This window comes from Alteromonas sp. KS69 (assembly GCF_003989595.1).
Lineage (GTDB): Bacteria > Pseudomonadota > Gammaproteobacteria > Enterobacterales > Alteromonadaceae > Alteromonas > Alteromonas naphthalenivorans.
Genome location: NZ_PYHU01000008.1, coordinates 57,672 through 173,014, shown reverse-complemented (window position 1 = coordinate 173,014; position 115,343 = coordinate 57,672). Strand labels below are relative to the sequence as shown.

Here is a 115,343-nt window from a genome sequence, read left to right as displayed (position 1 = left end):
ATTACGAGTAAAACCCGAATAAATCAGAAAATAGCATTTGTTTGAGGTGTTATTTTTCTGGGAATTAAGAATTAATTTTTAGGTGAAGAGACCCAAAAAAGCGTCTGGCGTGTGAGGCAAAAAGTTATAAGCCTCACACGAAAAAAGTGCAAAAAAGACCGATTACTGGCGGTGATTACTTACAGATTGATCAAAATAAGCTTTAACGCTGACCTGGCTGTCGTTTACTAGTCGCTCGTAGCAAATACCTGCAAAGGCATAAGAGTTCTCACCGACCACTAATAAAACGTAGGGTGCACTAGGGTTCGATTGGTCATAAAGCCATGTTCCACCCACAAAACGCTGGAACGTTTCTCCCAAATAGGCGCCAAAGATATTACATATGGTGAAAACTGCTTCATCTTCTAACGCGCTGTCATGATATTTGTCTAAAAAACTAAGTAAAATATCATCTACAAGCGAAACACTTTCAGCAGAGTAATCTAAGGTTAAACTGAACTCTTCTTGGGCTGTAGCAACCGCATCTTCTGCGCAGTCCTTCATTAATTGTTCGAGCTCTATAGGTGACATTTTATTATCCTTCTTACTTAACCTTTACGCGATAGAGTGATGTTCGCTATCGTCATTTTTAAACCTGCTAACAACATTGTGCGGTAGTTATTCCCGTTTGTCTATTTATGACCGGTTAAGCGATTGATTACACTGGCTGATGCGAACATACCAAAGGTGGCCGTTACCGTTACAACAGCGCCAAAACCGCCTGCACAATCAAGTCGCGTTCCGCCTTCCATTGCCGATTTGTTATAACACACGCTGCCATCAGGTTGGGGATAACGCAACTGCTCGGTTGAATAGATGCATTCAACCCCGAAGCGGCGTTTAGGGTTCTTACTGAAATTGTAATTGCGTCGCAGTTCACTGCGCAATTTGGCCGCAAGAGGATCTTGGGTGGTTTTTGATAAATCACCCCGGGTCACTTGGGTAGGGTCAATTTGTCCGCCGGCGCCACCAACAGTCACAATAGGTATTTTTGCGCGTTTACAATGGGCTACCATGGCAGCTTTCGCTCTTATGCTGTCAGTTGCGTCAATAACGGCATCCATAGCTTGGGTTAACAGTTCTGTTGTGTTTTCTGGCGTGACGAAGTCTTCAATGCATACCACTTCGCAATTTGGGTTTATGCGTTTAATACGCTGTGCAATAGCGTCAACCTTTGCTTCGCCTATGGTATCGGCCATCGCATGAATTTGTCGATTGGTGTTGGTTACGCATACGTCATCTAAATCAATCAGGGTGATTTTACCAATACCAGAGCGCGCCAGCGCTTCTGCACTCCAACTTCCAACCCCACCAATACCCACAACGCACACATGGCTCATTGCAAGTTTTTCTGCGGCTTCTGCGCCATATAGGCGCACGATACCGCCAAATCGTTGATCTTCCAATATACTCACTTTGTATTCCAGTTCTTGCTAGGCCAATAGCCGCATTGTTTAAGCGCTGCGTTAAAATTGTTCAGCCATCACTCGTTAAACGGCGAAAAAACAGAACAGCTTAAACATAAAACAAAGGCTTTTACTCAAGGGGCGCATGATCGCAAAAAAGCGTAATATTGCAAGGGATCTTCTTTAAACAGTCAGTAAGACATGTCAAAAAGCTATGATACTGCCATTATTAAGGCACACGTAGCGAATGGTGACATGCCTATGAAACATGACTGGACATCGACGATAAGATGGATGCTAGGTAAACTTGTTATACCCATTCGTTCTATAAACTAGGAAGTTAAATCCAAAAATACAGGCATTACGTTCAAAGCTATACATGGTTGAATAACGCGTTTTAAAATGAATGCTTGGAGAAATAAATGGGATTGCTTGTAGACGGAATATGGCAAGATAAATGGTATGACACGAGTGAGAATGGCGGTAAATTTGAACGTCAAGCGTCGAAGTTTAGAGGTACGATAGGCGGTGAAGCAGGAGCTGAACACCCACCAGAGTCTGGTCGTTATCATCTTTATGTTGCTTATGCCTGTCCGTGGGCGCATCGTGCGTTAATTTTAAGGCAACTGAAAGGGCTGACTCAGCACATTGATGTTTCTGTGGTGAACCCCGATATGCTTGGAGATGGTTGGAGTTTTTCTGATTACCCAGGTAGTACCGGCGATAAGCTATACCATAATGATTATCTCCATCAGCTATACACCAAAGCAAAGCATGATGTTACCACGCGGGTAACGGTTCCGGTGCTGTGGGACAAACAAACCCAGTCTATAGTGAATAATGAATCTGCAGATATCATTCGCATTTTCAACAGTGACTTCAATGCGCTTACAGGTGGCAGCCAAGACTTTTACCCCGCGCCATTACGAGAAGAAATAGACAATATTAATAATACGGTTTATCACGCGATTAATAACGGCGTGTATAAGGCTGGCTTTGCTACCACGCAAAGTGCTTATGAAGAGGCGGTTGAGGTCTTGTTTGAAGCATTGGATGCGCTAGAAACAAGGTTGTCGACACAACGTTATTTAGTGGGCAATCAAATTACCGAAGCGGATTGGCGCTTGTTCACCACCTTGATTCGCTTTGATGCGGTGTACCATGGTCACTTCAAGTGCAATATTCGCCAAATTGCAGACTACCCAAACTTGTACGGGTACATGAAAGAGTTATATCAATATCCAGGTGTGGCAAGCACAGTAAATTTTGACCATATCAAACGTCACTATTATTACAGCCACACCATGATAAACCCTACCCAAGTTATTCCCGTTGGCCCAAAACAAGATTTAATGACTCCCCACAACAGAGAAAAAGTAAATTAAGTTTAATTACTTAGTAATTTGAAAAGCGCATTGCGCGAAGGTGAGGGGTTTTATACCATCTACTTTACAATCATTGCGTCACTTTTGTTGTAACACATTTTCTTGTCACAAAAGTGACCAATAATAGCTTTAACAGGGAACAGAGACTCTAATACATGACTAAACCAATTACATGCTTTAAAGCATATGACATACGCGGTGAGCTTAATAGCCAACTTGATGAAGCAACGGCTTATCGCATTGGTTACGCCTTTGCTGAAGAGTTGAAAGCGAAAACAGTAGTGGTGGGCAGCGATGTTCGTTTAACCTCTACCCCCTTAAAACTTGCCTTGAGCGCAGGACTAATTGATGCTGGCGCGAACGTTACCGATATTGGTATGGCAGGCACCGAAGAGATATATTTCGCGACTAAACACTTAGGTGTTGATGGCGGAATAGAAGTAACTGCTAGTCATAACCCCATTAACTACAATGGCATGAAGTTGGTAAAAGCTGATTCAGTGCCCATTAGTGGCGATACTGGCTTAAATGCCATCAAAGAGCGCGCTGAGCAGTTGAGCGATGAAGCGGTATCACAGCGCCTTGCCTATTACACGCAAGGTGAGGCCATTGACGCTGACGCCTTTTACAACGGTCATGCACACATCAAGGTTTCACATTTAACTGATACAGGCAGCTATGTAGAAGATAGCTGTATGTCAGCCTATGTAGACCACATGTTGTCTTATGTGAATCTTGATTCGTTCACACCACTTAAAATAGTGGTTAATGCAGGCAACGGTGCTGCAGGTCCAGCGCTTGATGCTATTGAAGCTGAGTTAGCGAGCAGACAAGTTCCAATTAGCTTTATTAAGGTGCATCACGAAGCAGATGGCACCTTCCCTCATGGTATTCCAAATCCGCTATTACCTGAAAACAGAGCAGATACTGCCGATGCTGTTATTAAACATAACGCGGACTTTGGTGTGGCGTGGGATGGCGACTTCGATCGTTGCTTCTTGTTCGATGCTAGCGGCAACTTCATTGAAGGTTATTACATTGTTGGTTTGCTTGCAGCAGCGTTCATTGAGAAAAACCAAGACAGTAAAATTATTTATGACCCACGGGTATTTTGGAATACCGAAGACATTTTGGCGAATGCTGGCGGTACACCTATTAAATCGAAAACAGGTCATGCGTTTATTAAAGAGCGTATGCGCAAGGAAGACGCGGTGTATGGCGGTGAGATGAGTGCGCACCATTATTTTAGAGATTTCGCTTACTGCGATTCAGGTATGATCCCTTGGTTGCTAATTGCCGAACTTGTGTGTGTTAAAAAGCAATCGTTGGCGAGCATGGTTAAAGCGCGCATTGAAGCATTTCCATCATCGGGTGAGATCAACAGCAAGCTTAAAGATGCAGATGCTGCACTTGAGCGCGCAACATCTAAATATAAGCCACTTGCAACGTCGATCGATACTACCGACGGCCTAGGATTGGAATTCGACACATGGCGTTTTAATTTGCGTAAATCGAACACCGAACCGGTTATTCGCTTAAACGTAGAAAGTCGAGGCGATATAGCCTTGATGGAAGAAAAAACGGCTGAGTTGCTTTCGGTTATACGTGACGAGTAACATCCCGCGTTTTTACTTTTTTTACGGCTGACTTGTTAAATAAAATGAACAAGGATTAGTTTAAAAGAAAAGCGTAACGCATAAACCGGAGTGTATCGTCGGTGTACTAAAAAAGCGCAGTCATGATAATTATATGACTGCGCTTTTTTGTGTCTTGCTGGCACGTGCCGTTTCAACAATTAGCAAACACTTGTAGCATCAGCCAATTTTGATAACGTAATGATGTTTCCTGACTACATGCGCGCTATGTACTATGAAAATTAGGTAATGAGATAAATCATCCAAGCATGGCTAATTACCACGACCGAGGTAAGTGCTATACGTAAACTGATATAACTTACAATTTGGCCTTTTGGTAGGCTAAGCGTGAATTTGTCATACACTAAGATGGCAACGTAACTAAGCGAAAGCACCCCTAACGTTTTCGGGTCGTGGCTAAATACCAAACAAAGCCAACCGACAATGCTGGGTAACATGGCGATATACATTTGTTTACCATAACGCGCATTACTGATTGAGTCCCACCAATGAATGCCACCAAAAAAAGACAATAAAACCGCTGAGTACTGCATAAAGTAAACAGCGCTTTGGGTTAGTGATAAAAGATTAAAAGAATAAGCTATTGGCATAGCCAAAAAAGGGATGAGCCCAGCAACGCCAAGCAACACAACAGAGTAGGGCATATAACATAATCCTTCTGCGGTTATTCTAATAAACTGTTGTACGAAAGTTTATTAAAAAAGAGCCAAAAAAATAGCGCCAGAAGGCGCTATTTTATGAACAAATAATTATCTGTTCACGCTTATTTTAATGGCGTGTACTTACGCTGGTTGTGACCAGTGTAAAGCTGACGAGGACGACCAATTTTTTGTTTTGGATCGCTCATCATTTCATGCCAGTGTGAAATCCAACCCACTGTACGAGACAATGCGAAGATACACGTAAACATATTGGTTGGAATACCAATAGCTTTAAGTACGATACCTGAGTAGAAATCTACGTTAGGGAACAATTTCTTCTCTGCGAAGTACGGGTCGCTTAATGCAATTTTTTCAAGTTCCATTGCTACTTCAAGTAGTGGATCTTTAACATTAAGTTCACTAAGTACTTCGTGACAGCTTTCGCGCATTACTGTTGCGCGTGGGTCGTGATTTTTATATACACGGTGACCAAAGCCCATAAGACGGAACGGGTCAGCCTTATCTTTAGCGCGTGCAATAAACTCAGGAATGCGGTCAACAGTACCAATTTCCTCAAGCATATTCAGACATGCTTCGTTCGCACCACCGTGGGCAGGGCCCCAAAGTGAAGCAACACCAGCGGCAATACATGCGTAAGGGTTAGCACCAGATGAACCAGCTAGTCGAACAGTAGATGTAGATGCGTTTTGCTCGTGGTCAGCATGAAGCGTAAAGATACGATCCATTGCACGTTCAACCGCAGGGCTAATCTCAAATTCTTCAGCAGGAACTGAGAACATCATGTTCAGGAAGTTAGCTGCATAGCTCAAATCGTTACGTGGATAAACGAATGGTTGACCAATGTTGTACTTGTAACACATGGCTACCAAAGTAGGCATTTTCGCAATTAAGCGATGTGCACTACGTTTACGCTCTTCATCGTTAGAAACGTCTAAGTCGCTGTGATAGAAAGATGACATACCACCAACCGTACCGCATAACATTGCCATAGGGTGGGCATCGTTGCGGAAGCCATGGAAGAACATGTTAATTTGCTCATGTACCATGGTGTGGCGTGTAATCGTTGATTTGAATTCTTCATATTCTTCTTTAGACGGTGCATCACCGTGTAGAAGCATATGACAAACTTCAAGGTAGTCTGCATCGCGCGCTAATTCTTCAATCGGGAAACCACGGTGTAGTAATACACCAGCAGCACCGTCAATGTAAGTAATAGCTGACTCGCAAGATCCTGTCGCCATAAAACCAGGGTCGTAGGTGAAGTAACCGTGTTGACCAAGGGTACGAACGTCGATTACGTCTTGTCCTTCGGTGCCAGACAAGATAGGAAGCTCGATTTCCTTACCGCCGGCTTTAAGAATGGCTTTCTGATCTGCCATAAAATGCTCTCCTCAGAATGGTTCTGTTTGCAGCGAAAACGGGCGAAAATGCTCGTTTCGTTGGGGAAAAGTGGCGTATTTGTACTTTATTATGTACCAATAAGTCAATTTAATTGCATTTATGCACAATAAATATTCCGAATTACTGAGATTTATAATGCTCAGCCGGAATCTCTATCGTTAACATTTTGGTAATCGCACTAAACCCGTTTCAGGGTAATTATCAATGTCTTTTGGCAAAAGGTAAACCACCGTTTACCAAATTTATTAACACCTTAGCTGAAAAAATAACCTTTTGTCGATTGAGAATTACCCGTTTTCATTAAAAGACCTTAATTTTGCTAGTGAAAATAGTGTTATTCTAGTTTAGTGCTGATACACTTTACAGCCTTGTTTATTAAGCATTCCATGCTTGTTGTTAGTATTTGTGGCTACTTTTCTTTGTGTTTATCAGGAAGATTTGTCAAAAAAGACTAAAGTCTTACTACAGCACAAAAAATTGTAATTATATACTGTGCTGGATATACTCAGCAGTGCATTAAAACAGAATAATTATTCTGTTAATTGCATTAAAGAATAATTCACAAATTGTTAACAACTCATTGGATGAGGTAATTAACAGGTAATAAACGAATTAACTCACACAGGACATAATAACGGTGAGTAATTCATTATCCCTACGGATTAAACAGGCATACATTGTGAAAAAGCAAAGACCAGTAAATTTAGAACTCAATACTATTAAATTTCCGCCTGCCGCTATTTCGTCAATTCTCCACCGTGTTACCGGTGTCGCAATGTTCTTCGCATTACTCTTTGTTATTTGGGCATGGGCAGTATCTGTTTCCTCGCCTGAAGGGTTTGCGAACGTACAAGCGATGATGGACGGTATCATTGGAAAAGTGATCGCAATAGGCACTTTATCAGCGCTGACTTACCACATTTTAGGCGGCCTAAGACATGTAGTTATGGATTTAGGTCACTGGGAAGAGTTGGAGTCAGGAAACCTCAGCGCCAAAATAGCTATCGCTCTTTGGATTGTGCTGACAGTAGTATTGGGAGTAGCACTATGCTAGGCAACCAAGCAAGCTTAAAGCGTAATGGTATTCAAGATTACGTTTCACTACGTACTACCGCTGCAATTATTTTTGCTTATACGGTATTCATGGCGTGGTTTTTTATATCCACTGATAATATTACTTTCATTGAGTGGCGCGGATTATTTTCTGGGCTAGCGATGAAGGTGTTCACATTGGCAGCACTTATCGCCATCATGATCCACGTTCGTATTGGCCTTTGGCAAGTACTTACCGATTATGTGAAGGCGTCTGGTTTGCGTGCAATCATTCAGTATGTTCTAAACATCATTGCTTTTGGTTACGTCGCTGTTGGTCTGTTTGTATTGTGGGGAGTGTAAGATGAGTTTACCCGTTCACGAGTTTGACGCAGTAGTTATTGGCGCTGGCGGCGCTGGTATGCGTGCAGCATTGCAGATTTCAGAATCTGGCAAATCATGTGCACTACTGTCTAAAGTATTTCCTACCCGTTCACATACGGTATCAGCGCAAGGTGGTATTACTGTTGCGCTAGGTAATTCCCATGAAGATAACTGGGAATGGCACATGTACGACACTGTAAAAGGGTCGGACTACATTGGTGACCAAGACGCTATTGAATATATGTGTAAAACCGGCCCAGAAGCCATCATTGAGATGGAGAACATGGGTTTACCTTTCTCACGTTTTGAGAATGGTAAGGTTTACCAACGTCCTTTCGGTGGTCAATCAAGAAATTTTGGTGGCGAGCAAGCAGCTCGTACCGCAGCGGCTGCTGACCGTACCGGTCACGCCTTGCTGCATTTGCTTTATCAGCAAAACGTAAAAAATAAAACAAAGGTCTTTTCTGAGTGGTACGCACTCGACCTAGTTAAAAACCAAGACGGTGACGTTGTTGGTTGTACTGCTATCGATATCGAGACTGGCGAAGTGGTTTACTTCAAGTCTAAAGCAGTCGTATTAGCAACGGGTGGAGCAGGGCGTATCTTCGCTTCTACTACCAATGCACACATTAATACCGGTGACGGTGTTGGTATGGCAATCCGTGCTGGCGTTGCATTACAAGATATGGAAATGTGGCAGTTCCACCCTACGGGTATCGCCGGTGCTGGTACGCTAGTAACGGAAGGTTGTCGTGGTGAAGGTGGTTACCTACTTAATAAAGACGGTGAACGCTTCATGGAACGTTATGCGCCTAACGCGAAAGACCTTGCTGGTCGTGACGTTGTAGCACGTTCAATGATGACTGAAATTCGCGAAGGTCGTGGATTTGATGGCCCTTGGGGACCTCACTGTAAACTTAAACTTGATCACCTTGGTAAAGACGTACTTGAATCGCGTTTACCAGGTATCCTTGAGCTATCTCGTACGTTTGCTCACGTTGATCCAGTGAAAGAACCAATCCCTGTAATACCAACTTGTCACTATATGATGGGTGGTATTCCAACTACCGTTGACGGTCAATGTTTAACTGTTGATGCAGACGGTAACGATAAAGTAGTCAACGGCTTATTCGCTTGTGGTGAAATTGCATGTGTATCTGTACACGGTGCTAACCGCCTTGGCGGTAACTCACTACTTGACCTTGTAGTATTCGGTCGTGCGACTGGTCTACACTTAGGTAAAACCCTTTCTGACGTATCGCCATTCCGCGAAGCATCAGAGTCTGACCTTGAAGTGGCAATGTCTCGCTTCAATCGCTGGGAAAACTCAGAGAAAGGTAAGGGCGAAGATCCGGTTCAAATCAAAAAAGATATGCAAGAATGCATGCAGCTTAACTTCTCAGTATTCCGTGAAGGTGAAGCCATGGCAGACGGCCTTAAGCAACTTGGTGAAATTCGTGAACGTCTTCAGAATGCTCGCCTTGATGATAAGAGTGCCGATTTCAATACTCAGCGTATTGAATGTCTTGAGCTTGATAACCTTATGGAAACCGCGTACAGCACAGCAGTAGCAGCGAACTTCAGAACGGAAAGCCGTGGCGCACACAGCCGCTTCGATTTCCCGGACCGTGACGATGAGAACTGGTTATGCCACAGCGTTTACGATCCGAATACTGAAAAAATGCTTAAACGTGATGTCAATATGGCGCCTAAGCTTCGGGAAGCTTTCCCGCCTAAAGTGCGTTCATATTAAGAGAGGCAACGATCATGCAATTACAATTTTCGATATATCGTTACAACCCTGATGTTGATAACAAGCCACGCATGCAAGACTACACTCTAGAAGTAGAGGAAGGTCGTGACATGATGGTGTTGGATGCACTAATTGCTCTTAAAGAGCAAGATCCAACGTTATCATTCCGCCGCTCGTGCCGTGAAGGTGTGTGTGGTTCAGACGGTGTGAATATGAATGGTAAGAATGGTCTTGCCTGTATTACGCCATTGTCTGCATTGGGTAAAAGTAAAGTTGTTGTTCGTCCACTTCCAGGTTTGCCCGTAGTACGCGACCTTGTGGTTGATATGACACAGTTTTACACCCAATATGAAAAGATTAAGCCATTCTTAATCAACGATGACAAACAGCCTCCTGCAAGAGAACACCTTCAGTCTCCTGAAGAACGTGCTAAGCTTGATGGACTGTATGAATGTATTCTATGTGCATGTTGTTCTACGTCGTGCCCATCGTTCTGGTGGAACCCGGATAAATTTATCGGGCCTGCTGGTTTGCTTCACGCTTATCGTTTCCTTATCGATAGCCGTGATACTGCAACTGATGAACGTTTGAACGATCTAGATGATGCATTTAGCGTATTCCGCTGTCACGGTATTATGAACTGTGTAAGTGTATGTCCGAAAGGATTAAACCCGACAAAGGCAATTGGACACATTAAGTCTATGCTTTTACAACGGGCTGTTTAGTACTATATTCTGGTTACTCCTGAGTGACAGAAAGCAATGCTCTAAATAGCCATCCGGATGTGATGGCTATTTTTTTTTGTATTCATCGGTATAACGCTTGGTTATGTCACGAATAACCTTATAATACAAACCGATGGTTAATAGAATTTACAAAACGTAGCAAGGCAAATTAAATGCAAGAAAGCGTGATGAAAGCGTGGTGGGATTCCTCGCATATGGCAGGTGCCAACGCTGCCTATGTCGAAGAATTGTACGAATCGTATATGGAAGACCCGCAGAGCGTTTCCGATACTTGGCGTCAAATCTTTGATAGCCTCCCCAAGGTCGAAGGCGTTGAACTTGAAACCAACCATACTAGTGTTAAAGATCAGTTTAGGAAGCTAGCTGCTCTAGGCCCGACAGCACGAATGTCGAGCGCACCAGTTGAAGGCACTCCGGTATCGGATGACAGGCAAGTTAAAGTGTTACAGCTTATTAACGCCTTTCGTTTCCGTGGTCACCAGCATGCCAACCTCGATCCGCTAGGATTATGGAAACAAGAGCGTGTTCGTGATTTAGAACTATCTCACCATAACCTTTCTGATAAAGATTTTGACAGTGTGTTCAACGTAGGGTCTTTTGCTATCGGCAAAGATTCAATGTCATTAGGTGAATTATTTAAATCACTTAACCGAACATATTGTGGCTCTATCGGTGCTGAGTACATGCACATTACCGATACAGACCAAAAACGCTGGTTACAGCAAAAAATTGAGTCAGTACAAGCCAAGCCTGAGTTTTCTAAAGATGAAAAACTTACCCTACTTAAAGGGCTAACGGCTGCTGACGGCATGGAAAAGTACCTTGGGTCTAAATTCCCAGGCGCCAAGCGATTCTCACTGGAAGGTGGCGACGCATTAGTTCCTATGCTTAAAAACCTAATCACTAATGCAGGTGCTGCCGGCACCAAAGAAGTGGTTATCGGAATGGCTCACCGTGGTCGTCTGAACGTACTAGTCAACGTGTTGGGTAAAAACCCATCAGTATTGTTTGATGAATTCGCCGGTAAGCATGATGATTCATTAGGCGCAGGTGATGTTAAATACCACGCTGGATTCTCATCAGATTTTGCTACGCCAGGTGGCAATGTTCACTTAGCACTTGCGTTTAACCCGTCTCACCTTGAAATTGTGAACCCAGTAGTGATGGGCTCAGTTCGTGCTCGTCTTGAACGTCGTAACGACGATACTAACACCGTACTTCCTATTACCATTCACGGTGACTCAGCGATTGCTGGGCAGGGCGTAGTTCAAGAAACCTTCAATATGTCACAAACTCGCGGTTTCGCCGTGGGCGGAACAGTACGTATTGTGGTGAACAACCAAGTTGGTTTCACAACGTCAAAAACTGAAGATACTCGTTCTACGCAATACTGTACTGATATTGCGAAAATGGTTCAGGCACCTATCTTCCACGTTAACTCTGATGACCCAGAAGCGGTTGCTTTTGTGACTCAGCTAGCCCTTGAATACCGTAATAAATTCAAGCGTGACGTTGTTATCGATTTAGTGTGTTATCGCCGTCATGGACATAACGAAGCTGATGAGCCAAACGCAACTCAGCCGCTTATGTACCAAAAAGTGAAGAAGCATCCAGTACCTCGCGCTATTTATGCCGATCAGCTTATTGCTGAAGGGGTTATTGAACAGCGTGATGCCGACCGCTATTTAGAAGAATACCGTGCAGCATTAGATCATGGTGCATGTGTAGTTGAAGAATGGCGTCCGATGACAGAGCACAGTGTAGACTGGTCTCCGTACTTAGGTCACGATTGGGATACGCCATATGATGGCGCTATCAGTGTTGAAAAACTTCAAGAACTTGGCGAAGCGTTAACAAGTTTCCCTGAAGGTCATAAACTTCAATCTCGTGTAAACAAGTTATACCAAGACCGCAAGGCCATGGTAAGCGGTGAAAAGAAACTTGATTGGGGAATGGCAGAAAATCTAGCCTACGCATCATTGGTTGATGCTGGTGAAGATATACGTATGACAGGTCAGGATTCTGGCCGTGGTACTTTCTTCCACCGTCATGCGGTATTGCATAATCAAGCTGATGGCTCAACGTACATGCCACTGCAAAATATTCGTGAAGGCCAAGGCGAGATCGAAATATACGACTCTGTGCTTTCAGAAGAAGCGGTTATGGCGTTTGAGTATGGTTACGCAACGGCAGAACCTGAGTGTTTAACTATTTGGGAAGCCCAGTTTGGTGACTTCGCGAACGGTGCACAGGTTGTATTTGACCAATTCTTGAGTTCAGGTGAAGCGAAGTGGGGCCGTTTATGTGGTCTAACCATGCTGCTTCCACACGGCTACGAAGGTCAAGGTCCTGAGCATAGCTCGGCTCGTCTTGAGCGATTCTTGCAAATGTGTGCTGATCACAACTGGCAAGTATGTGTACCTTCAACACCAGCGCAAGTGTTTAACATGCTTCGCCGTCAAGTGGTTCGCCCTATGCGTAAACCGCTTATCGTTATGTCGCCTAAATCCTTGTTGCGTCACCCGCTTGCAACCTCTTCTCTTGAAGAGTTAGCAGAAGGCAAATTCCACAACGTGATAAGCGAAATTGACGATATTAATCCGAAAGACGTTAAGCGTGTGGTGATGTGTTCAGGCAAGGTTTACTACGATTTGCTTGACCAGCGCCGTAAAAATGAACAAATAGACGTTGCAATCGTAAGATTGGAACAACTTTATCCATTCCCACAAGAAGAATGCGCTAAAGTTGTGGCACAATACAGCCACGTTACAGATTGGGTTTGGTGTCAGGAAGAACCGCAAAACCAAGGAGCTTGGTATTGCAGTCAACACCATTTCTGGCAAGCAATTCCAGATGGCGCCAAATTAACATATGCAGGTCGTGAAGCATCTTCTTCACCTGCTGTAGGTTATGTTTCCGTTCACAATCAGCAACAAAAAGCGCTGGTTGAAGACGCACTCACTATTAAATAAGGAACAATGATGACAATTGAGATAAAAGTTCCGGTCCTACCAGAGTCAGTTGCCGATGCCACCATTGCAACTTGGCACGTAAAGGCCGGCGACGCGGTAAAACGTGACCAGAACCTGGTTGACATTGAAACTGATAAAGTTGTGCTGGAAGTCGTAGCACCAGCCGACGGAACTATCGGTGAGCTTCTTAATGAAGAGGGTGCAACGGTACTAGGCGAGCAAGTTATTGCTAAATTAGAAGAGGGTGGCGCTGCGCCAGCTAAATCTGAAGCGAAAGCTGAATCTAAAAAGGAAGCAGCACCTGCAGCTAGCGGTAAAACGTCAGAAGTTAAAGTACCTGTATTACCAGAGTCGGTAGCTGATGCAACCATCGCCACATGGCATGTTGCAGTAGGCGAAGCGGTAAGCCGCGACCAAAACTTGGTTGATATTGAAACTGATAAAGTTGTTCTAGAAGTGGTAGCGCCTGCTGATGGCTCACTATCAGAAATTGTTGCCGAAGAAGGCGCAACAGTGACAGCTGAAGAAGTGATTGCTAAATTTGTTGAAGGCGCAACGTCAGGTGCAGCAGCATCTGAGTCGTCTGAAGCTGCATCTGATGATTCAGATGACAGCAGTGATGCACTTAGTCCTTCAGTACGCCGTTTATTGGCAGAAAAAGGCGTAGACGCAGCAAAAGTTAAAGGTACGGGTAAAAATGGCCGTATCACTAAAGAAGACGTAGAAAAACACCTTAAGGGTGGCAGTGCACCAGCGGCTTCAGCGCCATCTGCTGCAGCTGATACAGCTGAATTACCTACGGGTAATCGCACAGAAAAACGTGTTCCTATGACACGTCTTCGCAAAACGATTGCAACTCGCCTTCTTGAAGCTAAAAACTCTACTGCTATGCTAACTACGTTTAATGAAGTTAACATGAAGCCAATTATGGAACTTCGCAAGCAGTATCAAGAGAGCTTTGAGAAACGTCACGGTATTCGTTTAGGTTTCATGTCTTTCTACGTGAAAGCGGTAACTGAAGCACTTAAACGTTTCCCAGATGTAAATGCATCAATTGACGGTGATGACATTGTTTATCACAACTACTTCGATATCTCTATCGCAGTATCAACGCCTCGCGGTCTAGTTACGCCTATCTTAAAAGATACGGATACACTAGGTATGGCCGGTGTTGAGAAAGGAATTAAAGAATTGGCAATTAAAGGCCGTGATGGCAAATTGTCGATGGCAGACCTTCAAGGCGGTAACTTTACTATCACTAACGGTGGTGTGTTTGGTTCATTGATGTCTACGCCTATCATTAACCCGCCACAGAGCGCTATTTTGGGTATGCATAAAATCCAAGATCGTCCAATGGCTGTTAACGGTAAGGTGGAAATTCTGCCAATGATGTACCTCGCCCTGTCTTATGACCATCGTATTGTTGATGGTAAAGAGTCAGTAGGCTTCTTGGTAACAATCAAAGAGATGCTTGAAGATCCAACACGCCTTCTATTAGACGTGTAAGGCTTTCCTCTCTTGTTATTGTGTGCAGCAACGCTGCTTATATATAAGTCGCGTTACTGTCACAACGCTGATATTCGCCCTATAATATCAGTCTAATTAATCAAGTCGCGAAAGCGGCTTTTGTCTTACTAAAAATCGGATAGAAACACCATGAATTTGCATGAATACCAAGGTAAGCAGCTATTCAAAGAATACGGTCTACCTGTTTCTGAAGGATACGCAGCAGACACTCCTGAAAGTGCTGTAGAGGCCGCTAACCGCATTGGCGGTAGTGAGTGGGTAGTAAAATGTCAGGTCCACGCAGGTGGTCGCGGTAAAGCAGGTGGCGTTAAGTTAGTAAAAGATACTGACGCAATTAAAGCTTTCGCAGAAAACTGGCTTGGCAAAAATTTGGTGACTTTCCAGACTGACGAAAATGGTCAGCCTGTGAGCAAAATCCTTGTTGAAACTTGCACAGATATCGCTAACGAATTGTACCTTGGTGCAGTAGTTGACCGCACAACCCGTCGTGTTGTGTTTATGGCTTCTACTGAAGGTGGCGTTGAGATTGAAACTGTTGCTGAAGAAACACCAGAGAAAATTCTTAAAGCTGAAATCGACCCAATTGTTGGTGCTCAGCCTTACCAAGCACGCGAAATGGCGTTTAAACTTGGTCTTTCTGGCGTTCAAATCAAACAATTCACTAAGATTTTCCTTGGCCTAGCTAAGATGTTTGAAGATCTTGATGTTGCATTGATTGAAATTAACCCGCTTGTCATTAAAGAAGATGGTGACCTTCACTGTCTTGACGCTAAGCTAGCAATCGACGGCAACGCGTTATATCGCCAGCCTAAAGTTAAAGCTATGCAAGATCCTACTCAAGAAGATGCACGTGAAGCGCATGCTGCTGAGTTCGAACTTAACTATGTTGCGCTAGACGGTAACGTAGGTTGTATGGTTAACGGTGCCGGCCTAGCAATGGGTACAATGGACATCGTAAACCTACACGGTGGCAAGCCAGCTAACTTCCTTGATGTTGGTGGCGGCGCGACTAAAGAACGTGTTGCAGAAGCATTCAAAATCATCTTATCTGACGACAACGTTAAAGCTGTTTTAGTTAACATCTTCGGCGGTATCGTTCGTTGTGACATGATTGCTGAAGGTATCATTGGCGCGGTTAAAGAAGTTGGCGTTAGTGTTCCTGTTGTTGTACGTCTTGAAGGTACAAATGCAGAGCTTGGCCGTGAAGTTCTAGCGAACTCAGGTCTTGATATCATTGCTGCTGAGTCGCTAACTGATGCAGCAGAGAAAGTTGTTGCTGCTGCGGAGGGCAAATAATGTCTGTATTAATTAACAAAGATACCAAAGTAATCTGTCAAGGTTTCACTGGTGGTCAAGGTACTTTCCACTCTGAGCAAGCCATTGCTTACGGTACGCAAATGGTTGGTGGTGTTACACCAGGCAAAGGCGGCACTGAGCACCTAGGTCTTCCAGTATTCAATACAGTACGTGAAGCGGTAGAAGCAACAGGCGCAACTGCGACTGTTATCTATGTACCTGCTGCATTCTGTAAAGATTCAATCGTTGAAGCTGCTGATGCTGGCATCGAGCTTATCGTTTGTATCACTGAAGGTATTCCTACGCTAGACATGCTTTACGTTAAAGAATACGTAAATGCTAAAGGCGTTCGCATGATTGGTCCTAACTGCCCAGGTGTTATTACTCCTGGTGAGTGTAAGATTGGTATCATGCCTGGTCACATCCATAAGCCTGGTAAAGTAGGTATTGTTTCTCGCTCTGGTACGCTTACGTACGAAGCCGTTAAGCAAACTACTGACGAAGGTTTCGGCCAGTCTAGCTGTGTTGGTATCGGTGGTGACCCAATTCCTGGTTCTAACTTCATTGACATCTTACAGTTGTTCCAAGACGATCCTCAAACAGAAGCTATCGTTATGATTGGTGAAATTGGTGGTACAGCAGAAGAAGAAGCTGCTGAATTTATCAAAGCTAACGTCACTAAGCCTGTTGTTTCTTACATTGCGGGTGTTACTGCACCTGAAGGTAAGCGTATGGGTCACGCTGGTGCAATCATTGCTGGCGGTAAAGGTACAGCTGATGAGAAATTTAAAGCACTAGAAGACGCGGGCGTTAAAACCGTTCGCTCTCTTGCTGAAATCGGCAAGGCACTTCGCGAAACTACGGGTTGGTAGTTAGCAAAGCGCACGCAAGTGTTTAAGTGAAGCCCGCTAATTAGCGGGCTTTTTTGTGCCTGATTATTGATGGTCAACAGAAAATTCCTTACTAGTAATATCCCTAATTTGGCATTCGTCATCTATATTTAAAACCTTGCATAACCCCTCTTAAAAAGGCTAAGTGCCGTAACAAAATTACAACAAAAGGTCAGTTTAGCGGCGATATTGCGTAATTTTGTTGTTAAATTTCAATAATTCATGAGAGTTAATGTTAATGAGGTGTTTAATATTTTCTATGAATACGTATGCAAGCAATTGTGCAAAGCCCGTGTGCTCTATAGGATTATCAGCGACTGGATACATTGTCATTCGATTGTCATAAAAATAACAAAAAGACAACAAATCTAACTGAATGGGACACCTGTTTTATGAAACAATTTAAACCAAATCTCATCAAGGTTGCGCTGATCACTGGTGGCGTAGCTTTTGGTTGTTCGCCTACATTTGCACAAGAAACAAATTCTGAAGCAGCTGATGAAGCTAATGTTGAAGTTATTCAAGTTAGCGGTATACGTGGCAGCTTGCAGCGCGCTCAAGCAATTAAGATGGACAATACATCTATTGTTGAAGCGTTATCCGCAGAAGACATCGGTAAATTACCGGATACAAGTATTGCAGAATCTATTTCACGTTTGCCTGGTCTAGCCGGTGAGCGTAGAAACGGTCGTACAAGTGGTATTTCAGTACGTGGTTTCAACGAAAACTACGTAGGTACATCACTAAACGGTCGTGAATTATTAGGTATGGGCGACAACCGCGGCGTTGAATTCGACCTCTACCCAACTGAAATCATTTCTAGCATCGTTGTTTATAAAACAGCAGAAGCTGGCATGACCACCCAGAATATTGGTGGTTCAATTGACCTTCAAACCATTAGTCCGCTTGCAGCTAAAAGTACATTCGCTATTAATGGCTCGTATGAAAAGAATGCTGAAGATTCTCCTAACCCAGATTTTGACAACAACGGACATCGTATTTCAGTAAACTACGTTGACCAATTTGCTGACGATACTATCGGTCTTGCACTGACTGTTGCTAGCATGGAGTCACCACGTCAAGAACAACATTTCCGTGGTTGGGGCTATGCAGGCGCGAATGCTGATAATGCAGCAGCCGGTGTAGATGTGGCAGAAGGAACTACTATTTTAGGTGGTCACGACTCTTTTGCACGTTCAGCAATGTTAGAGCGTGATTCTATCGCCGCTGTAGTTGAATGGGCGCCTACTGATAAACTAAATGTTCAAGTAGATGCGCTTTATATCGACTTCGTAGAAGATGACGTTCGTCGGGGTCTTGAAGAAGGTGGTGCTGAATGGGGAACTGGCGAATATACCATTACTGGTGTTGAAAACGGTTTAGTAACATCAGGTTACTACGATGGCTTCTATTCAGTTATTCGTAATGATGCTCGTACTCAAGAAGCTGATTTAACGACGGTAGGCGTGAACGCAGAATACATCTTAAATGATAACTGGACCTTAGAGTTCGACTACTCTACCGGTAAAGTTGAAAAAGACATTATCGATGTAGAAAGTTATTCAGGCGTAGGCCGTGCAGGAATTGATGGACGTCCTATTACTGCTCGTAGCTGGGAAATGACGACTACCGGCGCGGTATATTCTGATCACCCAAGCATTGCACCTGTTGACCTTACTGATGAAAGCTTAATTCGTCTTGCAGGTCCACAAGCATGGGGCGCACCTATTATTGGCGCAGACGCACAAGATGGTTTTGTTAACCAACCAAACTATGAAGAAGACCTAGATACTTACCGCTTTGATGCAAAAGGGTACGTTGAATGGGGCGTAGTGACTGGCATGTCTGCGGGCGTTATCTACTCAGATCGTAGCAAAACCAAAGAAAACAACGGTGCATATTTAACTGCCCCTAGCTATCCTGGTGATGCGGCTATTCCAGATGTACTAGGCGTAGTACCTCTAGATTTCATCGGTATAGACGGCATTCTAGCGTATGATTCACTTGGTCTGTTCCAAAGTGGTTATTACACAGCGACTGATGCCAAGCTGGTACAAAACGATCGCTTAGGTGATAGCTATACAGTTGATGAAGAGTTGCTGACTTTCTACACTAAATTTGATTTAGAAATGGAAGTAGGTGATATCTATATTCGCGGTAACGTGGGTGTACAAGTGGTTAATGCTGACCAGCAATCTACGGGTTTCTCAACCACGTCCGATGCTGATGGCATGACAGTAGCGGTACCTGTTTCTGGCGGCGCTGATTACACAGATGTACTTCCAACACTTAACCTTTCAGCAGAAGTTGCCGAAGGTCAGTTTGTACGTTTCGCATTGGGTAAAGTCATTTCAAGACCACGTATGGACGATATGCGTCCAAATACGCAGGCGTCTTTCGCATTTAATGATAACCAAATTACCAGTACCGATCCTGAAAATGGTCCTTGGAGCGGTAGCTCAGGTAACCCTGAACTTAAGCCTCTTGAAGCTAACCAGTTAGATATCGCTTATGAGAATTACTTCTCGGATACGGGTTATGTAGCGGCATCATTCTTCTATAAAGATATTAAAAACTGGCATCGCGATACGAGCGTACTAACGGATTTCTCTGATGTGTACATTCCTGATTTACACCAAGGTTCAGAAGGGCAGACGCCTGCTACTTTCTTAGGTTCAGTCGGCAGTGTACTAGATGGTTTTGAAGGTTATGTGCGCGGTTATGAACTGCAAGGTTCATTACCAGGTGAATTGCTTCATGACTCACTTGAAGGCTTTGGCTTGTTCGCAAGTGCCACCTTCATGGAAGGTGAAGTAGACGCAGCACCAACGCAAACTGAAACCCGAATTCCAGGCTTGTCTGAAGAGTCATACAGTATGACGTTCTTTTACGAAAGCGATGGTTTCGAGTTCCGTGTTGCGGCAACTAAGCGTGATGATTACTTAACGGAAGAACGTGGTACTAGCTTGGCATTGGTAGATGCTACTAAGCAAGGCGGTACCTTGGTTGATGCCCAAATCGGTTACGACTTTAGTGAGTCTGGTATTGAGTCTTTGGAAGGCCTACGTGTTACTTTCCAAGCTCAAAACCTAACTGATGAAGATGATATTCAAGCGTCTCAGGCGGATTCTCGTCAGATTACGCAATATCAATCATACGGTACTAACTACTTGTTAGGCTTTAACTATACCTTCTAATTGTTAAGCGAAAGCAAACAGTAGAATAGATACAAGCCACCTTGTTGTTTCAGCGCTCGAAGATGTATTCAGGCGAGGAAGCAAAAGGTGGTTTTTTATTGTAAAAGTACAAGTAAACCATCTACAGTGTGGTGAAGTAAGTAGTAAGGGCTGAGTATGGCAATAGCAAATAAAACACCAGCGAGTCAACAAGCAACTGATCAACAGACAACAGATCACCATGAAGCTAAGCAAGCGCCGGTAAAACGTGTTGTTGTTGCAGGCGGCGGCACAGCAGGGTGGCTAACCGCGGCGTTGCTCAAAAAAGTCATTGGCGACGCTGTGAATATTACCTTGGTCGAATCTGAGGCTATTGGCACAGTAGGTGTAGGCGAGGCCACCATTCCGCCCATTAGACTCGTCAACCAAGTGCTGGGGATTGACGAGGCTACCTTTCTTCGCGATACCAAGGCCACCATTAAGCTGGCAATTCGCTTTGAAAACTGGAAGCAACAAGGACAACAGTACTACCATACGTTTGGTGCACCAGGCAAAAGCATGGCCTTTTGTCACTTTCATCACTTTTGGCTAAAAGCACGCCAGCAGGGTTTGAAACACGATTTATGGGAGTATGACCTTAACTACTTAGCAGCCGAGGCAGGTAAATTTGCACGTATTAACGCAAAAGACCCGGTTTTAGAGCTCCCTTTTGCTTATCATTTTGACGCTTCATTGTATGCCAAATACCTACGTAAACTCAGCGAGGGACTGGGCGTTAAACGTGTTGAAGGTAAAATCAGCTACGTATCAAGACACAAACACAGTGGGAATGTAAAAGCATTACATCTCGAAAATGGCCATGCCATTGAAGGGGACTTGTTTATTGACTGTACAGGTTTTCGAGGGCTGTTAATTAATGAAACATTGGGGGCAGGCTATGATGACTGGTCTCATTTATTGCCTTGTGACTCCGCCATTGCTGTACCTTCTGAACGCCATGAAAATACCGCACCCTTCACCCGTTCTATCGCGCACAGTGCTGGCTGGCAATGGCGAATTCCTTTACAACATCGTAATGGTAATGGTCACGTTTATAGTTCACGTTATATTAGTGATAGCCAAGCTCACGACACCTTGATGGCTAACCTTGACACCAAACCACTGGGCGATCCTAAACTCATTAAATTTACTACTGGCCGTCGTAGACAACAATGGTGTAAAAATGTGGTCGCGGTAGGGCTATCTTCTGGATTCTTAGAGCCTTTAGAGTCTACCAGTATTCACCTTATTCAATCAGCTATCGTGAGGCTAATTAAGCTTTTCCCGCATCAAGGTATCTCAGATAGTGCGGTTGAAGAATACAACGCACAATCAAAAGTAGAATTTGAACAAATACGAGATTTTCTAGTATTACATTATTGTTTAAATGAACGTGAAGACAGTGATTTTTGGCGAGATATGCGCCATTTAACCTTGCCAGATTCGTTGACTCACAAAATGGCGCTGTTCAAACAAAATGGCAATTTGGTGCGTGAGCAAAATGACCTGTTCTTAGAAAGCTCTTGGCTGCAAGTTATGTATGGACAAGGGCTAGTACCAGAAGATTATCATGGGTTAGCAAATAGCCTTTCAGATGAGAAAACGCAAGCCATGCTATCGTCGTTGTATAACATTAAGCGTGAACCAATAGCATCGCTACCCACTCATGACGCATACATTCAATCAATGATCGATAGTGCAAATAAAACGTCTGTAAGCTTTTAATCTAATTGGCCTGTGTGCTGTGATGCAAGTTACTGCGTCTTGCTGTAAATCACGATAAATCGCGCCTCGTCACTTAACATTCTTAAGCCGTCAAGTACTCAAGTCCTCCCTTAAGTTACCCTTGAGGGGGCTTTTCTCTATTTAATTTCAATATCTTACTTATCCCGTTTAAGTTAGCCCTTGCTAATATTTAATGCATTGTAAATTTAATGTAAATGAATACGTATGCATAGTGTTGCTCTCTTTTTATACAACCCGATACTATTTGTGGCAGAACCATAAGTGACGTGTTTGGGTGTGGTATTCCCGAACCGTTGATAAAAAAACAAGGAACGGGGCACCAATGAGAACATTCAAACTTAAGCCCATCATGGTGGCGTTGGTCAGCAGCGGGTTGGCATTTACTTTGCCAACATACGCTCAACAAACGCAAGAAGACACCATTGATGAAGTCAGTGAATCTGCCATAAATAGTAACAATCAATCGAGTAGCCAATTATCAGGTGAAGATATACCGGTCGACGATATATCCGAGGAAACGCTCGAACGCATAGAGGTGAGGGGGTTTAGTACTAGCCTCATACAATCACTCAACCAAAAGCGTTTTTCTGACACGGTGTCAGAACAAATTTCTGCTGATGATTTGGGCGGTTTGCCTGATGTATCTATGGCAGATGCGCTTACCCGATTGCCAGGTATATCTGCAGTTCGTACAGGGGGCCAAGCGGCCGAGATTAACATTCGTGGTTTAGCGGGTGACTTTGTGTTCTCTACATTAAATGGACGTGAGCAAGTGTCTACCAGTGGAAGCAGAGCCATTGAGTTCGACCAGTACCCCTCAGAGTTAATCACCGAAGCGAGTGTATATAAATCGCCTAAAGCATCACTCATTGAAGGGGGGATCGCTGGAACGGTAGAACTCAAGACAGCAAGCCCGTTAGTCATGGAGGAGCAGCATAAGTTCAGTGCCAATATGCGTGGCATGTATAACGACCGAGCCAGTGAGATATCGGATGCGAGTGAATTTGGTCATCGATTGAGCTTTTCCTATCAAGGAAAGTTTATGGACGACACCGTCGGTTTATCCCTAGGTTATGCACGCTTATTCCAACCCAGTGTTTCTACTCAGTTTGTGGGTTTAGCGTATAACGGGGCTGTTGATGTAGATGGTATTGAAGGTGATAACGACAGAGCTGGCACCGACTGCCCAGAATGTGAGCTTATTTCTGAAGGCTTTGAGATTCAACATAAAGGTGGCGAGCAAACTCGCGACGGTTACGTTGCAGCCATAGAGTGGGCACCATTAGAAAATTTCACCTTAAAAGCCGATGCGTTTATCTCTAAGTTCGATTCAGAAGAATTTGCCCGTGGGTATCGAGTCAAGCTAGGGGGGATAACGGCAGGCATCACGAACCCTGTTATTGTAAACAATAGTGTGATTGGTGGCACTTTCTCACGAACAGACAGTAGCTTTACTCGAGTTGAGTTAGTTAACGACGACAACCAAGATTTCGATAGCGTTGAAAACGTTGGTATTAACGCAGATTGGGAAATTAGTGCTGACTTATCGGTGCAATTTGATGTGTCTCGTTCCACCGCGAAAAGTGATTTCCGTAATGGCTTGTTGTGGTCTTTAGTCAGTGAAGATGCTAACGCTGTCAGCCCAGTGTTTGATGAGAACGTTCAAATCTCGTATTTGTTGAATGGCAACAACCTTCCTGATTTAGCCTTTAATCAAGCAGATGCATTTTCCGATATCGATAGGGTGATGGTCAGTAAATACGGCATTTATCCATTTGTTAACAAAGACGAGCTTGATGCTTATAAGGTAGATTTTCAATATTTTGTCGATATGCCCATCGTGACTGGATTGGAGTTTGGCTATCGCTATTCCGATAGAGAGTACAGTAACGATCGTTCGGTATTTGAATACGGAAACGACAGTGCGTTTTCTGCAAGTGAGCCACCGCTGCGTTTAACGGATGATATGGTAGAGCAAGTTGATTGGGCTGGCGATTTTAGCTATTTCCCAAGCTATTTGTCGGTAGATTTAAACAGTGCGCTTAATGCATGGTTTCCAAGTGGCTATCCTCAACCAGTACAAACCTGGGGAGCAGGGGCCGCTGGCGTGATTAATGGCCCAGGTACAGGGCCATCTACCTCTTGGACTATGCAGGAAAGTGGGCAGGTATTTGAAACCGTAAACTCTGCTTATTTGATGGCAGGACTCAATACTGAGATTGCGGGTATGCCTGTAACCGGAAATGTGGGTGTTCGTTACGTAAAAACAAAACAAAGCTCTACCACTTACCAGCGTGCCACATCGTTAATTACCGATCCAGAAACCGGTGTCACAGTTGAAGTCAGCGATCCCACCGCTGGCGCGCAAAACATTACCGACGATGCCGGCCTTATTAACAACTTTTATCGCTTCACAACGCTTACTCATGAATACGATGATGTGTTGCCGTCTATCAACCTAAATTTTGCGCTGACAGATAATACGCAACTAAGAGTAGCCGCAGCAAAAGTGATGGGCCGTGCGCCTATTAATAGATTTGCGGCAAATGCTTCTACCACCGTTGAAACGGTAACCGCTGTACAGGATAGAGACTCCGGGGAAGTGACCTTGTCGCAACCTACCGCCAAGGTAAACGGTAACGCAACAAATAGCCCTTACCTAGAACCTTTTTATGCCACTCAATACGATATTTCATGGGAATACTATTTTGAGGATACCGAAGGGGCGTTAATACTGGCGGCATTTTACAAAGACATAGAATCTTTTATTGAAGAAATTAACATAGAACCTTATGACTTTAGTGGCAACGGCATTGTGGTTCCAGCGTCGGTTCAGGTTCCTGTGTATCTTGAACCTGAATTTGTAGGGCAAGAGGCTGAGTTGTCACGGGATGCTGATGGCAACCCTATTTTTGTTACCGTGCCTACAGAAAATGGCAGCTATAGCACGGCGGTGAATAACGCTGAAGGTGGCTATATTCGGGGTGTTGAAATTGCCTACACTGAAATTTATAGCATGTTGCCAAGTTTCTGGTCTGGTTTAGGGGTAACCGCGAGTTACTCATACACGGAAAGTGAAATTCAACGTACGCTGAGTAGTTCGGTGTATTCGGATAGCTTGCCTGGCTTATCTGAAAATGTGGCCACGGTAACGCTATTTTGGGAATACGATGGGTTTGAAACCCGCTTATCTGGGCGTTATCGCGATTTCTTTGTGTCTGAGCAAGTAGCTGTAAACGATCAAACCGTAAATTTTGATTCTGAACTGGTTGTCGATTACCAAGCGTCCTATGAAATTAACGACAATTGGAGCGTATTGTTTCAAGTTAACAACGTTACTGACGAACCTACCAAAAGCTATTTCACCTCTTCTGAACAAACCGGCACCATTCAGTTTTTCGGAACGCAGTATTACTTGGGGATGACATATCAATTATGAGCATTTTACCTATCTGCCAGAAACTGAAACCAAAGGCTATCGCTGCCAATACTGCGTTTATGAAAAAGAAAAATTTGGAGTTATCCATGTTAACAAAACCCTTATCAGCGCCAATGTCAACGCCAATGCTGAAGGCCTGGCGCATTGCGGCGCTTATCCTAACGGCGCTCTTTATAGTAGGTTGTGGGGGCTCAGGTGTTGAGTCTGGCTCGAACAATTTACTGACTTGTAATGTACCAAACGTACCTAATGCAGACGGCACAGCGTGCGTAGCACCACCGCCTATTCAATGTGATGCACCCACGGTGCCTAATGAAACTAATGATGCGTGTGTAGTTGGCGCCGATCCGAGTTTGCCTCTACCGGTATTTTTCCCTGCCGATAATCAAGCAGTTTTATACTACAACCGCGCGGCAGTTGATGCTGATAATTCCACAAACGACCCCGCGTACGAGGGCTGGCGTTTGCATACATGGAACAATGATGAATGCGACGCTTATGCCGATGCAGATACTGACTGGGCCAATGGACGTCAACATACGGGTATCGACCCTAATTATGGTGCGTATTGGATATTAGATTTAAAAGACAATTTTGATAACTGCCACAATTTTATCATTCACTTAGGCACTGACGATGCCGGTAAAGAGCTGGGCGGTTCAGACTTTCAAGCTTCGCTAGTTCAAGATGACGAAACGTACGTGCGTATGAACTTTACGTTGTCAGGGGAGCCCACGTTGTTTGAATACCCCATTATGTCTCTTGGGCCACAGCCTGTAGATATAGAAGGTTTTAGTGCACATTGGTTAGATGCTAATACGATATTGTGGGATGTGGCTGATACCGTATCTACCGTGAAGCTTCACTATTCGGCGAATGCTGACTTAGAGAGTTCACTGGAAGATGGTATCAACGGCACCTCAATAACGTTAATGCCTGCCACGTTAGATGAAAACCAAACAGCTGAAGCAGAAAACTTGGCGGCACTTCAGGCTTGGGAAGGAGACTGGAGCCTAGAGGATGCTAAGACTGTCTTAACCACTCAAGCGGTAGTGGGTGGGTATGACAGTGACGGGGTGCTAATAGCAGCAACAGGCTTACAAAACGCAAAGGTTATTGATGCTATCTTCACCGCAGGTGATGAAGATGCAAACGAAGCAAGTTTAGGTGCCGTGTATTCTGACACGGGTATTGCTGTATCGGTATGGGCCCCCACAGCGCAAAATGTAGATTTACTAACTTACAATGACAATAAAACCCTGACGAGTCGCTATACGATGACCCACGACACTAATACAGGTATCTGGCAATTTGAAGGCGATATGTCGTTAGATAGACAACTTTATCGCTATGAAGTCACGGTTTTTCATCCGCAAACGGGGGCGGTAGAAGTACTTGAAGTTACTGACCCTTATTCGGTAAGCCTTAGCACCAATGGCCGCTTCTCTCGCTTTGTAAACTTATCAGATGACGATTTAAAACCAGAAGGGTGGGATACTCAGAATATTCCTACGTTAGAAAACCCTGAAGATGCGATTATTTATGAGGGCCATGTTCGTGATTTCAGTATTCGCGATATGTCTACAAGCGAAGCAAATCGTGGTAAGTACTTAGCCTTTACCGAGCAAAACACGGCGCCTGTTTTACATCTACAAAAATTGGTTGAGGCAGGCTTAACCTACTTCCATGTGCTGCCCGCGAACGATATTGCCACCATTGATGAAGACCCGACTAAGACTATTGGTTTATTCGACACGGTTGCAGACTTATGTCGCCTTAACGCGGAAGCCGTGGTTTGTGAAGAAGAGAACAGTGCCACATTACTTATTGATGTATATAACAGCTACGACCCTCTCGCTGAAGCAGCGAAAGCACAGCAGCTCACAAGTGACATGCGTGCTATTGATGGTTTCAACTGGGGTTACGATCCACATCATTTCAACGCACCAGAAGGTAGCTATGCATCAAATGCAGAAGGTGTAGAACGAATTGTCGAAATGCGGGCAATGATTCAAGCTCTTCATGAAATGGGGCTTCGTGTTGCGTTAGATGTGGTATACAACCATACCAATGCTTCTGGCGTTTTTGCGAAATCTGTACTGGATAAGGTTGTACCTGGCTATTTCCATCGCTATGAAATCGACACCGGCGATATTGTTCGCGAAACCTGCTGTGATGATACGGAACCGCGTAACGTAATGATGGAAAAATTAATGCTGGATTCACTACTTATGTGGACCGAGCATTACAAATACGATGCCTTTCGTTTTGACATCATGAGCCAGGCCTCTAAAGAGACGATGTTGCAATTGCGCAACAGCGTGCAAGCATTAGATGAAGATAATTACTTCTACGGTGAGGGCTGGACACGCATCGACAGAGGTTACGAACAAGCGAACCAGCTGAATATGGCCGGTACGCAAATAGGCACGTACAACGATAGAATTCGTGAAGCTATTCGCCAAGGTAATATCTTTTCACCTGAGTCTGACGCGCTGTTAAGCGACCAAGACAAAGTGAAAATGAGCATGATAGGCACACTGCAAGACTATGTGCTTGAAACCTCGGCAGGCGTAGCTAGCAATACCAGTAACCTAGGTGGTTACGCATTAGACCCAGCCGACATTATTAATTATGTATCTAAACATGATAATGAAACCTTATGGGATCAGCTGAACTATACATTACCAATGGACATTTCGTTGAGTGAGCGCGTACGTGCACAAAACGTAGCTATCGGTATTCCGCTTGTGTCGCAAGGTATTCCATTCTTACAGATGGGCGGTGATTTACTGCGATCTAAGTCTATGGACAGAAACACCTATGACGCAGGCGATTGGTTCAATTTCGTTGATTTTACCTATGAAACCAATAACTGGAACGTGGGTTTACCGTTAGCTGAAGACAATGAAGTTCGTTGGGAAGAAATGGGTGAGTTTATTTATAGCCCAGAACGTGATGCATCTATGGCCGACATCATATTTGCGTCAGATGCATTTAACGAGTTGCTGGCCATTCGTACGGAAAGTCCGTTATTTCGTTTAACCACCGCTGACGACATCATCGACCGTATCGGCTTTCATAATATTGGTTCAAACCAGCAAAAAGGTTTGATAGCCATGAGCATTGATGACGGTGTTGCTTCTGACGCTGACACTGACGGAGAAGCCCGCGCCGATCTTGATATGCAAAATGATGCCATTGTTGTGCTAGTAAATACGGGGTACGAAACGAAATCCATTAGTATTAATACCGCAACCGGGTTTTCATTACATGCACTGCAAATGAACTCAAGTGATGAAGCGGTTCGAGGGGCAACGTTTAACGAAGCAGAAGACGGGAATGGTATTTTCACCGTTCCAGCACTGACTATTGCTGTATTTGTGAAGCCGCAATCAGGGGTACAAGGTTATGGGTTATCGGCCTACGCAACTTCTGGTGCGCCGGATGTTGTGCCTTATGGCGATACTACGCCTTACCTTCGCGGTGATATGAATGGTTGGACAACTGATAACCCATTCATCTACAAAGGTGATGGTGTATATGAAGTGGCCGTTACCCTAGAAGGTTCAACCACTTACGGCTTTAAATTTGCTTCAGAGGATTGGGAAACGGTTAACTTTGGTGCTGCAGAAGGTGATGATGCTGCGCTTGTGGAAACTGAGCCTAAAGTGTTGGCTAGGACCAACAATAACTTAGCATTCACGCCGGCAATAAGCGCTACTTATCTGTTTACCATTGATGCCTCGGATGCAGAGTCTCCAGTACTCAGTATTGTAAACGAGGAGCCCTATGTTGGAACGCCAGTGTATATTCGAGGTGCACTGAACGATTGGGGCACTAACGACGAACTTGAGTATCAAGGGGGGCGTATCTATAAAGTGACAATGGATATAGAACCAGGTAGTTATGAATTCAAAGTCGCTTCTGAAGATTGGGATACGGTTAACTTTGGCGCATTAAGTGCTGATGATGCAGATAGAAATGTGAACGTTGGCCAAACAACGGCCTTAGCAAGAACAAACGATAACCTGCTTCTGACCATTGAAGAAGCTGACCGCTATGTATTTGTTTTTGATGTGAATGACGAAAACAATTCAACCATAGGTGTTTACAAAGAAGCCTATTTTGGTGACACTGAAGTGTACGTTCGTGGCGGGATGAATGGGTGGGGAACCACTGACCTATTTACCTATCAGGGTGAAGGCGAATATACGGTAGACATTGAGCTCAGCATAGGAAGTGCAGAATTCAAAGTGGCATCAGAAGATTGGAATACCGTTAACCTGGGTAACCCAAATGATGCGGTATCTAACCTTGTGACCCCTGATCAACCAAAAGTGTTGGCATTTAGCAACAATAATCTTGTTATTGAAGTATCTGAAGCGGGGCTATACGAATTTAAAGTATCTGGCCCCAATGGTCAGTCTCCTACGCTTACTGTTAGCCCTAAATAACCGTTAGCGTTAAATGAGAAACTAAGGCCGTGGATTTTCACGGCTTTTTTCATTTCTTTGAACAGTTTTTCCCATTAAACCAATCAATTTTTTCCGCAATTTTTTTTTCGAAATTCCGTCAGAATAAAAAACTCACACTATTGGAACATACTTTGCTTTATTCAACCTATGTAGTAGATAATCGCCTTACACCATTTCAACATAATAAAAGTGCATGATTATGCACAATGACATGTTAGCAATAGGTGTGGATGATGATAGGTATCATTGAGTGACATTGTTTTCCTGAGCTTTCTAAAGGGCTAGGGGAGCTCCAATAGAAGGATTTAATTAAGCAGTAATTCATATATTGCTTTAACGGAGATTGAGACAATGAAATCAGCTTTAGTGGTAGAAGGTGGTGCGATGCGCGGCGTTTTTGCAGCCGGCGTATTGGATAAGTTCATGGAACAAAATTACTATCCTTTCGATTTCGCGATAGGGGTATCGGCCGGGGCAACCAACCTTTCAACCTATGTTGCTAGAATGCCAGGTCTTAGCAAGACTATCATCACGCAGTACGCCACTAAATGTGAGTTTTTTAGCCCAATGCGGTTTATAAAGGGTGGGCATATGACTGATGTACATTGGTTATGGCACCATTCTAAGAAGTCTCTGGGTATACCAGCGCCTGGTGAAGAAGCAGCAATGCCATTGTATGTAGGGATCACCAGTGTTGAGTCAGGTGAATGTGAATACATACAAGCAACGGAAGAAAATGTTGATGCGTTGATGGTAGCATCTTGTGCAATTCCAACTGCGTTTAGAGAACAACCCGTAATAAATGGCAAGCGCTATGTTGATGGTGGTGTAGCTGATGCTATACCGGTGAGAAAAGCTTATGAGATGGGGGCTCGTGATATTACTGTGGTGCTCTCTCAACCTAAGGGCTTTACAAAACCCACAGTTAAGACAGCGTGGCTATTAGAAAAAATGTATGGCGCTCAACCGGCTTTACTAGATAAGATGACAAAAAGATCAAATATTTATAATGAAACATTGAATTTTTTGTTAGATCCGCCGTCTGACTGCACGATTACTGTCATAGCGCCTGATGAAGCGTTTTGCGTTAAGCGTTTAACAATGGATAAAAAGAAATTACTGCGTGGCTACGGGCAGGGAAGACGAATGGCAAGACGAGTGATATCGAAGTCGAAAGTAGAAGCGCAAAGTACGCAAGGTAATAAAACCGTCGCGTAATTAAACTAAAGTATAACAATAATGCGCAATACCGAACTAATGAATAAACTAGAATGGCGAGTCATAGCAATAGCTAAGTGGCAGTATTAAAAGGCTATTGCGAAGCAAAATAGCAAAATAGCAAAATAATAAAATAACAGAATAATAAAAAGAGGTCGTGTGAGTTCCCTTTCGCTATCAAAGCAAACCGTAAGTATCGGATTAGTGAATCCGAAAAACCCCGTAAATGTCGCCTCTATCTTACGAGCTGCAGGCTGCTACGGAGTATCAAGTGTGTTTTACACTGGGTACAGATACCGTATTGCAAAGAACTTTAATGCTGATACGAAGGCTTTTCATAAAAAGATCCCAACTATCGGCGTTGATGACTTAAAAGAGGTCGTGCCCGAAAATGCAAGTGTAGTAGCCATAGAGCTAGTAGAAGGCGCGTTACCTTTACCAGAATTCAAACATCCTGAAAATGCAATGTACATTTTCGGACCAGAAGATGGCAGTTTAGATAAAAGCGTACTTGAGTGGTGTGACCATGTTGTTTACATACCTACGTACTCGTGTATGAATCTAGCTGCTACCGCAAACGTCGTACTTTACGATCGTTTAGCAAAATCAGAGTATATCTCAGGTAATAGCCTCATACGTGAGAGCCGGGATAATAATAATCAATCAAAACTATAAATCGGTTTGAATCGTTGTATTCGAGAGTGAAATTGTGTGTGAGCACAAGGTGAACTTTTGTCATTCTTTTCAAACTGGGCCTGCTAAATCTATAGAGGACCAAAAATTGAAAAAACGTGTCGCTACTTCGCTAAATAAGTTAAAAACAATTCATAGCCATATTTCTTCTAATTTGAAGAAATTGAGAAACAAAAGAAAGAAAAAACAGATGGATGAACTATCGAGTTTTTTCTTTAGTCGTTACTCACTTGTGGTAGCACAAAACAATGAAGACCGAGAGACATGTTTCAGCACAAGACACGAAGTTTATTGTGAAGAAATGAACTTCGAAAAAGAGCGCTCTACGGGATTAGAAGTCGACAGATATGACGATTACTCTGTTAACTGTTATATCAAACATTTACCTACAGGGGATTGTGCAGGAACGATTCGTATCATTATGCCTGCTATTCGCCACCAAGCCTTACCGCTAGAAGAAAAGTGTATTCACGCTATTGAAGACAAAGCTTTAGTGCCCGCTCAGCTTGGCAGAACTTCAATCTGTGAAATTTCTCGTTTAGCTATTCCAAAGTCTTTTAGAGTTCGCCAACTCAAAGCAAAAGCACCATTCAAGCCTTCGGGTAAACAAAAAGTAAGCGAAGCGGAAAAAGTGCTACTTGAAAATATTCCATATTTGTCTTTAGCGCTCTACTTTGTAGCTTTGAGTATATGTGTTGAGCAGGACATTGAGTTCGGGTATGTATTAATGGAACCTAAGTTGGCACGTCGACTAAAAATGTTCGGGTTTAATTTTGAACGTCTGGGCGATCCAATCGATTATAACGGCTTGCGAGCTGTGTATCGTATTCGTACTAAAACAATCGAACAGGAAATCACCCCCGCGCTGCGTAGTTTTTTATTGAGAATCAGGAATGATCTTGCCGGTAGCTTAACTGAAAATATGTTTGGTGCCACCATGAAAGCAGAAGAAGAATTTACTGCGAGTAAAGCGGCATAGTATTAATATTATATTGCGCGTTTATTTCTATAAAGACGACTAAGATTTTACAGATTTAAGGACAAATTGAAGAACAAGGGAAACGGAACAAGGCAATGACATCGTATTAATTTAGTATTGAATACGTATGGAATTGTTTTAACATTCCCTTAACGAGTATGCTATTAGCAACCCAATGCAAAGGTATGCTTGTAGTGTTAAATATCGAAAAGACAAATCACCTTCATGTGGTGAAAAGTGTAGCAGACAAAGCGGCACAAACTCCTTCCCAAAGCGTTTACAAAAACGAAACAAAAAACTCAGCGGTTAAGAAATTGACGGTAGTGATTTTATCACTAGGCCTCTTATCCTGTATCGCTTATCCACAGTCAGGAGTGGATCTTATGCAAAATGAGAGCGCGAATAACCCAAACACAGAATTTACCACCAATTCTGGCAAGCCTGTGGTATATCAAGTATTTACTCGATTGTTCGGGAATACGAATACCACCAATAAACCGTGGGGGACACTGAAAGAAAATGGTGTGGGGAAATTTAGTGACTTCACGCCACAGGCCCTTCAAAGTATAAAAGCGTTAGGTACCACTCATATTTGGTATACCGGTGTTCCGCATCATGCCTTAGCTACCAGCTACCTCAAAATTGGAATTACTGACGATGATCCCGATGTGATTAAAGGGCGTGCTGGCTCGCCTTATGCGGTTAAAGATTATTATAACGTTAATCCTGATTTAGCAGATAACCCCGCTAACCGATTACAAGAATTCGAAGCGCTTATCCAGCGTACTCATCAGCACGATATGAAAGTGGTTATCGATATAGTGCCTAACCATGTAGCGCGCCGTTACCATTCGTTTTCGTCACGCCATGATAACTTTGGTGCTAACGACGATACGTCAAAAACATATTCTCGAAACAATAATTTCTATTACATACCCAATACACCATTTGTATTGCCCGAGGGCGTTGCAGATACTGTTTTAGGGAGCGCAGTTACTGGAAAGAAGCATCATCATTTGGTTGACGGAACATTTGATGAATTTCCGGCTAAATGGACGGGCAATGGCAGTCGAGCACCACAGCCCGATATTAACGACTGGTATGAAACCGTTAAGATTAATTATGGCGTAAAACCCGACGGTAGCTACGACTTTCCAAAGCTACCAGAAGCCTATCGAAATATGTCTGTAGAAGAACATGCGGTTTTTTGGGCTGATAAATCGTTACCTGATTCGTGGTACAAATTCAGAGACATCGCCATTTACTGGCTAGATAAAGGCGTTGATGGTTTTCGGTTCGACATGGCTGAAATGGTGCCAGTCGAATTCTGGTCATTTTTAAACAGTACCATTAAGCAAAGAAACCCTGAGGCGTTTCTACTAGCGGAAGTTTATCAACCTGATAAATACCGAGATTACATTCAGCTAGGAAAGATGGATTACCTATACGATAAAGTAGGCTTTTATGACACCTTGAAGTCAATTGTTCGAGGTGAAGGTAAAGTGAGTGAATTGGTCAGCACTACCCAAGACGTTGCAGACATATCTTCACACGTGCTCAATTTTCTAGAAAATCATGATGAACAACGCATTCCAAGCGCTGATTTTGCGGGCAGTGCGAAGCAGGGCAAACCAGCGTTAACCGTAAGTGCGTTAATAAACACCGCCCCTTTCTTACTGTATTTCGGTCAAGATGTAGGAGAGGATGGCAGTGAAGACATGGGATTTGGTAGTCCTACCCGTACCACTATATTCGATTATGCTGGCGTACCCGCTCATCAACGCTGGATGAATATGGGGAAATTTGATGGTGGCCAGTCAACAGCTGAAGAAATATCCTTACGTCGCTTCTATGAAAATGTGATGCAAATTGCATCTAACAATAAAGCCATCGGTGGTGATTTTGTGAGTTTGCATCAAGCTAATCTCAACCAAGCTGTGCGCGAAGGTAACAGTTATGAAAAACTGCAACGTGCGCGCCCTCGTGGTTATACTGAGCAACAGTTTGCCTTTATCAGGCATGCTGAAAATAACGCGATATTAGTCATAGCCAATTTTTCAAAAGAAGCCACAGGGGAGTTTACACTTACGATCCCCTCCGGCGATATGACGGAAATAAACGCACTAGCCAGGCGCTTCAATAGCACGAAGCCCATCAGCGTAAAGGCGCTGCTGCCTCATGAAGATGCCACTATGACAGCTACTGACAATGGGCTTGAAATTACAATTAGCTTAGCGGGCCTAGAAAGTAAGGTATTTGATTTGGTTCCTGATTAATTCAAATATGGTTTTCTATTATTATTCCAATGCTTAATGGAATTGAAAGAAGTTATCGAGTGGGCACTTTTTCGACGCATGCCCCGTTATGAAATTCGCTGGCCGAAAAATACACAGCAGAATGTGCTTAAAACATGCTTATCCAAGCCTTCGCTCGCTATTTCATACTCATCCTCAAGGTGAATACGTATGCATAGGATTGGCGTGAGTAGCTGGTGGGGGTAGTATGCCATAGTGGTTTAACGTCTTATTAACATGGAGGGGGTGTGTTGCATTTCCGTTTTAACATTTCTCGCATCTGGCTAATAGTAAAAGCGCCCTCATTCACTTCAGCTTTAGTGCCTCGCTTTTTGGTTTCAGCAGCTTCATTAGTCACCAACCGTTTTGTAAACAGCGTTGCGACACTTGCATCGCTGACGTTCTCATATGCTGCAATAGCTGACATAGACGTTTATCCTCCAAATTGGTGGGTGGGTATGGAAAAGCCTACGGTTGAACTTATGTTGCATGGCGACGGTGTTGCCAACTATTCCGCTTCAATCAATGCTACTGATGTCAACGTTGTGGGCTCGAAACGATTAGACAGTGAAAACTATTTATTCGTCACGTTAAATACAGATAGTGCAGAAGCGGGAAGGGTTGTTATATCGCTCATCGCACCAGATGGTTCATCCCACGACATTGACTATGCACTTAATGCACGACGACAACATTCTCAATCGCGGGTGGGCTTTGGCCCTAAAGATGCCATTTACCTTATTGCGCCTGATAGGTTTGCCAATGGTGATGAAAGCAATGACAGCGTTGATGGATATGAAGACAAGTTAAATCGCGACAACAAAGGCGGGCGCCACGGCGGTGATATTCAAGGGGTCATCGACAATCTAGATTATATTGCTGATATGGGATTTACCCAAATATGGTCGATGCCGTTGCTTGAAAATGCCATGGATACCTATTCATACCACGGGTATTCAACCACAGATTATTATAAAATAGACCCACGTTACGGTTCAAATTCACAATATCAAAAGCTCAGTAAAAAAGCGTCTGAGCATGGTGTTGGGCTTATTATGGACATGGTGCTAAACCACATCGGCAGCGGTCACCCTTGGGTTCAAGACAAGCCGTCTAAAGATTGGCTTAACAATCAAGGCGTGTTTGTTGGCACTACTCACAAACGAGAATCACTTCACGACCCACATGCAATTCAAAGCGATATCAAAGCATTTAGTGATGGCTGGTTTGTTCCCAGCATGCCAGACTTGAATCAGAGGAACCCGCACCTAGCGACATACCTTATTCAAAATGCGATTTGGTGGGTAGAGTTTGCAAATTTAAGCGGCATTCGCGTAGATACCTATTCATACTCTGATAAAGACTTTTTGTCCGATTGGACCACGCGACTGATGCAAGAATACCCGAATCTAAACATAGTGGGTGAAGAATGGTCGGTAAACCCTGCTATTACCGCTTATTGGCAAGCTGGAAGCCATAGGCATGATGATTATGTAAGTGCATTGCCTAGTGTAATGGACTTTGCATTGCAAAGTGCAGTGGCTGACGGGCTTACTTCAAAAGAAGGCTGGGACACGGGGCTAACGTCTGTTTATGAAACGTTAGCGACAGACTTTCTGTACGGCGAGCCAAATAACCTAGTGATTTTTGCTGACAATCACGATATGAGCCGCGTCTATTCTCAGGTTGATGAAGACATTAATCGCTGGGATATGGCGATGACGTTTTATCTCACTGCGCGGGGCATTCCTCAAGTTTTCTACGGCACCGAAATATTGATGAGCAACCCTAACACGGAAGATCACGGTATTATTCGAAGTGATTTCCTTGGCGGGTGGAAAAGCGATACTAAGAACGCATTTACTGGCAAAGGGCTATCGGATGATGAGCGTTGGGCACAGTCACGAATTAAACAATTGCTCTCTCTAAGACAAAACTACCCCGCGGTTTTTGAGGGCAGCTTTAAGCACTATGCACCTGTTGATGGCGTGTATGCCTACGCAAGGCAGGCCAATGCTAAAAATCCCCCAAGTATACAGGGCGATAAAGATACTAACGATACCGATGAAAAGAAAGTGAACAGTAAGTCACCCGTGATATTGGTAATCTTGAACAAAAATGAAAAAGCATCAACGGTAGATATGAATAAATATAACATGGTTACTAACGGTAAAAAGAATATGACTCGTCTTAAAGACGATAAGGAATTCGCCTCCAGTGAAACCGTAACGTTAGCGCCAATGTCGGCGAATGTTTTCATCGTTAAATAATAGAACAACAATAAAGTAGAGTGGTCTTATGCAAGTACAACAACCTCGTTTATCATTCTGGCAAATTTGGAATGTTAGCTTTGGCTTCTTAGGCGTTCAGTTTGGCTTTGCCCTACAGAATGCCAATGTGAGCCGAATTCTTTCCGACCTAGGGGCAGACCTTCATTCTTTGTCTCTTTTTTGGCTAGTGGCACCGATTATGGGGTTGATTGTGCAACCTATTGTTGGCTCGGCGTCTGACAGAACATGGAATCGTTTAGGACGAAGAAGACCCTTTATTCTTGCGGGTGCGGTAGCTGCCGTGCTAGGTATGATCTTATTACCCAACGCACCTTTATTTGTTGCCTTTCTTGCACCAATGCTAATGGGGGCGCTGATGGTCGCGCTAATGGATGCTTCATTTAACGTGTGCTTCCAGCCTTTCCGCTCTTTAGTGTCGGATATGGTGCCGCCGTCGCAACGTAACATTGGTTATTCCATACAATCGTTGCTAATCAATATTGGTGCAGTAATAGGTTCAATTTTGCCCTTCGTGTTAACTAACGTGGTAGGTCTTGAAAATACTGCGCAAATGGGAGAAGTCGCTCCGTCTGTTATTTGGGCTTTCTATATTGGGGCTACGGTATTGCTTGGTACGGTCATCTGGACCGTTTTTCGCACCAAAGAATACTCGCCCGAAGAGTACAATAGATACAAAGGCCTAAGCACTGAGAATGACGTTAAGCCAGAAAATACGCCAAAAGCACCATTTATCGAGCGTATGAAAGCGTTTTTTTCCTTGGTTGTTCACATGCCTAAAACCATGAAACAACTTGCCGTTGTACAATTTTTTTCATGGTTTGCCCTGTTTATTATGTGGGTATACACCACGCCAGCAATTACCCAACATATCTGGGGTGTTGACAAAATATGGTGGGATCCAGCGCACATTGCCTCAGTTGCTCAAGTACCCGACGCTATTGTAGCCGCTAAAGGCGCAGCCGGTGACTGGGTGGGTATATTGTTTGCTGCTTATTCGGTATTCGCCGCCGTCTTCTCAGTATTTCTCGCTCGACTCGCCGACAAGTTTGGCAGAAAAACTATTTACGCTGGGGCGTTAATTTTAGGTGGCTTAAGCTACGTTAGTTTTCTGTTCTTCCAAGACCTCACCATGGTGAATGTAAACTTATTGATTACTGAAGTTACCGTGCCCCTTGGGGCAGTGAAGCTTCTTATCCCAATGATTGGGGTAGGGATTGCATGGGCCGCTATTTTAGCGATGCCTTATGCCATGCTAGCGGGCGCGTTACCGGCCAACAAAACCGGCGTTTATATGGGCATATTTAACTTCACGGTAGCCGCACCACAGATAGTGTCTGGCTTAACCGCAGGCTGGATTTTAAGTAGTGTGTTCGATAACGAAGCTAAATACATTATTGTTGTCGCCGGAGCGTCCATGTTATTGGGGGCTATCGCTGTATTTTTCGTAAAAGAACACGACGTAGTAGAAGCAGACGTAGCTGATAAGGAACTAGCACAATGACCCCTAAACTAAAAAACCTTACCCTTGCTATCACACTTGCATTGGGTGTAGGCACAATAACAGCTTGTGCTTATACATCGTCGTCAATGTCTGCTGATTCGGCAAAGGCCGAGGCAGAATCTTCAGCTGCCTCGAATGGTAAAGCGGATAACAAAGTCACTATTTCAGGTACCACCACACCGTTTGCGAGCGAAGCGATTTACTTTGTAATGACCGACCGGTTCGTGGATGGCGACCCCAGTAATAACCATGAAGACCAAGGTGGGGAATTTCCAACCTGGCAGCTACCCATGGAAGGTCCTGACGGGAAAAAAGCCTATGTGGGCTATATGGGCGGAGACCTGAGAGGGGTGCTTAACAATGGCGACTATATTCGCGATATGGGTTTCACCGCCGTTTGGATGACGCCAGTACTACAAAATCCTAACCAATCATTTAGTGGCGATGAGCAAATTACTTTTGGTGGCGCATTTAAAGACGGTGGCAAAACCGGTTATCACGGGTACTGGGCAACTAACTTTTATAAAGCTGATGAGCATCTAATAAGCCATGATTTAAGTGTGAAACAGTACACCACACAAATGCGTGAAAGCTTCGGTTTAAAATCGGTATTTGATATTGTAGCCAACCACGGTACGCCAAGCTTTACCATGCCCTCTGACCAACCTGGATATGGTGAAATTTATAATGCTGAAGGCGAGTTAGTCGCTGATCACCAGAACTTGGCCCCGGAAGATTTAGACCCGAAAAACAATCCGTTGCATGAATTTTTTCATGATTATCCAGACTTGGTAAAGCTGTCTAACCTTAATGATCAAAATCCCAAGGTAAGAGATTATCTTATCAATAGTTACCTTTACTGGATTTCACAAGGCGCGGATGCATTTCGTATCGATACTATTCGCCATGTCCCTCATGATTTTTGGCGAGAAATGTCTGACCGGGTGAGGGCAGAGCATCCCGACTTCTTTATGTTCGGCGAAAGCTTCCAATTTGATGCGAACTTTATCGCGCAGCACACACTTCCAAAAAATGGTGCGGTAAGTGTGCTCGACTTCCCGATGCAAGAAGCCATGGTAAAGGTGTTCGAAAAGCCACTTGAAAGTGACTTCGCAACGTTAGCCGACACCTTGTATTTAACCCATGGGCCTTACAATAACCCTTATGATTTAACGACTTTCTACGACAACCATGATATGGCACGCATTAACGCCACCGACAATGGTTTCATTAATGCGCACAACTGGTTGTTTACGGTGAGAGGTATTCCGGTGGTGTACCAAGGCTCAGAAATTGGCTTTATGCGTGGTACGTCTGAGCACGAAGGTAACCGCAATTACTTTGGCCAAGACAATATAGACAACGCCAAATCGCATGCTATTGCACAAGCACTAACTAAAATAGCGCACGTGCGTAAAAACACACCAGCACTTCAACGAGGTTTGCAGTTCAATCTTGAATTAGCCGGGCACAAAGCCGCGTTTTACCGTGTTTTACAAAGTGATAGTGCACAACAAACCGCATTGGTCATGCTGAATAAAGCCGAAGAACCTGCAAGTTTTAGTATCGATGAATACATGCAAGCTGGCACATGGACTGAGCAGTTGTCTGGCGAAACACGTGAATTGGTTTCCGGTGACGCGTTAACAACCTCAGTGCCCGCCAACGGCGTTCAAGTATGGGTTAGGGAAGGGGCGTTAGATTCAGATGCCCTAGAAGCGGCGCTTATTAAGCAAATGTCGGCGCAGTAAATTTTACCTCACAATAAAAAAGCGCTTGTTGCTCGTTTACTACTAATAACATCAAGCGCTTTTTCACTATTTATAAATCATGTTTTAGCGGGGCATTTTCTATAACTAAACAACTCAAGATAGCTAACCTGAGGTAGCTAACGTAAGATAGTTAGCCTAGCGAGTTAGCCAGGCTTATTAAATTAGGCAACCAAGGCTCGTAGGCTGCCTAGGTTTTTGCCCCACATGAATGCCTAATTATGACTTCCGCTGGCATGAGATAATCTTCTACCTTTTCATTTGAAATGGCTTTAATTAACGTACTGACCAATAATTCACCGGCTAGCTTCGTGTTTTGCTGAACGGTAGTTAACGCTGGGGTCGTGAAGGCCGACACAGCAATATTATCGTAACCTACCACTGCAATATCGTCAGGCACTTTAAGCGCTGTTTGCCTTAACGCTCTCAAAACGCCCATAGCAATAAGGTCAGATGCGCAAACAATAGCGTCAGGTAACCCTGCTTCGTTAGTTTTAGCATCGTTCAACATACCTTGAATGGCATCAAAGCCAGCTTCTTCGGTAGAAACCGCATCACTTTGCAACGAACTTTCGTATAAATTATGGCTTGTTAGCGCCTCTGTATAACCTTGAAAACGAGCCATAAACTCAGGGGCTTTATTGCCTGAATCGCCGATAAACGCAAACCGAGTTCTACCTAGGGCGATTAAGTGTTCGGTAATGCTGTAACCACCTTGAAAATTATCACAGCCAACACTCACACCTGGATGAGCGGCATCGGGTGCGCCCCAACGAACGAAATGTGTGCCTTGTGACTCAAGTTGTGCCACTTTACTGCGATAATCGGTGTAATCACCGTAACCCAATAAAATTATGCCATCTGCTTTATTTGAGTCTTCATATTCTGCATGCCAGTCATCTTCCAAGTTTTGGAACGACACCAGCAAGTCGTAACCCGCAGCCGCACAGGCACGGGTAATACTTCCTAACATGGCGAGGAAGAAGGGGTTAATCATTGAATCATCTGAGGTGGGATCTTCAAACAACAAAAGTGCAATGGTGCTACTTTTTTGCTTGCGTAGATTACTGGCATTCTTATCAACTTTATAATTAAGTTCGCGAGCAATGCGCTGAACCCGATCACGGGTTTCTTGATTTACCAAGGGGCTGTTATTTAGTGCTCTTGATACTGTTGATTGAGAAACGCCTGCCAAATGTGCAATATCAAAAGAGGTTGCTTTTTCTTTCATGGGCACCATGTTTGTCTGCTACGACCGAGTTGTCGACAAGAAGAAAGATACCATACTTTCTTCTAACCACGCTTTATTTGCTAGTCACACGCCTTTTTTAATACAAGAAATAGCAAAAAAACGTTTCATCGCGTTAAAACTAATCACTTGTAAGGCTAGGTGTAATAAAACGTGGTTGTCAGTTTTAGGTCAGTGTTATACTAATCCACAATATTAATTAATTTTAAACGTTAAGATTATTTTTAAACGTTAATTCAAACGCTAAGGGGAACACGCGAATGGCCGAGACTGAGCACCGTCCGACCAACTTTATCCGTCAGATCATCGACAAAGACCTTGCCAATGGTGTGCACGAGAGTATTAAAACTCGGTTCCCGCCGGAGCCAAATGGCTTTTTGCATATTGGTCATGCAAAGTCTATTTGCCTAAATTTTGGTGTTGCGCAAGATTACTCAGGTTCTTGTAATCTGCGCTTCGACGACACAAACCCAGCAAAAGAAGACATTACCTTCGTTAACTCTATTAAAGAAGACGTTAAATGGTTGGGTTTTGAGTGGGATGGTGAAGAGCGTTACTCTTCAAATTATTTCGACCAGCTTCATGGTTTTGCGAATGAATTAATCGACAAAGGCCTAGCTTACGTCGACTTTTCTACTCAAGACGTGATGCGCGAACTACGTGGCACATTAACTGCGCCAGGTAAGAATAGCCCATACCGTGATACCGACGTTGAAACCAACCAGCGTGAATTCGCTAAGATGACAGCGGGCGATTATAAAGAAGGTGAGTGTAGTCTTCGCGCTAAAATCGATATGGCTTCACCGTTTATGTGCATGCGTGACCCGGTAATTTATCGTGTTAAACACGCTCACCATCACCAAACGGGTGATAAATGGTGTGTGTACCCCATGTACGATTTTACGCACTGTATTTCGGACGCCATTGAAGGTATTACCCATTCATTGTGTACCTTGGAGTTCCAAGACAACCGCCGTTTGTATGATTGGGTGATTGAAAATATCACTATTGATAGCACACCACGTCAGTATGAGTTTTCACGTCTTAACCTTGAATACACCGTATTGAGCAAACGTCGATTAATTCAGCTGGTTGAAGAAAATCACGTTAGCGGGTGGGACGACCCGCGCATGCCGACTGTGGCAGGCTTGCGTCGTCGTGGTTATACCGCGGGTTCGGTACGTGAATTTTGCAAGCGCATTGGCGTGACTAAAATGGACAACATGGTCGAAATGTCCATGTTAGAAGCGTGTGTTCGTGAAGACTTAAACGTGAACGCACCTCGTGCGATGGCAGTTCTCGATCCTATTAAATTAGTGATTGAAAACTACCCAGAAAACGACAGCGAAACATTAGTAGCGCCAAATCATCCTAGTGATGAGTCTATGGGCACACGCGAAATTAGTTTCGGTCGTGAAATCTGGATTGAAGCGGAAGATTTTCGCGAGTCAGCAAATAAAAAATTCAAACGTTTAGTGCTAGACAAAGAAGTGCGCTTGCGTAATGCGTACGTGGTTAAAGCTAATCGTGTTGAAAAAGACGCAGAAGGTAACGTAACCACGGTTTACTGTACCTATGACGCTGACACGCTAGGCAAAGACCCGGCTGATGGCCGCAAGGTTAAAGGCGTTATCCACTGGGTTGACGCAGGAACAGCGCAGCAAGCTGAGTTTAGGTTGTACGATAGATTGTTCAACGTGCCTAACCCCGCCGCTGAAGAGAACTTCACTGATGTGATAAACCCTGAGTCATTAACGGTTATGACTGGTTGGGCTGAAGCTGGGCTTGCTAAGCGAGCACCTGAAGCAGGTGCATGGCAGTTTGAGCGTACCGGTTATTTTTGTTTAGATGCAGACAGTACAGATGACAAGCCTGTATTTAACCGCACGGTAGGGTTACGTGATACGTGGGCTAAAATAGGCGACTAAGCTAGGCCATCAAGCAAACATAAAGTTTCACTATAAAAAAGCCGCGTTTACGCGGCTTTTTTATGGGTAAGTGTTGGTTGTCACTTTTAGCGCTTAGGTTGGCAATCAAGAGATTGACCATTCACATCAATACTGTCATTACCCATGAGGTAAAGATACATAGGCATGATGTCAGCAGGTGTTTTCAATGTATCAGGGTTTTCAGCAGGAAAAGCCTGCGCGCGCATATTGGTGCGTGTGCCACCTGGGTTAATACAGTTAAAGCGTAGCGACTTATTTTGATACTCGTCAGCTAACGTCTGCATGACACCTTCTGTAGCGAACTTCGATACCGCATAAGTCCCCCAAAACGCGCGACCTTTTCGCCCAACGCTAGAGGTTGTAAAAATCACCGATGCATTTTCTGCTTTTTCAAGGGCAGGGATTAGTGCCTGAGTTAAGAATACCGTACCGTTTACGTTGGTTTGCATCACATCAAGCCATTCTTGTTGCTCAATGTCTTTAAAAGAACTTAAATGTCCAAGCACAGAAGCGTTGTGTAACACACCATCTAACTTACCGAATTGATCTATAATAGTTTGTGTCATTTGCTGGTAGTGTGACGGTGTTGCACCTTTTATATCTAGCGGTACTATTGCAGGCTCTGGTGCAGGTTCAGCACTTCCAGCATTTACGATTTCGTCGTAAACGGCTTCTAGCTTAGAGACGGTTCTGCCTAATAAAATACAGGTGGCACCATGTTTTGCGTAAGTCCGCGCTGCTTGAGCACCGATGCCATCGCCAGCACCTGTGATAAGAATGACTTTACCCTTTAATAAATCAGCAGGGGCTTGATAATCGTTCATCAGTATCCTTAATAAATTCGCATATAGTTATCTGCGCAATAGGTTCATATTGTATAGGTGCAGATGATACTCACACTACGCAATAAGTAAAACTTTCGAAGTATAAAAACACCAAACGTAAAAAAAAATAACGTTTAGCGTTAACAAAACTTTGCAAAGTTGCAACAAAGTTAATAAGATTGAGGGAGATACAACTGGTCTAACATGTTTGAAACTCGGTGAGTTTGCAGTAAGAACAAGGCGTTAAAGGTGCCAGCTTACAAGCAATGCGAGTTTTAGATACACAGAATAACAACAATGCTTGTAGGGAGTAAGAATGAGAAAACTCATATTAAGTTCCAGTGTGGCCCTTGCGCTGGGTCTAACAGGCTGTGGCGGTTCCGATGATACCCTGTCCGATATTCAGGCCGAGACAGAGGTCCAAACACCATTTTCACGTATCGTGTTTGATCCCGCTAGTGGCGATTTAAATATACCTAACGATCTTCTAATGCTACCAGGGGGTGACGGCTTTTTCGATTATACGCTTAACATTCCGGTAGACGATCCAACTAACTTTGCTGATCCGCAAAATGCACTTAATGTGTTAGACGGCTGGTCAACTCAGCATCCATTTGCTATATCGGTAGAGACGCCGGCAGGTGTTTCACTTGATGCGTCTACCTTGGCGGCTGGCGTGTTGATGTTTGAAGCAACCCTAGGGTTGGATTTAAATGATCCAGATTGCGCGCAAATCACGACGCCTTCTGCGGGTTGTAAGCTTGGCGATCAGTTGGTTTACGGCGAAGATTATGTGCTTTCTCTTGCTGATGAATCAACAATTACCTTTGTGCCATTAAAGCCACTGAAGCCGGCGCAAGGTCACATGTTGGTAATGACCACCGCGTTGAAAGATTCGTCTGGTAAGTCTGTACAAGGCTCTACATCGTGGGATTCAACACGACAAGATATCAATACACTGCCATTATCAAGTGATGATCAATTATTGCTTCAAGGCATTGTGAACTCACTGGTAAACCCAGTGATTGGTGCTGGTTATGAGCGTGAAGATATCACCTATGTTTCCGCATTCACCACGCAATCAATTGCGAATTCACTCGATACAATCAAAAAAGTAATGGTAGGTGAGTTTGCAGCACGCGCTGCTGCTGGAGACCCAACCGCGGGTGAAGCACTTCCTGTTATTGTAGTGGGAGACGTTGATAGTGCACCTACGGCTATGGAAGCATTAAATTTAGTTACCGAAGAAGTAGTCGCTGGTGCGGTCTCAGTCGGTATCGACAGTTTACCTGCTGAGGCAGCAGCCCTAGTACCTGTTATTGAAGCCACTGACTTCAGTGCCCTTGAAACGTGCGCTGGGTTAGCAGGTACCGTTTCTGGTCAGTTATCTGCCCAATGGGGTGCGGTTAACGATTTCGCTGTGGCTGTGTCGACTGGCATACTTGCTGAAGCGGGTCCATTTTGTGCCGCACAACGTTATGAGGGTAGCGTATCGCTTCCTTATTTCCTAGGTGTTCCAAGTGCAGAAAACCCAACTGCACCAGTTAATGAATTTTGGCAAGCAGCTTGCGACAGCGGTATTGTGTTAGCAACGGCTTCTGATGAAGTACTTGCTAGTGCCACACCTGGTCCAAACTTCGAAACGTGCTCAAGTCTTGGCTTATCCGATTTACGTGTTGATGGCGAAATGCTAGATAACGCGCGTAACATCACTAAGTTTAACCCATTCCCTCAGATGACGGGCGGAAACATGGGTGAAGAAACGCTAGATGTACAGGTGACAATTCCAGACCCAGCAATTGCTGGTGCGCTTGGCTTCCCTGTCAGCATGCCTGATGCGGGTTGGCCTGTAGTGATTTTAGCCCATGGTATTACGAGTAAAAAAGAAGATATGCTAGCCATTACGGGTACGTTATCGTTGGCAGGTATTGCTTCGGTAGCTATCGACCAACCACTTCACGGTACTCGTGGTTACGACTTGGACGGCGACGGCACTGATGACATCAATGCAACAACGGTAAGCGCTACTCACTACATGAACTTGGCAAGCTTACCAACTGCTCGTGATAACCTGCGTCAAAGCGTGTCTGATTTATTGGGCTTACGTTTAGGTTTGAACGCAGTAGTTGATGCTACAGCAAGCCAGAACGTGTCATTTGATATGTCTCGTGTGTCTATCATGGGTGTATCACTAGGCGCTATTACTGGCGGTAACTTTGCCGCAGTAGCGAATACCAGTATGGGCGAGACTTTAGGTGCGCTAGACGGTATGTATGCTGTTAAACAAGCCTCGTTAGAGTCTCCTGGAGGCGGTGCGGCTCAGTTCTTACTTGAGTCTCCTACTTTTGGTCCGCTTATCAAAGGGTTATTGTTATCACAGTCATCTGAAGATTTTGTTGCCTTGTTAACTCAGCTTTATGGCACAACGGATGTTTCAGAAGCACAATTAGTGGGTGCGGTAAGCGCATTTATGGATGCCTTAAGTGATGAACAAGCTGCAGAAGTAAATGCGGTATTTGCTGAGTTTGCATTTGCAGCACAAACTGTGATGGATGCTGGAGACCCAACTAACTATGCCACTACGCTTGGTGAAACGACACCCGTACACATGATGACAGTGGTAGGTGATGGCGGCGAAGAAAATCTGCCTGACCAAGTGATACCAGTAAGTACATCATTACCTTTGTCTGGCCAGTTAGCCCTTGCTAATACCATTGGTTTAGAGCAGGTTACGACTACCCAATCTGGTACCGATGCACTAAGTGGCTTGGTCTTATTTAACAGTGGTGCGCATGCATCAAGTTTAAGTCCAGCAGCTAACGCGGCGGTGACTGCCGAAATGCAAAGAGAAGTAGCAGGGTATATTTCTACTGACGCTACAGTATTACCCATTACTGATGAAACGGTTGTATCTAACTAATGATATGTAACTAGTTAATTCGTAATCGAGAAAAGGCCGACTTATGTCGGTCTTTTTTTTGCTTACTTAAGCTAAAGGCTAAAATGTTGTTTGAATGTTTCCTGTTGTTAATGTAGTGTTAATTGGTCGGATCTGTTGAAGAAAAAAAGATACAGGATCTTGATTTCGCGTATTACAACAATAAGGGACAGTTTGTGAAAATACCAAAGAATCGTATTTTGCCATATCGTACACTTCTCGCAGCCTCTATTGCTGCCACGCTACTAGGTTGTGGAGGGAACGATAATAATTTTGATAACGTTCAAACGCCTACCCCCCCTGAGCCATCTCCCGTTGAACCTACACCTACACCGGTACCAGCTTTCGATACTGATGGTGTATTAACGGCTGACATAACGTGGACGACTTACGGTGTACCTCATATTAAAGCGGATAATCTAGAAAGTATGGCCTACGGGGTGGGTTATGCGTTTGCTAAAGATAATTTGTGTGTTTTAGCCGACCAAATTATTAAATATAATTCCGAGCGCTCGAAATACTTTGGTCCCGACAACCAAGCGGGCAGTGGTGATTCAGAGCATCTTATTAACGATTTCGGCTTTTTGACATTAGGGATTCGTGCGCTGGCTGAAGAGAATTTAGCACGCATGTCAGCAAACTCAAGAGCCATGTTTCAAGGTTATACAGCAGGTTATAACCGCTACTTGGCCGACACCCCTGTGGCTGACCAAGACCAATCATGTGCTGGACAGCCTTGGGTGACGGAAATTGATAGTACTGATTTATTAACGTATTCACTGGGTGTCGCCTTACTGCCAGGTGCTGCTAACTTTTTAGGGCCAATGTTTTTAGCGGCGCCTGAGGGCGAAAGCTATTTACCCACTCCTGCGGCAAACTTGAACTTCGCTTCACAAGAAATAGCTGCATTCCCTGCTGCCTTGGCGGCGAATAGGCAAGTAAATGCCATGCCATTTAACATTAACCCTACCATAGCGCTGCCGGAGAAAAATCCACAAGACATGGGATCAAATGGCTGGGGATTAGGGAGCGATAAAACCACAAATGGCATGGGAATGGTTTTAGGAAACCCCCATTTTCCTCACACAGGGAATTTACGTTTTTGGCAGTTCCATACACAAATACCTGGCTATTTAAACGTCACAGGTGGCTCTTTGACGGGGTTACCAGGTGCGGTGAATATAGGCTTCAACGAAAACGTTGCGTGGACACACACCTTTTCTACAGCTGAGCACTTTGTCGTTTATCAATTAACGTTAGATGAAGATGACGATACGGGCCTTACTCATAGGGTTGATGGTAGTAAACGAACCATTTACGAAAAGCCTATGCAGATTGAGGTGGCGGTGGCACCAGGCCAAACCATTATGCTTAATAAAACCGCTTATTACACAAATTACGGGCCTATGATTGAAGTGCCGGGTAATTTTGAGTGGACGGACACGAATGCGTTTGCCATTAAAGATGCAAATTTGCCGAATTTGGATGTTGTTGATCACTGGCTAGCGATGAATATGGCGGGCTCTATGGATGAGTTCAAACAAGCCTTCAAAGACTATGATGGTGTTATTTTTAACAACACCATGTCTGCTTCAGCGGACGGTCAGGTATTCTATATAGACGATTCTACCGTCCCCAATTTAACTGAAACCGCCATTTCAGAATTGACCACTAATCCAGTTTTAGTACAAACAAAAATAGCGGCAGGTTTTACTGTTTTACCCGGTTTTGCCTCAGCGTTTGATTTTGATGGACCTGTACCTTACGAGGAAGCACCCAAATATGAAGGAACAGATTCAGTTCAAAACTCTAACGACAGCTTCTGGTTAACAAATTTATCTTCACCTATCACGGGTGTTTCGCCACTTTATGGCAATGTGGAAAATCAACAAAGTCTGCGATCACGCTTAGCCCAGCAATTTATTGAATCTGAAGCAGGTAGTGATAACACATTCACGCCTGACGAAGTGGAAACCTTGCTACTTAACAACCGAAGCATGCTGGCCGATATGGTGTTGCCTAGCTTACTTCAAGCTTGTACAGCCCAAGGTAGTGATCCTGTTACGGTAAATGGTGAAGACGTGGATATCTCCGCTGGCTGTGCAGCATTGGCCTCGTGGGATGGCACCATGAACAAAGACAGTGTTGGGGCACACGTATTTAGAGAGTTTGCATTTCAATTCGACAGGGATCCACAGTGGGAAACACCGTTTTCTGTTGATAACCCTGTTACCACGCCAAGTGGTTTATTGCAGAATGACACCACAATTAATCAATTTGCTGCTGCAGTTCAGGTTGTTAACCAAGCCGGTGTAGCGCTTGATGCAACCTTAGGCGAAGTACAATTTGTAGAACGGAGCCTTCCAGACGGGTCTGCATCGGGTATTAAACTTCCATGGGCCGGGGCACATAACATTGAAGGTGGCTTTAATGTGTTTAATATTGTGCCGGGGAACAACGGCACTTTACTGCCAAGACATACCTATGCACCGCTTAACAGTAATACCATTATGAGCGCAGAAGCAGAGGGTTATCATATTAATTATGGTAGCAGTTGGATGATGGTCATTAACTTTACTGAAGAGGGGCCACAAGGCAGAGGCCTTCTTTCATACTCTCAATCTAGGGGGTATGGCAGTGAACATTCAGTTGATCAAACCGAACTTTATTCGTCTCAACCCACGTTACGAGAACTCTATTTTACCGACGAAGAAATATCTGCAAATACAATCAGTACGTTAACCCTATCGTCAGAGGAAAATTAGACTGCTATTATAGGCGCCATTATATAAAGTCGCCTTAATGTAAGTTCTATTTAGGACAATAAGGTCGTTAAGAAGGGTCTGATAACAGACCCTTTTATTTTGTACTAGGAGATAGGTTTGGAGTTTTTGTACGAATACGGTTTATTTGTGGCTAAGGCCGTTACCTTAGTTATCGCGTTTATTATCGTGGTATCGACCATCGTTGGCGTTGCTAGTAAGCAGAAACAGGGTAAAGGTCAGTTAGAAATAATCTCTCTTTCAGAGCAATTAAAAGACATTACCCATTACGCGAAGCAAGTGTTGCTCGACAAAGCAGCATTGAAGCAATTGGCTAAAAAGCAGAAGAAAGAAGATAAAGCCAAAAACAAAAGTAAAAAAGCGAACGATGAAGAAGAAAAGTCGCGTTTATTCGTCATCGATTTTAAAGGCTCTATGGATGCGAACGAAGTTGAGCACTTACGTGAAGAGATCACCGCTATTTTATGTGTGGCTAACAAAGAAGATGAAGTACTTGTGCGCTTAGAAAGTGGCGGTGGTGTGGTACATGGTTACGGACTAGCGGCTTCGCAGTTACAGCGCATTAAAGAAAAAGGCCTAACGTTAACTATCGCGGTAGACAAAGTAGCGGCCAGTGGCGGTTACATGATGGCTTGTGTGGCAGATAAATTGTTAGCATCACAATTTGCCTATATCGGTTCAATTGGTGTGTTAGCGCAATTGCCAAATTTCAATAAATTATTGAAGAAGAACGATGTGGAATTTGAGCAACATACGGCAGGTGAATACAAACGTACGCTTACCGTGTTTGGTGAAAATAATGACGAAGGGCGCGCAAAATTTAAAGAAGAGATTGAAGAAATTCACACGTTATTTAAAGACTTCGTTCATAGCCAGCGCCCTGAAATGAACATTGAGAAAGTGGCAACGGGTGAATATTGGCCTGGTGTTAAAGCCAAAGAACTAGGCTTGGTTGATGCGCTTTCAACGTCAGACGATTACATTTTGTCGCACTTTCCAGAGCGCGAAATATTTAAGGTTAAGTACTCGTTGAAGAAGAATGTAGCAGAAAAGCTAGGGCTGTCGGTTGCAGCTGTTGCTGAACGCGTAGTCATGCAGACTTGGAACAAAGCAAGGCACTGGTTTTAAGAATAATTAATATAAAATAATAGGTTACAGAATTCCTTTGTGGTTATGCGTAACCTTTTTACCCCGTTCCGAGTCGTTTTCACACGCAGGAACGGGTGTGATGAGACTTAGGTTAAAGAAAAATAAAAAATGGCGAAGCAAACTAAAGCTGATATTTTAGATGCTGCTGAACTGCTCTTTTCAGAGCAAGGGTTCACGCAGACATCGATGCGCGAGATTACGACTCGAGCCGAGGTTAATCTAGCGTCAGTCAATTATCACTTTGGTAGTAAGAAAAACCTTATCCAGGCAGTGCTAAAAAGGTATTTCGATATTTTGATGCCCGAAGTGAATACCTGCCTTGCCAACAATAAGGTATCTTCCGGAAGCGAAGGTGTTGCTACCTTGTTGTATGCACTCATTCCTCCTATGTTGAAACTCAATGTGTTAAGACCGTCGGGTACAGCCATATTTGTTCAGCTATTGGGTCGAGGGTATAACGAAACCCAAGGACACTTGCGCCGTTTCATTATGACCGACTACGGCGAAACAATTAGAGCCTTGGTTGACGCTATTCAACAATGCTTACCCGACCTTCCTCAAGAAGCGCTTTTCTGGCGCTTGCACTTTGCAATGGGAAGTTTTGTCTTCTCAATGGCTTCAAGCCGAGCGTTAACAGAAATCGCTGAGTCGGATTTTCACAAGCATGTGGACATTGAAGAGGTGATCAGTCACCTAGTACCCTTTGTAGCACAAGGCGTTGCTGGCAACATTTCACAAAATAACTAAAAAATGAGGCCAGAGTGTTAAGTTACCGAGATTGGATAACATGCATTCTAGATAGGGATTAGGTAAAAGGAAGTATATATATGTATTACGGAACCTGTCTGTGCGGCGAAATAAGCGTCGAGATTTTAGGCTCGATAGATGACATCATTCATTGTCATTGCTCACTTTGTAGAAAGAATAGTGGCACTGCCTATGCCACCAATGGCTTTATCAATGCTAACGAATTCCGCCTAATAGACCCACAGAAGAAACTTGCTACATACGAGTTTAAACCAGGCAAAAATAGACATTTCTGCTCGACCTGTGCATCACCCATTTATAGTTCAAATGCAGCTAATCCTGAAAAGCTGAGAATTCGGCTTGGTATTGTAGATTCAGATATTTCAGAAAGACCCATCTCTCACAACTTTGTTACGTCAAAAGCAAACTGGGACAACTTAGATGCTGCGCTGCCAAGATATGATACGTTTGAACCTGCTAGACAAAGTCGTTAAATTAAACGCAACTAATGAAACGCTCTTGATTCATTTCCTGTAAGAATACTGCAAAAGTATTATTAGCCTCATCAATGAGGGTAGATCTACATTAAAATTGGATGTTTATAATGGATTCATCGGAATTAGAAGAAAAACCGGAACTAGATTCAGCCCAACAGAATAAAATCAAAAATGAGACCCTTACCACAGAATTACATTTTGAATTACTAAAACAATATGCGTGGTTATCTTCTGCTGCTATTGGTGCAATCGTCGTTCTTGTTCAATTGAAAGCCATAGAAGCAGATAAAGATCTTTATGTCTCCCTCGGTTTTTTTGTGGCTTCCATTATTTTGTCGATTACGGGGCAGGATCATATAATTGATTCACTACTCAAAGGTAAGCAAATATATGATGCATCAAAGTTTTTAAAGTTCATTAGAACGATTTCTATGATGTGTTTTGGCATAGGTGTAGGTTATCTGGCAGCAGACGTATTAAAATTCTGGTAACTACGTCCTTTACCTTCATCGTGAATCAACCTCTACTTTCAATTTAAAAAGGCATAGCCGAAGTTACTTTTAATTTTGGCTGTGAGTAGGGAAGCCCTTTGTGAATATTGAATACGCGTTTGGGTCTATATACCGTAAATTAGCTATTTCAATCCTATTCGTTTTTTCCGTAAATGCTATTTCTGGCGAACCAGACAGTCATAAGGAGCTGACACAGTACTTGGACGAAGTTCGAGTTGAGTCTGCTATTCCCGCAATGGCAGTCGCGGTCATTACTGCCGGCAAAGTCAGTTATATTGAAGGTTTCGGCTACCTAGATGAGAAGTTAACCAAGCCCACAACGGATAAAACGCTATTCAGGGCTGCGTCAATTTCTAAACTTTTCACCGCGCAAGCCATAATGAAATTAGTAGAGCGAAGAAAATTAAGCCTCGATGACGAAGTGGGTTTATACATCCCCCAGCTTGAAAAATCTCAAATTACTATAAAGCAATTACTCACCCATTCTTCAGGCTTAACGGACGTTATTAGGCCTGTGAGTGTTAAACAAGGTAGATCGCTGAAGCGTTATTTAGAATTGGTGAGAGGCGCTGTCCCCGAAGAGTCTGAAAGTCACAGCTTTGTGTATAGTGACACTAATTATAATCTGTTGGGTGAGATCATTCTCTCAGTTAGTGGTCAGCGCTATGACGCTTTCATCTATGACAATATTTTTAAGCCAGCAAAAATCAGAAAAAGTCATTTTTATGATGGCTCAAATGAAAATTTCGCTGAAACGCACCCAACCTACAGGGGAAAGTTAATAGACAAGCTTGAGCAGCGACCCTATGACTTAGCTTTTAACCCCAGTGAAGGCGTCATTGCTAATGTATACGATTTAAGCCAATGGCTTACGCTCACGCTTAACCACGCTCCTGTCATTTTAGATAAGCAATCCTTCGATGCGATGTTAGTGCCACAAGTAAAAACCACGTGGGGTGAAATATACATGGCACTAGGTTGGCAGGTTTATGAGAATGAATATGGGAAAGTCGCGAGGCATCCAGGTAGTGTTCGTGGGTACAAATCGCTAGTGCTTACATATCCAGACAGTAAAAACGCAATAATTATACTGAGTAACTCAAGTGATACACCGCGCTGGGAAATTGCAAAGTCCATTACGGAAATTTTAAATAAGACCGGGGAATGGTAGCTGGCGTGTGTAAAAAGAAAGGACGGCAGTAGTCGTTCAAAATTAGTATAATGCTTAACAATTCTATAGGTTCAACATGATTGTTGAACTGATTGTATAACAGTTAACCGGAGTGTTTGTGTCAGTAAGTAACCTTGAACTTAAACGCTATCTAGATGGCACACTTAGAGCCCATGAGATCAGCGACTACTGCCCTAATGGTCTGCAAGTTGAAGGCAAGCCAGAAATTCAACGTGTAGTAACAGGGGTTACGGCCTCACAAGCCTTGATTGATGCCGCCATTGCAGAAAATGCCGATGCCATCGTGGTGCATCATGGCTATTTTTGGAAAGGCGAGTCGCAAGCAATTACCGGCATGAAGAAAAAGCGCATTCAGGCATTACTTGAACACGATATTAATTTATACGCATACCATCTACCGTTAGATGTTCACCCCGAGTTTGGGAATAACCGACAGCTTGCGACACTGCTTAATATTGACAATGTGCGAGCCCTAAGCGGCGTAAAACCTACGGGTGTGGTTATGCAAGGGGAGTTCGAAAGCCCAATGTCTCAGCATGACCTACAGCAGCTATTAGCTGATAAGTTAGGACGAGCTGTATTAGCGGAAGGTGATGATAATAAAGCTATTAAAACCGTTGCTTGGTGTACAGGCGGAGGTCAAGGCTTTATCGAACAAGCTGTTGCGGCAGGGGTAGATGCGTTTATTACCGGTGAAGTGTCTGAACAAACTATTCATACGGCGCGTGAAATGGGTATTAGCTTTTTTGCGGCGGGTCATCATGCCACTGAACGCTACGGCGTGAAGGCATTAGGTGAGCACATTCAAATCGAGTTTAACCTCGACGTATCTTTTATTGATATTCCAAACCCAGCATGACAGAAAAATCAGATCATATTTTTGACGGTATAGCCGCAAAATTTGCCGATAACATCTATGGCACGACAAAAGGGAAACTTAGGCAAATTATGCTTTGTGAGGCGTTAGTGCCTTTTGTTGAAGTATCAGACAACATACAGCCTAAAAAGGTGATAGAAGTGGGGGGCGGCACAGGTGTGATGGCCGCTCACTTGGCATCGCTAGGACATAGTGTACTGTTAACTGATGGATCAGAAGATGTATTAGTTCATGCCAAAGACAATTTAAAAACGTTTCCAAACGTGAGTATTCAACATCAATATTTGTTAGATATTCAAAATATGGAAGACTTTGATTTTATAGTGTGCCATGCGGTATTGGAATGGTTGAATGAGCCCTACCAAGCTATTCAGTTTCTCTATGACAACATGCGTAAAGGGGCAATATTAAGCCTGAGTTTTTTTAACCGTGATGCAAACTTAATGACTAACGCCATTTACGGTAATTTTGATTACATTGCGCAAGGTATGAAAGTCAGGAACCAAGTTCGCCTTAACCCTAAAAATCCGTTACCGGCTAAACAAGCCAGCGATTTTTGTGAGTCTATTGGTTTTACGGTAAAAGCGAAAACTGGCATACGATGTTTTCATGATTACTTGAAGAACCCAGAACATCAAACTACCCAGTTTGAAGGGTTGGTAAACCTAGAACGAACCTATAACCAAACAGAACCGTTTATGTGGTTAGGAAAGTACTTCCATCTTGTGTTGGAAAAGTAGCAAATATTGCTACTTTTCTACTATTTTCTTTAAGCGTTGTGCTTGATTCTATGCTCATTAGCTTTAACCCGTTAAGCCAAGCCTCTTAAAATAAGCCCCTTAAGTTATGTGCTGAACCATATTGTTGTTAACGTTCAGGCTAGAGTCACCGGCAAAGAAGCGTAAGTTATCTAGGGTAATGGTGGCAATCTCACTCAAAGCCTCTTTGGTGAAAAAGCCTTGATGCCCAGTTACCAATACATTGGGAAACGTGAGTAAGCGCTGAAATACGTCGTCTTGAATAATATCTTGTGAGTGGTCACTGAAAAACAACTCTGATTCTCGCTCATAAACATCTAAACCTACATACCCTAAATGCCCACTTTTTAGCGCATTGATTACCGACTTATCATCAATCAATCCGCCACGTGATGTGTTTATCAGCATGGCGCCTTTGGGCATTAGGGCAATACTCGACTCATTGATAAGGTGATAGCTTTGCTCAGTAAGCGGGCAGTGAAGAGTAACAATGTGGCTTTGGCTAAAAAGCGATTCAAGTGACGTGTAAACTACGCCTTCTTGTTTAAGTTGCTCATTAGGGTAGGGGTCGTAGCATAAGACATTGCAACCAAAGCCTTTCAAAATTCGGATCACCGATTGGCCAATACGCCCTGTACCTATCACGCCTACTGTTTTGTTGTGTAAAGTGAAACCCAGTAAACCGCTTAATTCAAAGTTACCTTCTTTTACCCTGTTATAGGCTTTATGTGTCTTGCGATTTAGGGTAAGAATGAGTGCTAACGTGTGTTCAGCCACGGTTTCCGGGCTGTAGGCAGGTACTCTCGATACGCTGATATTGAGTTCATGGGCTGTTGCGATATCAACATTATTAAAACCGGCGCAGCGTAGGGCAATATGCTTGATGCCAGCCTCATGCAAAATATATAAAGTTTTCGCGTTAAGTTCATCATTGACGAAAACACAGACTGCATCGTAGCCTTGGCAAAGCAAGGCAGTCTCAGCGGTGAGTTGATGAGGGAAATAAGTAAAGGAAATAGGGGGAATGCCCTCGGCTTTTTCTACGCTCAAGGCTTTTTCTAAGCTCAAGGCTGCTGCCTTAAAAACAGTTTCTTCATAAGGCTTGGCACTAAAAAACGCGACTTTCATTACACTGCACTCCCTCTTCATCAAACGTTAATAATTTAGGCTTTCAAGAGTCCATCAATATCATTACTTATTTCACTCGGCTTCGTGGTTGGGCCGTAACGCTTAACCACGTTTCCGTTAGCATCGACAAGAAACTTAGTGAAATTCCACTTTATGCGTTTAGAGCCAAGTAAACCAGGTGCTTGTGATTTTAATTCAACGTAAAGAGGATGGGTTTGCGTTCCATTAACGTCAGTTTTTTTAAATAATGGAAAAGAAACACCAAAGTTCATATTACAAAATTGAGCAATATCATCATCTGAGCCCGGTTCCTGGTGACCAAATTGATCGCAAGGAAATGCCAATATTTCGAAGCCCTTCGGACTATATGCTTTATAGAGTTTTTCTAAACCTTCATATTGATTAGTAAAACCACATTTACTGGCGGTATTAACGATAAGTAATACTTTGCCTTTAAAGTCTGACATAGCAATAGCTTCGCCATTGTTTCTAACCACTTGGTGAGTATATATGCTCATAGCGCTTCTCTTTATTTTAGTTATTGTTTTGTTTTAGTTATCAGAAAGTTTGTTACACTTCGCTTCAGTATAATCAGTTATGAAGAGAGTTACACTATGTCAAATAATACAACTACAACGTCTTCATCTGTAGATTCACCTATCGATAATGCATCGATAAAAGTCAGTTTTCTAGGGCTTGGCGTGATGGGCTACCCCATGGCAGGGCATCTAGCAAAATCAGGCTTCGATGTTACTGTTTATAATCGCACAAAAGCGAAGTCAGATAAGTGGGTTAAAGAGTTTCAGGGCGCCCTTGCCCTATCCCCAGCAGAAGCCGCAAAAGATGCTGATATAGTGTTGATGTGCGTAGGTAACGACAACGATGTTAAAGACGTTGCCAGCCAAGCCTTAGGTACGATGGGGCCGGGTACACTACTGATAGATCACACTACCGCGTCGGCAGAAGTAGCGCGTGAAATGTTTTCACTATGTCAAAAGCAGTCTATCGCCTTTTTAGATGCACCAGTGTCAGGCGGCCAGGCCGGTGCTGAAAATGGTTTGCTTACCGTTATGGTGGGAGGCGAACAACAGGCTTTTGACCGTGCTGAAGCTGTTTTTTCTGCTTATGCTAGACACAGTCAATTGCTAGGTGAAAGTGGTAGTGGCCAGTTAGCAAAAATGATGAACCAAATTTGCATTGCCGGTATTGTTCAAGGGCTAGCGGAGGCACTTCATTTTGGTCAAAAAGCAGGATTAGATTGTAAAGCGGTGATTGATGTCATTAGTAAAGGCGCTGCACAATCTTGGCAAATGGAAAATCGTGCGTCTACCATGCTCGAAAACCATTATGATTATGGCTTTGCGGTAGATTGGATGCGAAAAGATTTATCTATTGCCCTTGATGAAGCGCGTCGAAATGGTTCAACATTAGCGCTAACGGCCTTGGTCGACCAATATTATGGCGACGTTCAGAAAATGGGTGGCCATCGCTGGGATACATCAAGCCTACTAATGCGTTTGAAATAACATACCATCGGTATGAGCACACTTGGTCAGTTTATACCTAACGTTTAATGGTGCTTGTTGTCTTCGTTGATAGCAGGGGCTATTAGCTTTTCTGCATTAGCTTGGGCCGTTAGGTTTAATTGGGTGAGCCTATGATGATTACTATCTGAAAGTGCCATATCAGCAATAACACGAAGCAGTTTGCGAATTCCGTATTTGCGATAAACGGCGGTGTCTGATTCAATCATGCACTGCAATAAATTAAGCCCGAATGCTGCCGTTTCTGGCGATAAATTCAATGCATCATAGAAATGTTTCATTGCCGGCAAGTATTGTTTGTTCATAAACAACTGTGTACCGGTTTCATTTAGCATAACTGCCTGGTCATGATTAAGGCCCAGGCGCTCACCACCACTAAAAATAAGATCGTCGTTAGCAACCTGCTCTGAGATGATCTGCAGCTCGGCATTCTTCTGCTTTGCAAGGGCAAGTAATTGGCTAGCTTTACCTTCCTCGCCCAAACCATGATGTACTTTTGCGGCAATCACTAGCATCGAAGGCTCGGTACGCAAGTAATCATCCATGTAGTCACTTTCAAGTAAGTGAGCGGCTTTTTGATCTTCGCTTTCTAAAATGGCTGAAAAGGCCAGTAGGTAGTCTCTTTTTTGCAATACTTGGCGATCACTTTGACTGCGACCTGCCAAGCCAACTAACTTACGAGCTTGGCTTAAGCTTTCTTCTCGATTGGTACTAGGCGCTTCTTCTGCTAGCAATAAGTAAAACTCCGCCAATTCGAAGGTGAAATCGTTAAATCTGTCTCTGGCACTTCGATGCATAGCGCGCTTTTTTTGGAGCAGATCTATAGCCTCTACCACCTTGTCCTGTTTTTGATACGCGAGAGATTTTAACCTAGCAGCGGGTAAACTAAGATCGCTGAACTTTATCTGGCTTAAATAGGTCTCTACTTGCTCATACGACTTTTGCTCAAAAGATAGAGAGGCAAGCCATTCAAACGCGCTGTCTCGCGCTAGGGTTGAAGTTACCATACCACTAAGTTCGTCTTGGCAATCGGGCCATAGTCCCGCCGCATATTGGCACCTAATTTTGCCCCACTGTGCCCAAAGTACTTTATCTGAACGCGTGAGTACATCATCATATACACGCATCGCATGTAAAATATCTTCGTTTTCAAACAAGAGTTTGGCGTAAAGTTTACCTACATCAGACGCTAGCCTTGGTGGTACGCCTTCTCGCAATTTTTTACGTAACAGTGTGATAGCAGAAGGGCGTTGTTTGTTATCCATTTCCCGTAACACGGGCTCAATATACTTGCGATAGCTCAAATAGTGCTTAATTTGACGAGACAACGAGGCAATTGTGTAAGGTTTTATAAGCAACGCATCAGGTTGCAAATCCATTATGCGGCCGATGGTTTGCGGAGAACGATCGGAGGTTAGAAAAATAAAGCCGGTGCTAGGGCGAATAAAATCTGATTCTTTAAGGCTTTGCACCCATTCCACTCCCGTTCTTCCTTGGCCTAAGTGGTAGTCCATAATAATGAGTTCGAAATGCTGTTTACGTAACGCCGACTTAAGTTCTACACCTGAACCAAAACTGCTCACGTTTAATTTTGCAATGGGCAGAAGGTGCCCCCGCAATGTGGTGCGCGCAGTCGCGTTATCTTCAACAATAGCAATCCGATAATCCAAGAGGTGTCAATATAGTAGTGTTTTAATAAACATAGCTTATCAGCGCTGGGTGTAAAGTGCATTAGCCGTAAGGTTAACTTTCTAACTATATGTCTTTATTTATTATTTTAAGACAAGGGGAGCTGAAAAACGGGTTAATGCATCACTATATTTGTCACAATTATTTTACATTAACTTTATTTATTTTTGATATTTACGTTTACGTGAAGGTAAGTTGTTAGATACTGTATTTGAGACTGTCTACCCAATGGCTGTGTTCTAGTTGATACAGTTCATAACAAATTATCAATTTATTACCCAGAAGGGCAAGCAATATGAATTTCGACCTTTCAGATGATCAACTCGCCTTTGAAGAAACCGCTCGTCAATTTGCGATGCAGGAATTTGCACCCCATGCTGCACAATGGGACAGAGACCATCACTTTCCCGTCGAGGCCATTAAAAAAGCGGGTGAACTAGGTTTTTGTGGTTTATATACTCCTGAATCAGAAGGCGGGCTGGGATTATCGCGCCTTGATGCATCTATTATTTTTGAGCAGCTTTCCATGGGGTGCACTACCACCACTGCCATGTTGACCATTCACAACATGGCCACGTGGATGATTGCTACTTGGGGCCAAGAAGCGACTAAAAAGCAATGGTGTGAAGTACTTGTATCAGGGGAAAAACTGGCTTCTTATTGCTTAACCGAGCCCGGTGCTGGCTCAGATGCTGCTTCATTGAAAACTAAAGCTACGCCAGTAGATAATGGCTATGTGCTCAACGGCGCAAAAGTGTTTATATCGGGCGCAGGCAGTACTGACGTATTAGTGGTAATGGCAAGAACCGGTGGTGACGGCCCAAAAGGGATCAGTGCGTTTGCTGTTCCCGCTGATGCCGACGGTATTATTTACGGTAAAGCGGAAGAGAAAATGGGCTGGAATGCACAGCCAACCAGAATGATTACTTTTGACAGCGTGAAGGTTGATGCGTCGTGTCGTTTAGGTGATGAAGGCCAAGGTTTTAAAATGGCTATGCAGGGGTTAGATGGTGGGCGAATTAATATAGCAACATGCTCCATAGGAACGGCGCAACAAGCGCTTAATGTGGCCAGGCAGTATCTCACTGAACGTGAGCAATTTGGAAAACCCATTGCTACTTTCCAAGCGTTGCAATTCAAATTAGCAGATATGGCAACTGAATTGGTTGCTGCCCGTCAAATGGTGAGAATGGCAGCTAGTAAGCTTGATAGTAAACATGCTGATAGCAGTACCTATTGCGCAATGGCGAAACGATTTGCCACAGATGTAGGTTTTAAGGTGTGTAACGACGCGTTACAGTTGCATGGTGGATACGGCTATATCAAAGAATATCCGTTAGAACGTCACGTAAGAGATGTACGGGTACATCAAATATTGGAAGGCACAAACGAAATTATGCGAGTTATCATCGGTAGGCGTTTGCTAAGCGATGAAAATAGCGTTCTGTGATAACAGGCTTGATGAAAAAGAAGAGTTGATGCTACAAGGAGTAAAAAGTGGAACATACAAAATCTGTAGTGATTGTTGAAGAAATCCCAACACAGTCAGGGCATACGATGGGCGTGCTTACCCTAAATAAGCCCAAAGCCCTAAATGCGTTAGATTTAGAAATGGCGAGTTTGTTATTAGACGCACTACAAGCATGGGAAAATAGAAGCGATCTTGTTTGTGTCGTATTAAAAGCGGCAGGGGAAAAAGCATTTTGTGCTGGTGGCGATATTGTCTCTATGTACAACGCAATGCTTGAATCGAATGGCGAAATTCCTGATTTTCTAGCTTCCTTTTTCCGTACCGAATATACCCTCGATTATACAATTCATCATTACGCCAAACCCATTATTGTGTGGGGCTCTGGTATCGTTATGGGCGGTGGAATGGGATTAATCTGTGGTGCAAGCCATCGCGTAGTCACCGAAACGTCTCGTCTTGCTATGCCTGAAATAACCATTGGATTGTATCCTGATGTAGGAGGCAGCTATTTTCTGCCACGCTTACCAGGCAAAACTGGCCTTTTCTTAGGACTTACTGGCGCACAAATGAATGGCTCAGACGCCTGTTACGTAGAATTAGCTGATGTATTAGTGGCGTCTGATCAACAACCCGCCATGTTTGACGCTCTTCAGAGTTACTCGTGGAAACTCGATGATGAAACCGATTCACTTAACGGGCAAGTTACCACTATTTTAAACGGCCTTAACACGCCAGAAAATGAGCTTGTAACAAATGTAGAGTCTCACCGATCCGTTATCGAGAAATGGTGTGAACCCGATAATGTAACCGATGTGGTGAATAATTTATTATCAGCAGATGTAAGCGAAGATAAGTGGTTAAGTCGGGCCCAATCTACATTGGCTAAAGGGTCACCTATAACGGCGCATTTAGTATTTGAAGAGTGCAAACGTGGGGCCGAGTTGTCTTTAGCTGACTGCTTTCGTATGGAGGCTATTATGTCTTGTCGCTGTGGTCAACACGGAGAGTTTCAGGAAGGCGTACGTGCATTGCTAATAGAAAAAGATTTATCGCCTAAATGGAAATACAAGAGAGTGGAAGATGTGCCAGAAGAGGTGGTTGCATCCTTCTTTGACTCGCCCTGGACCAATGAAGCCCATCCATTGGCTGATTTATAGCCACGCTTTTTTGTGTGAGCCTTACTTTACCTTAAACACTTTCACAACCTAGTATCAAGGCTGAAGCAGTCACGACACCGGCAGCGAAGTTTGATAAACTCGCTGCCAGTATTAGACAGTTTACAGTGGACTCTTTTTTATGTGGCAATGCCCACTTTGCCGAAGCCCAATCGATATTAGCGCCTCGGTCATTCAATGCAGCAATAACCATAGTTTTGACAAAGCGAAAGCAGGCTACGTTAACCTTCTTCCCGTACAATTTAAAAACTCTAAGTCACCTGGTGACGACAAAAGTATGGTTCGCGCTCGAAGAGAGTTCCACGACCTCAATGGTTATGGGCCATTAAAGCAACGCATGACCGATATAGTGGCGCAGTATTACATCGGCACCCGTAAGAGTGGAAATACCAGTATTAATGAGAAAGCAGAACTTGCGATCTACGATGCAGGGTGCGGGGAAGGGAGTTATTTAAACGCCCTAGTAACCGGTTTAGAAGCCAACGGTATTAACACATCTGGCAGTGGTAGTGATATCGCGAAAATTGCAGTGGAATTAGCAGCAAAAGCGTATAAACCGCAGCAATTTGTGGTAGCCAGTAGCTTTGATTTGCCCATTGAATCAAATACGCAAGATGTTGTAATTCAAGTTTTTGCCCCCGGTAGCAGTGAAGAGTATGCACGGGTGTTAAAAGCGGGTGGGCTCTTGCTTACCGTGGACCCTGCACCCATGCATTTGTTCGAGTTAAAGTCGCTGGTATACGACAACCCCGCAAAACATGCTGTAGAAAAAGAACAGCGGGTGGGTTTTGAACAAACTTTGGATGAAACCGTCAATTACCCTTTGCATTTCGATAACGATGAACAAAAAATCGCGTTGATAAAAATGACGCCTTATTACTGGCGTTTACCTCCGGATAGATTGGCTGTCATTGTTGAAAAGCTAAACCACGTCACCGTTGATTTTCGTGTTCAAGCTTGGCTAAAAATGCCAGAAACCGCTTGAATGCAGTTGAAGAGATAGCACAACATGGGTTCACACACTGTTAAAGCCTTATTTTTAGACCGTGATGGCATTGTAAATGTCGATCATGGTTATGTGGGCCACTACGAAGATTTTGAATATGTAGACGGCATATTCTCGCTAATAACGCGTTTTGAAAATGCAGGCTATAAAATTATCATCGTTACCAATCAGTCGGGCATTGCACGAGGCTTGTATTCTGAAGATGATTTCAAGGCATTGATGAGCGCTGTTCAGCAAGACTTTTACCAAGCCGGAATTGGTAAAGTTTCTGTGTATTTTTGTCCTCATCATCCAGAACATGGCATTGGCACTTACAAAAAACAGTGTGCGTGCCGCAAACCTAATCCGGGCATGCTAATACAGGCCGCAGAAGAACATTCTATTTCACTACCTTTAAGTATCATGATTGGTGACAGTTGGCGAGATATACAGGCAGGGCAAGAAGTCAGTTTATCTCACTGTTATTATGTTTCTAGCAAAGCCCCGCCGCCCAATGCTGAATTAGAAAATGTTACACAAGTCACTTCTTTGAATGATATACCTGTGCCTAGTAGCGTATAGATCGCATTTTAGCTTCATGCTGGCTAACAGCTAACAGCTAACAGCTAACAGCTAACAGTTAAACCGTTCATGATGAGGGTACCTAGATTGAAGAGAAAACCGTGCAGTACTCAATCAGCATTTACATTGGGTGTGGAATAAAAAAGAATTTGAAAAGATACAAAAAAGGCGCCTAATTTGGCGCCTTTAACATCTTAGTTTTGATTAGAAAACCGAGATAAGTGTTTGATGGCTTGACTCAATAAATCAACGTTAAGCGGAGCATTGCTGCGCTTGCCTGTAGCAACATCAGTAATTTCATAACTTCCGTTGCTTAACACATCAGTACGTTTTCCATTATGGAACACTACAATACGCTCACCAGAGGTACTTACTAGCCATTTACGACTAGGGTTCAACAAGTTTTGACCTGTGGAATAGAAGGTAGTAGGAGCTGCGCATCCAAGGGCATTCATAATCGTTGGCGCCAGATCTTCAGTGCTCGCAATATCAGCACTTAGCGACATGTTATTGTACAGCATGCCTTGTGAACTCTCATTACCGTAACCGGTAGCAATCATCACCTTGTTGGACTGCAGCATATCTTGCGTCACATAGCCCTCAATCACAGATGCAGGTAAAAATGCTATGTGTAAGCCATTGTGATTGTTGGAAAGGGGCTGGCGATAACTTTTAAACAAATCGTCAGGCAAACTTTCATCAAAATGAGTAGAGACAGGCATTCCTAGACCAACCGGCAAGGCTAGTAGCACAGGGCGTTTTTGGCTTAATGAGTCTTGGTAAATTTCTGGCACACCAAACAAGGTGGTAGTAATCAACCCTCGTAAACTACTGGCGGTAGAATGATAGTTTTCTAACGCATTAAGCCCAAGTGTGTCGATACCAGAAATAGGGGCATCATCAATCTGCACTATCACTGTCATGTTTATACCGGAATCTATAGAGCAATAAACCGGTTCCGCAGGATAGTTAATATTATGAATATCAGTATTAAACTGCAGCTGTTTACGCTCTTCATAAGCGGCTAAATCAAGCAACCCATAACGGGACATAGTCGTTTTAGCGGTAGCCGGATACGACAGCGGGAACATATTATCTTGCTTGATGATAGGCTGATACAGTTCGGCATCGGCCCATACATGCACCGCATGGCTGGTGACAAAGCACACCACGAAAAAGCTGGCTACCGGTACGCCAATTTTATGCTGTGAAAAGCGCTCAACTCTTTTCCATATGGCATTGGCAAGCACAAGCTGAAAGCCTAGCCATACTAAAAACAGCATGAATAAATAGGCCCACTGTTGCCAGTAGAACTCACTAATTTGTGTTTGTGCTTCGGTTTTAAGCAAGTCAGCAGCGTGAAAGCTGATATGAAACCCAGTGCGATTAAATAACAACGCATCGAATGCTAACAAGGCAAGCCCAACCGCTGCAATAATAGACGCACTGGCTTTAATTGCCCTTGGGTTGGTGGCTAAATAGCATAAAGGCAAAATAAAAATGACAAAGCCAAAAAAGGTCATAAAGCCAATATGGCCCAACCAATTGGTCAGTAAGTAAAGCGTGCCCACGCCCGTGCCTGGCATGGGTGAAGAAAAAACAAAAATTGATGCAATAACAATGGCTATTAGTATATTCGCTAGCGCGAACCAATGGCCCCAATTAACTAGTTTCGTCACTCGCTGGCGGCGAGGAGATTCGGCTAAAATCATAAAAAAGCCTACTTAACCTTGAACACTCTTCTTGAGCACATTAGCAAACTGATCTGCCATGGCTTCGCGTTTGTCAGGACTAACCTGAGTCTGTAAAATATGGGTAATCACATTACCTAATACCATTAGCGATAAATCTCTCCCCGCATCGTTTTCTTCGAGGGTTAGAATGACTTTATTCATTAAGGTTTCAAATTCAGCATTGGTATAACGACTGTTCTGGGGCACTGTTACGCCTCTTTTTCATGATTTCTTTGATAAAAAGAATGGTTTTACTCGTAAAATGATTATAATCGTTGTTTGAGTGATAACAATCATTCATTCTAAAATCCCGCAATTCCGTTAGTTTTTCTGACATTTTTTAAGCAACAGGACACCCTAATCGCTATGAGTGCACTGATTCATCACTTTGTTGTACACCGTTTAGTCGTTAATAACGAGGATAAAATAGAAGCTATCCCTCGTGACAATTGTTTGGCAGTAACGCCAGAAATTGAGCTTCTGGCACACCAAATCAACCACAGCTTTAATGCCAAGCCGGGCAAAGGAGTTGGTCACTTTGTTTCGCAAAGTGATGAAGAAAACACTGATAACGTTGCAGAGTTTTCCGAAGGTCTAAAAAACTACCTAGCGCAGAAAAAAGCGGGCGGCGACAATTTAGAAGAAGCATTTCATAGCTTTTCGTTATCAGCCACTAAGCGATTAGTGAAAACGTTAATAGATACGGGCACTGTAGAAACGGGGTTTCTTATTTTTTGCCAGTATGAGTTTTTGGCGACGCAATATTTGATGATTGCACTGTTAAATACGCGATCTCACGTTGAAGTAACCAATTCACTGGATTTGTCTGCTCGAGAGCATCTAGATTTGGCGCGCATGCAACTCGCGGTTCGCATCGACTTAACCCAATGGGATATACAACCAGAACAACAGCGTTATGTCAGCTTTATAAAAGGTCGTATGGGCCGTAAAGTTTCTGACTTCTTTATGCAATTTGTTGGCTGCGAAGAGTTGGTTGATGTAAAGCAGCAAAACAAGCAGCTGATTTCATCTGTAGATGCCTACTTGGCCAGTGAGTCGTTAGACCCGCAAGAGCAACACCAGCACCGTGAAGAAGTGAAAACGTATTTCAAAGAAAAAATAGACGCAGGCGAAAGCTTGTCGGTAGATGAGTTGGCGAATAGGCTGCCTTCAAACGAAGAAACTAGCAGCAACTTTTCTTCATTTACTCAGTCTATGGAAGTACCGCTTGAAAAAGAAATTCAGCCAGATCCCGCTGCGCTAAAACAACTCGCGAAATTTACGGGGCAGGGCGGCGGCGTATCGGTAAGCTTTGAGCGCAAATTGATGGGCGATCGGGTATTTTACGACCCTGCCACCGATACCTTAACGATTCGTGGTATACCCCCTAATTTAAAAGATCAGCTTAATCGCCAATCTTCTATGGACTAATCACTGCGTTTAACACGTAAAAAACGTATACTAACAACAGAAAACGAACACGATACAAGGGTGTCATGCAACTATTTGTAAACGATTTGACAGTAATGGACTTTTCTTACCTTTGCCCTAAGCGCGGTATGGTAGGTGAAAGCTGGATTGTCGATGTAATCCTAACCGGTGAACTTAACGAAGAAAGTATGGTTCAGGATTTTGGTATTGTTAAAAAAGATCTTAAACGACTGATTGATGAATATGTCGATCATAAATTGCTTGTGCCAGCAGAATATGCGGGCGCAACAGTTATTCACGATGACGTGAATGAACAGGTTGAAGTGCGCTTTACTTGTGAAGACAGCCGAGAAATCATGCTTCGCTGTCCAGCAGAAGCCTATGCCTTTTTGTATTCAGATGTGGTTACCATGGAATCGGTGAGCGTTTACTTAAAAGAGGTGCTTGCCACCCACTTGCCAGAAAACGTTGATAACATAACTTTAAAGCTGCGTACCGAAGTTATAGAGTCGCCGTTTTATCATTATACCCATGGGTTAAAAAAGCACGACGGAAACTGTCAGCGTATAGCGCATGGTCATCGCTCTCGTATTGATATTTACCTCGATGGTAAAATAAGCGAACAAGAACAAGCCTATTGGGCGAACCGTTGGGACGATATCTATATCGCCACTACGGAAGATGAAATAGCGTATGAAGATCGCAAAATAACCGGTTCAGTCGCTACCCCTAGCGATTATTTCTCGTTTGCTTACGAATCATCACAAGGCTATTTTGAGTTACTTATTCCTAAGGCCGATTGTGAAGTGATCACTACAGATTCAACGGTGGAATGTTTAGCTCAGTACTTGTTAGTTGAGCAAAAGAAACGCACTCCCAACAATCATTGCCAAGTAGTGGCGTATGAAGGTGTGGGTAAAGGCGCCATGGTGTCTGACTAATTACTTCATTTTTGTTTAAGTATGGTAGGCAAAATCGGGTAAAGGCTATTGGCAAGCTTAGAATAAAAGAACGGCACAAGCGCTGCATAAGTACTTTATAAATTCAGCATCGATGCGAATCAAGTGTGATTAAAGTGCGAGAAAGGAGTAGTAATGAGTTCTAGGGTTAAGGGTGTAGAGTCTGTCCAATCTAGTGTGATTAACTCACTAAAAGTCGCAGCACGTTCTGCTGGCATGTCAGTCTTACTATTGTTGGGTGGTAGTTTAACTGCTGTTCACGCGCAGCAAGATGGGATAACGCTAAATGGTACCCTAACACAAGGGAGTTTGATAAGAGGGCAAGTTGCCCCTGATGCAATTGTTACCCTTGATGGAGAAACATTAGCGCTTAATAGCGAAGGCAAATTCGTGTTTGGTTTTCCTCGTGATGCAAGCCTTTCTCACACGCTTAATGTTGAACTTCCCGATGGCACCACATTAGTACGGGATATTACCCTCACTAAACGTGAATACAACATTCAACGTATAGATGGGCTTGATTCTAAGATGGTGACACCGCCAAAAGCCGTGCTTGAAAGAATTAGGCAAGACAACGTTAATGTGTCGATTGCACGAAGTAAAGTAACCGATGCCGACGCATTGTTTACCCGATTTGAGTGGCCAGCGAAAGGGCCGATAACCGGCGTATACGGAAGCCAGCGTGTATTGAATGGTGTGCCAAAATGGCCACACTTTGGCGTTGATGTAGGTGGGCCAACAGGCGCGCCAGTTACCGCGCCCGTTGAAGGCACAGTAACCTTGGCAGAAGATTTATATTATTCAGGTAATACGTTAATTCTTGACCATGGAATGGGCGTCTTTTCTACTTTCCTTCACTTAGACTCTATCACTGTGAAAGTTGGCGATACGGTAGCGCAAGGCGAGCAGATTGGTACCATTGGCGCTACGGGTAGAGCAACGGGGCCACACCTAGATTGGCGAATTAACTTAGGCAAGATGCGTCTCGACCCACAGACGGTAGTGTCGGGAACCCCAGAATAGAGCGGGAACCCCTGAATAGAGCGGGAACCCCAGAATAGAGCGGGAACGCCTAAAAAGGCTAACGGCTCCGGCCATCGCCTTAAAATTAAAAGGGCTACCCAACACGGTAGCCCATTTTTGTATCTACTAGTATCCAAACGTATTTGCGATTCTTCAACAGCGCTAATCTACATAAGCAAAGATTAATAAAGATTAATTAAGAATCGCTAGTTAAGCCCCAACCATGCCGAAAATTTGCGCTCATCCGCTATTGAAAAGTTGCACACATCTTCTCGTGCATTTCTAATATCAAGATCGCCTGTTAACAATCGGCCATCTCGAATAAGTGAAAGGCTAACTTGCCCGGTATTTGTTGCATCTAATATACGTTGTAATTTCGCTTGGTTCACCACAAAACCATTTACGGCAATAATGATATCGTTAACCATAATACCCGCGTCGGCAGCTGCTAGACCTTCGAAGACTTGAGTAACCGTTAACCCTAACGGGGCAGGTTTGCAGTTAGCACCCAATTGTCTTTTCATACCCTCGGCGCTTGTTTTGCCACCTTTATCGTCAGCTGATACTTTAGTACGGGTGAGTAATTCAACGCCAATGTTCGACAACCAATTCTCTAACGGCACATCTTTCGTACCGTAAACCACATCAGCAAGATAGTCAGAAATATCAATATCAAAATCTTGCTTACATAAAGTGGCAATGACATCGTCGGGCGTGCCTTTTTCGTCTCGGCCGTACTGATCCCATAAATGACGCATTAGCAAATCTAAGTTGATTTCATTATTTGATTTTTCACGTAGTAACAAATCTAGTCCGAACGCAATAATGCCGCCCTTGGTGTAGTAACTAACAATCGCGTTAGTAGCACTGGCATCTTGCTTATAAAATTTTGTCCATGCATCAAAGCTGCTTTCTGCTACCGATTGTTTGAACCTGCCCGCATTTTGCAGCAGGCGCGTTATATTTTGCGACACAATGTCTAAGTATTTTTGTGGGCTGATAGCGCCTACACGCGCTAAGGTAACGTCATCATAAAAGCTGGTAAAGCCTTCATAAATCCACAGTTGGTTGGTATACGTTTCTTTTTGCAAATCAGGCTTAACCATTACCTCTGGTTTAATTCGCTTAACATGCCATGTATGGAAAAGTTCGTGGCTGCACAAACTTAAAAACGTAATGTAACCATCGGTTTTGGTATCGCTTTCGCCCACCATGGGAAGGTCGAAGCGGGGAAAGAGTAGAGCGGTGGAATCACGGTGTTCTAAACCACCAAAGCCAGTATCTGCCAACAAGGTCATAAACAAATAACGTTTAATAGGCTGCGGATCGCCAAACAACTGCATGTGATGCTTACAAATTGGGGTTAAGTCATTGGCAATGCGCTCTATGTCGAGGTTATTTCTGCCAGAGAATAACAACTCGAAGGTAACGCCTTCCACTTCAAAGTTGTGAAAGTTACATACCCCAATATAAAGAGGGTGATCGATAAACTCAGCAAAGTCTGCCACTTCATATTCCCAGCTATCTGGCATATCGTCAGTCATTGGCATACTGGTATAGGCACGCCAATTCGCCACCGCGGGTTTAATGATTTGTAATTTACATGGTTGTTGTTCAAAGCCTTCAACGCTAAGAAATGCACTAGTGCCGTTTATAAAGGCATATTCGTCGTTAATAAACGCAGAACGCACTGATAAGTCGTTGGCATGCACCCGATAGGTAATAGTGACTGCCTCACCCTGAGTGTCGACTCGCCAGGTTTGCTTATCTAACTTAGCGCATGCAATCGGTTCGTTAGATTCAGTATTCTTAGCTGCTAACGACACTATATTTTTGGCAAAGTCTCTTACCATGTAGCTGCCCGGGATCCAAGACGGTAACGTGAGCGATAAGCTTTGTGATTCGTGAGATGGCACAGTTAACGTTACATCAAATAAATGTTGTTGCCACGAGTAAATCGACAATTGGTAGTGAAGTGAAGCGTTATTCATGGTGACCTTTATAAAAAATTATTCGTATCATAAAAAATATGGCGACATCATGCCTGATAGAGAAGGTTTTGTCAGCCGACACAAAATTGGTTACATTTAGCGTAAGTATAATAAGAATGTTCTTAAATACATGTCAGAAAATGCAGTAAGTAGTCAACTTAACCGAGAAGACGTCGATAATTTGTGTGCCTTACCACCTGGTGCAGTGGTAGATTTACAAATTACAACACCAACGGCACCTAAGCGGGTGAAAACTGCTTATGTAGGTATGGAAATGGCCACCTGCATGATATTCCAGATCCCCACTTCTGCAAAATGGATAGTGGTAAGAGACTTATTGACGGTGGGCAACGACGTTGTAGTGCGCTTTGTACTGGAAGGCGATGCCGGGCAGGTCATAGCGTTTAGGGTAAAGGTACTCAAATTATTGGCTAAACCCTCAGGGTTGTTGATTACCAGCTTTCCTCGTCGAATCGAATCGATAGGCCTTCGTGCCAATAAGCGGGCGCAGCCTGGTATTGCGGTTAAAGTCTCCTGTGAAGCTTTTCCTGAGTCTGAACATGTGACCGGTATTATAGTGGATATTTCTAACGATGGCTGCCGCATAGCCTTACCTCTTAAGCCTGAATGGCCAATCATGATTGATGAAACTAAAATTGCATTAGTTTATTCAACTGATGGTAAAGAGGCCACGTTGAATGCCACTGTTAAAAATAACCAGCTAGAATCAGACTTTGTTTATTATGGCTTGAAATTCGATAGCGACGACGATGCCGTCAATGCGCTGTTAGCAGGCCATACGCTAATTAGTTAATACGATGTTCACAACAAAAAAATAAAACAATTATTATAACAATAAGTGGAATTTGCTATGAGAACGATTGAAAAGCTATTACTGCAATATAACGAAAGCCATCAAAATAAAACCAATGTGCTTATTCATGCCATTGCGGTGCCCAGCATCTATTTTGTCACTTTAGGACTTATTTGGGCCGTACCGGTGCCCGATTTCATTGCCGATTTCAATGTGACGTGGGCGCATATTATCGCCATTCCAATCCTATTTTATTATTTCAAATTGTCTGGGCCAATTGGCGCGGCCATGACACTGCTTACCATAGCTTGTTTCGGTGGTATTAATTTGATTGCCTACTATGGCGTAAGTGTTTGGCTGTTCTGTCTATCACTGTTTATTGTAATGTGGATACTGCAATTTATAGGTCATAAAATTGAAGGTAAAAAGCCCTCATTTTTAGAAGATCTTCAATTTTTACTTGTGGGTCCTGCATGGTGGTGGATGCATTGGCTTAAGAGATTGAATATTAGTTATTAGTTGCAGTCACTAATCTTAGCAAAGCGTGCGACAAGTCGCATATGAAGTACGACCAAGATGCTCCGCAAGGGGCTTACCTTGCGTATAATCTATCAATCAATTCAACCACTGGTAAACATGTGAGCCGCTTTCAGCGCGTTATTGAAAGTAACGAAAGGTTATTTTGGACTTTGCACAGCGCAGGCTGGGCAGGTTTTGCCATCATTTATTATATTGGCTCGTTTCTTCACGATGTACGACCAATTTGGGTATTTATAATATTACTCAATGCCTACGCTGGCTGGTTGCTGACTATACCACTGCGATACGTCTATCGCTGGGCAAGAAAACAGTCGCCGCTAAATATGTTGATGACAGTGATAGCGTCTTGTTATTTGATAGCGTTATTGTGGGCTGTGGTTAAAAATATAAACTATTGGGAAATTTACAAGCATGGTTACCGGCCTGATGCTTGGTACATGTATTTTACCAATACGATTAACTCGCTCATTATGGTGGGCTGTTGGAGTGGCGTTTACTTCGGCATTAAGAACTTCCAGATGTTACAAAAAGAAAAGCAAAATGCCCTTAAAGCCAGCACCATGGCTCATCAAGCGCATATTAAGATGCTGCGTTATCAGCTTAATCCTCACTTTTTGTTCAACACGTTAAATGCAATTTCTACCTTAGTGTTATTAAAAGAAAACGATACTGCAGAGGCCATGGTCTCTCGCTTGAGCGACTTTTTACGCTATTCTTTAGATAATGACCCTATTAAACGAGTACCTTTAGGCCAGGAAATAAAGGCCTTGCGGTTATATCTTGAGATTGAAAAAGTACGATTTGATGACAGATTAGAAGTAGTTTGGAATATCGATGAAGAGTGTGAGAATGCACTTGTTCCTAGCATGATATTGCAGCCTATTATTGAAAATGCTGTTAAGCACGCCATCTCTAAAATGGAGAACGGCGGTCAAATTGCTATAACAGCCCGCGCGTTTGGAAACGATTTACTAATGGATGTGGCTGATAATGGGCCCGGTGCCGACATTATAGATGGTCAGTTAAGCCGTGAAAATGGTGTTGGACTGGCAAATATTAAAGAGAGATTGCATTCATTGTATCAACGCAATTTCGCATTTTCTATTGAAGATAATCAGCCGTCGGGCGTACGGGTTCGAATTCGTATTCCCTATGAAGTAAAGGATGTATGCGCATGACAAAGCAAGTAATTAAAACCTTAGTGGTAGACGATGAACCACTCGCCCGCCGTGGACTTCGCGCTAGGTTAGAACGTCATGACGACATTCAGGTACTTGCTGAGTGTCAAAATGGGCTAGAAGCGGTAAGTAGCATTTCACAACTTCGCCCTGACTTAGTCTTTCTTGATATTCAAATGCCTGGGCTAAATGGTTTTCAGGTAATTCATAAGCTACGAGAGCTTAATCAACCTATCCCTATGGTCGTGTTTGTTACTGCGTATGACAGTTATGCGATTAAAGCATTCGATGTGCATGCTCTAGACTACTTATTAAAGCCTGCTGACGACGAGCGTCTTAAAGATGCCCTAGTGAAAGTGCGAGAATACTTCGCTACACAGCATCAAGATGAACAGTCTAAACGTTTAGTGAATTTGGTTGCCGAACTTACTGGCGACGATTGCGAAGAAATCTTGCGTAAGCTTGCCAATGGCGAGCCGGTAGAAACTAACCCTTATCCAGATGTTTTAGCCATTAAAGATGGTTCTGAAGTCACTAGGGTGAACGTACAAGACATACAGTGGATAGATGCCGCGGGTGATTATATGTGTGTTCACGCATTAGATGGCATGCACATTATGCGTAAAACTATGAAAGAGCTTGAGCAAGAGCTTAACCCTCAATGGTTTGTTAGAGTGCATCGTTCCGCCATTGCCAATATTCGTTTCGTGAAAAAATTGGTAAGCCATATTAGCGGTGAATATCACCTTATTTTGCAAAATGACACCGAACTAAAAGTGAGTCGTAGTCATAGAGACAAAGTAAAAGCCGCTATGAAAATGTAAGGCTAAAAGCTTTAGTACGTTAGCTACAAACTGGCTGTGCGAACAGTAAGATTACCTAAAAATGCCCGAGAAATCGGGCATTTTTGTGTTAACCAATAAGTTAAGGTAACTTGTTGATATATCTAGATAAGGCTTGGTTATGCGTAACCATTTTGGTGTTGTATTACTCAATTAGCTTTATTTTAATATCGCTCATTCATGATGGTGAGCATGGTTTCCATACTGGAAGGGTTTAGGGGTTTATCCTTCTCCCATGTTTCCGCTAAGGCAATCTCACTCGGCGTACCATTGAGTTCACCTACCATAATACCGTTGGTGTCACTACCCACTAAACTCACTGCATAGGTGCCTAACTTAGTGGCAAGTAACCGGTCTTGACTTACCGGAGATCCCCCTCGCTGAACATGGCCTAGCGTAACCGGGCGAACTTCAGACTGGGTTTTGGATGCCAGTTTGTCAGCCAAATCGTTAAGTCCACCAGGCCACACATTTTCAGCTACCACTATGATAAAACTAATCGCGCCTTTGCGTTGCCTTCTCTTCTCAATTTGCCCAGTAATCTTATCCAGTTCTGTATCACATTGATCAAAGGTTTCTGGCAAAATAACGTAATCGGCAGCCGAGGCGAGGGCGGAATTTAGCGCAAGAAAACCGGCATGTCTGCCCATCACTTCTACAATGAAAATACGTTCAAAAGCGTCTGCGGTGTCCCTCACTTTATCGATTGATGAAACAACGGTATCGATAGCGGTGTAATAACCTATGGTAGCATCGGTGCCAGCCACATCATTATCTATAGTGCCGGGAATACCAATGATTTGACCGTGCCAGAAATCAGCTAAGTGATCGGCGCCTCTAAAAGACCCATCGCCGCCAATCACAATTAGGGTATCAATCTCTAGTTCTGTTAGGTTTGTGGCAGCAGTTTTCGCACCTTCGTCGGTTTTGAAAGGTTCACAACGGGCGCTGTGCAGCACGGTGCCCCCTTGCTGAATGAGGTTGTGCGTTGCTTGAAGCGCAAGTATTTCGTACTCTTGCTCAAGTAAGCCATTATACCCATGCTGATAACCAAATAGTGTAAATCCGTGCCTTTCACAGGCTATAACAATAGCTCGAATACAAGCATTCATTCCTGGTGCATCACCACCTGATGTTAGCACTGCAACGCGTTTAGACATATTCATATCCTTTTCTCGCCTACTTATACGCCCCATTGAAAAGATGTTGCTACTCACATGGCGCTACACCATACCGTAACATGGTTAAATCAAAACCACATCGCCAATCAAAACTAGTTGCGCATGTAAGTTTTATGTACGACATTCCCAAATAAAGCTGGGTACATAAAGAACCTTCTACTTAGTAGTCTTTGGCCGGCAAACTTTCCTTTTTAACCGCAGCTTGTGCCTTTTTACCAATGGCTTGCTGCTCTCCTTTACAAATAGTGTCGTAATCATCTCGATAGTATCTGAAGTTTTCACATTCACTTTCATAACGTTTTTTCGCTGACATAGCTTGTTGGGGATAGCGGTTGTCATTCATCACTTTCGACAAACTTTTGCATACATGTAATTGGCGATTTACTTCTACAATGTCTTCACAAGGTGGTGTTTGGCTGCACCCATTAAGTGCTAAAACTGAAAGTAGACTAGCAAGCGCACAGATTTTTTTAGATTGGGTTATTATCATTATGTTGTTCCCATAAAAGTGTCTAAGTCATTGCGAAGCGTGGAGTATTTTTCTTCGTGTTGGGCCTTTAGTGGCATGTCGTCAATAAGTTTATAAAGTCGACGGCATTGTTTAAATAAATCAGGATCTGGCTTTTGGTTCTTGCTTAATATTTGTAATAAGCACTGCAGTAAGTTGAGCGCTACACCTGTATTTACCGGCGAAAAACCTTGCGCAAGCGCAAAAGAGTCTTTTGCTTTTTCATATTGTTCTTGTTGATAAAGCTGAATGCCTTCACGGTTAAACTGCTGATAATTTGTAAGATTTTGTTGGGCTTTGGTCGTCTCAGAATGCAATAAAAAGTTGCTGTTGGAATCGAATTCTAAATTCTGCTGCTTAATAATATCTTGAAGTTGTAGTGCATCTTCATATTCACCAAGGTCGTACATGACTTTAAGGCTATCTGGAATAAATGCGATTGGCGGCGTGGTGTACTTTTCATCTATAGCAGCTTGTGATTGCGCCAAGTTCTTTTTTGCATCCAGCATTTTTCCATCAATAGCATTAACTCGAGCGTTAATAATGCTGCCAAAAATACTGACGTCAAAATCTTCGTCTATTCGTAGTATGTTTTCATCAAACTTACCTCGTTGCAGGGCAAGTAAAGCCTCTTGTTGATAGCGGTTTCGTGTACGTTTGTCATCTGTATATTCGGCGACATCAAGCAAGCTTCGAATAAACCCACACCAATGCAGGCTGTTTTGATGCACGGTTCTTTTCGATAAATCCCAAATGGCCAAACTAGAGGTAGAGGCTAAAATGTAATCGTTATGGTTTCGCGCGATAGAGCATGCACTAAAATGCCTAGGCAACGAAAAGGGCGAAAGTTTTATAGCCTGCTTGATAGCAGAAATTGCAATTTCGCCTTGGTTCTTTGCATCATTGGCTTTCGCCAATACATCATGCGCCTCGGCATTAAACCGGTTGCGTTTAATAATATCCTCGGCAATACCGATGGCTTTATCGTATTTTTCTGAGGCGAGATAGGTTTTTGCCAACGCAACTTTGGCCCAAATTATTGGCTTTCCTTCTAAGTAGGGCGAAAGTACGTCCAACGCTTTGTCGTATTGCTCTAGGCGCAAATACAGTTCAACTAATAATTGTTCACACGTGCCTTTATAAGGGGATGGCGTACTAATAAGATCTTCGCACAAATCGATAGCATTGTTGATATTTTCATTGGCCACCTCTTGCAATACTGCCCCTAAAAACTGACGTTTCTGCCAGGCACGGGTAATACGTGTTTTAAGTTGTACCTGCGAAAAAGGCTTAATAAGATAATCATCAGGGCGTCGCTCAATAGAGCCAAGTACCACAGGGCGTGCGCTATCAGCGCTAATTAATATAAACACGGTGGTGGGTTTAATTAAGCGTTTTATTCTAAGCTCTTCAATAAGCTCGAAACCGTTTTTCTTGTCTACCCCTAAATGAAGATCGCAAACAACAATATCAAATTTTTGCTTTTTACAAAGAGACAGAGCCTTTTCCGCAGAAGATTTAGTGACAACGTCACTTGCACCCATGGAGTGTAATAATCCACGAAGCAGTAAGAGAAAAGGGCGTTGATCTTCAACAATAAGCACCTGCTTATCCGAAAAGTTCATTTTTCATCCAATGACAACCATGACACTTCAACTACTTGAGAGGTTCTATATATGATTGTTTAAAATACCGATAAGGGCAAGAATAAGCTTAAGAAAAACATTATCTTGCCGACACTATAGGTATGAATTTTAAATCTTCCTATTTTTGTGTCTGATAACGATATAAATGTAAATAAATCCATAGACCCCAGTATGGCTTGGGAATGGAACGGTACGCTGTCAAAAGCAGCGGGTAATGCCACGCTTTTTGCTTTGTATTTGGCAATGCAACAAAGTGCACTTGCCGACACTATATCGATAGAAAGCCCAAACGAAGACGAAGCCACTAGAGGTATTACACAGCGGCTAGAAGCACTTAATTTCTACCGTAGAGCACCACTTTGTGCGAGTGAGGCAGATTGGTTGCACATGAATCGATTGTCTCAAACAATAGCGCATCAAGTAGCACTGCAGGAGCCCACATCACTGCAGTTTGAGGCAGTACGCCTTCACAATGAAATGTACCCAGTACCTCTTGCACAAACGAATGACGCAAAGAAAATTAGCCAAGATGTTATTACGAACTGTTCGTTAGCCACTCAAAAGCGCATTGCCGCTACTTATTCCACCTCTATTGATGAAGACAACACAATGCTTAGTGACATTATTGAGCAGTCTGAATCCTTTCTTGCTGCCTAACTGGAAATTTTAAAACTGGTTTGATATAGTGCGCGCCGCATTTTTGCACTGGTTTTACGTTCCAACTAGCAAAGGTAAATACTACTATGTCTAAATATATCGTTTGCGCGATGTACAAGTTCGTCGCGCTTGAAAACTTCGAGGCCATGCGCCAACCACTATTAACTGCCATGGAATCTAATGGCATTAAAGGTACGCTTTTACTTGCCAGCGAAGGCATTAATGGCACCGTTTCAGGCACGCGAGAAGGTATTGACGGATTACTCCAATATCTTAACGCCGATGAGAGAATTAACCCCATCTCTTGTAAAGAGTCACTTCACGAAGAACAGCCTTTCTACCGCACCAAGGTAAAACTTAAAAAAGAAATCGTCACCATGGGTGTTGAAGGTATCGACCCGCGTAAAACCGTAGGTACGTACGTGAAACCTAGTGACTGGAACGCGCTAATTAGCGATCCCGACGTCACCGTGATAGACACCCGTAATGGCTATGAAATCGAAATCGGCACTTTCAAGCACGCTATCGATCCAAAAACGGAGACTTTTCGCGAGTTTCCAGAATATGTCGCTAAAACATTAAGCCCAGAGAAAAACAAAAAAGTAGCCATGTTTTGCACCGGCGGTATTCGCTGTGAAAAATCTACGGCCTATTTAAAAGAGCAGGGGTTTGACGAGGTATACCATCTGGAAGGCGGTATTCTTCAATATTTAGAAGATGTACCAAAAGAAGAATCACTGTGGGAAGGTGACTGTTTTGTATTTGATAATCGTGTGGCTGTGAATCACGATCTTGAAAAAAGTGACTATCATCAATGTTATGCCTGTCGCTTACCGATTACAGATGAAGACATGCAAAGTGAGAAGTATGAGTCTGGCGTAAGCTGCCCGCATTGTTTTGGTACCCATACAGAAGATCAACTTTCTCGTTTTCGTGAACGTGAAAAACAAGTTAATCTTGCGAAGATGAGGCAGCAAGAACACGTGGGTACAGAGGCGCGGATCACCATGGAACAAAAGCGTGAAGAAAAAGCCCGTTTGCAACGTGAACGCGCGTTAAAAGCAAGAGAAAATCAGGCATAGACACTACTCAATAAGGGCGTTACACTCACCCTCTATGTAGTTGCTAAAAAAAGGGAAAGCGCGTGACCGCTCAACTTTCAGACGAAAAAATTGAAGAAATAAAGAAAGATTTTACCTTCTTCGACCAAGATGGTAATGGTCAGATTGATTTAACGGAGTTTATCGAGTTATTAACCGTTATTTCGCCAAAAACAAAAGCCAGCCATGTACAGGAAGGTTTTAAATTAATAGACAGCAATAACGACGGCTATATCGACTTTGAGGAATTCCTCGAGTGGTGGCAAGAGTGTTGGTGGGAATATTAATACTAACTGAATGTTAAAAAAGCGAGCTTTTAGCTCGCTTTTTTTATAGTAAAATTAACGGTAATAAAGTTGAGAAAACAACCGGCACGGTTTACTCACGTTGTCGTTTAGAAAAAAGGTAGGGACTTTTAGCATGAGCTCTGAGGTAACAAAACGTCTTAATAAATATATCAGTGATACAGGACTGTGCTCACGACGTGAAGCTGATAAATTAATTGAGCAAAATCGAGTTACCATTAACGATAAGCTGCCTGAGCTAGGCACCAAAGTCGCGCAAGGCGATAAAGTGAAGGTTGATGGAAAGCTTGTTAAAGCGGTAGCCGAAGATAAATCGGACCGCATTTACTTGGTATACAACAAGCCCATTGGCATTACCTGCACTACCGAGCGTCATGTGAAAGGCAATATCATTGATGCAATCAAGCACAAACAGAGAATCTTTCCAGTAGGCAGACTCGATAAGCCATCAGAAGGATTGATTATTCTGACCAGTGACGGCGACATTGTGAATAAAATTCTGCGCGCTGAAAATGCCCATGATAAAGAATACGAAGTGACGGTTAACCAACCTATCAGTGAGCGTTTTGTACAAAAAATGGCAAGAGGCGTTCCCATTTTAGGCACGGTAACTAAACCGTGTAAGGTAAAAGCTCGTGGTAAGTTTCAGTTTTCAATTATTCTAACCCAAGGCTTAAACCGACAAATCCGTCGCATGTGTGAGTTCCTCGGTTATGAAGTTACCAAGTTGAAACGCACGCGCATTATGCATCTAGAGCTAGGTAACTTAAAGCCAGGCCAATGGCGAAACCTTACTGAAAAAGAGCTTAATCAGCTAAATAACGCCGTACAACAATCGTCTAAAACAGCAGGGTAGGCGATGCTAACAGAGGGACAGTTAATTTGTGGCTAGATGACTCACACATTAGCTAAAAATTGTTCCGCTTGTTGGGGGGACGTTAAAGCGAACTAAGCGAACATCTTTTAATGTTTGACTGGCAAAAAGCGTTGCGTATTTACGTTTGGTTTTCCAGTAGTTTTGTAACATCCAGAGAATAACTGAATCGGAAGAGAAAAAGTTACGTCTAAATGATTCTGTATTTCCTGTACCTGCCCACAACTCTTTTTGTGAAAATGAACGTTTAATTGAGCGAACCACAATTTGTTTAAACGTATGATAGAAACTGTAATCTAACCAAATTATTGTATCTACGTACTGCCATTTTAGGTGGTTTGTCTTAGATTGATTACCATCTAGTACCCAAGACGCTTTCTCTAAATGAGCTTCAAGCAAGGAAAGAAACTCGTCGTTTTCTAAATGTTCCCAATTTGGCAGCCAAAATAGTGCATCCATTTCGATGCAAGGAATACTTAAATGCTTAGCGAGGCGATAGCTAAAATGGGATTTCCCGCTGCCACTTGTACCAATTACATTTATTCTCTTCATTATATTTTCTAAATTTTTACAGGCGATTCAGTTTATCTTTAAAACAGTGACTAAGTGGGGAGAGAACATATTTAACGAGTGTTAGGTGTTCCCTTTAATCAAATGCAAAACGTCACTAATTGCTGACTTTAACAGTAGACCTACACAAGACAATAAGCTCTTGAATGCCATGATAACCAAGGCCACCCCGACCAGTGAATCTACTGGCATAAAAATAAACATATAAATAGCTTGTCCAAGCATAATGCCTATAAAAATGCTTTCATAAGAAACGTGCCGATCTAATAGCACTAAAAACCCTGCCAATAGTAGTGCGCCAGTGTAATAAAAAGTCTCTGCGTCCCAAGGCTCAACTTCACCGGTAATATAGGGTGAAAAAAACAAAATAGCAGCACCTAACAAGGTTGATACAGACAAACTGAAAAGAAACTGTCTCATTGGCTTTTTCCCTATTAGCCATTATTTGAGTAGATGGCTATTAAAATTTTGAATCGTGAGATTAATTTCTATAACCAACAGTAAGATAAAGGAAAGAAAAGTATAATCCTAAGGTTAAATAGGCCAATGAAAAAAAGCTATTAATACCCCATACACAGTACCAAAACTTACCGAAGAAGAAGGTTGCTCTTCTAAACTTAGCGTTTACTAAAGCTAAGGACGATGGGATTAATAGGGTGGCAGAAAACCCAAATAAAGGAACAATAACAAACATTAATACTAAGCCTACCGAACTTGCGGCAGATTCAGTTGATGCGGGGGTTATGATAAACATTGCCCAATATGTAATAGCTAAAGCAAACAGTGTGCAAATCAAGCCTAAAATTTGGATGCTACGCATATCTTCCTTGAAAATAACAACCCAATGAGGGCGGTAATATGTAAGCTAAATAAAGTATCAATGCAACTTTGGATAACTCTAAATCTGATTTGGCTACATCAGGTACCACAACAATAGAACTGACTAAGCGCGATTCTAACGAATTACTTCATTGCCAGAATGCGTGTTCAGTGCGGACTGAACATGAATTGACTGGTTGGGTTATATTTGTGCGATCAACTACCCAACAATCCTCATAAATTGAGCAATAACAAAGCTCTATTTCAATATTATTATCTATAGCCAATATATCCGAAACCGATTCACCTTTGTATTTTAGAGGTGTTATAGAGTGACCCGACGGCAAAGTAGTATTGTTTAAATGGGATTGAGATATATTTTTGAATTCTGGAAGTTCTGACCACTTTTTTAGAAATTTCGTACCCGAATAAACTTTTGCGTACTTGATGAGCGCTGGGCCCGTTCCCTTATTAGCAACCCCATAACTAAAAGAATCAACATTATGGCTTCTAAAAATTTCAATTTTGGGCCATACCGAAGCTTTAGCATAAGCGCGGTCAGTGTAAGCAGAGTAAATTGAAATGAAAGCGGTAAGCAGCCCAATAAACAGCGCTGTGAGTGCAATTATCATCTCGGGGTTTTTATACCATTTTTCTTTCACCATAAATTTAGCCCTTAAAACACCTTATACGAAGTCAGTTGGCAACAATATTTACGACTTCGGCCGTGTCAGTCGTTGCTTAATTTATTGTTATACATCAAAGACTCTACGATGTAAGTAATCAATTTCAACTTCCATTTCATACACGGTTTTTGTTGATTCTAAATTAAGGCTTTCTCGCATTAATTGACGTTGCTGTTCATAGGCAGCGCTCATCTCGATTTTAGCGGCTTGGCGATAGGTTTCTTCATCTGGCCATTGAGCGTAAGCGATAAAAGTATCGTTCTTATGCCTATGTAAACGAGAACCTAGACTTCCTTTGAATAGGAAAATACCTTGCGTGGTTTTGGGCCATGCGGAAAGAAATTGCTCTTCATACCCAGTCTTTACTACGAACTCAAACATTACGGCGAACATTACAATTCTTCCTTGATGTAAACGCCGTAATAGACGGCGAGAAATAATTTACAGATATTTAAAGTAAGCAATCTAACGAGTACTTTCAAGCGCGTGTCACTCTCGTATTTCTACTTTCCACGGCGGATTTAAGCGGTTTTCTCCCGCCCAGTAGAGTTTGATCTTATTGCCAGAAGGGTCTTTTAGAATAGCCTCTTTCCAAAGGTAAATTTGCTCAATAGGGGGTTGTAAAAACTGAATACCTTTTTGAGATAAATTTTTGTGAAGCTCATCAAGGTGTTCGTGCTCAAAATAAATCACCGACTTATTTTCAAACACTTCATTTTCATGAGATAAAGAAAATGTAGCGTTTCCATCTGGGCAAGAAAATCTAGCATAGTGAGGTGTGTCTACAATTTGTGTGAAGCCAAGCTTTAAGTAAAAACAAACAGCATCATCCATATTGCTTACTGGTAAAGTAACCTGATTGAGTTCCATTTATTTACCTATTTTGAAAACTAATTATGTAGCAAGTTAGCGGCTAGAAAGCGTAAACCCCCGCTTATTTTTAGTTGATTTATTTGTTATACACTTTTTAGCCAACCATTCTGAGATGCTATTAAAACGACGGCATCACTAATTAATTGGTCTTTATATTTGTTTTTGTTATCAACAGCCGGACCAATAATTTCAAATTGCTTGTTTAATTTGCGGGTAAGTTCTTCGCTATGTATTTTTAAACTTTGATTATCAGAAATGTTAACTACCAGTCGCCCTTGTTCGTCGAGTGCTAATAAAAAATCTGAAGAAGTCGCCCGTTTGTTTTGAAAAGAAGCTTTTTGCCATTCTAATGCGGTGGAAAAATGGAGTTCACCGTCATGTAGCCAGGTCTCTTCTGTTTCGCCACTTTCCCTGAACTGCTGACTTGCTATATTCGCTAAATCTTCAGGGGAAGGAGAACATGCATACAGACCTAATAACAATATTAAAAGTACTGGTTTCATAAATCATCCTTGTAAAACGTGAACATAAGTTTAAGCATTCTTGAGCACAGCGACAATAGCGTATTGTTAATTGTCCGAGAGAGTTTACGAGCCTAAATGCTTTTGGGAGTCAACGGCGATGTTCTGGTGATGAGCATCGCAGTAAGGCAAGAATTTTTCATTCAAAAATTTAATCACTTCCGGGTGAAAATCACTTTGAGGTTGAAAATGATTTCCGTTAGGTACAGTGATATGTTTAAAAGGATGGGGGAAGCCTTTTGTTTTTAATCTCTCTATAACTTCTACTGACATTTCTTGTGAAGGCCATATGTGATCTTTTTCATTTGCTTCTACAACTGCCCATTATTCATGTTATGGACCTGAGAATAAATAATAGGAGCGAGCATATACATACTCTCTCTAGGAATTTCATCGCTGCTATCTACAGATTCCAGAGGTTTAGATAAAGCGTTTTCTACTTTTTCAAGCCATTCTTTCATAGTACGCACTTCCAGTTTATAGACACATATTATTCTAAATAAGGAGCGTTTTTATACGGTCTTTAGCGAAGCAAGTCAGCACACACGTTTGAATCCCAGCCCGCGTAACAGGTGAATTTACTTGGTAAATAACCCATAAGTCATGTTCAAACCTATTTTTGTTGTGAATCACTTTGGGTTAAGTCGTTACATAATTGGCAGTCGATATTTTTCTTAAAGTTATATGCTCTGCGCGTAGCGAATATTGCTACTGAAATAAAAGACCAAGTCAAACCAAAGACCAAAGAGTAATAAACCGTATGTCCTTTAATGTATTGAATGCTCGAAAGTAACGCGAACACTAGAGGCAAAGCGATGCTGTATTGAAATATCCATTTTTTAATTGGCATTTTGTCCCTCTTTGAGTTTTATTGGGCTTTAAATTGCCCGTAAATGTAACTTACAAATAGTCGCGCCGCCGAGTAATGTTTTTGCCGTTGGCATATTACGCCTCACAATGAGGTCTAATATATGCGGTTAAGATTAGTGAGGAATAAACGAAAACCATGCGTTTATCGTCTTACTGTAAGTGTCTTGTTGGGAACCTTTGTTACATAGAAAGTTAATATAATCAACATTGGCAACCACAAATACGCGTAGCCTAAATAAAAGATTCCCATATAACCAAGAGCAGGACCGTCAGACGGTTTAAAGTGAAGCCAGACTTCAATAAAAAAAATCATTGATGGAATAGTTGTAATTATTAGAGAAATAGCTAGAAAAATTCTAAATACATATGTTTTTTTAAATAATTTGAATAGTCTTAGTGCCCAAAATATAAATGAAATGAATAAGCATGGAAGCCCTACGGTGCATATCGCAATCCATAAATAAACAGGGTTCACTAGATAAAATATTTGTGGAACTACTATTCCGATGAGTTGAATCGCAATTAAGGCTAAGCCCGGCATTGCTAATTTTAAGTGTTCCATCCTTGGTTCCTAACTTTTCAATACCGCGCGCATGCACGTAGGGCATAATAGCGAAGCGGCTCTGCGTGTATGCGTTCCAACGAACGTAGTGAGCGAGATTATTGAGTTGTATGGTGCGTTCATATACATCCTTGAATTATGTATTCGTTATTCCGGCTTGGTAAATGGTGTGATGAGGAAAGGGTTTTTACTATATTTAGCCGCATACCAAAAGGCCCACGCAAGAGCAGCTATTAGAATAGCCTTGGAGCAGCCCATTAATGCAGTAATAATATCGGGTAAGGCAATTAGACTAGAAACGAACAGAGTGACTGCGAAAAAGCTACAAATAACAGCACCGAGCATTGCGCATGCTCTTGTAACTGGGTGAAATACTTTGCTTTGTTTATTCATTAAAATTCCATTTCTAAATATCCGAGAAGCACATAACTTTTAACTAACAGTCGCAGGCGACTTAGGCAGTTCTACTGTAACAAAATTCAAATTCATTACTTTAAATAATTGGATACCGCTTGGAAACTAACAATTTACGAGACCCCAATGCGGCCTGTCTAAACACCCCAAAATAAAGTGTTTAATTTTATTCATATTGTCAGATTAACCGCTAGCACTAGAAAATAAAACAACAAATCTTAATGGTGATTTTTGCTCATGAATTAAAAATACCTAAATCGTGTGTTAGGGGAATAAGATGTATTTTTTTAAAATGCTGTAGCAGCGATTAAGTAAATTGATGGGTTATTTGCAATAAAAAAGAAAAAGGAGCCTTAGGCTCCTTTGCAAAAATTTAAATCTGTAACCAGAAATATTTCTGGTTTCAACTATACCTAGCTAGTTTTATCGCTATTATCTAAATCATCATCAGCACTGTTATCTAGGTTAATGCCAGATTCAAATTCGGTATCATCTTCAGGTTCAAGTTCTACTTTTCTTGGTTTACGTTTTACTGGCGCCATACCAATTTCTGTACCTGCCATGGTGTCTACGCGGCGTACTTTCTTAGCAACAGTTGCTTCTGCGCCATCTTGCTTACTGGCTTTATTTTTCTGCGTATCTTGTTTAGGCGTAGGGGCTTTAATTCCTTTGAATTTAGCAGGTAGTGCTTCGTGTGCCTCGCACTCTAGGTCATATTGTAAATGTGCCTTCAGTGCTATAAAGCTCTTCCAATCGCGAGGACCAACAAATGAAGCGGCTTCGCCTTTTTGACCAGCACGTCCCGTCCTACCAATACGGTGAATGTATTCGTCCGCATTTTTGGGTAAATCAAAATTAATAACCAAACCAACTTTAGATAAATCTAAACCTCGTGATGCCACATCGGTAGTCACCAAAACAGAATGCTGGCCTCGGGCGAACTCACTCATAATTGCAGCACGTTGATTTTGTGGTAAGTCGCCTCGTAAGGCGATGGCTTCAAGCTTGTCTTTGTTTAACATGGTGGTTAAACGGTCGGTATCTTCACGGGTTGCGGTAAAGACAATAGCTTGGTTATAAGTACGGTTTGAAATTTCGTGATGAAGTAGGGCGTCTTTATGCTCGATATTATCGGCAAAGAAACACTGTTGTTGAATATCGCCATGGTGCGCCGTTGAATCACCTACCGATACACGCACTGCAGCTTTAGTTAAACGGGCAGTCATGTAGTTGAGCTCAATGCTATCTAACGTAGCTGAAAACAGCATGGTTTGGCGTTTACGGTGGTTCGCAAATTCATTAATCATGTTTAGCTGTTCTGAAAAGCCTAAATCAAGCATGCGATCAGCTTCATCAAAAATAAGCAGCTCTAGGCCATTTAAAAATACACTTTTGTCTTTCAAATGATCGGCCACTCGGCCAGCAGTACCCACGATAATATGTGGGTTTCGGCGTAACGCTTTCACTTGGTCATTATAGTTTTCACCGCCCACAACCAAGGTGCAAGACAGGTTCAATCCCGCACACATGGTTTTGGCTTCTATGAAAACTTGCTTCGCTAATTCGCGAGTAGGTGCAAGAATAAGCGCGCGAGGGTCTTGTCGACTTAACGCCTTTTGCGACATCATTCTATTTATGGCCGGAATTAAAAATGCGAGTGTCTTACCCGATCCCGTTTTAGATGAGGCAATAATATCTTTACCCTGAATAGCAGGAAGCATACTTTTTTCCTGAATTTCAGTAAGCTCGGTAAAGTTTCTACTTTCGAGTTTGGTAATGATTTTGTGATGAACGGGTAAGTCAGTAACTAGCAAGATTCGGCCTCATGAATAATATCATTGCGTATTATCCCTTAAAGGCCGATATTATGAAAGCTTGCTATGCGTTTACCTTGGCGAAAATGCAGTTATACCTGCATTTCGGTCACATTTTCCGAAACAACTAATTTGCCGCCGGTTTTTGCTTGTATATCTTCAACTGTTACACCCGGAGCACGTTCTTTAAGTAAAAAGGCGCCATCCACCACTTCTAATACAGCAAGATCGGTAATAATTCGGGTTATGCAATTTACCCCGGTTAGCGGCAGGGTGCACTCACTAAGCAGTTTTGGGTTGCCACGTTTATCGGTGTGAGTCATGGTCACAATTATATTTTTAGCGCCTGCCACTAAGTCCATAGCGCCGCCCATACCTTTAACAAGCTTCCCGGGGATCATCCACGACGCAATGTTACCGTTTACGTCTACTTCAAATGCGCCTAGTACGGTAAAATCAACGTGGCCGCCACGGATCATGGCGAAGCTTTCCGCAGAGTTAAAAATTGAAGCTCCGGTAATGGCGGTAACGGTTTCTTTACCCGCGTTAATCATATCTGCGTCTAGCTCATCTTCATGAGGGTAGGGGCCCATACCTAATAAACCATTTTCAGATTGCAGCATTACACTAATGCCTTCAGGCACAAAACTAGCGGCTAACGTAGGAATACCTATTCCCAAATTAACATAATCGCCATCTTTGAATTCTTGAGCCACACGCATTGCTATTTGGTCTCGTGATAATGCCATTATTGTGACTCCTTTGCTGTGGTGTTTTGTACAGTTTTAGAAACAACCCTACGTTCTATGCGTTTTTCAAATTCCCCTTTTATGACTCTATTTACATAAATGCCGGGCGTATGAATTTCACTAGGGTTTAGCTCACCTGGTTCAACAATCTCTTCTGCTTCTACCACTGTAATTGTGCCCGCGGTGGCTGCCATAGGGTTAAAGTTTTGTGCAGTATGACGATAAACACAGTTTCCGTAACGGTCGGCTTTCCACGCTTTCACTATGGCAAAGTCGCCCGAAATGGCTTCTTCTAAGATATAAGGGCGGTCATTAAACGTTTTCACCTCCTTACCTTCGCCTACAGGCGTGCCATAGCCAGTAGCAGTATAAAAAGCGGGAATACCTGCACCACCAGCACGCATCTTCTCGGCTAGCGTGCCTTGCGGTGTAAGTTCAACTTCAAGCTCGCCATTTAATAATTGCTTTTCAAACAGGGCGTTTTCACCTACATAGGAAGACACCATTTTCTTAATTTGTTTGTCTTCCAGCAAGATGCCCAGTCCAAAACCATCTACACCACAGTTATTAGAAACCACAGTAAGGCCTTTAGTGCCCATGGTTTTAACTTGAGCAATGAGCCCTTCTGGAATGCCGCATAGCCCAAAACCACCAGCAATAACTGTCATACCATCGGTCAGCCCGTCCATGGCTTCTTGATAGGTAGTGACGACTTTGTCAAATCCCGACATGGTACTTCCCCTTAAATTTAGCTTTGATAAAATGTGTTAAGTAAAAGTATCAACAATGTTATCAATTATGTAAAATTGAATTAATCACTCAATTAATAAGTTTTATTTATTAATTGAGTGGTTAGTGATGGTTGTTAATTTTTCGGATTACGGGCAAGTCAATGTGTTGGCTATCATGTCGGTTATCATTTCAAACATAGGGTGTGGGTCTTAGTTGAATGAATATTTCATACAGAAATTTGCAGGCTTTTATTCACGTAGCGCAATCAAGTACCTTTGCTGAGGCTGCTATTAAGCTTCACCTTACACAGCCAGCCCTTTCGTCTGCAATAAAGAAAATGGAAGAACAGCTTGGCGGAAAATTGTTTAGTCGCAGCACCAGGCATGTGGCGTTAACCAAAGAAGGTGAAGCCTTATTACCTAACGCTATCAGAATAATGAGGGACTGGGACGACACTTTTGGTGATATTCAGAACCTTTTCGCCATGGCTAAAGGGCGCCTAACTATTGCGGCTATGCCTTCCTTTGCCGAATCACATTTACCGCATTTACTTAAACGGTATCACCAACTTGCGCCCAATATTAACCTGCGTATTTTAGATGTGGTGATGGAGAACGTGATTTATGAAGTATCAGAGGGCAGAGCCGAGATGGGCTTCACCTTCGAACCGCAGCAGAATGAGGGGCTTATATTCACACCTCTTTTCGACGATTGTTTTGTCGTGGTGGTGAACCCCCAGCATGAATTGGCAAAAGCAAAAACGGTTAATTGGGAAACGTGTATCGAATACCCTATGGTAATGATGAATAGGGGGTCGGCAGTAAGAATGTGGACGCAACAGAAGATAAGTACCGTGGGTGAAGCCGTTATTGTTGCCGAAACAGGGCAGTTGGGTACCCTTGGTCAGCTAATTAAGCAGGGGTTAGGCATCGCTATTATGCCATCGCTGTGCATTGCGTCGATGGAAAGCATAGGGCTAACCGTGCTTAAAATGGAAGAAGACCCCTTGGTAAAAAGGGTGGGCATGGTGAAAAACGCCAAGCGTGATATGTCAGTGGCTGGTCAAGCATTATGGACTGAGGTGTTACATCACTACCATAGGTAAAGTGTCAAATGCTGATAAACAGGTGCGTTACCATTTTTTCTTAGGCGCAAATAACTCATCCAATTCATCACGCTCTTCTTCTTGTTTCTTCGCTCTGTCTTGTGCGTTAACGCTTTTAAGATTATTTTGAATTTCTGACAACCATTCATGCAGTGTGGCCAAACGAGACTGTGTGTATTCATCTTGCTGATTTTGATTTTCTAGCGCAGTTTTTGCTTTTTCGTAATACTGACGGGCTGAACCTAACATGTTCGACTGCTGTGCAGCTCTGCCGCGTTTGATTAGCGTTTCAACATTAACCTTAATTTGTAAGCGTTCTAATTGTTTGTCTTCGTCATAAAATACTTTGCTTTCAACTTTGCCTTTACTGTGTTCTGAACGAAGTAAAATGCGAAGCTTTTTAACAGCCTGAATGTACTGAATAATAAGTTTGTCATTATCGGGTAAAACGAATTCGTTAGCGCTAACCGAGTCAGGGTTTTGTGAAGCGGATTTTTGCTCTGCATTGGCAAGTTTTTGTTTTGTTTCTGGCGTACCGCCAAGCTCATTGACGGTTTTAAGCGCACCTAAAACTCGGTTATCCAAGATTTGTAACATGCGTCCTGAAATAGGCATGTTTGAACACGCTAGAATAACATTCTCTGTTTCATCAATTACCGCGCGTTGTTTAGCCAGATCTGCCCGACGCTCCGAGTCAGCCTTAGCGCGATGTTGCTGCATAGCATTTATAAAGATTGCCGCTATCAGTAATACAACAATCAGAATTATTATTATCATGTACATGCGCGTATTTCCGTTTAATACTTAATTCGAATTATATGCTGGCTTTCACTGCCAAACTATTATGCGTTAATGTTACGGTATTTTTACCCTAAATACACTTCCGCCAAGAGAACCGCCATTGCTTAAAGAAATCTCTCCTTGCAGTTTGCCTTGCGAGTGAGCAGATGCAATAAGTCTAGCAAAGAAAAGACCTAACCCTGTTCTACCTTGACTAAGCTGAAAATCGGCTAAATCTTCGTGACTTTTCTCAAGCATAGACGTTGGATAGCCGATGCCATCATCTTCCACGCAAATATGTAGGCAGTCATCTTCAACCTGTGCTGAAATACAAATTTGAGAGGTACCATACCGAAGGGCATTTACCAATACGTCGTTAATTAATAGGTATATAAGCTCTCTATCTAAATACCAACTTAAATTGAGGTCGACATTCGCCTTAACCACAATTTCTTTTTGTTCAATGTAAATATTATTAGACCCAACTACATCGTCTATTAAGTCACTAACAAAGCATTCATCTACTGTTATCGGCAGACTTTCTAATTCTGCACGATAAAGTGATAAAATTTGTACTAAATTGGTATTAAGCCGCGATGCTTCGTAATGCACACTAGCTACTTGCTCTCGTGCTTTACTATTTTCAGGGGCTAAATCATTAGAAAGATTTTCAATTGACTGAATAAGAAGAAATAATGAATTTTTCATATCGTGCACAGCAGCAGCTAGCACCGACGAAAAGTCGATAGGAGAGGTAAGTTGCTTTTTTTCACTCATATGAATAAAACCCGTTATTTTCCTTAAATTTGAAGGTGTTGTACCAATTAAAACATCTGTAAGGATAAAGGAAAACAATTATTCAGTAGGTAACCCATTTTCAGTATTACTTATTTAGCGCAAAATTACCTACTATTTTGTGGGTTAATCTGTCACTTTTGTAATAGCTTATCGTAATTATTAGTAGTTTTGGTTATAACGATAAGGTTATAGTACACAACTGGTTACAAGGAGCGATGTTTTACATGAAATTACAACAGCTACGTTACATAGTAGAAGTACTTAACAATAATCTGAATGTTTCTGCCACGGCAGAAAGTTTATATACCTCTCAGCCGGGCATTAGTAAGCAGGTGAGAATGCTAGAGGATGAGTTGGGTGTACAGATTTTTGGGCGTAGTGGTAAGCATCTAACCCATGTTACTGATGCCGGAAACGATGTCATTAATATATCCCGCGAAATTTTAGCCAAAGTAGAAAGTATCAAAGCGGTGGCACGGGAGCATACGCTACCCGATCAAGGTAAGCTAAATATCGCCACTACGCATACGCAAGCACGTTATGCGCTACCTGATGTGATCCAAGGTTTTATGAGCAAGTACCCGAAGGTGTCTTTACACATGCATCAAGGGACGCCATCGCAAATCAGTGATCTGGCCGCTAAGGGCGAAGCCGACTTTGCTATCGCTACTGAAGCTTTGCATTTATATAATGATTTGGTGATGTTGCCTTGTTATCACTGGAATCGAAGTGTAATTGTCAATAAAGACCATCCTTTGTCGAAGAAAGGCTCTATCGATATTAGTGATATCGCCAAATACCCCCTAGTAACCTATGTATTTGGTTTCACTGGTCGCTCAGAACTCGACCAAGCGTTTGAGCGTGCGGGCCTTACGCCTAAAATTGTCTTTACCGCCACCGACGCCGATGTTATTAAAACTTATGTGCGGTTAGGTGTGGGTATTGGTGTTATTGCTTCCATGGCCGTTAGCGATGAACTCGATTCAGACTTAGTGAAAATTGATGCGAGTCATTTGTTCGATTACAGCACGACCAAAATAGGCTTTAGAAAGGGCTCTTTCTTACGAAGCTATATGTACGACTTTATTGAGCGCTTTGCACCGCATTTAACAAAAGATAAAGTTGAAAAAGCCATGATGCTGAAAAACAATGATGAAGTTGAAAAGATGTTCAAAGGAGTAACCTTACCGGTTAAGTAAGGTAGATTAGCCAAACAGTCAAATTTAGCGTTGAAAAGTTAATCGGGTCATTTGGATTAGCTGTTTATGTATGAAAATACGTAACAGAATAAAAAGGCGATTTGCGGTGTTCTTACTTAAACCGCCATCGCCTTTTTTGTCTCTACTGGTGTACTAAAGCCAGTGATTTCATTTAACGGTTAGCATTCGATAATATTAACTGCCAGCCCGCCACGTGCTGTTTCTTTGTACTTGGTTTTCATGTCGTTACCCGTATCACGCATGGTTTTAATGACTTTATCTAACGATACCTTGTGCTCGCCGCTGCCTCTCAGTGCTAACCGTGAAGCGTTTATCGCTTTAATTGCACCCATAGCATTGCGTTCAATACAAGGAACCTGTACCAAGCCACCCACGGGGTCGCAAGTTAATCCTAGGTTATGCTCCATACCAATTTCAGCTGCATTTTCTACTGCAGGTACAGTACCGCCCATAATCTCTGCCAGCGCACCCGCAGCCATAGAACATGCCACACCCACTTCACCCTGACAGCCTACTTCAGCACCCGAAATGGATGCATTTTCTTTGTACAAAATACCAATCGCTCCTGCGGTGAGTAAAAAGCGGCTTGCCACTTCTTCATCCACTGGGCGAATAAATTTGTCTACATAATGTAAAACCGCAGGAATAATACCGGCCGCGCCATTGGTGGGCGCAGTTACCACTCTGCCCCCAGCTGCATTTTCTTCATTTACGGCTAATGCAAATAAGTTTACCCAGTCCATGGTTTGCATGGGGTCGGTAGTATGTTCAGTTTGCAGGCGGCGATAAAGCGCCGGCGCACGGCGCACCACTTTAAGACCACCTGGCAATATGCCTTCACTGTCGATGCCACGTTGAACACAGGCTTTCATCACCAACCATATTTCAAACAGCTTTTGCTTTACGGCGTGAGCAGGTTGAAAAGTCGTTTCGTTCTTAAGCATAAGGGCGCTAATACTTAACCCATTATTTTTGCATTGCTCTAGCAGCGCAGCACCAGACTTAAAAGGAAAAGGTACAGTCGCTTGAACGGCACCGGCATGTGCTTTAGTGGCATCAAAGTCTTCTTCTTTTACGATAAAACCGCCACCGATGCTGTAGTACGTTTGCTCGCACAGCAGGGTGTCGTTTTCATATACGTAAAAAGTAAGTGCATTAGCATGCTTAGGAAGGGTTTTACGGCGATGAAAGACAATCGCGTTTTTGTTTGGAAATAAAATAGGCTTCTCGCCATTTAGGTACAAAGATTCTTGGTTTCGTACGTCTTCTAGTAATGGCTCTATTTTATTCACGTCAATGCTTTCAGGCATTTCACCCGATAATCCAAGAATAACGGCTTTACCTGTACCATGACCAATACCGGTTTGACCTAAAGAGCCAAACAATTCCACTTTAATCGTAGTGATTTTTGAAAACAATGCGGTGTCTGTTGCAAGTGTTTTAGCATATTCAGCACCCGCACGCATGGGGCCAACGGTGTGCGAGCTTGAAGGGCCAATACCCACGCTAAACATATCAAAAACACTAATCATAAAAATACACCAGTCTACATTACTAATACCTAGATCATGCATGTAGACGGGCTTAACTACAATACAGAAAACCTAATCAATTGATAAGAATTGCTAATGTGGTGTAAAGAAACATTTAACGGCACGCAAGGGTAAGTGTGTTTGAGAGTAGGTGAGCTTAAGGATGAATATGGTGAGACAAGTTTCGTAGTATGGCAGCCGTAGCACCCCAAATCATATGTTCATTCCACGGAATAAAATAGATAGGCGATGAACGCTTACCTTTACGAGCAGTATGAATAAGATGATTTTTGCGATTCAGTACATGAGCTAAAGGCACCTCGAAAGCACTTTCTACTTCGTTAGGGTCGATAACAGGCGTAAAACTGGGTTCAACGAAACCAACAACCGGGGCTATCTGATAACCGCTTACTGTCCTGTAATTGGGTAACACCCCAATAATTTCTACGTTTTCAGAAGGCATGCCTATTTCTTCGCGGGCTTCTCTTAAAGCGGCATCAAAAACGCTGTTATCTACTTCATCTACTGCGCCACCGGGGAAACTAATTTGCCCTGGATGATGACGTAAGTGATGTGCACGCTCTGTGAGTAATACCGTCAGCTCATTACCATAATCCATTAAAGGAATTAATACCGCAGCAGGCCTACCTCTAGATTTAAGCGGGTAATCGGGCTCTCGGTGCGTTTGACGCAAATGGTGAAATTGGCGGAGGAAATCAGCTCTGTTCACGGCCCGCTCCAAAGTGGGAGGTTAGCACTGGCAGAATTTTAGACACTTTATCCAAGGTTTCTTTGTACTCGTCATTAGCCACTGAATCTAAAACAATACCACCACCAGCCCAGCAATGCAGCTGGTTATTCTCCGCAAGCAGCGTACGAATACAAATGCTTGAGTCCATATCTTCACGAAAGCCCATATAAAAAATGCTGCCGCAATAGATATTGCGTCTATGTACTTCAAGCTCGTCTATAATTTCCATCGCCCTAATTTTAGGTGCGCCTGTAATAGAACCGCCAGGAAATGAGGAGGCAAGTAAATCTAATGGCGTTGCATCGTCGTTAAGTTCGCCGACAACCGTGCTCACCAAATGATGCACTGCTTCATAGCTTTCTAAGGCAAATAACTCAGGTACTTTTACTGAATGAGGCTTGCAGTGTTTTGAAAGATCATTACGCAGTAAATCAACAATCATAAGGTTTTCCGCACGATCTTTCGATGCAGTCAGCAAAGACTGAGCACTTTGTGCATCTTTAGCTTCATCACTAAACCGTGGGCGTGTACCTTTTATAGGTTTAGTTTCCACCACGCCCTGCTTAACACTAATAAAGCGTTCGGGAGATATACTTAAAATAGTGCTGTTTTTTAACTGAATGAATGCAGAAAAGGGCGCTTGGTTACTTTCTCGTAAGGCGCGATAAGCGTGCCAGCAATCGCCGGTGTATGCAGCTGTGAAACGCTGCGCCATGTTTACTTGGTAACAGTCGCCCGCTTTTAAATAGTCATGAATTCGTTCAATACGGTCAATATAGGCTTCTTTTGTTAGGTTAGATTTCCAATCACTGGTTAATGAAAACGGCGTTTTAGCAATATCATCACCTTGTGTTTTCTCATCATTGATAGAGGCTAAAGAGACACGGCCTATATGGTCACTTTCTTCGCAAAAATCGCCAGTATCAGCACTATCTTCAAAATCAGTAGCAAAATTGGGCTGGATGACAAAGTCAGGTGGCGTGGTTTCACCTGTCGCCGAGCAAAAATACAAGGTACCGGTAACCGTATCCTCAATTAAAGATGACAGGTAAAGCCCTACGGAAAAATCTGGGGTGGTATAGGTTTGCGCCGCATTTGCTGGAAGCTTTTCGTAATAGCGCCCTGCATCGTAAGCAGCAAAACCTGTGACGCCTACAATAAAAGGAAGTTGTTTTGCTAATGATTGGCTAGTCTCATCTACCTTAAGATTGGCCACTGATCCATGAAGGTAGTGCGTGACGGCTTCAAAAGGCTGAAGGTCAGTCGTGAATGCCTTCTCGCCATCTAATTGCACTAGAGGGGCTTCACCGTGCTTGGCCGTTACGGTAGCGCTAGGCTCCCATACCATCACATTGTAGCGACCATTGCTTTTCGTGGAGCCACAGGTATCAAGCAAAACGGCTCCCGCGCGGTGGGCAACCCGCTCAAAAATATCTATAAGGCAAAGGGAAAGCGATGTGCTGATTGGCGTAATGGTAACTTGCGATGTTGCGGGCATTAAAAACTAACTCTATACATCAGGTTAAGAAGAATGTTGTCGGCATTGAAGCTGCGTTAAATGGGTACTGGAAGATTAATTAAACCGTATTAGCACGCTATCAAACAGCTAACGTTAGCTAAGCGGGTTAAATTTACCAGCACAAGTTTGTTTTATCGCAAAGTCTCACCCATATTTTACATGGTACGGTGCCAACAGATGCGCTAGTATACGCTTTTTTAGCAGGCTAAGACCACGAAAGCAAAATAAAAAAAGAGGATGTCATGACCGTTATCCGCCAACAGGACTTCATTGATAGCATTGAAGATTCCCTACAGTTTATTTCTTACTATCACCCGCTCGACTACGTTAAAGCCGTAGAAGCAGCGTATAACCGAGAAGAAAGCCAAGCAGCTAAAGATGCGATGGCACAAATCCTTATTAACTCTAGAATGTCAGCTGAAGGCAAACGTCCTTTATGTCAAGACACCGGTATTGTGACCTGCTTTGTAAAAGTAGGCATGGGTGTGACATGGGATAAAACCGACATGACTGTTCAACAGATGGTTGATGAAGGTACTCGCCGCGCTTATCTAAATCCAGATAATCCCTTGCGCGCTTCTATCGTTGCCGATCCTGCGGGCGCGCGAACCAACACCAAAGACAACACACCGTCAGTTGTGCACATTGATATGGTGCCAGGTGAAAAAGTTGAGGTGATGATTGCAGCAAAAGGCGGCGGCTCAGAAAACAAATCTAAAATGGTAATGTTAAACCCTAGCGATAATATTGCTGATTGGGTAGTGAAAACGTTGCCAACCATGGGCGCTGGCTGGTGTCCACCTGGCATGTTAGGTATAGGCATTGGTGGTACAGCTGAAAAAGCAGCAGTACTCGCTAAAGAAAGCCTAATGGATCCGGTTGATATTCAAGAATTGATTGCTCGCGGCCCAGAAACCACAGATGAAAAGCTACGTGTTGAAATTTTCGAGCGCGTGAATCAATTGGGTATTGGTGCTCAGGGCCTAGGTGGCTTAACGACCGTAGTAGACGTTAAAATTATGTCTTTGCCTACCCATGCGGCGTCTAAGCCTGTGGCGATGATCCCGAACTGTGCAGCAACCCGCCATGCACATTTTCATTTAGATGGCTCAGGTCCTGCTGAACTTACGCCGCCTAAATTAGAAGATTGGCCAGAGGTAACGTGGGAAGTGGGTGAAAACACCCGTCGCGTTAACCTTAATGATGTGACCAAAGAAGACATTCAAGACTGGAAAGTGGGTGAAACCGTATTACTTTCTGGAAAAATGTTGACTGGCCGTGACGCGGCACACAAGCGTATTCAAACGATGCTTGATAACGGTGAAGGTTTACCTGAAGGTGTAGACCTAACCAACCGCTTTATTTATTACGTAGGCCCTGTTGATGCGGTTGGCGATGAAGTAGTAGGCCCAGCGGGTCCAACTACTGCTACTCGTATGGATAAATTCACTGACATGATGTTAGAGAAAACAGGCCTTATCGGTATGATAGGTAAAGCAGAGCGTGGCCCTGCAACGGTGAAATCTATTGCAAAGCATCAATCAGTTTATTTAATGGCCGTAGGTGGTGCAGCATACTTGGTTTCTAAAGCTATCAAGAAGTCACGTGTAGTGGCGTTTGAAGATTTAGGTATGGAAGCCATTTACGAATTTGATGTGGAAGACATGCCTGTTACCGTAGCAGTAGACAGCACAGGCGCTAACGCGCACGAAACTGGACCTGCTATTTGGAAAGCAAAAATTGAAGATTTAGATAAAGCGTTATCTAAGTAATCATACTTTTGTGTTTAAAACAGGTGCCATTGGCACCTGTTTTTGTTTATAGTGCTGTATAAATTAACAGTGCGTGTGTATTTATGTATTCCTTATCTGATTTGTCCCCCCAATATTTGAATGCTGGCTTATTTTTACTGGCGTTAATTTTTCTTATTTTGCTAATAGCGACCCGTAGAACACTGAACCAGGCTCACAAGAACATTGCCGAAAAAAATGATGCGTTACTTGCGCAGCAGCAGACCTACAATGAAACCCAAGAGCGTATGGGCATGCTGGTTGAAAAATCACGTCAGTATGAGCAGGTGCTAGCTGAGAAACATCAACTTAGTGAAGCATCAGGCGTGCTGCAAAAAGAGTACAGTAAGTTGCAGGCGCAATACGAAGCGCAAAAGGCTAGGCTTGATGCGCTTATGCAGAATCATGAAGAAAAGCTTGCGTTAATGCATTCCTCAGAACAACGCTTACAAACCCAGTTTGAAAACTTAGCGAATAAAATTTTTGATGAGAAAAGCGCAACCTATCAAACCCAAAGTAAACATAATATTGAAGCGGTATTGGCGCCCTTTAAATCCCAATTAGATGGGTTTAAACGACAAATTTCAGAACAACACATTCGTGAAGGGCAAGAGCGAGCGTCACTAAAAACGGAAATTTTAAGTTTAAAGGCGTTGAATCAGCGCATAACCGAAGAAGCTTCAGCGTTAACCAATGCCCTTAAAGGCGACAATAAAAAGCAGGGGAATTGGGGCGAGGTTATTTTAGAGCGCATACTCAAAGAATCTGGTCTTCGTGAAGGTCATGAGTTTGAAACCCAAGTGTCGGCACAATCTGAACAGGGTAGGCGATTGCAACCCGATGTTGTGGTGCATTTACCGAATGACAAAGACGTGATTATCGATTCCAAGGTAAGCTTAGCGGCGTACGAGCAATATTTTAATTGCGACGATGACGCCAGCCGCAAACAGTATCTCAGTGCACATGTCGCTTCAATCAAAGGCCATATAAAAGGGCTAGGCGCTAAGGAATACCAGTCGCTAAAAGGGCTGCGCACATTAGATTATGTTTTACTGTTCATTCCTATCGAGCCAGCCTTTCTATTGGCCATTGAAGAAGAGCCGGATCTTGTTTCACTCGCGCTTAATCATAATATTATGTTAGTTAGCCCCACGAATTTGCTTGTGGCATTACGTACCATCAATAATATTTGGCAATACGAGTACCAGAACCAAAACGCGCAGCTCATCGCAGAACAAGCAGGAAAGCTATACGATAAATTTGTAGGCTTTGTCTCTGATATTGAAAAGATTGGTAAAGCACTAGATACCGCCCATGGTAGTTATGATGCAGCAATGAATAAGCTTTCAAGTGGGCGTGGAAATTTAGTCCGGCAAGTAGAGAAGTTCAGAGAAATGGGGGTTCAGCCCAGTAAACGGTTAGACAATACCTTGTCGAGATTATCCGATGAAGAATAATAAAAGCGCGTAGTTGAGGTAGTTATAAGGCTAATTAGGTTTAACGTTAACTAGGAATACTCTACGTTTCATCAGATATAAAAAAGGCCGCTTAACAGCGGCCTTTTACGTTTAATATCTAGGCGATATCGCTTATTTCATTTTACGTCTGCGTAAATACACAACTGGAACAAGTAGCAATGTTAACCAACCCATTGAACCACCGCTCTTATCAGTAACGCTTACGGTTACTGTTTCTGTTGTTGTATTTAAGCCATCAAATGCAACCACTTCAAACGTAACAGCAATAGTGCTATTCGTATTAGGCGCTGTAGTCGTTAGACTTGAGCCTGGGATGTCATTGATGGTAAATGTAACGTCATCACCTTCTGGATCTGTTGCTGTAGCAGAAACAGTGATTGACTCACCTTCTTCAACAGTAAACGGAGCCGTGATGTTGATAACAGGTGGTAAGTTATCTTTTATCGTTACATTAGCGGTTGCCATTGAAGTGTTACCGTTACTATCAGTAGCAGTAAGCTCAAGCACAATTAGCGTATCTTCCGTTACTTCTGGAGCAACTAGGATAGCTTCTTCTATGCCAGCACCTGCAATGATAGCTGCTGGTCCTTCAACTTGCTTCCAAGTAATGTCGACAGCGTCGCCATTAGGCTCTTCTACTAGGCCAGGTAAGTTCAACTCCATTAATTCAACCACTTCTAGTGTTGCCACTGTCATGCCGTCGATAGTTACAACTGGAGGACCTTCAACTTGTAAACCTTCGTAAGTTTCAGATACTGCAGATGCTGCACCAGGAATGTTAGTCACTTCAGACATGGCCATCATTTGAATAGCACCACCAGCGTCATCAGCATTTACCATAACGGTGTAAGCTAATTGAGTAGGGCTGCTATCAACGTCATCAAGATACATACAGATTTGCGTACCAGATGTAATTTCAGCATCAAAGTTAGCATCAAAGAAGTCTTGGCTGTAAGGCGTGTAGTAAGGAGCTTGACCCGTAGCGCCATCAATATCTTCGTAACCAATAGTCACAGGCAAGATACTACCAAGGTCGTGCGTCACGTTATCGTATGAGAATACGATGTTTGGCTGACCTTCAGATGGCTCATTGAAGAAAACAATTTGGTAATCTGCAATATCAGCGAAATCTTCGCTAAGACCCCAGAATCTCATGTTATCCCATTCAATGATGGTATACGCAGCACCTGCAGTAGCGACAGAAACGCCTACGCCGTTAGCAACGTCAAATTCTTGGTCGCGCCATAGCGGAGCAAGAACACCATTTGGATCTGCAACATCTGGAAGCCCTTGGTTAACCCAAGGCGACGAGATAGCAGTACCTAATGTTACAAAACCATCATCAGTAACTGTAACTGCACTATACATTGTGCCTAGGAAGTAAGCAGGAAGTGAATAAGTTCCGTCTACTGTATCCCCATCCAATGTATCATCTATACCAATACCAAAACCGGCTAGGTCGATGTATCCACCGCCTTGACCGAAGTCAGGGTTAGCACAGAATGCGTCAGTAGCATTAGTGGTAATTGCGTAAGATGGAGTAGCACCAAGTAGCGATTCTTGGGTAATAGACCAAGAAAGCGTATTTTCAGTAGCAACACCATCATGAGACAGTGAACCTTCAACTAACGTAACGTTATCTGGTAGCGTCAGTGAAATTTCATAGTCACGGTCTTCCGTAGTAAAGTTTGGAAGTACGTTTACATAGAAAGTGGCTTCTTCACCGGGTAGAACACGCTCTTCAGATTCTGCAGTTACATAAACATCATCTTCAGCACGAACGATATCAACAGGAATAACGCCAAGGTTATCAACGTTATCAGCATCAGTACCTATTGAAACAGCACCAACGTAGATATCACCCTCAACCGCGTCAGTTAAATCCCATGTAAAGCGTACATCGAATTCAGTTAACTGAGGAATAGCAGAAGGAGCGTCAATAGTTAACCCTTCACCTGGCTGGTTATCAACCATGGCATGCGCTAATACGAAGCTATCTTCAAAACCTTCTTCATCAGATGATGCAGCCCAGTTTTGTACAATAACCCAGTAGCTACCTGCGGTTGGCATTTCAACGCTAACGTACTCTTCAGATGTTGCAGTGGCGCTTATGCCAATAAGCTCATCTTCTTGAGGAATACCATCAGCATTTGCATCAAATACAACACGCAAGTCAAGATCTGGCGACGTCGTATCCATAGTTGCAGCTACTAAACGAAGGGTACCTTCAGGTACTTCGATTTGAGTAATATGCAAGCCATCTTCTAAATCATCTAGGTAGTCGCTGTTGTCCGAGTCTTGCGCAACCATACCTTCAACTTTGGTTGCCTTGGTTAAGCCGTAAGACGTAACCTGAAGGTCAGTAATCTCAACTGCCATTACATCTTCAAGCAAGTACGAGTCTTGATTACGATGTGCTTCAAAGTCGATTTCATCAGGTAAGTTACCGTTAGATGCAACAATTGAAACAGGAAGATGTAAGTCTGGCGATGAACCAGAAACTAAGTTGATTTGACCAAATGACCAAACATCACTTTCGGCGCGGAATGCATCAATCTCAATCGTTAACTCTTGAGATTGTCCTGCCGTTAGGTCGAAGGTAGCTGGTGTAACGGTAATTTCTATACCATCAGAAATTCCCACACCGTCTACAGACCAAGAGCCGTCTTTAGTTGCCGTTACAGTACGAGTCCATGTGCAAGAACCTACACAGTTGTCATCGGTAACAGAAGGTAAGTTAAGTGTGCGAGGCTCACCACCTAGAGCTGGATCAGCAGAAGCATAATTTGCGTCTGTTTCATCCATAACTAAGCCAGATTGAACCGCTAGGTCTACTTCAATACGACCTGCGCCCATATCAAACCAATCTGCTGCGGTAACACCGTCTTCTTTAAGAACATCGGTGGTAGCCGTCATCATAAGAGCAGAACGTACTTGATCTGGTGTCCACGATGGTTTCTCATGACGTACAAGTGCAGCAGCACCCGCAACATGAGGACCTGACATTGACGTACCTTGAAGGTAGGCGTAATCAGCAGGTGCAGAACCTGTAGAGTCCTGGCCGTATTGTTCATCAGAGTAAGCAGCATAAATGCTAACACCCGGCGCAGTTACCGACGGAGTTAGTGTGCTAATTGATGTATTAGGACCACGTGAAGAGAACTCAGCCATAATATCAGCCGCGTCGTCGTCCACTGTTAAAATGCCTTCAGATGCAGTAATTGAAGCGGTATGGCCTTCACCTTCTGCTAACCATGAACGCAGCATATCACCGTTCGTCGCATCAACATGGATACCTGGGATAATATACGCATCGTTATTAACTGATGTTGCACCATCTGCAAGGTTTGCTAGAACGAAACCCGCAGCGCCACCACTTGCAACGTTAGATGCTTTAGCTACACGAGCAATTGCACCACGGTCACAAACAACAATTTCACCCGCGAAAGTATCTTCAGGGAAAGGCTCTAAACACTGAGCTGGATCGCCATCAGGATCGTTTGCATTGGTGTAAACACCTGCATAAACGATTGAACCAGATATCGCGCCAGAGTTACTCTTACCAGCGATAGCACCTAACTCAGTTGCACCACCAGTGAAAGAGATTTCTTTATCATACTCTACACTTCGACCGTGCGTAGAAGCACCAACAACGGTAATCCACGGAGCGTGTTTCTCAGTTGTTTCTGGATCAGGGCCGCTATTACCCGCTGATTGAGCAATAAAAATGCCCGCGTTGCGTGCATTCAACCATGCTGCGTTAAGCGAACCACTCCAAGGGTAGCCACCACCTGAAATTGAGAAGTTGATAACATCAACAATACCTGATTCAACCGCATCATCTACCGCTGCAGCCATAGCCGCACCAGTACAACCTGCATAGGTATCACCGCTGTTACCAGGTTGACATACCTGATAAGAAATAATGTTTGAGTGAGGGGCGACACCTGAAATTTGACCAAAGGTAAAACCAGTCGCAACACCATCACTGGCATTCACATCAAATTCAGCCGTAACTTCACCGACATCGACAAGCACGTTACCGGCTGCAGTACTCGCAGTATGTGAACCGTGACCGTTGTAATCTTCACCAAAACGTATAGTGCCGTCCTGAGGGAAGATATCGGCATCTGCGTATACGTCAGAGATAGACGGGTAGCTATAAATACCAATTAGCTTATCGTTACAACGAACTTCAGCTTCAACTGCACATTCACCTAAGTAAACATCGGCGCCAAGTGGGTTAGTGTGATCGTAACCATCACCACCTACGTCAGCGAAAGAAGGGTGATCACTGTTGATACCAGTATCAAGTACCGCAACTACTACACCTTCACCTTGACGACCTACGCCGCTTTCATTAGCTGTGCCGTCCCATACTGCAGGAGCGCCAATTAAGATAGGGCCAGTGTCAGTATCAAGTTTATACACTTCATCGCGTTCAACGTTTTTAACACCAGGCAAACGCGCTATGGCTTCTGCCTCAGCTGGTGATACTTTTACCGCAATTGCGTTAAGTGCATATTTATATTCTGCTATAGTTTCAAGAGAACCTACAGCAGACTCTGCTTTAGCAATAACTTCTGCTTGTTTCTTCTCAAGGTAAGAGGCATATGCTTTTACTTCTGGAAGCGAAGCGTCTAAGCGTTTACTAGCAGACGAATTAGATCGTGTTACTGAAACTTGTTTTTTTAGTTGGGGGTTAGTAGCTTCTAAACCTTCAACACCACCATCGTAGCTCGCTACTGCGTCATCAGAAAGATGTACAAAGTAAATGTAATCTTTATTTTCGAGTCCTTTCTCAGCGGTGTAGAGTATTTTTGGTGTGGAAACTGATTTAGTGTTCTTGTACTTATTTATCGATGTCGCTTTTACTGCTTTGAGTTGATCAGCAGTTACTGAAAACGATTCGGTTGCAGATGATAGCTCTGCAGCAGAATGCATGGACATCGACATTAGTGCAGCTGATACAGCTAACGTCACTTTATTATTCACAGGTAACCTCCGTCGGCCTGTTTTTGGGATTTTCCCTGGATGGATGAAATTTCTTATTTTTATTGGCTTTGTTGATCCAATTTTTATTGTCATAACAATGACAATAATATTTCTAGCACAATTTTTTTCACTTTGTAATGAATATTAAACATTAATATGAATTACACATATTGTTACATTTAGTCATACTTTTTAATTTGATATTCGCTAAAAAGTTAGGATGAAAATTTGACTGTATGACCGCAATTTCAAGGCCTATCAGCCATCCTCTTACGCTAATCTAAGCTTATTTTTACAATTTAGTACTTTATATTTATTCTTTTATTTGCATCGATTTAACATTCTTGGTGATTATTAGGATATCAATACTACTAAAATTAGATATTGAGAATTTTCATCATATTTAGTTAATAAAGCACTGCTGAAATAGCACAACGCCACCAACATACTTCCACTAGCATAGTGAACATAGCAATCTCGCTTTCGAATCCTTCAAATTGCAGGGAGATTATTGTGGAAGATAGAAATCATCTCGGAAAAATTAAAACAACAAACAGGGTTGAAGTTATCGGCAACGGGTTAATTGATATTCCCATGCTTCAATTGCTTAAATCAGATGGAAGTGAGCATGAAAACGCACAGCTTCCAGAGCTTGACCAAACCCTGGCGTTAAAAATTCACGACACCATGGAATACATCAGAATTCTCGATGAGCGAATGGTGGCGGCGCAGCGCCAAGGTCGAATTAGCTTCTATTTAGCAAGTACTGGTGAAGAAGCCGCTGCCGTTGCTAGTGCAGCGGCGTTATCTCCCCATGACATGATCATGAGTCAATACCGTGAACAGGGTGCACTTGCTTTTAGAGGCTATACAACTGATCAATTCATGAATCAAATGTTCAGCAATAAAGCCGACCCCAATAAAGGAAGGCAGATGCCTATCCATTATGGTGATAAAGCGCTGAATTTTATGACTATATCGTCTCCATTAGGAACCCAAATACCACAAGCATCAGGTTATGCCTACGGGCAGAAAATGGCAGGTAATGAAGCCGTCACTATTTGTTACTTTGGCGAAGGCGCAGCTTCGGAAGGGGATTTCCATGCAGGCGTAAATATGGCTGCGGTACTTAATTGCCCGGTTATCTTTTTCTGTCGTAATAATGGGTATGCCATTTCAACGCCGTCAGAAGAACAATTTGCTGGTGATGGTATTGCATCACGCGGAATTGGCTATGGGGTAAAAACGATTCGGGTCGATGGTAATGACCCTTTAGCGGTATTCGCCGCGACGCAGGAAGCACGCCGTATAGCGTTAGCAGAAATGTGCCCGGTATTAATAGAAGCCATGACTTACCGACTTGCTGCGCATTCTACGTCTGACGATCCTACGGGCTATCGTTCTAGAGATGAAGAAGATAAATGGCGCGCAAAAGATCCAATCGCCCGAATGGCGAATTGGCTCACCCATAAAGGTTGGTTTGATGAAAAGCAAAATAAAGCCAAGGTAGATAAAGCGCGTCAAGACGTGCTCGCGGCGCTGAAAGTCAGTGAAACCATTCCTATTTGCGGCATAGAGGAAATAGTTGAAGATGTTTATGACAGTGTACCCTGGCATTTACAAGATCAGCTTACTTCGCTAAAAGCTCATATTAAACAATACCCTAAAAAATATCCTAAAACGTCTGGGAGTGTTCGCTAATGGCTAAAATGAACTTACTACAGGCAATTAACAACGCGTTAATTACTGCCATGACAGCCGAAGAAAAAGTCATGGTGTTTGGTGAAGACGTTGGCCATTTTGGTGGGGTATTTAGAGCTACCAGTCATCTACAAGAAAAATTTGGCAAAGGCAGGTGTTTTAATACGCCGCTTACCGAACAGGGCATTATTGGATTCGCAAACGGGCTTGCATCACAAGGCGCTTTCCCTGTTGCTGAAATTCAGTTCGGTGATTACATTTTCCCCGCGTTCGATCAAATCGTAAATGAAACGGCCAAATGGCGTTATCGTTCAGGCGGCCAATTTGATGTTGGCGGCCTTACCATACGCACGCCATATGGTGGCGGTATATCGGGTGGTCATTACCACAGCCAATCGCCAGAGGCATTTTTCGCCCACTGCGCAGGTTTAAAAGTGGTTATTCCACGAGACCCTTACCAAGCTAAAGGTCTGCTTCTAGCGTCTATTCGTGATAAAAACCCGGTGCTGTTTCTTGAGCCAAAACGTTTATATCGCGCGTCTATTGCCGATGTACCTGAAGAAGATTATGAACTGCCTCTCGGTAAAGCCGATTTAGTACAAGAGGGCACAGATATCACCCTATTAGGGTGGGGGGCACAAATTGAGATTTTGCAGAAAGCAGCTGAAATGGCGCTAGATGATGGCGTGTCGTGTGAAATTATCGATTTGCGCTCAATTTTACCGTGGGACGCCGAAGCAGTCATCAGTTCGGTTATGAAAACCGGTCGACTTCTTATTAATCATGAAGCGCCGCTCACTGGCGGCTTCGCCAGCGAAATTGCCGCCACTATCCAAGAAAAATGCTTTTTGTATCTAGAAGCGCCTATTACTCGTGTTTGTGGTTTAGATACACCTTATCCACTTGCTCATGAAACCGAATATATGCCTGATGAAACTAAAACCTACGAAGCTATCAAGCGCTCATTACATTATTAAAAGGGAGCCAATAATATGAATATTGATTTTATTTTACCTGATATTGGCGAAGGTATTGTTGAGTGCGAAATCGTCAAGTGGAATGTGAAAGAAGGGGATGTTATTGCTGAAGACCAAAGTGTGGTTGAAGTAATGACAGATAAGGCTGTGGTAGAAATTCCTGCTAAGCATTCAGGCACGGTACATAAGCTTTATTATAAACAAGGCGATATTGCAGAAGTGCATAGCCCACTATTTGCCCTTGATACTGATGAAAGCGCTAGCGAAAGCCATCAAAATAGCACCGAAGACCCAACGGCTGTTGCTACAGATGATCAAGCAGGCAAAGAAGAAAGAGTAAACGAAAATAAAAACCATCGCGCAACGCCTGCAAACAATAATACCAGTGAGCAAGGTAACGCAGCCATTAATGAGAAATGGCAAGATGGGGATTTTGAGCCTCCTATCGCTATACCAGGAAAAGTACTTGCAAGCCCTGCAGTACGTCGTATTGCAAGAGAGCACGAGATTGATTTACTTGCCGTTGCGGGGAGTGGCAAAAAAGGCCGTATTTTAAAACATGATGTCAGCCATGCTAGCGCCACCAGCGAAAGCGCAAACACTGATGAAAGCTTCACTATGTCAAATGCCATGGGCGAGACTAATGATATATTGCGCTCTGAAGTGAATAACACAGCAAGCGAAGCAAGCTATACCGAAAAAGTACGAGGCATTCGAGCCGCTATGGCAAAACAAATGGTGGCGTCAGTAAATACCATTCCTCACTTTACGGTGAGCGATGAAATTATGATGGATAAGCTAATTGCGTTAAGACAGTCGCTAAAACCTATGTTTGAAGCAAAAGGAATAAAGCTTAGCTTTATGCCATTTTTTGTAAAAGCATTGTCGTTGGCGTTAAAAGAATTTCCCATCATTAACAGCCAATTAAACGAAGATGGCACTGAGCTTACTTATTTTAATCACCATAATATCGGCTTTGCTGTTGACGCTAAAATGGGTCTTTTAGTGCCTAATGTTAAAGGCGTAGAACACCTTTCTTTGTTTGGTATCGCCCAGCAAATGCATACCACTATCGAGCAAGCTCGAGAAGGTAAATTAAGCGGAGATGCACTTAAAGGTGGCACTATCAGCATTTCAAATATTGGCGCTATTGGTGGCATTACAGCTACACCGGTTATTAATAAGCCAGAAGCTGCTATTGTCGCGCTGGGCAAAACGCAAACCCTTCCTCGCTTTGCCGCTGACGGTAGCGTTGAAGCGCACAGTATCATGATGGTGAATTGGTCTGGCGACCACCGCATTATTGATGGTGCCACTATGGTTCGCTTTAATAATCTCTGGTCTAGCTTCATCGAGGAGCCAGAAACCATGCTAATGCACTTGAAATAGCGATAGGTATTTTTAACGTGGGCGGTAGGCCCACAGCCTAGTGACTGATAATTATTTAAATGTGAACACTAATATCAAAATGGTTTGATCCAAGTGCTTTGAATTTAATTACAGAGCGCGTATTGATGGGAAGCTTATTTATATCGAGGTTAATTGCAAGGAACTGGGTTGTCGGGCTTGTGTGGATGTTAGGCCAAGCGTTATTATTGACTGCTAAACTACAACTTCCTGCGCAGTTTGCGCGCCAACTCATGGTATATCGTGCTTAGCTATCAACATGCATTTCATGCCGGCAACCACGCCGACGTTATCAAACATCTTTGTTGGATGGGCGTAATAAGCCATCTAAAGAAAAAAAATAAGCCTTTCACCCTCTATGATACACATAGTGGGGCTGGGCTTTATCAACTCGATGATGCTTTAGCATCCAAAAATAAAGAGTATGAGTCTGGTGTAGACAAAGTGGCAAACCTATCGGCAAGTTCGCCTTTGTTACAATCCTATTTGTCACTATGCAACGGGTTTTTAAGTGATAGATGTTACCCGGGTTCACCGGCTATTAGCGCCAAACTGAAACGTGATATCGATGTGCTGCATCTTATGGAGTTACATCCAGCTGAACACGAAAAGCTTGATGATGCCATGTGGCAAATTGGCGATAGCCAGAGCCATGTTCATCACAGGGATGGTTACGAAGGCTTAATTGCACTGACGCCACCATCACCTAATCGTGGCGCGGTATTAATAGATCCGCCTTACGAGAAGCTTTCTGAATACCAAGATGTAGTCAGTGCGGTGAAGAAAGTATTAGCACGTTGGCAGCAAGCACAAATGGTAGTGTGGTATCCGCTACTATCACAGAGAGCAGGGGCTAAAAGTGGGGCTAGCCAGCAGATGTGTCAGTCGTTATCGGCACTAGGTACGCCTTGTTTCACTATTGAACTTACCGTTGAAGAAAATACCGCCGATGCTGGCATGTACGGTTCTGGCTTATGTGTCATCAATCCACCTTGGCAACTTGATGTCAGTATGCGTGAAGCCCTTGATGAGATCACGCCGTTATTAGGAAGTAACGCTGTGTACACATTGACATGGCTAACTACAGAAGGTTAGGCCCTTTGACTCGCACTTATAAACGAATACCTAAAACGCGTTAAAACACATAAGCGTAAACATTAAAAAGAGGTAGGCAATTGGCATGTCTCAGGTAAAAGGGTTAACGCATTTTTATATACCCGATGAGCAGTCTATTTATCTGCTCTCACATGCAGATGCAAAAAAGCTCAAGGATTGGGTAGCACTGTGCATCGACCAATTAGCTAGTTTAGGTTATCGCAATATCTCCCTATTGGGAAAAGGGGCGTTTGGTTTTGCATTTGCAGGTACCGCGCCCAATCAAAACCTAGGCTCAGGTTCAAGCTTTAGTCAAAGCTCAATCGCTCAAGAACACGTCTTTAAATTCTCACGAATAAATCTTCCTCAGCATGTACAAGAACGGCTTGAGGAAGAAGCCTTTATGCTATCGCAAGTATCTCATCCTTATGTGCCTGCATTGGTTGAATATCAGCAAATAGGTAAACAATCTATTTTGGTGATGGGCCGTGCACCTGGCGACGATCTTGAAAAAGTAAGTTTGGCTCGTGGGCCACTGCCGCCAAGGATCATAGTGAAAATAGCGGTTCAGCTTGGTGATTTGTTACAGTGTTTTCGACAGCATACGCAAAATGGCAACGCCAAACCTATTGTTCATGGCGATATTAAACCTTCTAACTTGGTATGGGACGAATCTACAGAGAGCATTGGGCTTATCGATTGGGGCTCATCTGTGTTTGCACAAGTAGATGAAAATGGTCAGTACACCAGTAACAATGTGATGGATTTGATGTCTAGCGAGCTTCACCAAACAAACGCCCGATTAGGTGATGTTTATTTTATTGGAGAAGAGCAGTTAAATGGGGCGTTATCATCACCACGCTTCGATGAGCAAGGTATGGCAAGCACGCTATATGCTTTAGCATCTGGGCAATCATGTCGGTATGGCCATCAGGTTATTCGCCCTTCATCGTTAGGCTTGCCAAAAATGCTAGCAAGCATATTAGAATACATGCTCAGTGACGACCCAAAGAAAAGGCAACAAGGAGGAGATTACTTCTTCAATAATTTGCACGTGCTAAAACACATGGTGTTTTCTAAAGACACCGTTTTGCAGTATGTACCGAGTATTCCTACGTGGGTTACGCCATCGCAAGATGACATTGAAACCGTTGTTTACAGCTCTCGAAAATCTTATTTGCGCCAGCAATCGGTATTAGAAGATGCTTCATTACGGTATATCGATGATGCCCAGTTCGATCGATATTACAAAAACTTTTTGCAAGGCATGGGCGATACCGAAAAAGCCTTTGTGTCGGCAATTAGTCGTCTTGGCCGGTATCCCGTTGTTGGTGGTATGGCAATTCGCTGGGAGCCAAACGGCGTTTATGTAGACTCCAGTTTAAATCTACACGACGCGGCATTAAAAACAGCTTTCGAACTTGCGGTTAACAACGTGATTAACCTTGCACGCGCTATTCATAAGCCTGGGGTATTTAAATGCTGCATGTTTAACGCTAAAAACACGCTGCATATCGAACGAGAAACCGAGAACGATGCGTTTGTACCAACATCTAAATGCGTAATACCGTTTGATTTGTCCCGCGCATCGGTGGCACAAGATGAATCTAGAACCCATTCTTACTTTGAGGATGGCGACGATCCAGATGAGCTTTTGAAATTACCTGAGCCTATTATTACAATTATTAAAGAGCTGAATACGATTCATCACACTGGCTGTATTATCTTTGAAGCCTTAAGTACCCATTTAAAGATTCATAGTTATTACACATTGCTCAATCATCACGAGCAAGATAGGTTTTCTGAATTATTAGCCAAGTTAGTTGAACATGTGCCGTCAATAAAAGGGCTAGGCATTTCAGGCTTTATGAAGTTACCCTATAAAGACACGCGATTTTTTGAGCATAGGGCGTATTTACCTGAAAAATACTACCCAAGAAACCCGAACGCTGAGCAACAAGAGAAAGAAAAGCATGCCTGAGGTTAAATTATCTTCGTTATTTGAATTAGAAACTGTTGAAGCGGGTTTGTATCGCGGACAAAGTTGGGATTTAGGCTTTCGCGCATTATTTGGTGGTCAAGTTTTGGGGCAGGCGTTAGCTGCGGCTTATGAAACGGTAGACAAAGACCGTGTTGCCCATTCGTTCCATACTTACTTTTTGCTACCCGGCGATGCAAAGAAACCTGTGGTCTACGATGTAGAAGTAGTGCGAGATGGTCGTAGCTTTTCTGCCCGAAGAGTAAAAGCAATTCAAGATGGTCGAAACATCTTTTACATGACAGCATCGTTCCAAGTGCCAGAAGAAGGAATGCATCACCAGCAAGCGGATATGCCTGACGTACCACCGCCACAAGAAGTGCAGTCTGATATCGAGTTTTATGAAAAGAACTTCGACAAAATTGCCCGTCCTATGCGAGAAGCATTAAGTTATCATCGCCCGGTAGATATCCGTACTATTGGTGCGGCGAATTCCTATCAGTCTAATCGCCAACCGGCTAAACGCTATATTTGGATGAAAGCAAGGAATGAGCTTGCTCCAGAGATTACACTGCAACAAGCGGCATTAGCGTATGCTTCTGATTACCACTTTTTAAGCACGTCACTACAGCCTCACGGAATTTCAGTCACCGACAAATCACTACGTATTGCGACTATCGATCATGCGATGTGGTTTCACCGCCCCGTTAATATGAATGAATGGTTATTATATGTAATGGAAAGTCCGTTTAGTGGCGGAGCAAGAGGTTTGGTGAGAGGTCAGATTTTCACTCAACAAGGTGAGCTGGTAGCCTCTGCTACGCAAGAAGGCTTAATGCGACAAGTCGATGTCGACTAACAACATATCAACACTGTATTTTGAGCCAACTATAAAAATATTAACAAGGAACGCTTATGCAATATTCTCTTGATACGTTAACGCCCAAGTGTGATAGCACCAGTTATGTTGCCCCCGGCGCACATGTTATTGGCAACGTGATATTAAAGCCCCATAGCAGTGTATGGTTTAATGTGGTCATTCGCGCAGATATGGATGCGATTACGGTAGGGGAGCTCACGAACGTACAAGATGGTAGTGTGCTTCATACCGACTCGGGCATTCCTCTAACGTTAGGTAAAGGCGTAACCGTGGGTCACAAAGTCATGTTGCATGGCTGCACCGTAGGTGACTACTCCTTAATTGGTATCAACGCGGTGGTGTTAAATGGCGCGAAAATTGGCAAGTACTGCATTATTGGCGCTAATACGTTAATTACCGAAAATATGGAAATTCCAGACTACAGCTTAGTGGTGGGATCACCGGGAAAAGTGGTAAAGCAGTTCGATAGCAGTGTAGAGGAAAAGCTTCAAGCATCTGCAGCGCACTATGCGCATAATGCCACGCATTACAATAAGCACCTTTCTGAAGTTTAATCAGTATGCGCAAGCCAAATTATCATGTCTTATGTAGGAATAACCGCTAACCGCTATTATTCTTGCCACTTCCATTATGTCGTTGTATTCCTGCGCTTCATTTCAGCGCTTTATTGCAGAGCGTTTGGTCAAAGGAAGTTATACCTGTCCCATAAAAAATGCCCAGAACATAGGTTCTGGGCATAGGGGAATGGCTCATTGCTGAGCCGTGCGCTAACTATTGCAAGGGAGAAGTGCATGCAAATTCTTTCAGACGGACAATAACTATAGTCCATATTTGTTCATTTTATAAACTAAACATTGTGAAATTTATTTTACAGACCCCTTAATCTAAATAAAATGATAATAACTTCTGAAAAATCATAGGCTTTTTACTGGTCGGAGTTTCTGATTTTTTTTCAACGCTTTTATCCTCATGATACGCACGGGTTATCCACATCTTGCTCAATGTTCACTTTGTTATGGGGTGAAGTGATTCCATTCATGTTAATTATGTTCATAACAAGCTGTTGTACCCAGCCGTTAAGATTGTAAGAATGCAGGTACGCTATTGTTACTATTATTGTTAAGG

92 protein-coding genes are annotated in these 115,343 nt (G+C 43.1%); 58 read left to right on the top strand and 34 right to left on the bottom strand.

Features of this window, described 5'->3' with window-relative positions; genetic code table 11:
- Positions 1–162 precede the first annotated feature (162 nt).
- Together C7Y69_RS07905 and tcdA are read right to left on the bottom strand one after the other, a co-directional pair.
- Positions 163–570 (bottom strand): hypothetical protein, encoded by a 408-nt coding sequence (locus C7Y69_RS07905; RefSeq protein WP_126872338.1) that lies wholly within the window; start codon positions 568–570, stop codon positions 163–165.
- 101 nt (positions 571–671) lie between these two features.
- On the bottom strand, positions 672–1,454 hold the full coding sequence (gene tcdA, locus C7Y69_RS07900; RefSeq protein WP_409513420.1) for a tRNA cyclic N6-threonylcarbamoyladenosine(37) synthase TcdA: 783 nt from the start codon (positions 1,452–1,454) through the stop codon (positions 672–674).
- Between the two features lie 413 nt (positions 1,455–1,867).
- Here tcdA and C7Y69_RS07895 point away from each other — a divergent pair, with 413 nt between their 5' ends.
- Both C7Y69_RS07895 and C7Y69_RS07890 read left to right on the top strand, forming a co-directional pair.
- On the top strand, positions 1,868–2,830 hold the full coding sequence (locus C7Y69_RS07895) for a glutathione S-transferase family protein (protein ID WP_126872337.1): 963 nt from the start codon (positions 1,868–1,870) through the stop codon (positions 2,828–2,830).
- A 155-nt stretch (positions 2,831–2,985) separates the two neighbouring features.
- Positions 2,986–4,446: a phosphomannomutase CpsG gene (locus C7Y69_RS07890; protein ID WP_126872336.1), complete on the top strand. Its 1,461-nt coding sequence runs from the start codon at positions 2,986–2,988 to the stop codon at positions 4,444–4,446.
- Positions 4,447–4,706: 260 nt separating this feature from the next.
- Here C7Y69_RS07890 and C7Y69_RS07885 read toward each other — a convergent pair whose 3' ends face one another.
- Together C7Y69_RS07885 and C7Y69_RS07880 are read right to left on the bottom strand one after the other, a co-directional pair.
- Complete coding sequence (locus tag C7Y69_RS07885; RefSeq protein WP_126872335.1) at positions 4,707–5,129, bottom strand: DUF3429 domain-containing protein; 423 nt, start codon at positions 5,127–5,129, stop codon at positions 4,707–4,709.
- A gap of 119 nt (positions 5,130–5,248) precedes the next feature.
- Complete coding sequence (locus tag C7Y69_RS07880) at positions 5,249–6,526, bottom strand: citrate synthase (RefSeq protein ID WP_013783978.1); 1,278 nt, start codon at positions 6,524–6,526, stop codon at positions 5,249–5,251.
- A 701-nt stretch (positions 6,527–7,227) separates the two neighbouring features.
- Between C7Y69_RS07880 and sdhC the strand changes: the two genes are divergently transcribed.
- From sdhC to C7Y69_RS07785, 19 genes are all read left to right on the top strand, one after another.
- The gene (sdhC, locus tag C7Y69_RS07875) at positions 7,228–7,602 is read left to right on the top strand and encodes a succinate dehydrogenase, cytochrome b556 subunit (protein ID WP_013783979.1); all 375 of its coding nucleotides are present in this window, start codon (positions 7,228–7,230) and stop codon (positions 7,600–7,602) included.
- Positions 7,596–7,943: a succinate dehydrogenase, hydrophobic membrane anchor protein gene (gene sdhD, locus C7Y69_RS07870; RefSeq protein WP_126872334.1), complete on the top strand. Its 348-nt coding sequence runs from the start codon at positions 7,596–7,598 to the stop codon at positions 7,941–7,943. Before sdhC ends, sdhD begins: the two co-directional genes overlap by 7 nt.
- A 1-nt stretch (position 7,944) precedes the next feature.
- A complete protein-coding gene (gene sdhA, locus C7Y69_RS07865) occupies positions 7,945–9,717 on the top strand; it encodes a succinate dehydrogenase flavoprotein subunit (RefSeq protein ID WP_013783981.1) in 1,773 nt (590 codons plus the stop codon).
- Positions 9,718–9,731: 14 nt separating this feature from the next.
- Positions 9,732–10,442 (top strand): succinate dehydrogenase iron-sulfur subunit, encoded by a 711-nt coding sequence (locus C7Y69_RS07860; RefSeq protein ID WP_013783982.1) that lies wholly within the window; start codon positions 9,732–9,734, stop codon positions 10,440–10,442.
- 173 nt (positions 10,443–10,615) lie between these two features.
- Positions 10,616–13,435, top strand: coding sequence for a 2-oxoglutarate dehydrogenase E1 component (gene sucA, locus C7Y69_RS07855; protein ID WP_126872333.1), 2,820 nt, complete (start codon positions 10,616–10,618; stop codon positions 13,433–13,435).
- Between the two features lie 9 nt (positions 13,436–13,444).
- Entirely contained in the window at positions 13,445–14,941 is a 1,497-nt protein-coding gene (gene odhB, locus C7Y69_RS07850) for a 2-oxoglutarate dehydrogenase complex dihydrolipoyllysine-residue succinyltransferase (RefSeq protein ID WP_126872332.1), read from the top strand.
- Between the two features lie 150 nt (positions 14,942–15,091).
- Positions 15,092–16,258 carry an ADP-forming succinate--CoA ligase subunit beta gene (gene sucC / locus C7Y69_RS07845; protein ID WP_057791629.1) on the top strand — a complete coding sequence of 389 codons (1,167 nt, stop codon included), beginning with the start codon at positions 15,092–15,094 and terminating at the stop codon, positions 16,256–16,258.
- Entirely contained in the window at positions 16,258–17,130 is an 873-nt protein-coding gene (gene sucD / locus C7Y69_RS07840; RefSeq protein ID WP_013783986.1) for a succinate--CoA ligase subunit alpha, read from the top strand. Before sucC ends, sucD begins: the two co-directional genes overlap by 1 nt.
- 410 nt (positions 17,131–17,540) lie before the next feature.
- Entirely contained in the window at positions 17,541–20,345 is a 2,805-nt protein-coding gene (locus tag C7Y69_RS07835; protein WP_126872331.1) for a TonB-dependent receptor, read from the top strand.
- 156 nt (positions 20,346–20,501) lie between these two features.
- Positions 20,502–22,088 carry a tryptophan halogenase family protein gene (locus C7Y69_RS07830; RefSeq protein WP_126872330.1) on the top strand — a complete coding sequence of 529 codons (1,587 nt, stop codon included), beginning with the start codon at positions 20,502–20,504 and terminating at the stop codon, positions 22,086–22,088.
- A gap of 343 nt (positions 22,089–22,431) precedes the next feature.
- Entirely contained in the window at positions 22,432–25,548 is a 3,117-nt protein-coding gene (locus tag C7Y69_RS07825; protein WP_126872329.1) for a TonB-dependent receptor, read from the top strand.
- A gap of 86 nt (positions 25,549–25,634) precedes the next feature.
- Complete coding sequence (locus tag C7Y69_RS07820; protein WP_244360225.1) at positions 25,635–30,005, top strand: alpha-1,6-glucosidase domain-containing protein; 4,371 nt, start codon at positions 25,635–25,637, stop codon at positions 30,003–30,005.
- Between the two features lie 372 nt (positions 30,006–30,377).
- A complete protein-coding gene (locus C7Y69_RS07815) occupies positions 30,378–31,244 on the top strand; it encodes a patatin family protein (protein WP_126872328.1) in 867 nt (288 codons plus the stop codon).
- A gap of 159 nt (positions 31,245–31,403) precedes the next feature.
- Positions 31,404–31,919 (top strand): RNA methyltransferase, encoded by a 516-nt coding sequence (locus C7Y69_RS07810; protein ID WP_057791637.1) that lies wholly within the window; start codon positions 31,404–31,406, stop codon positions 31,917–31,919.
- 106 nt (positions 31,920–32,025) lie between these two features.
- Positions 32,026–32,916, top strand: a complete 891-nt coding sequence (locus C7Y69_RS07805; RefSeq protein ID WP_256772405.1) for a PEP-CTERM/exosortase system-associated acyltransferase — start codon at positions 32,026–32,028, stop codon at positions 32,914–32,916.
- A 383-nt stretch (positions 32,917–33,299) separates the two neighbouring features.
- Entirely contained in the window at positions 33,300–35,192 is a 1,893-nt protein-coding gene (locus tag C7Y69_RS07800; RefSeq protein ID WP_260563448.1) for an alpha-amylase family protein, read from the top strand.
- A gap of 266 nt (positions 35,193–35,458) precedes the next feature.
- Entirely contained in the window at positions 35,459–37,480 is a 2,022-nt protein-coding gene (locus tag C7Y69_RS07795; protein ID WP_126872326.1) for a glycoside hydrolase family 13 protein, read from the top strand.
- Between the two features lie 28 nt (positions 37,481–37,508).
- On the top strand, positions 37,509–39,002 hold the full coding sequence (locus C7Y69_RS07790) for an MFS transporter (RefSeq protein WP_126872325.1): 1,494 nt from the start codon (positions 37,509–37,511) through the stop codon (positions 39,000–39,002).
- Positions 38,999–40,753 (top strand): alpha-amylase family glycosyl hydrolase, encoded by a 1,755-nt coding sequence (locus C7Y69_RS07785; protein WP_126872324.1) that lies wholly within the window; start codon positions 38,999–39,001, stop codon positions 40,751–40,753. The genes C7Y69_RS07790 and C7Y69_RS07785 overlap by 4 nt, the downstream gene beginning before the upstream one ends.
- 208 nt (positions 40,754–40,961) lie before the next feature.
- On the opposite strand, the gene C7Y69_RS07780 is transcribed toward C7Y69_RS07785, so the two are convergent.
- Entirely contained in the window at positions 40,962–42,002 is a 1,041-nt protein-coding gene (locus C7Y69_RS07780; protein WP_126872323.1) for a LacI family DNA-binding transcriptional regulator, read from the bottom strand.
- A 278-nt stretch (positions 42,003–42,280) separates the two neighbouring features.
- On the opposite strand from C7Y69_RS07780, the gene glnS reads away from it, so the two are divergent.
- On the top strand, positions 42,281–43,948 hold the full coding sequence (gene glnS / locus C7Y69_RS07775; RefSeq protein WP_126872322.1) for a glutamine--tRNA ligase: 1,668 nt from the start codon (positions 42,281–42,283) through the stop codon (positions 43,946–43,948).
- A gap of 86 nt (positions 43,949–44,034) precedes the next feature.
- Here the strand turns inward: glnS and C7Y69_RS07770 are convergent, their stop codons facing one another.
- Positions 44,035–44,793 (bottom strand): YciK family oxidoreductase, encoded by a 759-nt coding sequence (locus tag C7Y69_RS07770; RefSeq protein WP_126872321.1) that lies wholly within the window; start codon positions 44,791–44,793, stop codon positions 44,035–44,037.
- Positions 44,794–45,109: 316 nt separating this feature from the next.
- Here C7Y69_RS07770 and C7Y69_RS07765 point away from each other — a divergent pair, with 316 nt between their 5' ends.
- From C7Y69_RS07765 to C7Y69_RS07725, 9 genes are all read left to right on the top strand, one after another.
- Positions 45,110–47,713 (top strand): VolA/Pla-1 family phospholipase, encoded by a 2,604-nt coding sequence (locus C7Y69_RS07765; RefSeq protein WP_126872320.1) that lies wholly within the window; start codon positions 45,110–45,112, stop codon positions 47,711–47,713.
- Between the two features lie 194 nt (positions 47,714–47,907).
- The gene (locus C7Y69_RS07760) at positions 47,908–50,496 is read left to right on the top strand and encodes an acylase (protein ID WP_126872319.1); all 2,589 of its coding nucleotides are present in this window, start codon (positions 47,908–47,910) and stop codon (positions 50,494–50,496) included.
- Positions 50,497–50,613: 117 nt separating this feature from the next.
- Complete coding sequence (gene sohB, locus C7Y69_RS07755; RefSeq protein WP_126872318.1) at positions 50,614–51,642, top strand: protease SohB; 1,029 nt, start codon at positions 50,614–50,616, stop codon at positions 51,640–51,642.
- A 129-nt stretch (positions 51,643–51,771) separates the two neighbouring features.
- On the top strand, positions 51,772–52,410 hold the full coding sequence (locus C7Y69_RS07750; RefSeq protein WP_126872317.1) for a TetR/AcrR family transcriptional regulator: 639 nt from the start codon (positions 51,772–51,774) through the stop codon (positions 52,408–52,410).
- Positions 52,411–52,490: 80 nt separating this feature from the next.
- The gene (locus tag C7Y69_RS07745) at positions 52,491–52,904 is read left to right on the top strand and encodes a GFA family protein (RefSeq protein ID WP_126872316.1); all 414 of its coding nucleotides are present in this window, start codon (positions 52,491–52,493) and stop codon (positions 52,902–52,904) included.
- Between the two features lie 110 nt (positions 52,905–53,014).
- Positions 53,015–53,398, top strand: coding sequence for a hypothetical protein (locus C7Y69_RS07740; RefSeq protein ID WP_126872315.1), 384 nt, complete (start codon positions 53,015–53,017; stop codon positions 53,396–53,398).
- A gap of 100 nt (positions 53,399–53,498) precedes the next feature.
- Positions 53,499–54,590 (top strand): serine hydrolase domain-containing protein, encoded by a 1,092-nt coding sequence (locus C7Y69_RS07735; protein WP_126872314.1) that lies wholly within the window; start codon positions 53,499–53,501, stop codon positions 54,588–54,590.
- Positions 54,591–54,708: 118 nt separating this feature from the next.
- Positions 54,709–55,470, top strand: a complete 762-nt coding sequence (locus tag C7Y69_RS07730; RefSeq protein WP_126872313.1) for a Nif3-like dinuclear metal center hexameric protein — start codon at positions 54,709–54,711, stop codon at positions 55,468–55,470.
- Entirely contained in the window at positions 55,467–56,228 is a 762-nt protein-coding gene (locus C7Y69_RS07725) for a methyltransferase (protein ID WP_126872312.1), read from the top strand. Before C7Y69_RS07730 ends, C7Y69_RS07725 begins: the two co-directional genes overlap by 4 nt.
- 99 nt (positions 56,229–56,327) lie before the next feature.
- Here C7Y69_RS07725 and C7Y69_RS07720 read toward each other — a convergent pair whose 3' ends face one another.
- On the bottom strand, positions 56,328–57,374 hold the full coding sequence (locus C7Y69_RS07720; protein WP_126872311.1) for a 2-hydroxyacid dehydrogenase: 1,047 nt from the start codon (positions 57,372–57,374) through the stop codon (positions 56,328–56,330).
- A gap of 35 nt (positions 57,375–57,409) precedes the next feature.
- Positions 57,410–57,892 carry a glutathione peroxidase gene (locus C7Y69_RS07715; protein ID WP_013784013.1) on the bottom strand — a complete coding sequence of 161 codons (483 nt, stop codon included), beginning with the start codon at positions 57,890–57,892 and terminating at the stop codon, positions 57,410–57,412.
- A 96-nt stretch (positions 57,893–57,988) separates the two neighbouring features.
- Here C7Y69_RS07715 and C7Y69_RS07710 point away from each other — a divergent pair, with 96 nt between their 5' ends.
- Positions 57,989–58,900, top strand: a complete 912-nt coding sequence (locus C7Y69_RS07710; RefSeq protein WP_126872310.1) for an NAD(P)-dependent oxidoreductase — start codon at positions 57,989–57,991, stop codon at positions 58,898–58,900.
- 44 nt (positions 58,901–58,944) lie between these two features.
- On the opposite strand, the gene C7Y69_RS07705 is transcribed toward C7Y69_RS07710, so the two are convergent.
- Positions 58,945–60,588, bottom strand: coding sequence for a response regulator (locus C7Y69_RS07705; protein ID WP_260563445.1), 1,644 nt, complete (start codon positions 60,586–60,588; stop codon positions 58,945–58,947).
- Between the two features lie 314 nt (positions 60,589–60,902).
- Between C7Y69_RS07705 and C7Y69_RS07700 the strand changes: the two genes are divergently transcribed.
- The 4 genes from C7Y69_RS07700 to C7Y69_RS07685 all read left to right on the top strand — a co-directional run bounded on the left by C7Y69_RS07700 (position 60,903) and on the right by C7Y69_RS07685 (position 64,820).
- Positions 60,903–62,057: an acyl-CoA dehydrogenase family protein gene (locus tag C7Y69_RS07700; protein ID WP_126872309.1), complete on the top strand. Its 1,155-nt coding sequence runs from the start codon at positions 60,903–60,905 to the stop codon at positions 62,055–62,057.
- A 47-nt stretch (positions 62,058–62,104) separates the two neighbouring features.
- Positions 62,105–63,235, top strand: a complete 1,131-nt coding sequence (locus C7Y69_RS07695; protein WP_126872308.1) for an enoyl-CoA hydratase/isomerase family protein — start codon at positions 62,105–62,107, stop codon at positions 63,233–63,235.
- A gap of 139 nt (positions 63,236–63,374) precedes the next feature.
- A complete protein-coding gene (locus tag C7Y69_RS07690) occupies positions 63,375–64,238 on the top strand; it encodes a putative RNA methyltransferase (protein ID WP_126872307.1) in 864 nt (287 codons plus the stop codon).
- 24 nt (positions 64,239–64,262) lie between these two features.
- Complete coding sequence (locus C7Y69_RS07685) at positions 64,263–64,820, top strand: D-glycero-alpha-D-manno-heptose-1,7-bisphosphate 7-phosphatase (protein WP_126872306.1); 558 nt, start codon at positions 64,263–64,265, stop codon at positions 64,818–64,820.
- 194 nt (positions 64,821–65,014) lie between these two features.
- Here the strand turns inward: C7Y69_RS07685 and C7Y69_RS07680 are convergent, their stop codons facing one another.
- Entirely contained in the window at positions 65,015–66,532 is a 1,518-nt protein-coding gene (locus C7Y69_RS07680) for a DUF3413 domain-containing protein (RefSeq protein WP_126872305.1), read from the bottom strand.
- 12 nt (positions 66,533–66,544) lie between these two features.
- A complete protein-coding gene (locus C7Y69_RS07675) occupies positions 66,545–66,760 on the bottom strand; it encodes a DUF1414 domain-containing protein (protein WP_013784021.1) in 216 nt (71 codons plus the stop codon).
- A gap of 159 nt (positions 66,761–66,919) precedes the next feature.
- Here C7Y69_RS07675 and yejK point away from each other — a divergent pair, with 159 nt between their 5' ends.
- The 3 genes from yejK (at position 66,920) to C7Y69_RS07660 (ending at position 69,966) form a co-directional block, all read left to right on the top strand.
- On the top strand, positions 66,920–67,984 hold the full coding sequence (gene yejK / locus C7Y69_RS07670; protein ID WP_126872304.1) for a nucleoid-associated protein YejK: 1,065 nt from the start codon (positions 66,920–66,922) through the stop codon (positions 67,982–67,984).
- A 65-nt stretch (positions 67,985–68,049) separates the two neighbouring features.
- Positions 68,050–68,925, top strand: coding sequence for a 6-pyruvoyl trahydropterin synthase family protein (locus C7Y69_RS07665; protein WP_013784023.1), 876 nt, complete (start codon positions 68,050–68,052; stop codon positions 68,923–68,925).
- 153 nt (positions 68,926–69,078) lie between these two features.
- Positions 69,079–69,966 (top strand): M23 family metallopeptidase, encoded by an 888-nt coding sequence (locus C7Y69_RS07660; RefSeq protein WP_013784024.1) that lies wholly within the window; start codon positions 69,079–69,081, stop codon positions 69,964–69,966.
- Between the two features lie 206 nt (positions 69,967–70,172).
- Here C7Y69_RS07660 and C7Y69_RS07655 read toward each other — a convergent pair whose 3' ends face one another.
- On the bottom strand, positions 70,173–71,957 hold the full coding sequence (locus C7Y69_RS07655) for a M61 family metallopeptidase (RefSeq protein ID WP_126872303.1): 1,785 nt from the start codon (positions 71,955–71,957) through the stop codon (positions 70,173–70,175).
- A gap of 130 nt (positions 71,958–72,087) precedes the next feature.
- On the opposite strand from C7Y69_RS07655, the gene C7Y69_RS07650 reads away from it, so the two are divergent.
- From C7Y69_RS07650 to C7Y69_RS07635, 4 genes are all read left to right on the top strand, one after another.
- Positions 72,088–72,771 carry a PilZ domain-containing protein gene (locus tag C7Y69_RS07650; protein WP_013784027.1) on the top strand — a complete coding sequence of 228 codons (684 nt, stop codon included), beginning with the start codon at positions 72,088–72,090 and terminating at the stop codon, positions 72,769–72,771.
- A 57-nt stretch (positions 72,772–72,828) separates the two neighbouring features.
- Positions 72,829–73,290 carry a DUF962 domain-containing protein gene (locus tag C7Y69_RS07645; RefSeq protein WP_013784028.1) on the top strand — a complete coding sequence of 154 codons (462 nt, stop codon included), beginning with the start codon at positions 72,829–72,831 and terminating at the stop codon, positions 73,288–73,290.
- Positions 73,291–73,409: 119 nt separating this feature from the next.
- Positions 73,410–74,489: a sensor histidine kinase gene (locus tag C7Y69_RS07640; protein ID WP_126872381.1), complete on the top strand. Its 1,080-nt coding sequence runs from the start codon at positions 73,410–73,412 to the stop codon at positions 74,487–74,489.
- On the top strand, positions 74,486–75,313 hold the full coding sequence (locus C7Y69_RS07635) for a LytR/AlgR family response regulator transcription factor (protein WP_013784030.1): 828 nt from the start codon (positions 74,486–74,488) through the stop codon (positions 75,311–75,313). The genes C7Y69_RS07640 and C7Y69_RS07635 overlap by 4 nt, the downstream gene beginning before the upstream one ends.
- A 182-nt stretch (positions 75,314–75,495) precedes the next feature.
- On the opposite strand, the gene C7Y69_RS07630 is transcribed toward C7Y69_RS07635, so the two are convergent.
- The 3 genes from C7Y69_RS07630 to C7Y69_RS07620 all read right to left on the bottom strand — a co-directional run bounded on the left by C7Y69_RS07630 (position 75,496) and on the right by C7Y69_RS07620 (position 78,645).
- On the bottom strand, positions 75,496–76,491 hold the full coding sequence (locus C7Y69_RS07630) for an ATP-dependent 6-phosphofructokinase (RefSeq protein ID WP_126872302.1): 996 nt from the start codon (positions 76,489–76,491) through the stop codon (positions 75,496–75,498).
- A gap of 181 nt (positions 76,492–76,672) precedes the next feature.
- A complete protein-coding gene (locus C7Y69_RS07625) occupies positions 76,673–77,002 on the bottom strand; it encodes a hypothetical protein (protein ID WP_013784032.1) in 330 nt (109 codons plus the stop codon).
- Entirely contained in the window at positions 77,002–78,645 is a 1,644-nt protein-coding gene (locus C7Y69_RS07620) for a response regulator (RefSeq protein ID WP_126872301.1), read from the bottom strand. The genes C7Y69_RS07625 and C7Y69_RS07620 overlap by 1 nt, the downstream gene beginning before the upstream one ends.
- A 192-nt stretch (positions 78,646–78,837) precedes the next feature.
- Between C7Y69_RS07620 and C7Y69_RS07615 the strand changes: the two genes are divergently transcribed.
- From C7Y69_RS07615 to rluF, 4 genes are all read left to right on the top strand, one after another.
- Positions 78,838–79,323: a VC2046/SO_2500 family protein gene (locus C7Y69_RS07615; RefSeq protein WP_126872300.1), complete on the top strand. Its 486-nt coding sequence runs from the start codon at positions 78,838–78,840 to the stop codon at positions 79,321–79,323.
- A gap of 86 nt (positions 79,324–79,409) precedes the next feature.
- On the top strand, positions 79,410–80,405 hold the full coding sequence (locus C7Y69_RS07610; RefSeq protein ID WP_126872299.1) for a rhodanese-related sulfurtransferase: 996 nt from the start codon (positions 79,410–79,412) through the stop codon (positions 80,403–80,405).
- 62 nt (positions 80,406–80,467) lie between these two features.
- Entirely contained in the window at positions 80,468–80,710 is a 243-nt protein-coding gene (locus tag C7Y69_RS07605; protein WP_013784036.1) for an EF-hand domain-containing protein, read from the top strand.
- A gap of 133 nt (positions 80,711–80,843) precedes the next feature.
- Complete coding sequence (gene rluF / locus C7Y69_RS07600; RefSeq protein ID WP_126872298.1) at positions 80,844–81,584, top strand: 23S rRNA pseudouridine(2604) synthase RluF; 741 nt, start codon at positions 80,844–80,846, stop codon at positions 81,582–81,584.
- A 48-nt stretch (positions 81,585–81,632) separates the two neighbouring features.
- On the opposite strand, the gene C7Y69_RS07595 is transcribed toward rluF, so the two are convergent.
- From C7Y69_RS07595 to C7Y69_RS07535, 13 genes are all read right to left on the bottom strand, one after another.
- Positions 81,633–82,154, bottom strand: coding sequence for an adenylate kinase (locus C7Y69_RS07595; RefSeq protein WP_221885328.1), 522 nt, complete (start codon positions 82,152–82,154; stop codon positions 81,633–81,635).
- A gap of 81 nt (positions 82,155–82,235) precedes the next feature.
- The gene (locus C7Y69_RS07590; RefSeq protein WP_126872297.1) at positions 82,236–82,592 is read right to left on the bottom strand and encodes a hypothetical protein; all 357 of its coding nucleotides are present in this window, start codon (positions 82,590–82,592) and stop codon (positions 82,236–82,238) included.
- A gap of 61 nt (positions 82,593–82,653) precedes the next feature.
- Positions 82,654–82,992, bottom strand: a complete 339-nt coding sequence (locus C7Y69_RS07585; RefSeq protein WP_126872296.1) for a hypothetical protein — start codon at positions 82,990–82,992, stop codon at positions 82,654–82,656.
- Between the two features lie 148 nt (positions 82,993–83,140).
- Complete coding sequence (locus tag C7Y69_RS07580) at positions 83,141–83,656, bottom strand: hypothetical protein (protein ID WP_126872295.1); 516 nt, start codon at positions 83,654–83,656, stop codon at positions 83,141–83,143.
- Positions 83,657–83,743: 87 nt separating this feature from the next.
- Positions 83,744–84,070: an antibiotic biosynthesis monooxygenase family protein gene (locus C7Y69_RS07575; protein WP_126872294.1), complete on the bottom strand. Its 327-nt coding sequence runs from the start codon at positions 84,068–84,070 to the stop codon at positions 83,744–83,746.
- 96 nt (positions 84,071–84,166) lie between these two features.
- Positions 84,167–84,547 carry a VOC family protein gene (locus C7Y69_RS07570; RefSeq protein ID WP_126872293.1) on the bottom strand — a complete coding sequence of 127 codons (381 nt, stop codon included), beginning with the start codon at positions 84,545–84,547 and terminating at the stop codon, positions 84,167–84,169.
- An 86-nt stretch (positions 84,548–84,633) separates the two neighbouring features.
- Positions 84,634–85,053 carry a hypothetical protein gene (locus C7Y69_RS07565; protein ID WP_126872292.1) on the bottom strand — a complete coding sequence of 140 codons (420 nt, stop codon included), beginning with the start codon at positions 85,051–85,053 and terminating at the stop codon, positions 84,634–84,636.
- Positions 85,054–85,137: 84 nt separating this feature from the next.
- Positions 85,138–85,344: a hypothetical protein gene (locus tag C7Y69_RS07560; protein ID WP_126872291.1), complete on the bottom strand. Its 207-nt coding sequence runs from the start codon at positions 85,342–85,344 to the stop codon at positions 85,138–85,140.
- 38 nt (positions 85,345–85,382) lie between these two features.
- Positions 85,383–85,532, bottom strand: coding sequence for a hypothetical protein (locus tag C7Y69_RS21545; RefSeq protein ID WP_185864151.1), 150 nt, complete (start codon positions 85,530–85,532; stop codon positions 85,383–85,385).
- Positions 85,533–86,650: 1,118 nt separating this feature from the next.
- Positions 86,651–86,896, bottom strand: coding sequence for a hypothetical protein (locus C7Y69_RS21540; RefSeq protein ID WP_185864150.1), 246 nt, complete (start codon positions 86,894–86,896; stop codon positions 86,651–86,653).
- A gap of 434 nt (positions 86,897–87,330) precedes the next feature.
- Positions 87,331–88,731, bottom strand: a complete 1,401-nt coding sequence (locus C7Y69_RS07545; protein WP_126872288.1) for a DEAD/DEAH box helicase — start codon at positions 88,729–88,731, stop codon at positions 87,331–87,333.
- Positions 88,732–88,823: 92 nt separating this feature from the next.
- Complete coding sequence (locus tag C7Y69_RS07540; RefSeq protein ID WP_126872287.1) at positions 88,824–89,480, bottom strand: CoA transferase subunit B; 657 nt, start codon at positions 89,478–89,480, stop codon at positions 88,824–88,826.
- A complete protein-coding gene (locus tag C7Y69_RS07535) occupies positions 89,480–90,211 on the bottom strand; it encodes a CoA transferase subunit A (protein WP_126872286.1) in 732 nt (243 codons plus the stop codon). The genes C7Y69_RS07540 and C7Y69_RS07535 overlap by 1 nt, the downstream gene beginning before the upstream one ends.
- Positions 90,212–90,429: 218 nt before the next feature.
- Between C7Y69_RS07535 and C7Y69_RS07530 the strand changes: the two genes are divergently transcribed.
- The gene (locus C7Y69_RS07530) at positions 90,430–91,317 is read left to right on the top strand and encodes a LysR family transcriptional regulator (RefSeq protein WP_126872285.1); all 888 of its coding nucleotides are present in this window, start codon (positions 90,430–90,432) and stop codon (positions 91,315–91,317) included.
- 27 nt (positions 91,318–91,344) lie between these two features.
- Here C7Y69_RS07530 and C7Y69_RS07525 read toward each other — a convergent pair whose 3' ends face one another.
- Positions 91,345–92,100 (bottom strand): hypothetical protein, encoded by a 756-nt coding sequence (locus tag C7Y69_RS07525; RefSeq protein WP_013784050.1) that lies wholly within the window; start codon positions 92,098–92,100, stop codon positions 91,345–91,347.
- A 72-nt stretch (positions 92,101–92,172) separates the two neighbouring features.
- Positions 92,173–92,874, bottom strand: a complete 702-nt coding sequence (locus C7Y69_RS07520) for a sensor histidine kinase (protein WP_013784051.1) — start codon at positions 92,872–92,874, stop codon at positions 92,173–92,175.
- Between the two features lie 245 nt (positions 92,875–93,119).
- Between C7Y69_RS07520 and cysB the strand changes: the two genes are divergently transcribed.
- Positions 93,120–94,094: an HTH-type transcriptional regulator CysB gene (cysB, locus tag C7Y69_RS07515; protein ID WP_013784052.1), complete on the top strand. Its 975-nt coding sequence runs from the start codon at positions 93,120–93,122 to the stop codon at positions 94,092–94,094.
- Positions 94,095–94,273: 179 nt separating this feature from the next.
- Here the strand turns inward: cysB and C7Y69_RS07510 are convergent, their stop codons facing one another.
- From C7Y69_RS07510 to pabB, 3 genes are all read right to left on the bottom strand, one after another.
- Positions 94,274–95,647 (bottom strand): L-serine ammonia-lyase, encoded by a 1,374-nt coding sequence (locus tag C7Y69_RS07510; RefSeq protein WP_013784053.1) that lies wholly within the window; start codon positions 95,645–95,647, stop codon positions 94,274–94,276.
- Between the two features lie 157 nt (positions 95,648–95,804).
- Positions 95,805–96,377 carry a CoA pyrophosphatase gene (locus tag C7Y69_RS07505; RefSeq protein WP_013784054.1) on the bottom strand — a complete coding sequence of 191 codons (573 nt, stop codon included), beginning with the start codon at positions 96,375–96,377 and terminating at the stop codon, positions 95,805–95,807.
- Entirely contained in the window at positions 96,364–97,896 is a 1,533-nt protein-coding gene (gene pabB, locus C7Y69_RS07500) for an aminodeoxychorismate synthase component I (RefSeq protein WP_126872284.1), read from the bottom strand. Before pabB ends, C7Y69_RS07505 begins: the two co-directional genes overlap by 14 nt.
- 263 nt (positions 97,897–98,159) lie before the next feature.
- On the opposite strand from pabB, the gene C7Y69_RS07495 reads away from it, so the two are divergent.
- Together C7Y69_RS07495 and rmuC are read left to right on the top strand one after the other, a co-directional pair.
- Complete coding sequence (locus tag C7Y69_RS07495) at positions 98,160–99,689, top strand: fumarate hydratase (RefSeq protein ID WP_013784056.1); 1,530 nt, start codon at positions 98,160–98,162, stop codon at positions 99,687–99,689.
- A gap of 83 nt (positions 99,690–99,772) precedes the next feature.
- The gene (rmuC, locus tag C7Y69_RS07490; protein WP_013784057.1) at positions 99,773–101,164 is read left to right on the top strand and encodes a DNA recombination protein RmuC; all 1,392 of its coding nucleotides are present in this window, start codon (positions 99,773–99,775) and stop codon (positions 101,162–101,164) included.
- A 132-nt stretch (positions 101,165–101,296) separates the two neighbouring features.
- Here rmuC and C7Y69_RS22020 read toward each other — a convergent pair whose 3' ends face one another.
- Positions 101,297–106,180, bottom strand: a complete 4,884-nt coding sequence (locus C7Y69_RS22020; protein ID WP_126872283.1) for a S8 family serine peptidase — start codon at positions 106,178–106,180, stop codon at positions 101,297–101,299.
- A gap of 513 nt (positions 106,181–106,693) precedes the next feature.
- Between C7Y69_RS22020 and C7Y69_RS07480 the strand changes: the two genes are divergently transcribed.
- From C7Y69_RS07480 to C7Y69_RS07450, 7 genes are all read left to right on the top strand, one after another.
- Complete coding sequence (locus C7Y69_RS07480; RefSeq protein ID WP_013784059.1) at positions 106,694–107,881, top strand: thiamine pyrophosphate-dependent dehydrogenase E1 component subunit alpha; 1,188 nt, start codon at positions 106,694–106,696, stop codon at positions 107,879–107,881.
- Positions 107,881–108,858 carry an alpha-ketoacid dehydrogenase subunit beta gene (locus C7Y69_RS07475; RefSeq protein ID WP_126872282.1) on the top strand — a complete coding sequence of 326 codons (978 nt, stop codon included), beginning with the start codon at positions 107,881–107,883 and terminating at the stop codon, positions 108,856–108,858. Before C7Y69_RS07480 ends, C7Y69_RS07475 begins: the two co-directional genes overlap by 1 nt.
- 15 nt (positions 108,859–108,873) lie before the next feature.
- Complete coding sequence (locus C7Y69_RS07470; protein ID WP_126872281.1) at positions 108,874–110,247, top strand: 2-oxo acid dehydrogenase subunit E2; 1,374 nt, start codon at positions 108,874–108,876, stop codon at positions 110,245–110,247.
- A 261-nt stretch (positions 110,248–110,508) separates the two neighbouring features.
- Positions 110,509–111,360: a 23S rRNA (adenine(2030)-N(6))-methyltransferase RlmJ gene (locus C7Y69_RS07465; protein ID WP_126872280.1), complete on the top strand. Its 852-nt coding sequence runs from the start codon at positions 110,509–110,511 to the stop codon at positions 111,358–111,360.
- Positions 111,361–111,445: 85 nt separating this feature from the next.
- Positions 111,446–113,341: a protein kinase domain-containing protein gene (locus tag C7Y69_RS07460; protein ID WP_126872279.1), complete on the top strand. Its 1,896-nt coding sequence runs from the start codon at positions 111,446–111,448 to the stop codon at positions 113,339–113,341.
- The gene (locus C7Y69_RS07455) at positions 113,334–114,197 is read left to right on the top strand and encodes an acyl-CoA thioesterase (RefSeq protein WP_013784064.1); all 864 of its coding nucleotides are present in this window, start codon (positions 113,334–113,336) and stop codon (positions 114,195–114,197) included. The genes C7Y69_RS07460 and C7Y69_RS07455 overlap by 8 nt, the downstream gene beginning before the upstream one ends.
- Before the next feature lie 56 nt (positions 114,198–114,253).
- On the top strand, positions 114,254–114,772 hold the full coding sequence (locus tag C7Y69_RS07450) for a gamma carbonic anhydrase family protein (protein ID WP_013784065.1): 519 nt from the start codon (positions 114,254–114,256) through the stop codon (positions 114,770–114,772).
- Positions 114,773–115,343: the final 571 nt, after the last annotated feature.

Bases quoted from the DNA above. Each gene is read 5' to 3' on its own strand.
- C7Y69_RS07835 (WP_126872331.1), top strand. From the start codon at position 17,541: ATGAAACAATTTAAACCAAATCTCATCAAGGTTGCGCTGATCACTGGT.
- sucA (WP_126872333.1), top strand. From the start codon at position 10,616: ATGCAAGAAAGCGTGATGAAAGCGTGGTGGGATTCCTCGCATATGGCA.
- C7Y69_RS07825 (WP_126872329.1), top strand. From the start codon at position 22,432: ATGAGAACATTCAAACTTAAGCCCATCATGGTGGCGTTGGTCAGCAGC.
- C7Y69_RS07535 (WP_126872286.1), bottom strand. From the start codon at position 90,211: ATGTCGGGATTTGACAAAGTCGTCACTACCTATCAAGAAGCCATGGAC.
- C7Y69_RS07660 (WP_013784024.1), top strand. From the start codon at position 69,079: ATGAGTTCTAGGGTTAAGGGTGTAGAGTCTGTCCAATCTAGTGTGATT.
- C7Y69_RS21540 (WP_185864150.1), bottom strand. From the start codon at position 86,896: ATGAATAAACAAAGCAAAGTATTTCACCCAGTTACAAGAGCATGCGCA.
- C7Y69_RS07590 (WP_126872297.1), bottom strand. From the start codon at position 82,592: ATGAGACAGTTTCTTTTCAGTTTGTCTGTATCAACCTTGTTAGGTGCT.
- C7Y69_RS07780 (WP_126872323.1), bottom strand. From the start codon at position 42,002: ATGAAAGAAAAAGCAACCTCTTTTGATATTGCACATTTGGCAGGCGTT.
- C7Y69_RS07595 (WP_221885328.1), bottom strand. From the start codon at position 82,154: ATGAAGAGAATAAATGTAATTGGTACAAGTGGCAGCGGGAAATCCCAT.
- C7Y69_RS07645 (WP_013784028.1), top strand. From the start codon at position 72,829: ATGAGAACGATTGAAAAGCTATTACTGCAATATAACGAAAGCCATCAA.
- C7Y69_RS07560 (WP_126872291.1), bottom strand. From the start codon at position 85,344: ATGTCAGTAGAAGTTATAGAGAGATTAAAAACAAAAGGCTTCCCCCAT.
- C7Y69_RS07725 (WP_126872312.1), top strand. From the start codon at position 55,467: ATGACAGAAAAATCAGATCATATTTTTGACGGTATAGCCGCAAAATTT.
- C7Y69_RS07770 (WP_126872321.1), bottom strand. From the start codon at position 44,793: ATGAACGATTATCAAGCCCCTGCTGATTTATTAAAGGGTAAAGTCATT.
- C7Y69_RS07615 (WP_126872300.1), top strand. From the start codon at position 78,838: ATGGCTTGGGAATGGAACGGTACGCTGTCAAAAGCAGCGGGTAATGCC.
- C7Y69_RS07565 (WP_126872292.1), bottom strand. From the start codon at position 85,053: ATGAAACCAGTACTTTTAATATTGTTATTAGGTCTGTATGCATGTTCT.
- C7Y69_RS07815 (WP_126872328.1), top strand. From the start codon at position 30,378: ATGAAATCAGCTTTAGTGGTAGAAGGTGGTGCGATGCGCGGCGTTTTT.
- C7Y69_RS07460 (WP_126872279.1), top strand. From the start codon at position 111,446: ATGTCTCAGGTAAAAGGGTTAACGCATTTTTATATACCCGATGAGCAG.
- C7Y69_RS07905 (WP_126872338.1), bottom strand. From the start codon at position 570: ATGTCACCTATAGAGCTCGAACAATTAATGAAGGACTGCGCAGAAGAT.
- C7Y69_RS07655 (WP_126872303.1), bottom strand. From the start codon at position 71,957: ATGAATAACGCTTCACTTCACTACCAATTGTCGATTTACTCGTGGCAA.
- C7Y69_RS07710 (WP_126872310.1), top strand. From the start codon at position 57,989: ATGTCAAATAATACAACTACAACGTCTTCATCTGTAGATTCACCTATC.
- C7Y69_RS07860 (WP_013783982.1), top strand. From the start codon at position 9,732: ATGCAATTACAATTTTCGATATATCGTTACAACCCTGATGTTGATAAC.
- sdhA (WP_013783981.1), top strand. From the start codon at position 7,945: ATGAGTTTACCCGTTCACGAGTTTGACGCAGTAGTTATTGGCGCTGGC.
- C7Y69_RS07800 (WP_260563448.1), top strand. From the start codon at position 33,300: ATGCAAAATGAGAGCGCGAATAACCCAAACACAGAATTTACCACCAAT.
- sucD (WP_013783986.1), top strand. From the start codon at position 16,258: ATGTCTGTATTAATTAACAAAGATACCAAAGTAATCTGTCAAGGTTTC.
- C7Y69_RS07895 (WP_126872337.1), top strand. From the start codon at position 1,868: ATGGGATTGCTTGTAGACGGAATATGGCAAGATAAATGGTATGACACG.
- C7Y69_RS07455 (WP_013784064.1), top strand. From the start codon at position 113,334: ATGCCTGAGGTTAAATTATCTTCGTTATTTGAATTAGAAACTGTTGAA.
- C7Y69_RS07475 (WP_126872282.1), top strand. From the start codon at position 107,881: ATGGCTAAAATGAACTTACTACAGGCAATTAACAACGCGTTAATTACT.
- odhB (WP_126872332.1), top strand. From the start codon at position 13,445: ATGACAATTGAGATAAAAGTTCCGGTCCTACCAGAGTCAGTTGCCGAT.
- C7Y69_RS07665 (WP_013784023.1), top strand. From the start codon at position 68,050: ATGCAACTATTTGTAAACGATTTGACAGTAATGGACTTTTCTTACCTT.
- C7Y69_RS07740 (WP_126872315.1), top strand. From the start codon at position 53,015: ATGGATTCATCGGAATTAGAAGAAAAACCGGAACTAGATTCAGCCCAA.
- C7Y69_RS07650 (WP_013784027.1), top strand. From the start codon at position 72,088: ATGTCAGAAAATGCAGTAAGTAGTCAACTTAACCGAGAAGACGTCGAT.
- C7Y69_RS07820 (WP_244360225.1), top strand. From the start codon at position 25,635: ATGTTAACAAAACCCTTATCAGCGCCAATGTCAACGCCAATGCTGAAG.
- C7Y69_RS07720 (WP_126872311.1), bottom strand. From the start codon at position 57,374: ATGAAAGTCGCGTTTTTTAGTGCCAAGCCTTATGAAGAAACTGTTTTT.
- C7Y69_RS07530 (WP_126872285.1), top strand. From the start codon at position 90,430: ATGAATATTTCATACAGAAATTTGCAGGCTTTTATTCACGTAGCGCAA.
- C7Y69_RS07520 (WP_013784051.1), bottom strand. From the start codon at position 92,874: ATGAGTGAAAAAAAGCAACTTACCTCTCCTATCGACTTTTCGTCGGTG.
- C7Y69_RS07685 (WP_126872306.1), top strand. From the start codon at position 64,263: ATGGGTTCACACACTGTTAAAGCCTTATTTTTAGACCGTGATGGCATT.
- C7Y69_RS07880 (WP_013783978.1), bottom strand. From the start codon at position 6,526: ATGGCAGATCAGAAAGCCATTCTTAAAGCCGGCGGTAAGGAAATCGAG.
- C7Y69_RS07620 (WP_126872301.1), bottom strand. From the start codon at position 78,645: ATGAACTTTTCGGATAAGCAGGTGCTTATTGTTGAAGATCAACGCCCT.
- C7Y69_RS07790 (WP_126872325.1), top strand. From the start codon at position 37,509: ATGCAAGTACAACAACCTCGTTTATCATTCTGGCAAATTTGGAATGTT.
- C7Y69_RS21545 (WP_185864151.1), bottom strand. From the start codon at position 85,532: ATGAAAGAATGGCTTGAAAAAGTAGAAAACGCTTTATCTAAACCTCTG.
- C7Y69_RS07570 (WP_126872293.1), bottom strand. From the start codon at position 84,547: ATGGAACTCAATCAGGTTACTTTACCAGTAAGCAATATGGATGATGCT.
- rmuC (WP_013784057.1), top strand. From the start codon at position 99,773: ATGTATTCCTTATCTGATTTGTCCCCCCAATATTTGAATGCTGGCTTA.
- C7Y69_RS07890 (WP_126872336.1), top strand. From the start codon at position 2,986: ATGACTAAACCAATTACATGCTTTAAAGCATATGACATACGCGGTGAG.
- C7Y69_RS07610 (WP_126872299.1), top strand. From the start codon at position 79,410: ATGTCTAAATATATCGTTTGCGCGATGTACAAGTTCGTCGCGCTTGAA.
- C7Y69_RS07885 (WP_126872335.1), bottom strand. From the start codon at position 5,129: ATGCCCTACTCTGTTGTGTTGCTTGGCGTTGCTGGGCTCATCCCTTTT.
- yejK (WP_126872304.1), top strand. From the start codon at position 66,920: ATGAGTGCACTGATTCATCACTTTGTTGTACACCGTTTAGTCGTTAAT.
- C7Y69_RS07715 (WP_013784013.1), bottom strand. From the start codon at position 57,892: ATGAGCATATATACTCACCAAGTGGTTAGAAACAATGGCGAAGCTATT.
- C7Y69_RS07450 (WP_013784065.1), top strand. From the start codon at position 114,254: ATGCAATATTCTCTTGATACGTTAACGCCCAAGTGTGATAGCACCAGT.
- C7Y69_RS07745 (WP_126872316.1), top strand. From the start codon at position 52,491: ATGTATTACGGAACCTGTCTGTGCGGCGAAATAAGCGTCGAGATTTTA.
- sdhD (WP_126872334.1), top strand. From the start codon at position 7,596: ATGCTAGGCAACCAAGCAAGCTTAAAGCGTAATGGTATTCAAGATTAC.
- C7Y69_RS07540 (WP_126872287.1), bottom strand. From the start codon at position 89,480: ATGGCATTATCACGAGACCAAATAGCAATGCGTGTGGCTCAAGAATTC.
- C7Y69_RS07680 (WP_126872305.1), bottom strand. From the start codon at position 66,532: ATGATTTTAGCCGAATCTCCTCGCCGCCAGCGAGTGACGAAACTAGTT.
- C7Y69_RS07510 (WP_013784053.1), bottom strand. From the start codon at position 95,647: ATGATTAGTGTTTTTGATATGTTTAGCGTGGGTATTGGCCCTTCAAGC.
- C7Y69_RS07750 (WP_126872317.1), top strand. From the start codon at position 51,772: ATGGCGAAGCAAACTAAAGCTGATATTTTAGATGCTGCTGAACTGCTC.
- cysB (WP_013784052.1), top strand. From the start codon at position 93,120: ATGAAATTACAACAGCTACGTTACATAGTAGAAGTACTTAACAATAAT.
- rluF (WP_126872298.1), top strand. From the start codon at position 80,844: ATGAGCTCTGAGGTAACAAAACGTCTTAATAAATATATCAGTGATACA.
- C7Y69_RS07690 (WP_126872307.1), top strand. From the start codon at position 63,375: ATGTGGCAATGCCCACTTTGCCGAAGCCCAATCGATATTAGCGCCTCG.
- C7Y69_RS07630 (WP_126872302.1), bottom strand. From the start codon at position 76,491: ATGTCTAAACGCGTTGCAGTGCTAACATCAGGTGGTGATGCACCAGGA.
- C7Y69_RS07785 (WP_126872324.1), top strand. From the start codon at position 38,999: ATGACCCCTAAACTAAAAAACCTTACCCTTGCTATCACACTTGCATTG.
- C7Y69_RS07525 (WP_013784050.1), bottom strand. From the start codon at position 92,100: ATGTACATGATAATAATAATTCTGATTGTTGTATTACTGATAGCGGCA.
- C7Y69_RS07585 (WP_126872296.1), bottom strand. From the start codon at position 82,992: ATGCGTAGCATCCAAATTTTAGGCTTGATTTGCACACTGTTTGCTTTA.
- C7Y69_RS07580 (WP_126872295.1), bottom strand. From the start codon at position 83,656: ATGGTGAAAGAAAAATGGTATAAAAACCCCGAGATGATAATTGCACTC.
- C7Y69_RS07575 (WP_126872294.1), bottom strand. From the start codon at position 84,070: ATGTTCGCCGTAATGTTTGAGTTCGTAGTAAAGACTGGGTATGAAGAG.
- C7Y69_RS07495 (WP_013784056.1), top strand. From the start codon at position 98,160: ATGACCGTTATCCGCCAACAGGACTTCATTGATAGCATTGAAGATTCC.
- pabB (WP_126872284.1), bottom strand. From the start codon at position 97,896: ATGCCCGCAACATCGCAAGTTACCATTACGCCAATCAGCACATCGCTT.
- C7Y69_RS07470 (WP_126872281.1), top strand. From the start codon at position 108,874: ATGAATATTGATTTTATTTTACCTGATATTGGCGAAGGTATTGTTGAG.
- C7Y69_RS07700 (WP_126872309.1), top strand. From the start codon at position 60,903: ATGAATTTCGACCTTTCAGATGATCAACTCGCCTTTGAAGAAACCGCT.
- glnS (WP_126872322.1), top strand. From the start codon at position 42,281: ATGGCCGAGACTGAGCACCGTCCGACCAACTTTATCCGTCAGATCATC.
- C7Y69_RS07765 (WP_126872320.1), top strand. From the start codon at position 45,110: ATGAGAAAACTCATATTAAGTTCCAGTGTGGCCCTTGCGCTGGGTCTA.
- C7Y69_RS07625 (WP_013784032.1), bottom strand. From the start codon at position 77,002: ATGATAATAACCCAATCTAAAAAAATCTGTGCGCTTGCTAGTCTACTT.
- sucC (WP_057791629.1), top strand. From the start codon at position 15,092: ATGAATTTGCATGAATACCAAGGTAAGCAGCTATTCAAAGAATACGGT.
- C7Y69_RS07830 (WP_126872330.1), top strand. From the start codon at position 20,502: ATGGCAATAGCAAATAAAACACCAGCGAGTCAACAAGCAACTGATCAA.
- C7Y69_RS07635 (WP_013784030.1), top strand. From the start codon at position 74,486: ATGACAAAGCAAGTAATTAAAACCTTAGTGGTAGACGATGAACCACTC.